The sequence below is a fragment of the Bradyrhizobium sediminis genome (assembly GCF_018736085.1).
In the GTDB taxonomy this organism is placed as follows: domain Bacteria; phylum Pseudomonadota; class Alphaproteobacteria; order Rhizobiales; family Xanthobacteraceae; genus Bradyrhizobium; species Bradyrhizobium sediminis.
The window spans coordinates 4,556,506-4,668,405 of the sequence record NZ_CP076134.1; the positions used below are offsets into that span (position 1 = coordinate 4,556,506).

The 111,900-nt window shown below is 63.5% G+C and carries 109 protein-coding genes, 2 pseudogenes and 1 riboswitch (1 of these 112 only partly in view); of the genes and pseudogenes, 54 read left to right on the forward strand and 57 right to left on the reverse strand.

All coding sequences use genetic code 11. The features are described 5' to 3' along the window. Window positions 1-470: 470 nt before the first annotated feature. On the reverse strand, window positions 471-1,316 hold the full coding sequence (locus tag KMZ29_RS21915; RefSeq protein ID WP_215621159.1) for a response regulator transcription factor: 846 nt from the start codon (window positions 1,314-1,316) through the stop codon (window positions 471-473). Window positions 1,317-1,684: 368 nt separating this feature from the next. Between KMZ29_RS21915 and KMZ29_RS21920 the strand changes: the two genes are divergently transcribed. The 6 genes from KMZ29_RS21920 (at window position 1,685) to KMZ29_RS21945 (ending at window position 10,650) form a co-directional block, all read left to right on the forward strand. After that, a complete protein-coding gene (locus tag KMZ29_RS21920) occupies window positions 1,685-2,263 on the forward strand; it encodes a hypothetical protein (RefSeq protein ID WP_215621160.1) in 579 nt (192 codons plus the stop codon). Between the two features lie 310 nt (window positions 2,264-2,573). Further along, window positions 2,574-3,416, forward strand: coding sequence for a hypothetical protein (locus KMZ29_RS21925; RefSeq protein WP_215621161.1), 843 nt, complete (start codon window positions 2,574-2,576; stop codon window positions 3,414-3,416). Between the two features lie 153 nt (window positions 3,417-3,569). After that, window positions 3,570-5,507 (forward strand): hypothetical protein, encoded by a 1,938-nt coding sequence (locus KMZ29_RS21930; protein WP_215621162.1) that lies wholly within the window; start codon window positions 3,570-3,572, stop codon window positions 5,505-5,507. A gap of 262 nt (window positions 5,508-5,769) precedes the next feature. Then, window positions 5,770-7,653: a type I secretion system permease/ATPase gene (locus KMZ29_RS21935; protein ID WP_215624369.1), complete on the forward strand. Its 1,884-nt coding sequence runs from the start codon at window positions 5,770-5,772 to the stop codon at window positions 7,651-7,653. Window positions 7,654-7,684: 31 nt separating this feature from the next. After that, window positions 7,685-9,049 (forward strand): HlyD family type I secretion periplasmic adaptor subunit, encoded by a 1,365-nt coding sequence (locus tag KMZ29_RS21940; protein ID WP_215621163.1) that lies wholly within the window; start codon window positions 7,685-7,687, stop codon window positions 9,047-9,049. A 38-nt stretch (window positions 9,050-9,087) separates the two neighbouring features. Next, window positions 9,088-10,650 carry a GNAT family N-acetyltransferase gene (locus KMZ29_RS21945; protein ID WP_215621164.1) on the forward strand — a complete coding sequence of 521 codons (1,563 nt, stop codon included), beginning with the start codon at window positions 9,088-9,090 and terminating at the stop codon, window positions 10,648-10,650. 186 nt (window positions 10,651-10,836) lie between these two features. Here the strand turns inward: KMZ29_RS21945 and serA are convergent, their stop codons facing one another. From serA to KMZ29_RS21990, 9 genes are all read right to left on the reverse strand, one after another. Further along, complete coding sequence (serA, locus tag KMZ29_RS21950) at window positions 10,837-12,426, reverse strand: phosphoglycerate dehydrogenase (protein ID WP_215621165.1); 1,590 nt, start codon at window positions 12,424-12,426, stop codon at window positions 10,837-10,839. Window positions 12,427-12,577: 151 nt separating this feature from the next. Further along, complete coding sequence (locus KMZ29_RS21955; RefSeq protein ID WP_215621166.1) at window positions 12,578-13,750, reverse strand: phosphoserine transaminase; 1,173 nt, start codon at window positions 13,748-13,750, stop codon at window positions 12,578-12,580. A 534-nt stretch (window positions 13,751-14,284) separates the two neighbouring features. Continuing rightward, the gene (locus tag KMZ29_RS21960; protein WP_215621167.1) at window positions 14,285-14,755 is read right to left on the reverse strand and encodes a GNAT family N-acetyltransferase; all 471 of its coding nucleotides are present in this window, start codon (window positions 14,753-14,755) and stop codon (window positions 14,285-14,287) included. 17 nt (window positions 14,756-14,772) lie between these two features. Then, window positions 14,773-15,363, reverse strand: a complete 591-nt coding sequence (locus tag KMZ29_RS21965) for a glutathione S-transferase family protein (RefSeq protein WP_215621168.1) — start codon at window positions 15,361-15,363, stop codon at window positions 14,773-14,775. Between the two features lie 96 nt (window positions 15,364-15,459). Beyond that, window positions 15,460-16,275, reverse strand: a complete 816-nt coding sequence (locus KMZ29_RS21970) for an outer membrane protein (protein ID WP_215621169.1) — start codon at window positions 16,273-16,275, stop codon at window positions 15,460-15,462. 208 nt (window positions 16,276-16,483) lie between these two features. Beyond that, window positions 16,484-17,314 carry an outer membrane protein gene (locus KMZ29_RS21975; protein WP_215621170.1) on the reverse strand — a complete coding sequence of 277 codons (831 nt, stop codon included), beginning with the start codon at window positions 17,312-17,314 and terminating at the stop codon, window positions 16,484-16,486. 348 nt (window positions 17,315-17,662) lie between these two features. Further along, window positions 17,663-18,910, reverse strand: coding sequence for an MFS transporter (locus KMZ29_RS21980; protein ID WP_215621171.1), 1,248 nt, complete (start codon window positions 18,908-18,910; stop codon window positions 17,663-17,665). 98 nt (window positions 18,911-19,008) lie between these two features. Next, on the reverse strand, window positions 19,009-20,355 hold the full coding sequence (gene glmM, locus KMZ29_RS21985) for a phosphoglucosamine mutase (RefSeq protein WP_215621172.1): 1,347 nt from the start codon (window positions 20,353-20,355) through the stop codon (window positions 19,009-19,011). A gap of 212 nt (window positions 20,356-20,567) precedes the next feature. After that, window positions 20,568-20,750: a hypothetical protein gene (locus tag KMZ29_RS21990; protein WP_215621173.1), complete on the reverse strand. Its 183-nt coding sequence runs from the start codon at window positions 20,748-20,750 to the stop codon at window positions 20,568-20,570. 107 nt (window positions 20,751-20,857) lie between these two features. Here KMZ29_RS21990 and KMZ29_RS21995 point away from each other — a divergent pair, with 107 nt between their 5' ends. Next, a complete protein-coding gene (locus KMZ29_RS21995) occupies window positions 20,858-21,994 on the forward strand; it encodes an alpha-hydroxy acid oxidase (RefSeq protein WP_215621174.1) in 1,137 nt (378 codons plus the stop codon). Between the two features lie 69 nt (window positions 21,995-22,063). On the opposite strand, the gene KMZ29_RS22000 is transcribed toward KMZ29_RS21995, so the two are convergent. The 3 genes from KMZ29_RS22000 to KMZ29_RS22010 form a co-directional block, all read right to left on the reverse strand. Further along, on the reverse strand, window positions 22,064-22,897 hold the full coding sequence (locus tag KMZ29_RS22000) for a shikimate dehydrogenase (RefSeq protein ID WP_215621175.1): 834 nt from the start codon (window positions 22,895-22,897) through the stop codon (window positions 22,064-22,066). A gap of 137 nt (window positions 22,898-23,034) precedes the next feature. Beyond that, entirely contained in the window at window positions 23,035-25,083 is a 2,049-nt protein-coding gene (locus KMZ29_RS22005) for an elongation factor G (protein ID WP_215621176.1), read from the reverse strand. Window positions 25,084-25,963: 880 nt separating this feature from the next. Then, a complete protein-coding gene (locus KMZ29_RS22010) occupies window positions 25,964-30,373 on the reverse strand; it encodes an NACHT domain-containing protein (RefSeq protein ID WP_215621177.1) in 4,410 nt (1,469 codons plus the stop codon). Between the two features lie 185 nt (window positions 30,374-30,558). Between KMZ29_RS22010 and KMZ29_RS22015 the strand changes: the two genes are divergently transcribed. After that, entirely contained in the window at window positions 30,559-31,311 is a 753-nt protein-coding gene (locus tag KMZ29_RS22015; RefSeq protein WP_215621178.1) for an SDR family NAD(P)-dependent oxidoreductase, read from the forward strand. 196 nt (window positions 31,312-31,507) lie between these two features. Here the strand turns inward: KMZ29_RS22015 and KMZ29_RS22020 are convergent, their stop codons facing one another. The 3 genes from KMZ29_RS22020 to KMZ29_RS22030 form a co-directional block, all read right to left on the reverse strand. Next, window positions 31,508-31,993, reverse strand: coding sequence for a DUF992 domain-containing protein (locus KMZ29_RS22020; RefSeq protein WP_215621179.1), 486 nt, complete (start codon window positions 31,991-31,993; stop codon window positions 31,508-31,510). A gap of 243 nt (window positions 31,994-32,236) precedes the next feature. Then, on the reverse strand, window positions 32,237-32,767 hold the full coding sequence (locus tag KMZ29_RS22025) for a DUF992 domain-containing protein (protein ID WP_215621180.1): 531 nt from the start codon (window positions 32,765-32,767) through the stop codon (window positions 32,237-32,239). Window positions 32,768-32,988: 221 nt separating this feature from the next. Beyond that, the gene (locus tag KMZ29_RS22030; protein WP_215621181.1) at window positions 32,989-34,191 is read right to left on the reverse strand and encodes a pyridoxal phosphate-dependent aminotransferase; all 1,203 of its coding nucleotides are present in this window, start codon (window positions 34,189-34,191) and stop codon (window positions 32,989-32,991) included. A gap of 193 nt (window positions 34,192-34,384) precedes the next feature. Here KMZ29_RS22030 and KMZ29_RS22035 point away from each other — a divergent pair, with 193 nt between their 5' ends. The 4 genes from KMZ29_RS22035 to KMZ29_RS22050 all read left to right on the forward strand — a co-directional run bounded on the left by KMZ29_RS22035 (window position 34,385) and on the right by KMZ29_RS22050 (window position 38,022). Beyond that, window positions 34,385-35,632, forward strand: a complete 1,248-nt coding sequence (locus KMZ29_RS22035) for a glycosyltransferase family 87 protein (RefSeq protein ID WP_215621182.1) — start codon at window positions 34,385-34,387, stop codon at window positions 35,630-35,632. Window positions 35,633-35,818: 186 nt separating this feature from the next. Next, a complete protein-coding gene (locus KMZ29_RS22040; protein ID WP_215624370.1) occupies window positions 35,819-36,472 on the forward strand; it encodes a glutathione S-transferase family protein in 654 nt (217 codons plus the stop codon). A gap of 149 nt (window positions 36,473-36,621) precedes the next feature. Continuing rightward, window positions 36,622-36,798 (forward strand): hypothetical protein, encoded by a 177-nt coding sequence (locus KMZ29_RS22045; protein ID WP_215621183.1) that lies wholly within the window; start codon window positions 36,622-36,624, stop codon window positions 36,796-36,798. A gap of 60 nt (window positions 36,799-36,858) precedes the next feature. After that, window positions 36,859-38,022 (forward strand): PQQ-dependent sugar dehydrogenase, encoded by a 1,164-nt coding sequence (locus tag KMZ29_RS22050; RefSeq protein ID WP_215621184.1) that lies wholly within the window; start codon window positions 36,859-36,861, stop codon window positions 38,020-38,022. Between the two features lie 49 nt (window positions 38,023-38,071). On the opposite strand, the gene KMZ29_RS22055 is transcribed toward KMZ29_RS22050, so the two are convergent. Next, window positions 38,072-38,752 carry a hypothetical protein gene (locus KMZ29_RS22055; RefSeq protein WP_215621185.1) on the reverse strand — a complete coding sequence of 227 codons (681 nt, stop codon included), beginning with the start codon at window positions 38,750-38,752 and terminating at the stop codon, window positions 38,072-38,074. A gap of 217 nt (window positions 38,753-38,969) precedes the next feature. Between KMZ29_RS22055 and KMZ29_RS22060 the strand changes: the two genes are divergently transcribed. After that, window positions 38,970-39,059 (forward strand): PQQ-dependent sugar dehydrogenase, encoded by a 90-nt coding sequence (locus KMZ29_RS22060; protein ID WP_249779759.1) that lies wholly within the window; start codon window positions 38,970-38,972, stop codon window positions 39,057-39,059. A gap of 90 nt (window positions 39,060-39,149) precedes the next feature. Beyond that, complete coding sequence (locus KMZ29_RS22065) at window positions 39,150-39,647, forward strand: hypothetical protein (protein WP_215621186.1); 498 nt, start codon at window positions 39,150-39,152, stop codon at window positions 39,645-39,647. Window positions 39,648-39,696: 49 nt separating this feature from the next. Here KMZ29_RS22065 and KMZ29_RS22070 read toward each other — a convergent pair whose 3' ends face one another. After that, entirely contained in the window at window positions 39,697-40,491 is a 795-nt protein-coding gene (locus KMZ29_RS22070) for an enoyl-CoA hydratase/isomerase family protein (RefSeq protein ID WP_215621187.1), read from the reverse strand. 225 nt (window positions 40,492-40,716) lie between these two features. Here KMZ29_RS22070 and KMZ29_RS22075 point away from each other — a divergent pair, with 225 nt between their 5' ends. Both KMZ29_RS22075 and KMZ29_RS22080 read left to right on the forward strand, forming a co-directional pair. After that, on the forward strand, window positions 40,717-41,646 hold the full coding sequence (locus tag KMZ29_RS22075) for a glycine reductase (RefSeq protein WP_215621188.1): 930 nt from the start codon (window positions 40,717-40,719) through the stop codon (window positions 41,644-41,646). A 158-nt stretch (window positions 41,647-41,804) separates the two neighbouring features. Further along, window positions 41,805-42,998: a CaiB/BaiF CoA transferase family protein gene (locus KMZ29_RS22080; RefSeq protein ID WP_215621189.1), complete on the forward strand. Its 1,194-nt coding sequence runs from the start codon at window positions 41,805-41,807 to the stop codon at window positions 42,996-42,998. 40 nt (window positions 42,999-43,038) lie between these two features. On the opposite strand, the gene KMZ29_RS22085 is transcribed toward KMZ29_RS22080, so the two are convergent. The 10 genes from KMZ29_RS22085 to KMZ29_RS22130 all read right to left on the reverse strand — a co-directional run bounded on the left by KMZ29_RS22085 (window position 43,039) and on the right by KMZ29_RS22130 (window position 54,183). After that, window positions 43,039-44,022 (reverse strand): ABC transporter ATP-binding protein, encoded by a 984-nt coding sequence (locus KMZ29_RS22085; protein WP_215621190.1) that lies wholly within the window; start codon window positions 44,020-44,022, stop codon window positions 43,039-43,041. Beyond that, complete coding sequence (locus tag KMZ29_RS22090) at window positions 44,019-44,999, reverse strand: ABC transporter ATP-binding protein (protein WP_215621191.1); 981 nt, start codon at window positions 44,997-44,999, stop codon at window positions 44,019-44,021. The genes KMZ29_RS22085 and KMZ29_RS22090 overlap by 4 nt, the downstream gene beginning before the upstream one ends. Continuing rightward, window positions 44,999-45,916 (reverse strand): ABC transporter permease, encoded by a 918-nt coding sequence (locus KMZ29_RS22095; RefSeq protein WP_215613168.1) that lies wholly within the window; start codon window positions 45,914-45,916, stop codon window positions 44,999-45,001. Before KMZ29_RS22095 ends, KMZ29_RS22090 begins: the two co-directional genes overlap by 1 nt. Continuing rightward, window positions 45,882-46,841, reverse strand: coding sequence for an ABC transporter permease (locus tag KMZ29_RS22100; RefSeq protein ID WP_215621192.1), 960 nt, complete (start codon window positions 46,839-46,841; stop codon window positions 45,882-45,884). The genes KMZ29_RS22095 and KMZ29_RS22100 overlap by 35 nt, the downstream gene beginning before the upstream one ends. 21 nt (window positions 46,842-46,862) lie before the next feature. Beyond that, window positions 46,863-48,659: a peptide ABC transporter substrate-binding protein gene (locus KMZ29_RS22105; RefSeq protein ID WP_215621193.1), complete on the reverse strand. Its 1,797-nt coding sequence runs from the start codon at window positions 48,657-48,659 to the stop codon at window positions 46,863-46,865. Between the two features lie 275 nt (window positions 48,660-48,934). Next, a complete protein-coding gene (locus tag KMZ29_RS22110; RefSeq protein ID WP_215621194.1) occupies window positions 48,935-50,353 on the reverse strand; it encodes a M20 family metallopeptidase in 1,419 nt (472 codons plus the stop codon). Between the two features lie 125 nt (window positions 50,354-50,478). Beyond that, window positions 50,479-51,315 (reverse strand): sugar phosphate isomerase/epimerase family protein, encoded by an 837-nt coding sequence (locus KMZ29_RS22115; protein ID WP_215621195.1) that lies wholly within the window; start codon window positions 51,313-51,315, stop codon window positions 50,479-50,481. Continuing rightward, complete coding sequence (locus KMZ29_RS22120; protein ID WP_215621196.1) at window positions 51,315-51,971, reverse strand: hypothetical protein; 657 nt, start codon at window positions 51,969-51,971, stop codon at window positions 51,315-51,317. Before KMZ29_RS22120 ends, KMZ29_RS22115 begins: the two co-directional genes overlap by 1 nt. A 25-nt stretch (window positions 51,972-51,996) precedes the next feature. Next, window positions 51,997-53,709: an FAD-dependent oxidoreductase gene (locus KMZ29_RS22125; protein WP_249779760.1), complete on the reverse strand. Its 1,713-nt coding sequence runs from the start codon at window positions 53,707-53,709 to the stop codon at window positions 51,997-51,999. 120 nt (window positions 53,710-53,829) lie between these two features. Beyond that, entirely contained in the window at window positions 53,830-54,183 is a 354-nt protein-coding gene (locus KMZ29_RS22130) for a DMT family protein (protein ID WP_215621198.1), read from the reverse strand. A gap of 205 nt (window positions 54,184-54,388) precedes the next feature. Between KMZ29_RS22130 and KMZ29_RS22135 the strand changes: the two genes are divergently transcribed. The 9 genes from KMZ29_RS22135 to KMZ29_RS22170 all read left to right on the forward strand — a co-directional run bounded on the left by KMZ29_RS22135 (window position 54,389) and on the right by KMZ29_RS22170 (window position 59,949). Then, window positions 54,389-55,204, forward strand: coding sequence for a PAS-domain containing protein (locus KMZ29_RS22135; RefSeq protein WP_215621199.1), 816 nt, complete (start codon window positions 54,389-54,391; stop codon window positions 55,202-55,204). A gap of 116 nt (window positions 55,205-55,320) precedes the next feature. Next, window positions 55,321-55,782 (forward strand): GNAT family N-acetyltransferase, encoded by a 462-nt coding sequence (locus KMZ29_RS22140; RefSeq protein WP_215621200.1) that lies wholly within the window; start codon window positions 55,321-55,323, stop codon window positions 55,780-55,782. Window positions 55,783-56,015: 233 nt separating this feature from the next. Next, window positions 56,016-56,852, forward strand: a complete 837-nt coding sequence (gene olsA, locus KMZ29_RS22145) for a lyso-ornithine lipid O-acyltransferase (protein ID WP_215621201.1) — start codon at window positions 56,016-56,018, stop codon at window positions 56,850-56,852. Between the two features lie 91 nt (window positions 56,853-56,943). Further along, window positions 56,944-57,885 (forward strand): aldo/keto reductase, encoded by a 942-nt coding sequence (locus tag KMZ29_RS22150; RefSeq protein WP_215621202.1) that lies wholly within the window; start codon window positions 56,944-56,946, stop codon window positions 57,883-57,885. Between the two features lie 53 nt (window positions 57,886-57,938). Further along, window positions 57,939-58,238 (forward strand): hypothetical protein, encoded by a 300-nt coding sequence (locus tag KMZ29_RS22155; RefSeq protein ID WP_215621203.1) that lies wholly within the window; start codon window positions 57,939-57,941, stop codon window positions 58,236-58,238. Then, window positions 58,235-58,438, forward strand: a complete 204-nt coding sequence (locus KMZ29_RS26810) for a hypothetical protein (RefSeq protein WP_249779761.1) — start codon at window positions 58,235-58,237, stop codon at window positions 58,436-58,438. The genes KMZ29_RS22155 and KMZ29_RS26810 overlap by 4 nt, the downstream gene beginning before the upstream one ends. Before the next feature lie 193 nt (window positions 58,439-58,631). Further along, complete coding sequence (locus KMZ29_RS22160) at window positions 58,632-58,793, forward strand: hypothetical protein (protein WP_215621204.1); 162 nt, start codon at window positions 58,632-58,634, stop codon at window positions 58,791-58,793. A 197-nt stretch (window positions 58,794-58,990) separates the two neighbouring features. Continuing rightward, window positions 58,991-59,248, forward strand: a complete 258-nt coding sequence (locus KMZ29_RS22165; protein ID WP_215621205.1) for a hypothetical protein — start codon at window positions 58,991-58,993, stop codon at window positions 59,246-59,248. Window positions 59,249-59,304: 56 nt separating this feature from the next. Beyond that, complete coding sequence (locus KMZ29_RS22170) at window positions 59,305-59,949, forward strand: SagB/ThcOx family dehydrogenase (protein ID WP_215621206.1); 645 nt, start codon at window positions 59,305-59,307, stop codon at window positions 59,947-59,949. A 34-nt stretch (window positions 59,950-59,983) separates the two neighbouring features. On the opposite strand, the gene KMZ29_RS22175 is transcribed toward KMZ29_RS22170, so the two are convergent. Continuing rightward, window positions 59,984-60,589 (reverse strand): TetR/AcrR family transcriptional regulator, encoded by a 606-nt coding sequence (locus KMZ29_RS22175; protein WP_215621207.1) that lies wholly within the window; start codon window positions 60,587-60,589, stop codon window positions 59,984-59,986. Between the two features lie 81 nt (window positions 60,590-60,670). On the opposite strand from KMZ29_RS22175, the gene KMZ29_RS22180 reads away from it, so the two are divergent. Further along, the gene (locus KMZ29_RS22180; RefSeq protein ID WP_215621208.1) at window positions 60,671-61,462 is read left to right on the forward strand and encodes a crotonase/enoyl-CoA hydratase family protein; all 792 of its coding nucleotides are present in this window, start codon (window positions 60,671-60,673) and stop codon (window positions 61,460-61,462) included. Window positions 61,463-61,805: 343 nt separating this feature from the next. Here the strand turns inward: KMZ29_RS22180 and KMZ29_RS22185 are convergent, their stop codons facing one another. From KMZ29_RS22185 to KMZ29_RS22195, 3 genes and pseudogenes are all read right to left on the reverse strand, one after another. Then, window positions 61,806-62,513: a glutathione binding-like protein gene (locus KMZ29_RS22185; RefSeq protein WP_215621209.1), complete on the reverse strand. Its 708-nt coding sequence runs from the start codon at window positions 62,511-62,513 to the stop codon at window positions 61,806-61,808. Between the two features lie 176 nt (window positions 62,514-62,689). Further along, window positions 62,690-62,925, reverse strand: a pseudogene (locus KMZ29_RS22190) (hypothetical protein). A gap of 16 nt (window positions 62,926-62,941) precedes the next feature. Further along, complete coding sequence (locus KMZ29_RS22195) at window positions 62,942-63,703, reverse strand: sulfite exporter TauE/SafE family protein (protein ID WP_215621210.1); 762 nt, start codon at window positions 63,701-63,703, stop codon at window positions 62,942-62,944. Between the two features lie 122 nt (window positions 63,704-63,825). On the opposite strand from KMZ29_RS22195, the gene KMZ29_RS22200 reads away from it, so the two are divergent. Beyond that, complete coding sequence (locus tag KMZ29_RS22200) at window positions 63,826-64,725, forward strand: LysR substrate-binding domain-containing protein (RefSeq protein ID WP_215621211.1); 900 nt, start codon at window positions 63,826-63,828, stop codon at window positions 64,723-64,725. 76 nt (window positions 64,726-64,801) lie between these two features. Continuing rightward, window positions 64,802-65,050 (forward strand): hypothetical protein, encoded by a 249-nt coding sequence (locus KMZ29_RS22205; RefSeq protein ID WP_215621212.1) that lies wholly within the window; start codon window positions 64,802-64,804, stop codon window positions 65,048-65,050. A 123-nt stretch (window positions 65,051-65,173) separates the two neighbouring features. Here the strand turns inward: KMZ29_RS22205 and KMZ29_RS22210 are convergent, their stop codons facing one another. Both KMZ29_RS22210 and KMZ29_RS22215 read right to left on the reverse strand, forming a co-directional pair. Then, the gene (locus KMZ29_RS22210; RefSeq protein ID WP_215621213.1) at window positions 65,174-66,259 is read right to left on the reverse strand and encodes an IS5 family transposase; all 1,086 of its coding nucleotides are present in this window, start codon (window positions 66,257-66,259) and stop codon (window positions 65,174-65,176) included. A gap of 306 nt (window positions 66,260-66,565) precedes the next feature. Continuing rightward, window positions 66,566-67,651 carry an IS5 family transposase gene (locus KMZ29_RS22215; RefSeq protein ID WP_215621214.1) on the reverse strand — a complete coding sequence of 362 codons (1,086 nt, stop codon included), beginning with the start codon at window positions 67,649-67,651 and terminating at the stop codon, window positions 66,566-66,568. Between the two features lie 104 nt (window positions 67,652-67,755). On the opposite strand from KMZ29_RS22215, the gene KMZ29_RS22220 reads away from it, so the two are divergent. Next, on the forward strand, window positions 67,756-67,956 hold the full coding sequence (locus KMZ29_RS22220) for a hypothetical protein (RefSeq protein WP_215603381.1): 201 nt from the start codon (window positions 67,756-67,758) through the stop codon (window positions 67,954-67,956). A 20-nt stretch (window positions 67,957-67,976) separates the two neighbouring features. Here the strand turns inward: KMZ29_RS22220 and pgm are convergent, their stop codons facing one another. Continuing rightward, complete coding sequence (gene pgm, locus KMZ29_RS22225; protein WP_215621215.1) at window positions 67,977-69,632, reverse strand: phosphoglucomutase (alpha-D-glucose-1,6-bisphosphate-dependent); 1,656 nt, start codon at window positions 69,630-69,632, stop codon at window positions 67,977-67,979. A gap of 311 nt (window positions 69,633-69,943) precedes the next feature. Between pgm and uvrB the strand changes: the two genes are divergently transcribed. The 10 genes from uvrB to KMZ29_RS26905 all read left to right on the forward strand — a co-directional run bounded on the left by uvrB (window position 69,944) and on the right by KMZ29_RS26905 (window position 78,107). Next, window positions 69,944-73,126: an excinuclease ABC subunit UvrB gene (gene uvrB / locus KMZ29_RS22230; protein ID WP_215621216.1), complete on the forward strand. Its 3,183-nt coding sequence runs from the start codon at window positions 69,944-69,946 to the stop codon at window positions 73,124-73,126. Between the two features lie 6 nt (window positions 73,127-73,132). Continuing rightward, entirely contained in the window at window positions 73,133-73,330 is a 198-nt protein-coding gene (locus KMZ29_RS22235; protein WP_215621217.1) for a hypothetical protein, read from the forward strand. Beyond that, window positions 73,330-73,497, forward strand: coding sequence for a hypothetical protein (locus tag KMZ29_RS22240; protein WP_215621218.1), 168 nt, complete (start codon window positions 73,330-73,332; stop codon window positions 73,495-73,497). Before KMZ29_RS22235 ends, KMZ29_RS22240 begins: the two co-directional genes overlap by 1 nt. 674 nt (window positions 73,498-74,171) lie before the next feature. Beyond that, a complete protein-coding gene (locus KMZ29_RS22245) occupies window positions 74,172-74,315 on the forward strand; it encodes a hypothetical protein (protein WP_215621219.1) in 144 nt (47 codons plus the stop codon). A gap of 342 nt (window positions 74,316-74,657) precedes the next feature. Further along, window positions 74,658-75,107 (forward strand): nuclear transport factor 2 family protein, encoded by a 450-nt coding sequence (locus KMZ29_RS22250; RefSeq protein ID WP_215621220.1) that lies wholly within the window; start codon window positions 74,658-74,660, stop codon window positions 75,105-75,107. Window positions 75,108-75,281: 174 nt separating this feature from the next. Then, window positions 75,282-75,548, forward strand: coding sequence for a hypothetical protein (locus tag KMZ29_RS22255; protein WP_215621221.1), 267 nt, complete (start codon window positions 75,282-75,284; stop codon window positions 75,546-75,548). A 172-nt stretch (window positions 75,549-75,720) separates the two neighbouring features. Continuing rightward, on the forward strand, window positions 75,721-76,161 hold the full coding sequence (locus KMZ29_RS22260) for a nuclear transport factor 2 family protein (RefSeq protein WP_215621222.1): 441 nt from the start codon (window positions 75,721-75,723) through the stop codon (window positions 76,159-76,161). Between the two features lie 207 nt (window positions 76,162-76,368). After that, window positions 76,369-77,256 (forward strand): hypothetical protein, encoded by an 888-nt coding sequence (locus KMZ29_RS22265; protein ID WP_215621223.1) that lies wholly within the window; start codon window positions 76,369-76,371, stop codon window positions 77,254-77,256. Window positions 77,257-77,415: 159 nt separating this feature from the next. Beyond that, complete coding sequence (locus KMZ29_RS22270) at window positions 77,416-77,829, forward strand: hypothetical protein (RefSeq protein WP_215603390.1); 414 nt, start codon at window positions 77,416-77,418, stop codon at window positions 77,827-77,829. A 143-nt stretch (window positions 77,830-77,972) separates the two neighbouring features. Next, entirely contained in the window at window positions 77,973-78,107 is a 135-nt protein-coding gene (locus KMZ29_RS26905; RefSeq protein WP_256442491.1) for a hypothetical protein, read from the forward strand. 27 nt (window positions 78,108-78,134) lie between these two features. Here the strand turns inward: KMZ29_RS26905 and KMZ29_RS22275 are convergent, their stop codons facing one another. Both KMZ29_RS22275 and KMZ29_RS22280 read right to left on the reverse strand, forming a co-directional pair. Next, a complete protein-coding gene (locus KMZ29_RS22275; RefSeq protein ID WP_215621224.1) occupies window positions 78,135-78,617 on the reverse strand; it encodes a MaoC family dehydratase in 483 nt (160 codons plus the stop codon). Further along, the gene (locus tag KMZ29_RS22280) at window positions 78,617-79,081 is read right to left on the reverse strand and encodes a MaoC family dehydratase (RefSeq protein WP_215621225.1); all 465 of its coding nucleotides are present in this window, start codon (window positions 79,079-79,081) and stop codon (window positions 78,617-78,619) included. The genes KMZ29_RS22275 and KMZ29_RS22280 overlap by 1 nt, the downstream gene beginning before the upstream one ends. Before the next feature lie 202 nt (window positions 79,082-79,283). On the opposite strand from KMZ29_RS22280, the gene KMZ29_RS22285 reads away from it, so the two are divergent. Continuing rightward, on the forward strand, window positions 79,284-79,577 hold the full coding sequence (locus KMZ29_RS22285; protein WP_215603393.1) for a DUF4282 domain-containing protein: 294 nt from the start codon (window positions 79,284-79,286) through the stop codon (window positions 79,575-79,577). 128 nt (window positions 79,578-79,705) lie between these two features. On the opposite strand, the gene ychF is transcribed toward KMZ29_RS22285, so the two are convergent. From ychF to KMZ29_RS22305, 4 genes are all read right to left on the reverse strand, one after another. After that, window positions 79,706-80,803 carry a redox-regulated ATPase YchF gene (gene ychF, locus KMZ29_RS22290; protein WP_215621226.1) on the reverse strand — a complete coding sequence of 366 codons (1,098 nt, stop codon included), beginning with the start codon at window positions 80,801-80,803 and terminating at the stop codon, window positions 79,706-79,708. Between the two features lie 130 nt (window positions 80,804-80,933). After that, on the reverse strand, window positions 80,934-81,536 hold the full coding sequence (gene pth, locus KMZ29_RS22295; protein WP_215603395.1) for an aminoacyl-tRNA hydrolase: 603 nt from the start codon (window positions 81,534-81,536) through the stop codon (window positions 80,934-80,936). Between the two features lie 21 nt (window positions 81,537-81,557). Further along, entirely contained in the window at window positions 81,558-82,304 is a 747-nt protein-coding gene (locus KMZ29_RS22300) for a 50S ribosomal protein L25/general stress protein Ctc (protein WP_215621227.1), read from the reverse strand. A gap of 273 nt (window positions 82,305-82,577) precedes the next feature. After that, on the reverse strand, window positions 82,578-82,871 hold the full coding sequence (locus tag KMZ29_RS22305) for an accessory factor UbiK family protein (RefSeq protein WP_215621228.1): 294 nt from the start codon (window positions 82,869-82,871) through the stop codon (window positions 82,578-82,580). A 210-nt stretch (window positions 82,872-83,081) separates the two neighbouring features. Here KMZ29_RS22305 and KMZ29_RS22310 point away from each other — a divergent pair, with 210 nt between their 5' ends. The 7 genes from KMZ29_RS22310 to KMZ29_RS22340 all read left to right on the forward strand — a co-directional run bounded on the left by KMZ29_RS22310 (window position 83,082) and on the right by KMZ29_RS22340 (window position 89,331). Further along, complete coding sequence (locus KMZ29_RS22310) at window positions 83,082-83,816, forward strand: dienelactone hydrolase family protein (protein WP_215621229.1); 735 nt, start codon at window positions 83,082-83,084, stop codon at window positions 83,814-83,816. A gap of 12 nt (window positions 83,817-83,828) precedes the next feature. Next, a complete protein-coding gene (gene lgt, locus KMZ29_RS22315) occupies window positions 83,829-84,683 on the forward strand; it encodes a prolipoprotein diacylglyceryl transferase (RefSeq protein WP_215621230.1) in 855 nt (284 codons plus the stop codon). Between the two features lie 56 nt (window positions 84,684-84,739). Continuing rightward, window positions 84,740-85,816, forward strand: a complete 1,077-nt coding sequence (locus KMZ29_RS22320; RefSeq protein ID WP_369810148.1) for a class I SAM-dependent methyltransferase — start codon at window positions 84,740-84,742, stop codon at window positions 85,814-85,816. After that, window positions 85,813-86,583: a peptidoglycan editing factor PgeF gene (gene pgeF / locus KMZ29_RS22325; RefSeq protein ID WP_215621232.1), complete on the forward strand. Its 771-nt coding sequence runs from the start codon at window positions 85,813-85,815 to the stop codon at window positions 86,581-86,583. The genes KMZ29_RS22320 and pgeF overlap by 4 nt, the downstream gene beginning before the upstream one ends. A gap of 94 nt (window positions 86,584-86,677) precedes the next feature. Further along, window positions 86,678-87,361, forward strand: a complete 684-nt coding sequence (locus KMZ29_RS22330; protein ID WP_215621233.1) for a hypothetical protein — start codon at window positions 86,678-86,680, stop codon at window positions 87,359-87,361. Window positions 87,362-87,523: 162 nt separating this feature from the next. Beyond that, window positions 87,524-88,477, forward strand: coding sequence for a ribose-phosphate pyrophosphokinase (locus tag KMZ29_RS22335; protein WP_215616429.1), 954 nt, complete (start codon window positions 87,524-87,526; stop codon window positions 88,475-88,477). 422 nt (window positions 88,478-88,899) lie between these two features. Further along, window positions 88,900-89,331 carry a hypothetical protein gene (locus KMZ29_RS22340; protein WP_249779762.1) on the forward strand — a complete coding sequence of 144 codons (432 nt, stop codon included), beginning with the start codon at window positions 88,900-88,902 and terminating at the stop codon, window positions 89,329-89,331. A 74-nt stretch (window positions 89,332-89,405) separates the two neighbouring features. Here KMZ29_RS22340 and KMZ29_RS22345 read toward each other — a convergent pair whose 3' ends face one another. Both KMZ29_RS22345 and KMZ29_RS22350 read right to left on the reverse strand, forming a co-directional pair. Continuing rightward, window positions 89,406-89,717 carry a HigA family addiction module antitoxin gene (locus KMZ29_RS22345; RefSeq protein ID WP_215621234.1) on the reverse strand — a complete coding sequence of 104 codons (312 nt, stop codon included), beginning with the start codon at window positions 89,715-89,717 and terminating at the stop codon, window positions 89,406-89,408. 10 nt (window positions 89,718-89,727) lie between these two features. Next, window positions 89,728-90,006, reverse strand: a complete 279-nt coding sequence (locus KMZ29_RS22350) for a type II toxin-antitoxin system RelE/ParE family toxin (protein WP_215621235.1) — start codon at window positions 90,004-90,006, stop codon at window positions 89,728-89,730. Between the two features lie 251 nt (window positions 90,007-90,257). Here KMZ29_RS22350 and KMZ29_RS22355 point away from each other — a divergent pair, with 251 nt between their 5' ends. Next, on the forward strand, window positions 90,258-90,470 hold the full coding sequence (locus KMZ29_RS22355; protein ID WP_215621236.1) for a hypothetical protein: 213 nt from the start codon (window positions 90,258-90,260) through the stop codon (window positions 90,468-90,470). A gap of 47 nt (window positions 90,471-90,517) precedes the next feature. Here KMZ29_RS22355 and KMZ29_RS22360 read toward each other — a convergent pair whose 3' ends face one another. Then, entirely contained in the window at window positions 90,518-90,778 is a 261-nt protein-coding gene (locus KMZ29_RS22360) for a helix-turn-helix domain-containing protein (RefSeq protein ID WP_215621237.1), read from the reverse strand. A 60-nt stretch (window positions 90,779-90,838) separates the two neighbouring features. Beyond that, on the reverse strand, window positions 90,839-91,135 hold the full coding sequence (locus KMZ29_RS22365; protein ID WP_215624372.1) for a type II toxin-antitoxin system RelE/ParE family toxin: 297 nt from the start codon (window positions 91,133-91,135) through the stop codon (window positions 90,839-90,841). Between the two features lie 83 nt (window positions 91,136-91,218). Between KMZ29_RS22365 and KMZ29_RS26815 the strand changes: the two are divergent. From KMZ29_RS26815 to KMZ29_RS22375, 3 genes and pseudogenes are all read left to right on the forward strand, one after another. Beyond that, window positions 91,219-91,571 (forward strand): annotated as a pseudogene (locus KMZ29_RS26815) (hypothetical protein). 76 nt (window positions 91,572-91,647) lie between these two features. Next, window positions 91,648-95,523: a PIN domain-containing protein gene (locus KMZ29_RS22370; protein ID WP_215621238.1), complete on the forward strand. Its 3,876-nt coding sequence runs from the start codon at window positions 91,648-91,650 to the stop codon at window positions 95,521-95,523. A 173-nt stretch (window positions 95,524-95,696) separates the two neighbouring features. Next, on the forward strand, window positions 95,697-96,986 hold the full coding sequence (locus tag KMZ29_RS22375; RefSeq protein ID WP_215621239.1) for an MFS transporter: 1,290 nt from the start codon (window positions 95,697-95,699) through the stop codon (window positions 96,984-96,986). Window positions 96,987-97,074: 88 nt separating this feature from the next. Here the strand turns inward: KMZ29_RS22375 and KMZ29_RS22380 are convergent, their stop codons facing one another. Both KMZ29_RS22380 and KMZ29_RS22385 read right to left on the reverse strand, forming a co-directional pair. After that, entirely contained in the window at window positions 97,075-97,341 is a 267-nt protein-coding gene (locus KMZ29_RS22380; protein WP_215621240.1) for a DUF3551 domain-containing protein, read from the reverse strand. A gap of 130 nt (window positions 97,342-97,471) precedes the next feature. Then, on the reverse strand, window positions 97,472-98,479 hold the full coding sequence (locus KMZ29_RS22385) for a c-type cytochrome (protein ID WP_215621241.1): 1,008 nt from the start codon (window positions 98,477-98,479) through the stop codon (window positions 97,472-97,474). Window positions 98,480-98,755: 276 nt separating this feature from the next. Here KMZ29_RS22385 and KMZ29_RS22390 point away from each other — a divergent pair, with 276 nt between their 5' ends. After that, the gene (locus KMZ29_RS22390; RefSeq protein ID WP_215621242.1) at window positions 98,756-99,760 is read left to right on the forward strand and encodes a hypothetical protein; all 1,005 of its coding nucleotides are present in this window, start codon (window positions 98,756-98,758) and stop codon (window positions 99,758-99,760) included. Window positions 99,761-99,846: 86 nt separating this feature from the next. On the opposite strand, the gene KMZ29_RS22395 is transcribed toward KMZ29_RS22390, so the two are convergent. From KMZ29_RS22395 to KMZ29_RS22435, 9 genes are all read right to left on the reverse strand, one after another. Then, complete coding sequence (locus tag KMZ29_RS22395; RefSeq protein ID WP_215621243.1) at window positions 99,847-100,356, reverse strand: SRPBCC family protein; 510 nt, start codon at window positions 100,354-100,356, stop codon at window positions 99,847-99,849. Then, window positions 100,353-101,201: an XdhC family protein gene (locus KMZ29_RS22400; protein ID WP_215621244.1), complete on the reverse strand. Its 849-nt coding sequence runs from the start codon at window positions 101,199-101,201 to the stop codon at window positions 100,353-100,355. The genes KMZ29_RS22395 and KMZ29_RS22400 overlap by 4 nt, the downstream gene beginning before the upstream one ends. An 11-nt stretch (window positions 101,202-101,212) precedes the next feature. Next, a complete protein-coding gene (locus KMZ29_RS22405) occupies window positions 101,213-102,418 on the reverse strand; it encodes a vWA domain-containing protein (RefSeq protein WP_215621245.1) in 1,206 nt (401 codons plus the stop codon). After that, entirely contained in the window at window positions 102,415-103,287 is an 873-nt protein-coding gene (locus KMZ29_RS22410) for an AAA family ATPase (RefSeq protein ID WP_215621246.1), read from the reverse strand. The genes KMZ29_RS22405 and KMZ29_RS22410 overlap by 4 nt, the downstream gene beginning before the upstream one ends. Window positions 103,288-103,390: 103 nt before the next feature. Further along, window positions 103,391-105,811, reverse strand: a complete 2,421-nt coding sequence (locus KMZ29_RS22415) for an aerobic carbon-monoxide dehydrogenase large subunit (protein ID WP_215621247.1) — start codon at window positions 105,809-105,811, stop codon at window positions 103,391-103,393. Next, entirely contained in the window at window positions 105,808-106,308 is a 501-nt protein-coding gene (locus KMZ29_RS22420; protein WP_215621248.1) for a (2Fe-2S)-binding protein, read from the reverse strand. Before KMZ29_RS22420 ends, KMZ29_RS22415 begins: the two co-directional genes overlap by 4 nt. Before the next feature lie 14 nt (window positions 106,309-106,322). Beyond that, complete coding sequence (locus KMZ29_RS22425; RefSeq protein ID WP_215621249.1) at window positions 106,323-107,186, reverse strand: FAD binding domain-containing protein; 864 nt, start codon at window positions 107,184-107,186, stop codon at window positions 106,323-106,325. Window positions 107,187-107,364: 178 nt separating this feature from the next. Then, complete coding sequence (locus tag KMZ29_RS22430; RefSeq protein WP_215621250.1) at window positions 107,365-108,570, reverse strand: MHYT domain-containing protein; 1,206 nt, start codon at window positions 108,568-108,570, stop codon at window positions 107,365-107,367. 104 nt (window positions 108,571-108,674) lie between these two features. Then, entirely contained in the window at window positions 108,675-109,289 is a 615-nt protein-coding gene (locus KMZ29_RS22435; protein ID WP_215621251.1) for a 6,7-dimethyl-8-ribityllumazine synthase, read from the reverse strand. 73 nt (window positions 109,290-109,362) lie between these two features. Further along, window positions 109,363-109,546: riboswitch (FMN riboswitch) on the reverse strand. A gap of 442 nt (window positions 109,547-109,988) precedes the next feature. On the opposite strand from KMZ29_RS22435, the gene KMZ29_RS22440 reads away from it, so the two are divergent. After that, window positions 109,989-110,489: a type III secretion system chaperone family protein gene (locus tag KMZ29_RS22440; RefSeq protein WP_215621252.1), complete on the forward strand. Its 501-nt coding sequence runs from the start codon at window positions 109,989-109,991 to the stop codon at window positions 110,487-110,489. A 221-nt stretch (window positions 110,490-110,710) separates the two neighbouring features. After that, window positions 110,711-111,475 carry a pyrroline-5-carboxylate reductase gene (gene proC / locus KMZ29_RS22445; protein WP_369810149.1) on the forward strand — a complete coding sequence of 255 codons (765 nt, stop codon included), beginning with the start codon at window positions 110,711-110,713 and terminating at the stop codon, window positions 111,473-111,475. 115 nt (window positions 111,476-111,590) lie between these two features. Here the strand turns inward: proC and KMZ29_RS22450 are convergent, their stop codons facing one another. Beyond that, window positions 111,591-111,900, reverse strand: the 3' portion of a protein-coding gene (locus tag KMZ29_RS22450; RefSeq protein ID WP_215624374.1) for a thioesterase family protein. It continues 86 nt past the right edge of the window; only the last 310 of its 396 coding nucleotides appear in the window; its start codon lies beyond the right edge, outside the window; it ends in the stop codon at window positions 111,591-111,593.

The following is a 111,900-nucleotide window of genomic DNA, read 5'->3' on the forward strand; positions in this document are numbered from 1 at the left end:
AACCGGTTCGATTGAGGTAACCGTAAGGCGCCGCCGAGGCGGCGCCGGGGCCGGAGGATGCGGTGCCGATCAGGCCGAAGCGCGCCCATGCATCGCCAGCAGGCCCCTGGCAAGGCGGCGATCAGATCGGTCTCAGCGATTGCCGCCAGTCGACCGGCTGGAAAGAAAATTGTACCGGCGGCGGGTCTCTCAGGCACGCCGGGCAACGCCAATCCGGACGGCCCTTACGACCGAACCCGTCGAAAGCATTAGCACCGATGATCCGTTATTTACCCCAATGCGCATTCGTCACGGCGCCGCTCGATGCTAAACTTCAAAAGCGATAAATTTTCTCTCCTCCAACTCAGCTTCGGCGAACAGCCCCCCACCGAAAGCGCCCCGGCCACAGTCCCCCCTGTCACCGGGGCGTCTTTTTGCGATCAGTCCGGCATTTCCAACGACTGCAAAACTGAAGAGCAATGAATCCACCCCTAATGACGAGGTTCTGAAGACTTGACCAGCGTCGGTGGATCCTGGGGAATGAGTTCAGCCACGGAATCCGGGATGCTGCAGTTGAGGCTGGCAGCAATGGCGACCTGCGTACGGTTGCTTACACCCAACTTGCGCATGATCTCCCGGACATGGACCTTCACGGTCGTTTCCGTCATTCCGAGCTTGCGACCGATAACCTTGTTGGGATCACCACGGCAGAGACAGGAAAGCACCGCCTGCTGCCGCACCGTCAATTCGGGCCTCGAGATGGCATCGTCACACCGAATACTGGGGGGACGTTCGCAGGGTTGGACGAGTGCCTTCTCACCAAAGAGCGAACCCTGCTGTTGGAAGAAGCTTAGCTGTTTTTCTCCGGTCGGCATTTGACCTAGTTGCCCGGAACCTGGAGGCGGTTGCCCATGCGACGTGTCCGGGGAAGAATGCTGATGAGTGTATTCGACCGTCGGCGCTCCGTTGGCCGCATGACCAGCCAATATGGCAGGCGGGAAGTAGGTACCTCCGCGCAGAACGAATGAAAGTGCCTGCAGCGCGAGAGCCGGCACCATGGAATTGGTAAAGTAACCCTGGGCTCCGCAATTGATCGCGGAGATAACGCTCACCGGGCTTTCATCGTCGGAGAGGATCACCAGCGCAGCCTCTCGACGGAGGGTATGCAGCACCTGCAACTCGGCGAGCATTTCGTGAATGGAGGCAGCAGTGCCGACATTGTAAATCAGCAGGTCGCACTCGATGTGCTCGACGAGCTTCGTGTGCGCTTCCTCGGGCTGCAGAGAAATCAGCTCAACATTCTCTTCCTTGGCCCAGGGACCCAGGAAGCTCTCCATCACCGCCCTTCGAAAGGGCATCGCATCAATAACGATAACTGTCTTCCTGGATGGGACTAACATAACGCGCCCCCGACTCTGTTTTTATATTAAAGTATTCTCAACAGGATCTTTCCGAGACGACCAAGGCTGCGCTTGAATTACGCGGCCGGCAACCAAAGGGGTTGCTCCTGTGCCAATAGAAACAATCTTAGTATAATAAGCAATTAGTTGCCAACAAATTCCGGGAGCAAAATGCGGGCGTTATTATCACTCTCTAGATGCAACGTCGCTCTAGACAACCTCTGCTAATGTATCTTTCGATATATACTTCCCCGTAGGCGAACTAGTTACAATTAATACTAGGCTACTCAGCGGACAAGAACGCGATGTTTGTCAGCAAGCTACCCCCAAAACCGGACTTCGACCTGCTGGCCGCCGCCGCTCCGGCTTCGGCGGACCGCCGTACTTTCGTACTCGCCCTGATCGGAAACCTGATCTGCAGCTGGTCGAACAACGAAAGCCTCTTCATCTATGTCCTGATGATCTTGCTGCGGACCGACGAGGCCTCCGCCGCCGTCGTTTTCGCCACCTTGAACACGACCCGCGCGAGGCTCGACCTGATCCAGCGGATGGCCAAGATCAGAGTCACGGACAAGGCTCTCGCCAGGAACCTGACGGCTCTCGTCGAGCGCTTCGGAGAACTGACAAAGGTCCGCAACGAACTCAATCATTGCATGTTCATCTACGATGCCTCAGGCGCCATCACCCACACCCAGTCGATGCGGCTGATGGAGACGAGGTCCAGCCTCAGGTTCGGCGAGATAAAGGCGCTGGACGACAGCCGCCTGCAGGACATGCTCAGGACCACGAACGAAATGACAAAGATCAACCGCGACATCTGGGATCTGCTGCCGCGGCTTGAAGCACACGTCTGCGACACGCAGCCGCAGCGACAGCCGGCGTAGGCCCAAAGCAGACAGCCGTACAGCGGCGACGCCGCCGTCATCTCGATCCCCCAACCGAATGCCAAGCCTATCGGATGCGCCAACCGGAACGTCGATCGGCTGATATCGCAAGATATCGCGGCTGACCAGATGCATGCATGTTGCGAACGCATCTGTTGCGCGATCTTGCGCCGCCGGCGTTCGCAATAAGGCGGATGCGGGCAGTCGGAAGAACCGACGTTCAAGAGCACCGCCGCGCTTCGAAGATCGCAGACACAGAAGATCAGCGATCTCGTTCTGCTTTGCGATGCTCCAACCACAGGAGCCCGCCATGAGTGGCAGGTCACACCGGAGACACGACCAGGACCAAGACCAGAAGCAAGACCAGATCCAAGCCAATCTTCAGGGTCAGTTGCAGGGCCAGGGTCAGTTGCAGGGCCAGGGTCAGGGCCAAGGTCAGGGTCAGGGCCAGGGCCAGGGTCAGGGCCAGTACCAGACCGCTGTGCAGTCGCTGGATTCCAGCAGCAGCAATGACAACTGGAACGCCAACGGCAACCTGAACGGCAACGGCAACCTCAACTTCAACGACAACAAGAACGAGAATGAGGTCGACAACAAGGTCGATAACGACGTCGACAACAAGCTCGACAACAAGGTCGACAACGATATCGACAACAAGATCGACAACAAGATCGAAAACACCATCGACAACAAGGTCAACGTCGATGTGGATGTGAAGGTCGATCTCGACCTGAGCGCCGACGGCCTGAGCAGCCCCGTGATCGATCTTCATGGACTGGAATACATCAACGACTCGCTGATCATGCCCGACGTGGTGACCCAGACCATGGGGAACGGCAACCAGTTCAATATCGATCAGGTGAACAACCTGGTTGACAACGACACCCTGTACGATCCGAAAGTATCGTTCGGCGGCTGGGATGTGGACTTCGACATGGACGCCAAGGCCGAGGGTGGCGACTCCAAGGTCGACTCCAAGATGGGAGACGTTGTCGGTGCCGCGGCCAGCGGTGTGGCGTCATCTGCCGACGCAGCCCTGACACAGGAAGCGTTCAACCAGACCATCACCCAGGGTGCGAACATCCAGTTCAACAGCATCACGATACAAGCTGCAGGTCATGATCTTACGGATGACCATTCACTGGGCAGCTAGTCACGCGCTTTGCCCGCGCGGCATCCGCCGCGCGGGCTTCCTCCGTCAACTCGTTTCATCGCTACATTTCACTACTGCCGCCGCAATTTGCCAATGAGAAACTGGATGGCCGGTGCATGGCCATAATAGTTCACGCTCAGAGGAGGATCTCCCATGGCGTCAGCGAGCTTCGTCGAAGTCATCTCGCACTTCGCAGGGTACCTCCAGATCTTTCATGACATCGCCCGCGACCGGATCCACTACGATGAGAGCCTCGCGCCCCGTCTGCCGGCCGACTACATCACCCCGCGACCCGATTACGATCATCCCTTCACGCCCGATGACCTCGACACCAAAGGCGGCCCGGCGCCGGATCTGATCCCGGACGACCCCGCACATTTCAACCGCATCCATTCGATCAGGGCTTTGACCGATTTGCCGGATCTCGACCTCGATTTCTTTCCGCCTTCGCGGGGACCTAACATCCAGCTGCCGACATCCGCTGGCAGCGGCGGCTCGAGCGGCGTCGACTTTCATATCAGGGTGGAATACCAGCCCGGCGGCGAGCAAAGCCAGATCGAGGTTCATCAACGCAACATTCTCTATGACGACGATACCCTTCTGCAGCTCAACGGCGGGCTTGCTCCGAGCGATCTGACCTTGAGTCTGGCGACGGACATCGCCGCGACGATCGAACGGATGGCGGACGCTGCCAACGGCGAGATCCCGCAGGAATGGTGGATCCCGCAAAATGGAACCGGCGCGACCGATTTTCTGACCGCCCACGACGCAGACTGGGCGGCGAGCGGCGGAACGCCGGACCCGCATTCGGTGCAGCCCGGCTACTATCTCAACGGCGTGCTGCAGGACCCGGCCCCGATCGCCCCGGACCAGACACTGATAGTCGAGCCGGCGCCCTTGCCGGAGACCGGTCAGGGTCTCGGACAATGGGCCGTTCTCGGCAACAACAGCAGCCTGAACGCGGCGCTGATTATCGACCTTGGCGAGTCCGGCCGCACCATGATCGTCAATGGCGACTATTTCCAAACCAATGCGATCTTTCAGACCAACACGATTATTGACCACGATCACATCAACGTTTCCGACGGTCCGGCGCCGCTCGCAGCCACCGGCGACGACGTGACGACCAACATCGCCGACTTCGTGCAGCATCCCGGCGTCTACGCTTCGATCCAGGCGACGTTCGCCGGACCGAATTGGAACGTCGACGTGGTGGACGGCAACTATTACAACGTCCACGTCCTGCTTCAGACCAATTACCTGTTCGACAACGACGTCGTGGTTCAGACCAGTGCGGACACGCACTACGACCTGGTGGACGGCTACAATCAGCTCGGCAACCTCGCCCAGATATTCAACGGCGAGATTCACTATGACCTGATCGTCATCGAAGGCGCCTACCACGGCATGAACGTCATCTTCCAGAATAATCTGTTGCTCAACAACGACCAGATCCACATGGCCGCGGACGGCACCGATCCGACGCAGTCGGTCGAATCCGGGGGGAACAACCTTCTCAACGAAGCGACGATCGAGAATTATGGCGGAGACAATTTCGGCGAGATGACCGACGGGACGAAGGCCATCCTCAGCGCGCTGGAAACCGGAGCAACGTCGCTCGACCCGAGCCTTGGGACCGCGGTCGACGGATCCGGCGGTGTATTCAATGTGCTGTACGTCACGGGTGATTATTACGACATCAACGCCGTGTGGCAGACCAATGTCATATCCGACGTCAACGTGATCTATCAATTGCTGAACCAGCCGTCGTCCAACGCACTGACATATTTCCCGGACGGCGCCACGACCCAGTCGGTGACGACTGGTAACGACAGTCTGATCAATGACGCTGCGATCATCGATGTCGGCCCGACCAACACCTACGTTACCGGTCAGGTCTACACCGATACGATTCTGGTGCAGGCCAATCTTCTGCCGTCGGATCAGGATCAGGCGGTGAACGCCGATACCCATGCGCTGATTCCCGAACTGATCGCCTTCGTCGACGACAGCCAGGACGATGCCTGCACGACTCCCGCCACGATCCCTGCTTCGCTGCAAGCAGATCCGATCGCGAGCGTACTGCAATAGAGGCAAGGACAGGGTTCTGCTCGATTGGAACCGGTAGTGGAGTTTTGAAATGTCGCTGGGCGGGGACGATCGTTTAAACGGTGGCGGCAGTTCGCATTCAAATCAACCCGACGAAGGGACGCCGAAGACGGCCAAGATCATTCCGCTTCGGACCGTGCTTGATGCCTCCGCTCCGCCGGCTGACGATCCCCCCGTCACATTTGCGGACGAGGAAGCACCTCCGGCGAAAGCCAGAATCACGGATCCGCCGGTCGAACCGTCGCTGCGGGAGGAAGCAAAGACCCCGGCGCCGGGATCCACCGTCTTGATCGAGCAGCCCGTTGCGCCTCCGCCGTCGACCGGCGACGGGGGCGGCGGCGGCGCCTCAGGCGGAGGAGGAGGCGGCGGAGGCGGCACGCCGCCGCTGCACAAGCGATCCAGCGACCATGAATTCCGGGATGTGCTCGGCAAGGGCCTTTCGAAAGCACGCCGCAGCCTGGTGACCGTGGGAATCTTCTCGGTTGCGGTCAACCTGCTGGTGCTCGCAATTCCGATCTACCTGTTCAATATGTCCGATCGCGTGCTGACCAGCCGCAGCACGGACACGCTGGTGATGTTGACCATAATCGTGGTCATTGCGATCGCGGCGCATGTGCTGATGGACATGATGCGCCGCATCATCCTGATGCGCGTTGCAGTCGAGACCGAGGCGAGATTGGGCGGACCCGTGTTGAGCGCCGCCGCCAGGGCCGCACAAGGCGGATCCAGCCGGGAATTCCAGACATTGGCGGACCTGCAGCACCTGCGATCATTCATCACTGGTCCGGTATTGCTGACAATGTTCGATACGCCGGTTTCGCCGGTCTACTTTGCCGTGGTGTTTCTCATTCATCCGCATCTCGGTTTCATCGTGCTGGCGACCGGCGCTGCCCTCGTCGCCGTGGCGCTCTTGAACCAGCGGGTGACCGCGGTGCCGTTCACCCAGGCCAACAACTACGGCACCAGGGCAAACCTGCAGGCGGAATCGATGGCCCGCAATGCCCAGGTCATCAACGCCATGGGAATGATCCCGGAAGGCGTCCAGGTCTGGGGCCGCGAAACGGTCGAGTCCCTGAAGGCGCAGGTGATCGGCCAGGACCGCAACATCCTGATGACGGGGCTGTCGAAGTTCCTGCGGCTGTGCACCCAGATCGCCATCCTCGGATGGGGGGCATGGCTGGCGCTGGAAGGCCAGATGACCAGCGGCATGGTCATTGCGGCTTCGATCGTGGCAAGCCGGGCGCTGTCGCCACTGGAAGGGACCATCGAAGGCTGGCGCAGCTTCGTCCAGGCGCGTTCGGCCTATGCCCGGGTCAAAACCCTGCTGCTGAATTCGCCGCTCAATATGGAGCGACTGCGGTTGCCGCGGCCGGCCGGATATCTCAACGTCGAGCGGATTCTCTACGTGCCGCCGCCGAACAAGAAGGTGATCCTGAACGGAATCAGTTTTCAGCTGAAGCCCGGTGAATCGCTCGCCATTGTCGGGGATTCCGGCACCGGCAAAACCATGCTGGCGCGCATGCTGGTCGGATCCATCATTCCGACCGCCGGCAGCGTAAGGCTCGACATGATGGATCTGCGCAACTGGGATCCACGCCAGTTCGGCGAGAGCGTCGGTTATCTGCCGCAGGATGTGCAATTGTTTCCCGCATCGATCAAGGCCAACATTGGCCGGATGCGCGAGGATGCCCGCGACGAAGACGTGTTCGACGCGGCGGAGACCGCCGATGTGCACGAGATGATCTCGGGTTTCGCACAGGGCTATGAGACCATCGTCGGTATGGACGGCAGTCCGCTGTCCGGCGGCCAGAGGCAGCGGGTCGGGCTGGCGCGCGCGTTTTACGGCAACCCGCGCCTGATCGTACTCGACGAGCCGAACTCCAATCTGGATGCGAACGGCGAGCGGGCGCTCGCGAAGGCGTTGCTGCGCGCCAAGGAAAAGAAGATGACGGTGGTCACGATCACCCAGCGCGCCGCACTGCTGCAGAGCGTCGACAAGATCATGATCCTGCATCAGGGATCGGTGCAAGCATTCGGGACCCGCGACGAGATCATTCCAATCATCACCGGGCGCAAGCCGACGAACATCCCGGGCGGGCCGGGCGATCCCCCGCCGCTGAATTCGTAGCGGCCGCAGATGGAAGGGAACGAGGCGCGCCATGGCCAACAGGAAAATTGCAGCCCGAACCGCGGCAGCCGACGGCACCTGGTACGATACGCTGCCGCGATCGACGAAATTTCCGACCATCGGCGGCATGCTGATCATGGCCGCCGTGCTGATGGGTTTCGGCGTCTGGGGCAATATGGCGCCGATCGCTGGCGCAGTGGTCGCGTCCGGCGTGTTCGTCGCCACCGGGCAAAACAAGATCATCCAGCATTTCGAAGGTGGCGTTATCCGCGAGATCTATGTGCGCGAAGGCGACATCGTCGAGCCGGGTCAGATACTGCTCGAGCTTGATGAGACCTCAGCTCGAGCGGAGTTGCAGCGCCTGTTTCTGCGTCGCATCAGGTTGTCGGCCATCGATGCAAGGCTGCAGACCGAGATGAGGGAAGAGCCGGAAATCACGTTTCCGTCGGAAGTCGCCAATGCGCCGGCGAATTCGCCCGAGGTGAAGGAAATCATCGACAGCCAGAAGATGACATTCACGGCGCGCCGCAACAATATGAACAGCGACATCAAGAGCATTAACGAGAGCATCAGGGCGCTGGAGGAGCGGGTCCAGGGATCGCGGGTTCAACTGGACGCGGTCAAGCGCCAGATCGTTCTGCTCGACGAGGAAATCGAGACCAAGGATCGTCTGGTGCAGGCCGGGCTTGTACGCAAGCCGGAGCTGATGGTGCTGCAGAGGTCGAAAGCCAACCTGGAAGGCGAAGTCGGCCGCATCATGGGCGACATCGGCGACGCCAAGGAACGGATCGCCCGCGCGGTCGAGCAGATCAACGGCGTGCGCAAGACGGCGATCAAGACCGCGGTCGAGCAAATGCATGAGGTGCGGGGCGAGCTGGCCGACGTCCGCGAGCGGATGCTTAGCGCCAAGGGCGTACTCGATCGGGTCCGCGTCACCGCGCCGGTCAGCGGCGTCGTGGTGAAGCTGCGTTATCACACCCGGGGCGGAGTGGTGGAGGCCGGCAAGAACATCATGGAGCTGCTGCCGCTGAAGGACGAGCTGATCATCGAGGCCCGGTTGCGGCCGCAGGACATCGACAGCGTCAAGCGCGGGCAGAAGGCGATGGTGCGGCTGACGGCCCTCAACCAGCGCATCTCGCCCATGGTTTCTGGGGACGTGATCTATCTGTCGGCCGACACGCTGGCCGACGAAAAGAAGTCGCAGCAGGTCGGACCGACCGACATCTACCTCGTCCGCGTCAAACTCAACAACGAGGAAGCCATGGCGCTTCCCGACTTCAGTCCCACTCCCGGCATGCCGGCCGAGGTCTACATCAAGACATCGGAGCGCACGTTCTTCCAATACATCGTCAGGCCCATCCACGACAGCATGTCGCGGGCATTCAGGGAGCGCTAGGCAAGCAACCAGGCAGGTATTCTGGAAAGGCGTCCGCCGTGCATATCGACATCATCGAAACGTTGCCGTCGCTGGCCAAGCTCCAGGACAACTGGAACGCGGTCTACGATGCGGATCCCGAAGCCCAGATCTTCCTGTCATGGAAATGGCTCGGCGGATGGCTGGCTCACATCGAAGGCCCCTGGTTCATCCTGGCGGCAAAGGCCAGCGACGCCGCCGACGCCCCCTACGCTGCATTCTTTCCCTTGCGGCTGCAGACCGCGATCGAGAACGCCGACGTGCGCAGCGAGATCAGGATGGCCGGCAATTTCTCGGCCGACTACACCGGCATCGTCTGCACGCCGGAGACGGAGCACAAGGTCATTCCCGCCTTTGCCCGATGCATCAAGCAGATGAACTGGGCACGCCTCAACCTCGAAAATGTCCGGATGTCGGAGCGACGCTTCCGGTTGCTCATGGCTTGCTTTCCGAAGGCCAGTTTCCAGATGACGGAGGTGGACAGGATCGCCAAGATCGACGGCATCGATAACAGTCTCTGCCCGTACACCGCCTTGCCGGCGGACTGGAATTCCTATCTGGAGTCGCTGAGCACCAATACGAGGCAGAAGATCCGGCGCCTCCTCAAACTGGTCAATGCGGGGGGTGAATACCGGATCACCGTTGCGACCCCCGAGACTTTCGCGCAGGACCTCAAATCCCTGCTTCGATTCTGGGAGATCAAGTGGCGCCCCCGCAAAGGCACGATGACCGACAGCCTGGTTCGCTCCAACGGCAACATGCTGACGCGCAGTTTTCAGTCCGGCCTGGTATTCCTGCCGACTTTCTGGCAGGGCGACCGGCCGGTCGCGGCGCTGGCCACGCTGGTCGACCCGCGCAAGCGGACGTTCTCCTTCTACATGACCGGACGCGACGAGACCTTCGATGGGCCGCCGCCGGGAATGATCCTGCATGCCTTCAGCATCCGCCACGCGATCGAGAACGGCTTTACCGAGTATGATTTCCTGCGCGGCAACGAGCCCTACAAATATTCGTTCCATTGTACGGAGCGCAAGATTCGCTGCACCGTGGTCGAGACGAGGAATGGCAGGAATCTCGGCAACAGGATCGACCCGCGAAGCATTCCCGACGTCCTGGAGCAGGCGACCGACCTTCACAAGAAGGGACAGACTGCCGACGCGGAATGCGGCTACCGGCGGATTCTGGAAGTCCAGCCAAGGCATGCCGACGCGCTGCACCGGCTGGGCCAGTTGCTGACCGCGAAGGGCGACCTGGCCGGCGCCAAGAAACTGTTCCGCACCTTGACGGCGGTCCGCCCCGATGCCGCCAAGGCGTGGCTGTGCCTCGGCCAGGCCTGCGAAGGGCTCGGCCAGCATCAGGAAGCACTCTACCACTATCTCGAATTCATGCGGCTGCAGCCGGACCTTCCGGACGGGTTCGTCGGCACGGCCAGGTGCCTGGTCAAGCTCGGGCGGATCGCGGAACTCAACGCCGCGCTGCTGGCGACGATAGGACCGGCGACCCGACCGTCGGTCAGGAATTGGCGCGACGGGCCGGCCGTGGCGCATGACAGGCCGGCGCAGGCCGCCTCGGTCGTGCTGTAGAAACAAGGCTGCCGTAACCGGATACGCTCGAGCGTCGGGCCGGTCGCGCTGCGAGCGCACGCCCGCGGGAGGTTTCGCAATGCCGGTTCCCCTCTCCCACACGGGGAAAGGGGAAACTCAAGCCACCGGCGCCTCAGAACAGCAGCGCCTTGGAATACCAACGCCTTGTTGGAATACCAAAGCCTTTTAGAAAACCAAAGCCTTGGCCTGCTTGACCTGCGGCAGCCCCTGCACCTTGGCGAGCACTTCCGGAGGCACCGCGCCGTCGACCTCGACCAGCGCGATAGCGTCGCCACCCTGCTTGGTGCGGCCGAGATGGAAGGTCGCGATGTTGAGCTTGGCGTCACCGAGCAGGCTGGCAAAGCGGCCGATGAAGCCGGGCTTGTCCTCGTTGGTGACGTAGATCATCGACTTGCCGAATTCGGCGTCGACCCGGATGCCCTTGATGTCGACCAGCCGCGGCTTGCCGTCGGCATAGACCGTGCCCGACACCGAGCGCTCCTGCCGCTCGGTGGTGACGGTGACCGTGATCATGCTTTCATAATCGCTCTGCGCCGCGCGCACGATCTCGTCGACCACCATGCCGCGTTCCTTGGCGATGACCGGCGCCGAGACGACGTTGATGTCGCCCAGCATCGGCCGCAGCAGGCCCGACAGCACCGCCGAGGTCAGCGCCTTGATCTTCATTTCGGCGACGTGGCCCTCATAGGTGATCTGCACCTTGAGGATGCCGGTTTCGGTGAGCTGGCCCGCGAACGAGCCGAGCTTTTCGGCCAACTCGATAAACGGCTTCAGCTTCGGCGCCTCTTCCGCGGTGATCGAGGGGAAATTGACGGCATTGGAAATCGCGCCGCTCAAGAGATAATCCGACATCTGCTCGGCGACCTGCAGCGCGACGTTCTCCTGCGCTTCTGTGGTGGAGGCGCCGAGATGCGGGGTGCAGATCACGTTGGGGTGTCCGAACAGCACGTTCTTGGTGGCCGGCTCCTCGACGAACACGTCGAACGCGGCGCCTGCGACGTGCTTGGAATTCAGCGCATCGACCAGCGCCTGCTCGTCGACCAGGCCGCCGCGCGCGCAATTGATGATGCGCACGCCCTTTTTCATCTTCGCAAGCGCGCCGGCGTCGATGATGTTTTTGGTCTTCTCGGTCAGCGGCGTATGCAGGGTGATGAAGTCGGCGCGCTTGAACAGCTCGTCGAGCTCGACCTTCTCGACGCCGATGTCCTTGGCGCGCTCCGGCGACAGGAACGGATCGAACGCGATCACCTTCATGCGCAGGCCGAGCGCGCGGTCGGCGACGATCGAGCCGATATTGCCGCAGCCGATCACGCCCAGCGTCTTGCCGGTGATCTCGACCCCCATGAAGCGGTTCTTCTCCCACTTGCCGGCCTGGGTGGAGGCGTCGGCCTGCGGAATTTCGCGCGCCAGCGCCAGCATCAGAGTGATCGCGTGTTCGGCGGTGGTGATCGAATTGCCGAACGGCGTGTTCATCACGATGATGCCCTTGGCGGTAGCGGCCGGGATTTCGACGTTGTCGACGCCGATGCCGGCGCGGCCGATCACTTTCAGCCGCTTCGCCTTTTCGAGGATCTTCGCGGTTGCCTTGGTGGCGGAGCGGATCGCCAGGCCATCATAATGGCCGATGATCTCGGCGAGCTTTTCCTTGTCCTTGCCGAGATTGGGCTGGAAATCGACCTCGATGCCGCGATCCTTGAAGATCTGCACAGCGGCGGGCGACAACGCGTCGGAAATGAGAACCTTGGGTTTGTGCATGGGACTTTTCCTTTGGAAAAATGAAACGTCGTCCCGGCCGTAGCGCCACTTGGCGCGAAGAGCCGGGACCCATACTCCCGCTGGTGGTTATGGGTCCCGGGTCGCGCGGCGAAAGGCCGCTTGCCCGGGACGACAATTGAACGGGATTACGTTACGCCGCCTTCGGCAGCGCAGCCTTGGTCTCGGCGAACGCCCAGTCGATCCACTGCGTCAGCAGCGCGACATCCTTGGCTTCCACGGTAGCGCCGCACCAGATGCGCAGGCCCGCCGGCGCATCGCGATAATGCGCAAAATCGTAGCCGGCGCCCTCCTTCTCCACCAGCGCCACCAGCTTCTTGGCGAAGTCGGCCTGCGCGTCGGCGGTGAGAGCAGTGATCGCGGGATCGATCACCTTCATGCACACCGAGGTATTGGAACGGATCGCCGGATCCTTGGCCAGGAAATCGATCCACGGCGTCTTCGCCTTCCAGTCGGCGAGCACTTTCGTGTTCGCGTCGGCGCGGGCGATCAGGGCCTTCAGGCCGCCGACCGATTTCGCCCAGTTCAGCGCGTCGAGATAATCCTCGACGCACAGCATCGACGGCGTGTTGATGGTCTCACCCTCGAAAATGCCCTCGTTGAGCTTGCCGCCCTTGGTCATGCGGAAGATCTTCGGCAGCGGCCAGGCCGGCTTGTAGGTCTCGAGGCGTTGCACCGCCCGCGGCGACAGCACCAGCATGCCGTGCGCGGCCTCGCCGCCAAGCGCCTTCTGCCAGGAGAAGGTCACGACATCGAGCTTGGCCCAGTCGAGCGGCTGCGCGAACGCCGCCGAGGTGGCGTCGCAGATGGTCAGGCCTTCGCGGTCGGCCTTGATCCAGTCGGCATTGGGCACGCGTACGCCCGAGGTGGTGCCGTTCCAGGTGAAGACGATGTCGGAAGCAGGATCGGCCTTGCTGAGATCGGGGATTTCACCATAGCCGGCATGCAGCTTGGTGACGTCCTTGAGCTTCAATTCCTTGACAATGTCGCTGACCCAGCCTTCGCCGAAGGACTCCCAGGCGATCGTGGTCACGGGCCGCGCGCCGAGCAGCGACCACAGCGCCATTTCGACCGCACCGGTGTCGGACGCCGGCACGATGCCGATCTTGTAACCGGCAGGCACCTCGAGCACTTCGCGCGTCAACTCGATCGCGAGCTTGAGCTTGGCCTTGCCGATTTTCGCTCGATGCGAGCGGCCGAGGGCGGCGTCTTTGAGATTTTGGGGGTTCCAGCCGGGGCGCTTGGCGCAGGGGCCGGAGGAAAAATACGGCACATTGGGCCGCAAAGCGGGCTTCGCTGCAGTCATGATCTATCCTTCCAGATAGCTAGCCTCCCGTTGGGGGGAGGTGTCCCGCCGCGGTGCATAAGGGAAACGCCTGGAATCGTCAAGGAACTTTCGAGGGGCCAGATATACACTTTCGGCAGATGTGACCCTTGGGATCAGGTGTGATCCCGGGATCAGGTGCGCCCCTGGAATCGCAACCGATTGGTGGCCCGGCGACCACATCGGGCGGGATTGCCGCAGGGGGTTGCGACTGAAGCAGTTCGTCAGCATCCGTGACGGTTCTTGCCGCCCTTCGCCTGCTCGAGGTTTTCAGTACGCTGTTTTCGCCGGCCTGCACGACGTACTCGTTGCCGATCCGAATAATTGAATAATTGTTCATGTGTGGATCCCCAACCTGCCCGAGCCCGGCGGGATACAGCACAATGCCACGCATCGTTGCGCGGAAATAATTACGAAAGGCTGGCTGGTTTATCGCGCGTTAACCGGAACGAATGGCAAAGCCCGTTTCGCAATCGGCGCAAGGCCGCAGCGATCCTGCCGACGAATTTGGCTGTATCAAAATCTCCAGGTCATTCCGACATGGCTCGGCTGAAACCCGAGCCGCCTGTAAAACCGCTGCGCGTCGACGCGGGTGTTATGCGTGAACAGTTCGACCAGTTTGCAACCGTTGGTGCGTGCCTCGTCGAGCGCCCATTGCACCAGTTGCTCCCCGACGCCGCGGCTGCGGCGATGCGTGGCGACGCGGACGTCCTCGATCAGGCCGCGCAAGGCGCCCTGCGAGCTCAGTCCCGGCAAGATGCAGAGTTGCAGGCAGCCGATCACGGTGCCCTCGCCGTCCTCGGCGACCACGAGATGGATGTTCGGATCGGCCTCGACCCGATCGAACGCCCGGAAATAGAACGGCGGCAGCGGGTCTTCGATCCGCTCGCGCGCGCTGCCGAGCGGATCGTCCGCCAGCATCGCCACGATGGCGCCGACGTCGTCGCGGCGGGCGCGCCGGATGGTGACGGTGGAAATCGCGGCCATGGTGGTATCCTTGGAACTCAGCGCGCCGGTGGTAGCCCGAGATAGCGTTCGGTGTCGCCGATCCAGCGCCGCACCGCGGCATAGCCGTCGAGGTGGAAGCCGCCCTCATGCGCCAGCCGCGTATAGGCCAATAGCGCGACGTCGGCGAGCGAAACAGCCTCGCCGACCAGGAACCGCGTCGCGGCGAGCTGATGCTCCATCCGCGCCAGCGCCGCATAGCCGCGCTTGATCTTGTCGGGATCGAGGTCGGAGGCCGGCTTGCCGAGATAGACCATCTGGAAGCGGCACACCGCGATATAGGGCTCGTGGCTGTATTGCTCCCAGAACAGCCACTCGTCCATCTTCGCCGCGGCAAAGTCGTCCGCGGGAATGAGATCGCTGCCGCGGGCGAGATAACGGATGATGGCATTGGACTGCGCCAGCGCGCGGCCGTCGTCGAACACCACCGTCGGCACCTGCCCGGCGCCGTTGAGCTTGAGAAATTCCGTGGTGCGGGTCTCGCCCTTGAGCGTATCGACGCGGATCCAATCGTAGGGCAACGCCAGGTGATCGCAGATCCACTTCACCTTCAGGCAATTGCCCGAATTGGTATCGCCGTAGATTTTCATGGCCGGCCACCGTTCTCAGGAGAGCGACAGACCAGCAGCCGGCAGCACTTCTGTCAACAGGATCGGACGGTGCCTGGAATCCGCCGACGCATTCGATCAGAACTTGTAGCCCAGACCGGCGCGGACCGTGTTGATCTGCGTGTCGATCGAGGAAGTGAAGCGGATGTATTCCCACTCCGCGCGCAGGAACAGGCCCGCATACAGCATCACATCGACACCGAGTCCGCCGGAATATCCGTAGACCAAGTGGCTATTCTTCGCATCCGTCGCGCTCAGATCAAACGGAACGTTCTGGAAGCCCGGCGCAGCGTTCGGGTTGACCTGGGTCCCGTAGATATGGGCGGTCCTGATGATATTCGCCTGCCCCAGGGCCACACCTCCGAACATATAAGGCAGAAATGCACCGGCCGCATAGCCGGCCCGCAGGCGAAGCGTTCCCATGTCGGAAACCGCCATCGTCCCCGTGCTCTCATACGTCACGGTATCGGTGTAACCCCCGGAGGCGGAAAAGAACCGCGACATGCTGTCGGTCTGCGTGCCGCCGAACTTGCCATGCATATAGTTGAACTCAGCGCCGAGAATGACGTCGTCCCATTGCGCATTGTAACCGGCGAAGCCGCCGAAGCCGTTGCCGTGAACCGAGGTCTTGCCTCCCAGCGGCCAGGACGAGACGCCGCCTGACGCCTCGATGTCCGTCGTGGCCAGCAGGTGAGCCGCGATGCTCCTCGTTGCGCCTGTGAAGTTCATGTCGGACGTACCGAGGCCGCCCTGCCCTCCGATGTAGTAGCCCTGCCAGTTGACTCTCGCGGTGGTCAGCCCGTCGGTGAAGGAGCCGCGAAGAAACGGAAGGTCGGCCGCTTCCGCACCGGAGGCCACCCCGAACATCATCGCCGCCAGCAAAAGTCTACGCATCGCAACGCTCCATCGAACTCTGACTGGCGCTGATCATCGCCTGTTAACCTTAACCAATCGTTGTCGCAGGCTGCGAACGGCACGATCCTTTGCGAAAACCCGAGATCATTTCCGTGACGGGCCTTGCGCAGCCATGTCGCCGCGCCAAACGAAAACGGCGCGGGAAGATCCCGCGCCGTTAATACTCGTTAAGAGGAATGAGGCTCGATCAGCCTTTGCGCATCAGCGGCGGCGCGTAGACCGGCGGGCTCGAGAGGTCCCAGCGCACGCCCAGCTTGAGGTCATGCGAAGTGATGTTCTTGAACGTCATCGGATTGTTGATGCCGTTGGTGCCGTCGAAAGCCCTGAGATCGCCGGTCAGGCCGTCGCCCATATCGAGGTAGCGATAGGCGAGTTCGACGGTGAAGTTCGGCGTCACCTTGTAGCCGACGCCGGCATGCAGCGCCCAGGCGAGATTCCATTTCGACACGTTGTCGCCATGGGCGAGGCTCCCCAATGTGGGGCCTACGCCCTGGAGGGCGATACCCTGGTCGGTGAAGTTGTTGATCGAAACTCGCGCACCGCCGACGCCGGCGCCGATGAACGGCGTGATGCACCACCAGGTGCCGAGATCGACATAGGCGTTGGCGAGAACCACCCATTCGTTCTTGGTGGCGTGATAGGTGTCGGTGCCGACACCGCCGGCATAGGTGATGCGGTCGGTTCCGAAGAACTGCGAATTGCCGCGATACTCACCGGTGACGTCGGCGCGGAACCAGTTGTTGACCTTGTAACCGACGCCGAGGCCGAAGATACCGGCGGTGTTGAAGCTGAGATGCTGGTTCGACGAAGTGAGGGTGGAGTCGAGCGCGTTGTTCAGGCGATCGACTCGCTGATTGCTGAAACCGATGTCGCCACGCAGATACCAGCCGCCGAAGTCCTCGACCACCGGAGGCGGTGCGTATGCCGGCGGCGGCATGATGGCCATGTCGGCGGCAGAAGCCATCGATGACAACATTGATGCCGCTCCGGCGGCAACGAGAAACTTAACGCTACGCATTGGCTTCGTCCTTTTGTCCGGTGAGGCAGACAACGGAGGCCTCACATCAAAAACTCACGGTCGGACGATGCCATCAAATGTTTAAGCGGCACTTAACCCTAATTATTAAGGTTGATAATCTGTTGCGCACGCCCCTCGGACGCGTGCGCTCCGGCAACGAGATCGTGCGGAATTTCAATATTTTGGCGCGCAACCGCCGGCGAAAAACGCGGGCTGCGTTTCTTTCCGATCGCGCCATGGGAAATTCCTGCAGCGGTGAAATCGGCAGCACGAAAATGCCGGGAACCGCCACAATCGCTAATGATGTGTTGATGAAATTCGGCGGTTGCGGCGCCAACGGTTCCCGCGTCAGCGAGCGGCCTTTGGCATCTTCGGCAGGAACACCGCGAGCAATCCGATCGCCGGCAGCAACGCGCAGACCTGATAGACGAAGGCGATGCCGGCGTGGTCGGCGACCTTGCCGAGCACCGCGGCCCCGAGCCCGCCGATGCCGAAGGCAAATCCGAAGAACACCCCGGAGATCATTCCGAGCCGGTGCGGCATCAGTTCCTGCGCGAACACGATGATCGACGAGGTCGCCGACGAAATGATGAAGCCGATGAAGATGGTCAGCACGGCGCTGGCGAACAGCCCGGCATAGGGCAGCGCCAGCGTGAACGGCAGCGCACCGAGGATCGAGAACCAGATCACGTATTTGCGGCCGAAGCGGTCGCCGAGCGGACCGCCGAAGAAGGCGCCGGCGGCGTTGGCGGCGAGGAAGATGAACAAATAGAACTGCGCGGTCTGGGTCGAGACCGCGAATTTGTCGATCAGGTAGAAGATGTAATAGCTCGACAGGCTGGAGACGTAGAGCTGCTTGGAGAACAACAGCGCGACCAGCACCACCAGCGCGACCTTGACCCGGAGGGAACTCGGCGCGTCCGGGTGCGCCGGCGGCGGCGGCGCCTTCTTCGTCGCGATCTGCGGCTTGTACCAATGCCCGATCCGCCACAGGATGACGATGGCGAGAAATGCGATCGAAGAAAACCAGGCGATGCTCGGCTGGCCGAACGGCACCACGATCAACGCCGCCAGCAGCGGGCCCATCGAGGTTCCGAAGCTGCCGCCGAGCTGAAACACCGATTGTGCGAAGCCGTAGCGTCCGCCGGAAGCAAGGCGGGCGATCCGCGCCGACTCCGGATGAAACACCGCCGAGCCCAGTCCGACCAGTGCTGCCGCGACCAAAATAACGGGATACTGCTGCGCCAGGCTGAGCAGCAGCAAACCGACGAACGTGAAGCCCATGCCGATAGCCAGCGAGAACGGCTGCGCCTTTCTGTCGGTGACATATCCGATCACCGGCTGCAGCAGCGAGGCGGTGAACTGGAACGCCAGCGTGATCATACCGATCTGCGCGAAGTCGAGTGCGTAGCTGTCCTTCAGGATCGGATAGACCGAGGCGATCAGCGACTGCATGGTGTCGTTGAGGAAATGCGACAGGCTGATGCCCGCCAGCACGACATAGGCTGGCCCCGCCACGGCGGCGGGCGCCGCGACATCTGGCACCACCACCGGCGCAACCAGCGCCTCTTCCCTGACGACGACGGGCTTGTTCAAGACCTGAAATCCGGATTCGGAGCGCAATAGCTCCTCCTACGACGGCGGTGCCGCACCGACCAGCGCCGATAGATAATGGCTGCGATGCGATCGCGCGCTCAGGCGGCCGCGGCCTGACCGAGTGCGGTGACGATGTGATCGACCACTTCCTCGACCAGGATGCGGTCGTCGCCCTCGCCCATTACCCGGATCACGGGCTCGGTGCCGGAGGAGCGGACCAGCAGCCGACCATGGCCGTTGAGCCGTTTTTCGCCGTCCACGATCGCCGATTTGACCTCGGCGTCGTCGAGCGGCTTGCCGCTGCGATAGCGGACGTTCTTCAGGATCTGCGGCAGCGGGTCGAAGCGGTGGCAGACCTCCGATACCGGGCGGCGGAGCTTTTGCACCACCGCGAGCACCTGAAGTGCTGCGACAAAGCCGTCGCCGGTGGTAGCGTAGTCCGACAGGATGATGTGACCGGACGGCTCGCCGCCGACATTGTAGCCGCGGCCCAGCATCTGTTCGAGCACGTAGCGGTCGCCGACCGGTGTGCGGATCAGCTCGATGCCCTGGCCTTCGAGGAAACGCTCCAGCCCGAGATTCGACATCACGGTGGCGACGACGCCGGGCTTGGCAAGCCGGCCGTCTTCCTTCCAGCTTTGCGCGATCACCGCGAGCAGCTGGTCGCCATCGACCAGATGGCCGCGCTCGTCGACCAGGATGACCCGGTCGGCGTCGCCATCGAGCGCGACGCCGATATCGGCGCGCATCTCGCGCACCTTGCGGCTCAGCGCTTCCGGCGAGGTGGAACCGCATTCCTTGTTGATGTTGAAGCCGTCCGGCTCGACCCCGATCGGAACCACGTCGGCTCCGAGTTCCCACAGCGCTTCCGGCACCACCTTGTAGGCCGCGCCATTGGCGCAATCGATCACCACCCGCAGGCCGTCGAGGCTGAGATCGCGCGGCAGCGTGCGCTTGGCGAATTCGATGTAGCGGTCATGGACGCCGTCGATGCGGCGGGCGCGGCCGAGACTGGCGCTCTGCGCCAGTTTCTTGTCGAGCGATTCGTCGAGCAACTGCTCGATCTGCTTTTCGACGTCGTCGGACAGTTTGAAGCCCTGCGGACCGAACAGCTTGATGCCGTTGTCCTCGAACAGATTGTGCGAAGCCGAAATCATCACGCCGAGATCGGCGCGCATCGACTTGGTCAGCATCGCCACCGCCGGCGTCGGTATCGGGCCGAGCAGCAGCACATCCATGCCGACCGAGGTAAAGCCGGCCACCATCGCGTATTCGATCATGTAGCCGGAAAGCCGTGTGTCCTTGCCGATGACGACGCGATGGCGATAATCGCCGCGCTGAAACACCAGTCCGGCCGCCTGCCCGACCTTGAGCGCCAGCTCCGGCGTGATCAGACCGTTGGCACGGCCCCGGATCCCGTCTGTCCCGAAATATTTGCGGCTCATGTGACCCCCAACTCCGTCCCGGCTCCTGCAACCACCCTGCGAGAAGCCCGGAACGCCCGCCTATCATAGCGTGTAGCGGGTTATAATGCCTGCGGCGCTAAAATGGCTTCAAAAAATATGATGAATCATTACCGGCGGCCGATCTACCGGCCGGCGGCTAACACATTGTTAACGCAGGTATTATGCCCCCGGCACACCCGGCGGGCGGGCCGCTAGTCCCGGCGTTTGACGTGATGGTCGGCCTTCGAGGGCGGTGGCTGGGTGACATTGACCGGATCGGAACCCGGAAAGGTCTCCTCCAGCCCCTCCTCCAGCGCCCGATCCAGCTGGCGCTTCTCGGCGACTTCGGCGATTTTGTCGGCGACCTCGGCGACTTTGGTGCGTGGTCCGGTCATGGATGGCCTCCCTGGCTGGCAGCCTCCCGTGGGGTGATTTTGCAGGGGCCCCAACCATGCTAGATGAATAGTCAAAGCGACGAATACAAGAAGGGCCGGGAGCGCATATGAAACACATCACCTGCATCGAGGATCTGCGCCAGGTCCATAAGCGCAAGGTGCCGAAGGCGTTTTTCGATTACGCCGATCGCGGCTCCTATTCCGAGGATACGCTGCGCGCCAACGTCGACGACCTGCAGCAGATCAAGTTCCGCCAGCGCATACTGGTCGACGTGTCGAAGCGCGACCTCTCGACCACGATCCTCGGCGAGCCCGCCGCGCTGCCGCTGATCCTCGCCCCGGTCGGGCTGACCGGCATGCAATACGGCGACGGCGAAATTCACGCCTGCCGCGCCGCGCAGGCCGCCGGCATTCCCTACACATTGAGCACGATGTCGATCTGCTCGATCGAGGATGTCGCCGCCAATGTCGACAAGCCGTTCTGGTTCCAGCTCTACGTCATGAAGGACCGCGGCTTCATCAAGGCGCTGATCGAGCGCGCCATCGCGGCGAAATGCAGCGCGCTGGTGCTGACCGTCGACCTGCAGGTGATCGGGCAGCGCCATGCCGACATCAAGAACGGCATGACGGTGCCGCCGGAATGGTCGCTGTCGAAGCTGGTCGATTTCGCCACCAAGCCGGCCTGGGTCGCGGGCGTGCTGCGCGGCAAGCGCCGCACCTTCGGCAATCTGGTCGGCCATCTGAAAGGCACCGACGATATCACCGCGCTGGGGACCTGGATCGCGACGCAGTTCGACACCACGCTGAACTGGAAGGACGTCGAGTGGATCCGCAGCATCTGGCCCGGCAAGCTGATCCTGAAGGGCATTCTCGACGTCGAGGATGCCGAGGAAGCGGCCAAGACCGGCGCGCAGGCGCTGGTGGTGTCGAACCATGGCGGCCGCCAGCTCGACGGCGCGCCATCGTCGATCGAGGTGCTGCCTGAGGTCGTCGACGCGGTCGGCACGCAGATGGAGATCCTGTTCGACGGCGGCATCCGCTCGGGCCAGGACGTGATGCGGGCGCTGGCGCTCGGCGCCAAGTCCTGCATGATCGGCCGGGCCTATATCCACGGCCTCGGCGCCTATGGCGGCCCCGGCGTCGCCAAGGCGCTCGACATCATCCGCAACGAACTCAGCGTCACCATGGGCCTGTGCGGCGTCAACACCATCGCCGAGATCGACGACCACGTGCTGGCGATTTAGAAGATCGTCGCGACTTTCTTATTCCCTTCTCCCCTTGTGGGAGAAGGGAAGGCCGCTCACGTCCGCAGATCACGCGCCTTTGAGATCGGCCTCGACCAGTTCGCGAAGTTCCGGCGTGACCTTCGGCCGCTGCCCGAACCACAATTCAAAGCCGCGCACCGCCTGGTGCAGCAGCATGCCGAGCCCGTCGGCGACTTTCAGTCCGCGCGCGCGGGCGGCCGCCAGCAACGGCGTTTCCAGCGGCACATAGACGAGATCGGCGACCACGGCGTTATCAGGCAGCAGGCCGACGTCGATCTGAAGCGGCGGCTGGCCGTGCATGCCGAGCGAGGTCGTATTCACCAAAAGGCCGGCCCGCGGCAGCAGCTCCTTGACGGTCTCCCATGCGACCGGATGCACACGAGCGCCGAATTGCCCGGCCAGCGCACGGGCGCGTTCGATGGTCCGGTTGGCCAGATGCACGCTCTTGATTCCGCGCTCGAGCAGGCCGAACACCACCGCGCGCGACGCGCCGCCGGCGCCCAGCACCAGCGCGTCCTCGGCGCGGTCCCATCCGGGCGCGCAGGCGTCGAGATTGTTGATGAAGCCCTCGATGTCGGTATTGGTCGAGCGCAATTCGCCGCCCTCGTACCACAGCGTATTGGCCGCGCCGACGGCACTGGCGCGGTCATCCGGCTTCGACAGCGCCAGCGCGCGCTCCTTGTGCGGAATGGTGACGTTGGCGCCGACGAAGCCGTGGGTCGAAAGATGCAGCACGAATTCGGCGAAGCCCTCGGGCGGGATCGCCTCGATGCTGTAGCCGCCCTCGATGCCGAGCGTGCGCAGCCAGTAATGATGGATCAGCGGCGAGCGCGAATGCGCCGCCGGCCATCCGATCAGGCATGCGGCGGGGGGTTTGGTCACGGACAGATCTCCTTGTCATACCCGGCCAAAAGCGCGAAGCGCGCCTTCGCGCGAGACGTGCTTCGCACTTTTGCCCGGCCATGACGATCAATTTATCTTCCGCTTGCTGCTGTCAAGAACGCGGCCAGAAACAACTTTTACGCCGCGACGCCGTGCGCGGCGATGATCTGGTCGGCGGCGCGGCCGGTGACTTCGGCCATGCGGTCGAAAGCCCGCGTGAAACTGCCGGCGCCGGCGGTCGCCGACCGCAGCTCCACGATCAGCTCGCCGATTTCAGCCTCCGGCATCATGGCGCGGACGCGGTCCCATCCCGGCCAGCCGTCGCGGGTGTCGAAGCCGAGAATCTGCCCGCGCCGTCCCGACAGGATGGCGTTGATCTTGGCGGTGGCGTCGGTCGGACAGACGATCTCGACCACATGGATCGGCTCCAGCAGCACCGGCTGGCACTGCGGCAGCGCCTCGGAGACGCCGATCCGCGCCGCGGTGCGGAAGGCGAGATCGGAGGAGTCGACGCTGTGGTAGGAGCCGTCGGTCAGCGTCACCTGGACGTCGATCACCGGAAAGCCGAGCGGCCCGCGCAGCAGTCCGTCGACCACGCCCTCTTCCACCGCGCCGATATAATTTCGCGGTACCGCGCCGCCGACGACCTTTTCGTGAAACTCGAAGCCGCCGCCGCGCTGCATCGGCTTGATCTCCAGCACCACGTCGCCGAACTGGCCATGGCCGCCGGACTGCTTCTTGTGCCGGCCGCGCTGGGTGATCGATTTGCGGATGGTCTCCTGATAGCCGATCGAAGGCGGTTGCGATTTGACGTTGACGCCGAAGCGCTCGCGCAGCCGCTCCAGCGCCACCCGCAAATGCATCTCGCCCTGTCCCCACAATACGATGTCGTGGGTGCGCGGATTGTGAATCATGGTCAGCGAGGGATCCTCCTCGTTGAGCCGCAGCAATGCCTGGCCGAGCTTGACGTCGTCCTTGCGGTCGGTGGCCGACAAAGACAACGCCAGCACCGGCGGCGTCGGCTCGACGCTGGCCAGCGCTTTCGGCGCGGTCTTGCCGCTCGACAGCGTGTCGCCGGTCTTGATGTTGTCGAGCTTGCCGAGCGCCACCGTGTCGCCGGCCTCGGCGGAGGCGCGCTTGCTGTCGTGCGCGCCGTTGACCGAAAGAATTCCGGAGACCCGGCCGGACTCGCCCGATGACGACTGCAGCGTGGCGCCGTCGTCGAGATGTCCGGCGAGAATGCGCGCCAGCGACAGCTTGCCGCCGTGCTGCAGATGCAGGGTCTTGAACACATAGGCCAAGGCGTCCTTCGCCGAAACCGCGCCGAGCCGTTTGGCGGTCTCGGCGACCCCGGGCGATTCGTGGCGCAGCGCCTTCATCAGCCGCAGCACGCCGTTCTCGCGGAGCGCCGAACCCAGCAGCACCGGACAGATCAGGCCTTCGCGCAATTCGCGGGCGAGATCGTCGAAGATGGCATCGCGCGGCGGCGTAATGTCCTCGAGCAGTTGCTCCATCAGCGCGTCGTCGTGATCGGCGAGCTTTTCCAGCATCGAGAAGCGGGCTTCCTTCTCGCGGTCGAGGTCGCCGCCTTGCAGCGCCACCACTTCGGACGCCTTGTGTTCGCGGTAGACGAAGGCGCGCTCCAGCGCGAGGTCGACGAAGCCGGCGATCAGGTCGCCGTTCCAGATCGGAATCTGCCGCAGCACCAGCGGGATCCTTGAGGCCGGCTGCAGGGTCGCGAGCGTCTCGCGGATGCGCTTGTTGGCGCGATCGATCTTGTTGAGAAACAGAAAGCGCGGAATGCCGAGATCTTCCAGTTCGCGCAGGATGATCTGAAGCTGCGGCAGCTTCTTCTCGTCCGCCTCGCAGACCACGACAGCGGCATCGACCGCCGGGATCGCGGCGCGCATGTCGTGCGCGAATTCGATCGAACCGGGACAATCGAGAAAGGTGTAGCTGTCGCCCATGAAGTCAGTGGTGGCGGCGGTGAGGCCGGTGCCCATCTTGTGACGGCGGGCCTCGGGGCTGGCGTCGCCGACCGAGGTTCCGGCGTCGACGCTGCCGGCGCTCCGGATGGTGCCGGTGCGCGCCAGTATCGCTTCGAGAAGTGTGGTTTTACCGCTTTGGAAAGGGCCCACCAGCGCAATGCACCGTGGACCGCGGGGACTTCTGACGTCTTGTCCCATTGCCGCCTCCTTGGTTGGAGCTCGGCCCTTGATTGGGTCGGCGAACGGATGGTCCGCCCGTCCCGTAAATTTGGCAAGCGAGAAAAACGTCGTTGCGGTGGATTTTGACGTGCCCTGCGATGGCGCACCGAACGGTCAGCCGTCATTGCGAGCGAAGCGAAGCAATCCATTTCACAGCGGTTCCGGTGGGCAAGATGGATTGCTTCGTCGCAAGCGCTCCTCGCAATGACGCTGTGAGAGTTGCGATTCAATGTCAAATACCGGATACACGTCCGCCTTCTCGCGGCATGATCTGCCCGAGCTTTGCCTGTCGTTGTCCCCCTCAAATGAGGGAGCAGGGAATGCCGGATGCGCGCTGCACCCGCGGTCTCGTGTGCAAAATTGTGCAAAAAAAAGCGCACACGAGCATACAGGTTCAGCGGAGAGCAATCCGACATTCCCTGCGCAATGGCTTTACGGCTTATATCGCGCTCACCCCGGAGTATCGGGCTTTCTTGCCTCCGTCGCCTGCGGATAGCTGGCTCATCCGCGCCCGGTCGGGCCGACTTGCCTTCCGCAGACTTGACGCCAACCATTGAGGCATCGGATCCACACGACTTTGCCGTACGCTTCAGCATCGTACGTCCTGCACGTCCTGTGACCGCTCACGGAGTTTATTCCGCCCTGCGATCCCATCGCGCGCCCGACGCCGCCGCGTCCACCGCATCCCATCCCAACGTTCGGTGACGATGGCCAACGCCCCTTCCTCGGGGACAGGATGGCGTGATTCGTAACGGTGATTTGGGTTTCGGGAAAAGCGAAATTTTGCCCGACGGGTTGATCTGTCGCAGGAGGCGAAGGCGCAATGAACGTAGCAGGCACTCGTCTCCTCAACAGAGCGCTAACTCGCCTGGGCCTCAGGCGGCCACGCGCGCTCAGACATAACATCGGGATGGCGGGTATCGTTTGTGGCGATGCCATGTTTATCCCGAAGCCTATCAATGGCGATTAGACATTTCTTGGCGAGGGCCGCTTCCGTTGGTGAGCCGCTGAGCAGATCGAAGAGCGCCTTTCGCAAATTCCCCACTGGAGCCGGATAGAGGTTGTAGATATTAGAGTCCTCGGCAACGGGCACCTTGTCGACTGCAACAGCCTCTATGGCTGACGCCATCTGACCATCGTAGGCTTGGTCATTCGCTGTGTATTTCTTCACCATGGCAATGAGATCTTTCTCACTTGCCGCTTCACCAAAGAAGTCCTCCAGCATTCTGCGACCCGGGCCATCGCCTACTGTCTCGTACCGCTTCTTCAGTTCAGGCCTCAGTTCGGGAAGCTTCTGCACATATTCTGCAAGCTGGCGACCAACATGCCACGCATCGGCACCGTGAGGTTCACGCCCCAAGACGCGTTCGATGAACAGGTCCGCGTACGACAGCACTGATTCAAGGGTGCCTCGGTTCAGAAATGCCCGCATCCACGCGTGGTCATCCGCAATATCTCTGTGTTCCCGCACTAGACTTACCAATAGAGCGTCCCCCTTCGCGCCGGGTACGGCGGCAACTGCGTTCAGCACGCGTTCCCATCGCTGTGCCCAGCCGCGGCCGTAGAAAGCCTTCACCTTGGTCAAGCCTTCAAGCACGATCTCTGGCCGCGTCGTGAACGGCAGCAACTCCAGCCAAGGCTCGATTTCCCAGGTATTCTGCCGCTTGTGCCATGCCTGGTTGGGCTCATTGGCCTCGGCTAGCCAATCATCGATAGCCCGCATAACGAGATCAGCATCGATAACCTGCCCATCAAGGACCATGGCGGCCAGCAAAGTCTGCTTTGCCCCCAATGGCTGCGGCAAGTCCGTGATACGAGCGATGAGCCCATCGTGATCGGCATGCGGCATACTCAGGGCAATGCGCGCTAACCCAATCGCGAGCAACTGATCGTCCTTTTCCGCCTGTGGCTTCGCCAACCGATCTATCGCGGCGAAAATTGGCACTGCGAGCGCATTTAACGGCTCGGGCCTCGGCGACGCCGCACGGCTCTTACGCGCCACCTCAACTTCATCGAACCATGGCCACCGCCGATGAAAGCTCGGCTCGGGCACATCCAATTGCTTGTCCGATATAGATTTCAGTATGAGCGCAGCAGCAAGACCAAAATCCCTGTCTTCGAGATACTGCGCCGCGACTGTAGCCACTTCATCACCGCCGATGCGAACAAAGGACGCTTGGTATTGGTTGTCGTAAAGCGCGCCCGCATCTGACGTCGCGTCGATATCGCCGCGCCTCCGGGCATCCACAAGGCCTTCACGCGCCTTCTTAAGACGTGACAGCTCTTCATCGAGCAGTTGCTTTAGTTCGGGTACCAGTTCCCGGAAGCCCAAGCGACCGATGGCATTCGACACCTCCGTAAGCTGGTGTCTTCTTCCGGTAGGCGCTGCAATCATCGTCTCGACCCAACGCCGCAGAAGGTCGATCCACACGCCTTTCGTCGCTGGGTCAATCGCGAGCGGCCGCTTGCGATCCTCCTGGCCGGTCCCGTGGTCTGCCACAAGCGACGCCAGGGATGAAATAATGCTGGGATCGTCTGACTTTTCTCTCCGCGCGATGGAAGCCGCGAAGACGGCGGGGCGCGTGCCGCGAATTCGGTCCTTGATGCGACGGTATTCATCGCCGAGCGCGCGATCGTTCCGTGCAGCCCGCAAAGCACGGGCGCATCCAAGAAATCTGTCGATTAGCGCATCCACTGTCTTTGGACCCGCCATAACCGCCGCGGCATTGATATCGCGGCTCTCACGGCTAACATCGAGAATGGACTTTGCAATCGGCCCTTCATCAGTCACTTCCAAATTCAAAAGGAGTTCGTCTGCGTGGTACGGCAATTTTAGACCTGTCTCCAGGCGCTGACGTAGTCCTTGCAGTACGGCGTTCGGCGCCTGCTGCTGGGCAAAATAGAGCGAACCACCCTGCCGATCATTGATGGGAAACTGCGGGTCCGCAATTGCGGCTGCGATGGCCGCATCGCGCCCTGGGTAATCGGAGGGTTGCTGAAGAAGAAGGCGAAGCCGCTCATATGATCCAGTTGCCTTTTCGAAAGCCTTGGCTCGAATGGTGCGCAACCTCTCCACGACCGCTGGCTCCTGGATATCTTCCGCGTAGCCATGCGCCGCGATAAGCTCCCAAGTCTCTTGGTGGGCGGACGACAGAAGATCGGCAACATGACGGTCGGCCCGCCGAAACTGAAGGTGTTGAACGACTTCCGCCTGGACCTTCGGGCTCGGATCAGTCTTCGCCAACTCTACCGCCAGATCCACTCCATCCACGCCGCTCTCTCCGGCTATCATTGCGAGCAAGTCCTCCCGCGTCTGCTCGGGAAGCTTTGCTACCTTCGCATGCAGATCGGGACCAAGGACTCGCGGACGAAAGCGCGGCGCAATTCGCAAAGTTGGAAGCAGTATTTGTCGGTTGCTGCTAGATGCAAGGGGCCAAATCTGCGGGGCAAATTCGGGCCGGCCGGTCATGATCATGAACCTTACAGCGCGATCCACTTTCCCGGGCCGGTGCCAACGCTCGACAAAAGTAGCAATGTCCCCTTTCACTAATTCCCAAACCGAAGCCGCCGCACGATAAATCATCTCGGCGCCCAACATGGGATCAACTGGCAAAGCGAGCCGGACTGCATGCGCAACGATCTCCGTTCCGCCGTTTTCGCGTGAAAGCCGCTCCGTTGCGAACAAGACGGATTCTTCCCACATAGGCTGGTCGAAGATGGCGGCACGTAGCTGCACACGAGCGCTCGTATCGCCTCTCGCGCTCACCCGCATCAATTCGGAGACCTTGTGACTGGCATACCATTCTTGGAATTGCTGATGCTGGAACGCGACGCCGCCCCCAGAGCGCATCAAGGCATGGTGGCTCGTCAACGCTTCCAAAACTGTTATTGGCTCGAGCGGTCCGGCAATCTGGCCTTGCTCTCGGAGTCTGGCAGTCGTAGTTGCCACGATCCGGCGCGCGTCGGCCTCGGACATTGTGGTCGAACCAATCGCGTTCAAATGGCTCGCCAACTCGGTCAAAATCTCTGCGTGGCACCCAAGAAGCGCTGATTGCAGGGTTTCAACGTGGTCGGCTGCCCGTTCGTGCTGTTCGACGAACAAGCGGAGCACGGCTTCCTTGGTGTCGGCGATTGCGCCTCTTGAACCGCCCGCGAGTAGGGCGGAAAGGTACAGTGGCGTGGCGATCAGTGCGCGAACGCCGGGTGTCCGCCAGGCATCGTCAACAATCTTCTTGCCCGCCGCGCCATAGAGCGCATCCGCAATCGCCATCTGCTGGCCTTCGGAGAGTGGCTCGATATGGACGCGCGGTCCTGATATGGGCACGTCAAGCGCTTGCCGCCGCGTTGTGGCAACGATGCGAACGTCGGGCCAGTCACGACGGACTTGCCCGATCTCGACACGCAACCGCTTGTGGGCGTCCGGAGTAAGTTCGTTCCAACCGTCAAGCAAGAGCAGTAGCCGTCCGCGCTCGGCGAGCGCGCTTACATCGTCCGTGCTAATCGCCTTGAAAGCCGAGCGCTGATATAGACTCGCGAGCAGGCTTGTTGATCCTGCAGACCAATCACCCAGCCTGAAATAGAAAGGAACGATCGAATTTGCAGTTAGCACGTGGCCTGCCAGTTGCAGAAGTGTAGTCGTCTTGCCGGTTCCTGGCGGCGCCACGATTGTCACTTCAGGTGCAACTTCGACAGCCAGCGGCAATTTACCGATGCTGAAGGATGGCGCTTCGTTGTCGCCGTCTATTCTGAGGGTGAGCTCGATGGCATCACGGGACCACATTGGCCCACGCCTATAGGTAACGAGATCAGCGGCGGCGGCCGCGTGAACTTTCTCGAAAACGGCATCGAATTCGGCATCCTCGGGCCGATCATCTGCCGCAATCGTCGCTTCAACGCGGGCTGGCTCTTCCGCGAGTGCAGTGCCAGATGCCACAAGTTCACGAAACGCACGCGTTTGCGCATCGCGCTTCCATCTTGTCAGTTGCTCGATCGTAAACTTGTTCGAGTCGACATCGACCAGCCTCCCACAGTTCTGACAAAGCCATAGTCCGTTTTCCTTGCTCCGCCGCGCCTCCAGCGTTTGGGCCGCGTTGTAGCGAGGCCCACCAGGGGATGCTGCGCAAATGTGAGCCGCCACGCCGATGATGATGGTCCCGTCCTGCGCTGCGTTGGCACCGACGGTCGGTCGACGGCATTCAGGATTCGAGCAACGGTACCCGACGCCCTTGGCAATCTCCGTAACGGTTCGTTTGGTGAAATCGTCGCGCAAATGGGGCCGCCGTGGGTATAATAGCGCCAGCGAAAGAGCGAATCCTGCACAAAACCAATAGCATAGCGGCCCGGCACCTGCACGCCCGTGTGATTGTCAGTGTTTTTCTTCGCTCGGCGCGGCAAGGTATTAAGGGATGGAAGCGGCGGCTCGCGACAGCGCGTTCGCATCAAAGGAGACAAGCGATGGACCTGAAGGGCGCGGTTGCACTGGTGACGGGCGGCAATGGCGGGCTGGGGCAGCGCATCTGCCACGCGCTCGCGCGGGAGGGCGCCCATGTGGCTGTCATGTACGCTCGCAGCCGCGACCAGGCGGAAAGCGTCGCCAGCGAACTGACGTCGCGTTATCAGATCAACGCCCGGGCTTTCGCCTGCGACATCACCGACGGCGCGGCGGTGGATCGGCTGGTGGGCGAGGTAACCCGGGCCTTCGGCCACCTCGATGTTCTGGTCAATGACGCCGCCTACAACGTCTCGATCCCGTTCGGCGATCTCGACAATCTGACGCTGGAGGCATGGGACAAGATCATGGCCATCAACCTGACGGGGCCGATGCGCCTGACCAAGGCGGTAGCCCCCGTCATGAAGGCCCAGGGGCGCGGCCGCATCATCAACATCGCTTCGGTGGCAGGGCTCAGCCCGACCGGCTCGTCCATCGCCTATGCCGTGTCGAAGGCGGGGCTCATTCATCTGACGCGTTGCATGGCGGTGGCGCTGGCGCCGGAGACGCGCGTCAACTGCGTGGCGCCGGGTCTGCTGGACGGCACGCGCGCCACAGCCAATCTCCGGGCCGAGCAGATCGAGCGCTCCGCATCGGGCTCGCTCCTGAAAAGGCCAGCCGACAAGGACGACTGCGCCGACATGGTGGTCGCCATGTGCCGCACCGAGACCATGACCGGCCAGACCGTCGTCATCGATTCCGGACGCATCTTCCACTAGGACGACGGGGCAGACCGCTTCGAACGGCTCGTTCCATGGCGTGAGGCATGGGATGCGTTGAGCTTTTCGCGAAACCCATCACCACTCGTGCAAAACATGATGGGTATCGCTTTCGCTCCACCCATCCTACGTGCTATCGGCGCCAATCCATCAACCCCGTCATTGCGAGCGCAGCGAGGCAATGACGGGTGACCCCTCACCTTCCCGGCCGAAGTTCCAGGCTTTCCAGCCCGGCCGCGATGCTGAGGCCGATCTGGCCCTGCACGCTGAGCGGCTGCAGGGCGATGGTGTTGTTGGAGCCGCCGACCAGCACATTGCCGCCAACCCCGACGCCGATCGCGGCACTGCCCTGCGCGCCGGCGTAATTGCCGGCGAGATCGCCGGGGCCGAGCCGCGCGACCGGCGCGAACACGCCCCAGGCCAGCGCGGATTCCTGGGTGATGCCGAGATCGAGCCCGACCTTGCGGATGGTCGCGACATAGCGGTCCTCCGGCAGGCCGTCGGCGCGCAGCACGCAGCCGAGATTGGTCACCGATCCGACGATGAAGCCGATGCTGGCGCCGCCGCGGCATTCGAGAACGCCGACCTGCACGCGCTGCATCGGCTGCTGCGCCCGGGCGGCGCCAAAGGATGCAACCAGCAGGTTAACGGCGATACCGGCAAGGATGAGTGAGCGGCGCATGAAGAAATCTCCGGCTGAAAGGATGTGATGCGAGCAGGGAATCGGGACAGCGCCACGCCTTGGCGCCTGATTCTCTATGACACAACGGCGGGGGTGTTGTCATTCCGGGATGGTCCGAAGGACCAGACCCGGAATCTCGAGATTCCGGGTTCAGCCCCGCGGGCTGCCCCGGAATGACGGCAATCGTTACAAACAAAAACAGGCCCGCTTGCGCGGGCCTGTTTCACTTGCCTCGTTGGCGCCTCAGCCGTGACGGCGATGGTGGTGATGGCGACGATGAACCCGGTAGGTGCCGCCGCGCCCGAAGCGGACCGGCTGCAGCTCGATGTCGGCAATGCCGGCCGCGACGTTCAACCCGGTCTGGCCCTGCACGCTGATCGGCTGCAGCGCGTAGGAATTCTGCGGACCCCCGACCAGGAAATTGCCGCCGAAGCCGACGCCGACCGACGCATTGGCGCCGACGCCGCCGTAATTGCCGGCGAGCTCGCCGCGGCCGAGCCTGCTCGTCGGCGCATTCACCGCCCAGGCCAGCCGGGTCTGCTCGGTGAAGCCGAGATCGACGCCGTAGCGGCGGACGGTCGCGATATAAGGTTCGGGGCGGCGGCCTTCGCTCTGGAACACGCATTCGAATGACGTGACCGAGCCGACGACGAAGCCGACATTCTGGCCGCCCTGGCATTGCAGGATGCCGGCGCGCACCGGTGGCATCGCGTTTGCCCCGGCGACCGAGACGCCGAGCGCCGCGATGGCAATGCTGAATGTCGAGAGTTTCATGGTTCTGTCTCCGCATGAGGAATTGAATGTGCGAAAGCGACAGAAAGAAAACGCCTTGTCCAAAACAAGAAAGCGCCTTGTCCAAAACAAGGCGCTTCCGGAATGCCGACGTCAAACCGTCACGGGCTCGACAGTCAAATCCTCAAGACGTGATTTGACACGCCTTTCTTCTGACGCGTTTTCTTGACGCGAACCGGGGACCCACTTCGCTCGAAAACGCTCTATCGCAAATTGCCGCAAAAGCGCTGGATGCGTTTGCAGGCGTCCTCGAGATCGGAATTCTTGGTGGCGTAGGAAATCCGGAACGCCGGGCCGAGCCCGAACGCCGAACCCTGCACCACCGCGACGCCTTCCTGCTCGAGCAGTTCGGTGACGAAGTCCTCGTCATTGGCGATCACCTTGCCGGACGGCGAGGTCTTGCCGATGGTGCCGGCGCAGGACGGATAGACGTAGAACGCGCCCTGCGGCCGCGGACAGTCGATGCCCTTGGCCTGGTTCAGCATCGCCACCACGAGATCGCGGCGTTCCTTGAACGCCTTGTTGTTGACGGGGATGAAGTCCTGCGGACCGTTGAGCGCTTCGACCGACGCCCATTGCGAGATCGAGCACGGGTTCGAGGTCGACTGCGACTGGATGGTCGCCATCGCCTTGATCAGTTCGGCCGGGCCGCCGGCATAGCCGATGCGCCAGCCGGTCATGCAATAGGCCTTCGACACGCCGTTCACCGTCAGCGTGCGGTCGTACAGCTTCGGCTCGATCTGCGCCGGCGTCGTGAACACGAAATCGTCGTAGACCAGGTGCTCGTACATGTCGTCGGTCATCACCCAGACATGCGGATGCTTCACCAGCACGTCGGTGATCGCCTTCAACTCGGCGCGGCTATAGGCGGCGCCGGTCGGGTTCGACGGCGAGCACAGGATGATCCACTTGGTCTTCGGCGTAATCGCCTTCTCCAGCGCATCGGGCTGCAGCTTGAAGCCGTGCTCCGCCGTGCATACCACCGGCACCGGGTCGCCGCCGGCCAGCGCCACCATTTCCGGATAGCTCACCCAGTACGGCGCGGGAATGATGACCTCGTCGCCCGGATTGATGGTGGCCATCAGCGCGTTGTAGAGCACCTGCTTGCCGCCGGTGCCGACGATGACCTGGTTCGGCTTGTAGGTCAGGCCGTTCTCGCGCTGGAACTTGGCGATGATGGCCTCCTTCAGCTCGGGAATGCCGCCGACGTCGGTGTATTTGGTCTTGCCGGCCTCGATGGCGCGGATCGCCGCCAGCTTGATGTTGGCGGGCGTGTCGAAATCCGGCTCGCCGGCGCCGAGGCCGATGACGTTGCGGCCAGCCGCTTTCAGCGCGCGTGCTTTATCCGTGACCGCGATGGTCGCGGACGGCTTCACACGGTCGAGCGCAGCGGACAGGAACGGCATCATGGTCTCCTTGCAAACGTCGTGGACATGCGGGTGTCGGCACACCGATCCACGACTCTTCCTGATGGGATCGAGGCACCCTAAAGCGGGCCACGCTGCATCGCAAGAAGCTTGGCCGGATGCGGCCAAACTTTAGGGAACGTTAAAACGGCCCCGCTAGGGTTGCGCAATATTCATAAAGTTCCGCGGCAAAATGGCTCATTTCTGGCAAGCTATCCGATCCGGCGAATGGCTGACCGCCGCGCGTGCGCGCGATTACAGCCTGATCCTGCTCGGCATCTGCGCCCTCGCCGCGGTCGGCTGGATCGCGCTGTCGGATGGCCTGATCGATCGCAACGGCAAACCGATCGGCACCGATTTTGCCAGCTTTTACGCGGCCGGCTCGCTCGTGCTCGATGGCCGGGCCGGTGACGTCTACAATATGGCTGCGCATTACGCCCGCGAGCAGCAGATCTTCGGGGCAGCCATGCCCTATTACGGCTGGCTGTATCCGCCGATCTTCCTGCTGGTCGCGACCCCGCTGGCGCTGATGCCCTATCTGCCGGCGCTGGCGGTCTGGCAAATCGGCACCTTCGCGTTGTACCTGCTCGTGATCGGCCGCATCGTGCGACGGATGCGGGGCGTCGCGATCGGCCCGGTATGGCTGCCGATCGCCGCCGGATTCCCCGCCGTCTTCATCAATCTGGGACACGGCCAAAACGGGCTTCTCGGCGCCGGATTGTTTGGCGCAGCCCTGCTCGCGTTGTCCGCGAGGCCGGTGGTGTCGGGAGTCCTGTTTGGCCTGCTCGCCTACAAGCCGCAATTCGCGCTGGTCGTACCGGTCGCGTTGCTCGCCGCCGGCCAATGGCGCACCGTCATTGCCACCGGCATCACCGTGATGGCGCTGGTGGGCATCACGAGCCTGATATTTGGCGCCGATCTCTGGCTTGCCTTCGCCGCCTCCACCGAGACGTCGCGCAAGCTGCTGCTCGAGCAGGGCGATGTCGGCTTCGAGAAACTGCAAAGCGTCTTCGCGGCGGTGCGCATGTGGGGCGGCGGCGTCCCGCTGGCCTACGCGGTGCAGGGCGTGGTGTCGGCCGCGGTGGTGTGCGGCACCGCATGGACATGGCGTTCGGCCGGCGACCGCGACCTCAAGGCCGCGCTCCTCGTCATCGCGACATTGCTGGCTTCACCGCACGTCCTGGATTACGACCTCGTGATCCTCGGTCTGGCGATCGCATTTGCCACCAGCGCCGGTTTCGCGGGCGGCTTCCGCGATTACGAGATCAGCCTGCTGGCTGCGGCGTGGATCGTGCCCTTGCTGGCGCGCGGCGTCGCCGGAGTCACCGGAATACCGCTTGGCCTTTTGGTGTTGCTGGCGCTTTACGTCGTCACGCTGCGACGTGCGGCTTGGGATCGTGCAGCGCCGGCTGTGAGCGCCCACGAAATCGCGCAAGCGTGATCTGAATCGTTAACGCCTGCTGGCAAGATCTTCTGCGCGGTTGCAGTGCGGTAGAGGTTTTCTACCTTTTCCATCTCGCGGGCCTTGCGAGACACCTGCAACGGCATCATTGTTTAGCCGCGTTGCGGCGCGACAAGGCGGACTCGTTCGCCACACGCACCGTTTTCACCGAGAATGAAATTCAAGATGTACAAGCTCTATTCGATGCAGCGCTCCGGCAACAGCTACAAGGTGCGCCTTGCGCTGGCGCTGCTGAACGCGCCCTACCGCGCCATCGAAATCGACATTCTGCGCGGCGAGAGCCGCACGCCGGACTTTCTCGCGAAAAATCCCAGCGGCCAGGTGCCGCTTCTGGAAGTCGGGGAAGGCCGCTACCTCGCCGAGTCCAATGCCATCCTCTGGTACGTCGCGGGCGGCACGCCGCTGGCGCCGGAATCGCGGATCGAGCGCGCCGAGGCGCTGCAGTGGATGTTCTTCGAACAGCACGCGCTGGAGCCGAATATCGGCGCCGCCTATTTCTGGCTGGCGCTGGTCAAGGGTGGCCGCGACCTGCAGACCCACGCGCTGGAAGACTGGATGGAACGCGGCTACGGCGCGTTGCAGGTGATGGAAAACCACCTCAAGACCCACGAGTATTTTGCCGCGGGCCAGATGACCGTCGCCGACATCGCGCTGTACGGCTATACCCATGTCGCCGACCAGTGCGACTACGACCTTGCGACCTTCCCGGCGATCTGCGCCTGGCTGCGGCGGGTCGAAAGGACGCCAGGGTTCGTCCCGATGGACTGGCAGCCCGGCAGCGAGGTCGACGATACCCCCGGCATCGCCGCGGAGGTTTGAGGCGGTAGCGCCTCAACAGCGGGCATAACCGCCCGCGCCGCCGTTATTTTGCCATCTTCGAGCCCGCATCGCCGCAATATTGCCAGCGATTCTTGCAAGATTCTGCGGGGCGTGCGGGTGATTCGCCCGCGCATTGAAGGATTTCGGCCATGATCCGGTCGTTCGGCGCCTTGGGCTTTCACGGCCGCCCGGCGCCTGTTGCTTCGTCCCGGCTGACCCACGCCGTCGCGGCCTCGCTCGCGATCGGCGCGCTGTCGCTGTGCCTGATCGTTACCCTCACGGTGTTCTCGATCAACGTTTCCATGGCGATGCCAATTCCGGCGTAACGCTGAAGACCTGTCGTATCGCACAACTGCCAGCGGTGATGTCATCGCGAACGGGCAACCATGACCAAGACACCAGTAGTCCTCGTGACGGCTTCGTTGACGGTTGCGACCGCGCTGACGGCGACGTTCCTGATCGTCACCTCGACCCGCGGCGAAAACACCTCGTTCGCGTCGTCGGCGGGGCAGCTCGAAGTCCAGACCATTGCCGGAGGTCTCACCAATCCGTGGGCGCTGGCGTTCCTGCCCGACGGCCGCATGCTGGTGACCGAGCGTCCCGGCCGCATGCGCCTCGTCACGGCTGAAGGACAGCTGTCGCCGCCGCTGAAGGGCGTGCCCGAGGTGTGGGCCTCCGGCCAGGGCGGATTGCTCGACGTCGTCACCGACAGAGCCTTCGCGCAGAACAGGACCATCTTTTTCTGCTACGCCGAGCGCGCCAGCGGCGGCGGCCGCACCGCGGTGGCGCGGGCCAGGCTGAACGACGGCAGCGGCCGGCTCGACGAAGTCAAGGTCATCTTCCGGCAGGAGGGGCCGCTGTCGGCGGGCAATCATTATGGCTGCCGGATCGCGCAAGCCAACGACGGCAATTTGTTCGTCACGCTGGGCGATCATTTCACCTGGCGCGACGAGGCGCAGAATCTTGGCAACCATCTCGGCAAGATCATCCGCATCGCGCCCGACGGCTCGGCGCCATCGGACAATCCTTATCTCGGCCGCACTGACGCAAAACCGGAAATCTGGAGCTACGGCCACCGCAACGAGCAGGGCCTCGCCATCAATCCGGCGTCAGGCGAACTCTGGGAGATCGAGCATGGCCCGCGCGGCGGCGACGAGGTCAACATCATCGGCAAGGGCAGGAACTACGGCTGGCCGGTGATCGGTTACGGCATCGATTATAGCGGCGCCAAGATCCAGGACGGCGCCGCCAGGGACGGCATGGAGCAGCCGGTCAAATACTGGGTGCCGTCGATCGCCCCGTCCGGCATGACGTTCTATACCGGAAAGCTGTTCAAGAAATGGACCGGCAGCCTGTTCACCGGCGCGCTCAAGGACAAGATGCTGGTGCGGCTTTCGCTCAACGGCAACAGCGTGACATCAGAGGAACGCCTGCTGCAAAACCTCAACGAACGCATTCGCGACGTGCGCCAGGGCCCGGACGGCGCGCTGTGGCTCTTGACCGACAGTTCGGCGGGACGAATCCTGCGGGTGTCGCCGGCGGCGAAATGACGAAGCATCGACAAGATCGCGAGAAACAGATCTTTGGAGAGAGCCATAACTAATTGCTCCTTAGTCCGCCGATTTCTGGGGGAAGCGTGCTTGAAAAGGGATTAGACGGATTGGACCGGTATTGATCGAAGTGGTCGATCCATTTGAGCCTTAGATTAATGCCCCTCGTTACCGGCTCACCGGTGATGCCGTAAGAATTGAACGGCCAGATCCCGGTTGGAACGATCTCAAGCGTGGCGCGCACCAGTTTTGCACCAGCGCCGAAACTCTTTCCGATGTCGAGCGGATCGACCCTTTCCACCGTCATCGGATCGTTCAGATCGCGAAAGCGAACCAGCAACGGGAGACTCGTCAGGGGCAGGTCGATTTTCCCGGACAATCGTTTGACCTTCAAAAGGCCATCCCTAACCGGCAGCGGGAGTGCCCCACCGGGAAAGTTGAAAGCGCGGAGCACGATATATTCAGGCCCCGACCGGCGGTCGGTGTCGCCCTTAAGTAGCGCAAACAAGATACCTCGGGGGCCAAGATCGATAACAACCGCTTCTCCGCGAACATCAATGGAGAATTCGCTTTGAGAAATCGGATCGTTATTCTTGCTGTAGGTAACTTCGATAACGCCCGACCCGGTCTTGCGTTCGCCGTTGACCTCGACCTCTAGAGTCAATCGATATCGCACTGTCGCGCTGAAAACAGCGGTGTACACAGCAATGCCTACCAAAATGAACGCCATGAGTATTCCAAGCCGCTTCATGAAGCGTGCCCCGAACGAGATGCAAACCGCATATCGGTGTGCTTGCCGTTGGCTGGTGGGACGGATTTGTCGTTCTGGAATGGTCGAGCAGAAGTGGGGCTGGCCATATGCTGGTCTCTTGGCGCACGCTGCAATCCAACGGTGTATCTCAACAGACAGAACAACCCTTAAGAATTACGAAATCGGCAACTGCAAAATGGACCGGCAAGGCCCGGACGGCGCGCTGTGGCTCTTGACCGACAGTTCGGCGGGGCGAATCCTGCGGGTGTCGCCGGCGGCGAAATGACGATGCCCGGCATGAACGCGTGAGCGGCTGCTAGCGACCAAGGTGTTGGGCCGCCGGCTTTGGCGGCCGCGAACCGGCACGCAGCACATCATGGACAGGCGGCAATTCGTTTTCGGCATTGTAGCGGCCGCGGCGCTTTCGGCCGGCGCGCGGGACGGCCGCGCGGAATGCGGCGAGCTGACCAGCAACGAATTTGTCAGAGAGCTGTATGAGAAGCAGGCGCGGCTGCACGCCGCCAACACGCCGCTCACAGCGGACGAATTTCATGCGCTGTTTGCGAGCGACCTGCGCAAACTGATGCAGTCGCCTCGGCGCACTCCAAACAACATGCCGGTCGGCCCGCTGCTGAACGCCTTCTTCGGCTGGGGCGTGCTGCCCGGGACGGAGATCAAAGTCGAGAAGGTTGCGCTGGTCTCCGGCAATTATGAGGGCCCGGCCACCGTCGGCATCGACCTCAAATACCGCGGCGAGAGCCGCAAGGTCCTCGTGCATGCCGTGCGCGAAAACGAGGTCTGGCTGGTCGCCAACATCATCTATGATTCCGGCAAGAGCCTGGTCAGCCACTATCGCGCCATCACCGCGCGTTGACGTGGCGTGGCGGCCGGCCGCCGCCGTCAGCAGCGCAGCGCACCGCCGCTCACTGCCCGCGGAATACCGGCTTGCGCTTTTCGTTGAACGCCAGCACGCCTTCGCGGCGGTCTGCGGTGGGGACCAGCCGATTGTAGGCCTCGATCTCGAACGCCAGGCCGTCCCACACCGACATCTGCATTCCGCGATGAATGGCCTGCTTGGCCTGACGCACTGCAATCGGCCCGTTGGCGGCGATGCGCCGGGCGATTGCGAGGGTGGTCTCCAGGAGGTCGGCGGGTTCGACCACGCGATTGACCAGGCCCCATGCTTCCGCCTCCGCGGCGGTAAAGGGAAGGCCGGAAAGGATCAGCTCCTTCGCCCGGCGCTCGCCGACGGCGCGGGCCAGGTTCTGGGTTCCGCCGGCGCCGGGCATGATGCCGAGCGTCACCTCGGTCAGGGCAAAGCGCGCATGGCTGGCGGCGTAGACGAAATCCGACGCCGCCGCGATCTCGCAGCCGCCGCCATAGGCCGCACCATTGACAGCTGAGATCAGCGGGATCGGGCATCCCATCATCGCCCGCACCATCCGTTCGAAGATCAAATGCTGCGACTGCCAGCTGGCATCGGTCATGCCGTTGCGCTCCTTGAGGTCGCCGCCGGCGCAGAATGCCTTGGCGCCGCTGCCGGTGACGATCACCGCGCGCAGGCCCTCCAGGTCGGTCGAGAGCGCTTCGAACAGTTCCACCAGATCGAGCCCCATCCGCGTATTCAGCGCGTTCGACGCCTCGGGCCGGTTGAGCGTGACGAGGAGGATCTGATCGTCGTCGCGGGAAACCATGATCGTCTCGAAATCAGCGCGCATTCCATTCTCCCTTCGCGGACCGGCCGCATCTTCGGCCCATGCCCGATCGGAGACAACCGGCAAAGGTCCGGACGGATCGAGACGGCATGCCCGCTCGCTTCGTCATGCCGCCTCTGCGCCAGCGCCGGAGCTTGCCGCGCGATCGCGGCTTGACCCGAACCGGGCGATCTCTAGTCTGGCCGAAAGTCGATTGAAGATCCGACGGTGCAAGCGCAGGAGAGACACATGCCAGGCTCGCTCGATGACCAACTTGGCTTTGCGCCCGACTACGATTCCCCGATCCCCTATATGCAGCGCACCCGCGACTATTACGCCGCGATCGGCTACACCACACCCTATCGCTGGGCGCACCATGTCGATGCGCCGTTCCAGCCGCTGAAAAAGCCGCTGGCGCAATCGCGCGTGACGATCGTCACCACCGCCGCCCCCTACGATCCGGCCAAGGGCGATCAGGGCCCCGGTGCGGCCTATAACGGCGGCGCCAAGTTCTACCAGGTCTATGACGGCGACACCTCGAAGCCGCACGACCTGCGCATCTCGCATATCGGCTACGACCGCAAGCACACGTCGGCGACCGACAGCGGCACCTGGTTTCCGCTGCCGCAGCTTCTGAAGGCGGCCGCCTCGGGGCGGATCGGCGAGGTCGCGCCGCGCTTCTTCGGCGCGCCGACCAACCGCAGCCACCGGGTCACCATCGACGTCGACGCCCCCGATATCCTCGCCCGCTGCCTCGCCGACAAGGTCGACGTCGCGGTGCTGGTGCCGAACTGCCCGGTGTGCCACCAGACGTCCGCGCTGGTGGCCCGCCACCTCGAAGCCAACGGCATTTCCACCGTGGTGATGGGATGCGCCAAGGACATCGTCGAGCACGCGGCCGTGCCGCGCTTCCTGTTCTCCGACTTTCCGCTCGGCAATTCCGCCGGCAGGCCGCACGATGTCGAGTCGCAGGCGCTGACGCTGGAGCTGGCGCTGAGCCTGCTCGAGCGGGCCTTCGGCGCCCGCACCACGATGCAGTCGCCGCTGCGCTGGAGCGAAGATGCCTCCTGGAAGCTCGACTACAACAACGTCGCGCAGATGAGCCCGGAAGAACTGGCGCGGCGCCGGGCCGAATTCGACAAGCAGAAGGAGATCGCGCGCGGCAACCGGGCCGCCTGAGGCGCGATCAAACAACAATCGGGCCATCGCAACAACGATCGGCCTCTCACATTTCGTCATTGCGAGCGAAGCGAAGCAATCCATCTCGCCACGAGAAGAAAGAATGGATTGCTTCGTCGCTTCGCGCCTCGCAATGACGCTCTCAGGAGGACGTCCAAGTGACCCGACCGTTCGAAGGCGTGAAGATTCTCGACTTCACGCAGGTGCTGGCTGGCCCCTATGCGAGCTACCAGCTCGCGCTGCTCGGCGCCGACGTCATCAAGGTGGAGCGCCGCGAAGGCGAGGACATGCGCCGCACCCCGCTCAGCCGCGAATGGGCCGAGCGCGGCCTCGCCCCGGGCTGGCAGGCGATCAACGGCAACAAGCGCAGCCTGACGCTCGACCTGCAGAAGCCGGAAGCGATCACCATCGTCAAGCAGCTCGCCGCCCAGGCCGACGTGGTGATGGAGAATTTCCGGCCCGGCGTGATGGACAAGCTCGGGATCGGCTACGCCGCGCTGTCGGCGATCAATCCGCGGCTGATCTATTGCGCCATCTCCGGCTTCGGCCAGACCGGCCCGGAACGATCCGGCGCGGGTTACGACGGCAAGATCCAGGCGCTGTCGGGCATCATGGCGATCACGGGTCACGAGGAGACCGGGCCGACCCGCGCGGGCTTTGCGGTCTGCGACGTGCTGTCCGGCGCCACCGCCGCCTTCGGCGTATCGAGCGCGTTGTTCCAGCGCACCCACACCGGCAAGGGGCAGATGGTCGACGTCTCGATGCTCGAGGCGTCGCTGGCGTTTCTGTCGGGACAGGTGGCGGACTACACCGTCGCCGGCCATCGCCAGCAACTGTCGGGCAACCAGGCGGTGAGCCGCCGGCCGACCGCCAACCTGTTCAGGGCGGGCAAAGGCTATCTGCTGCTCGCCGTGAACAGCGAGAAGCAATACCGCGCGCTGATGACCGCGCTCGGCCGCGCCGACACGCTGGAAGACCCGCGCTTTTCCGACTGGTTCGCACGGCAGGAAAACGAGCCGGCGCTGCGCGCCATCATCGAGCAGGCGCTCGCGAACAAGGACCCGCGCGAGTGGGAGAAGATCCTCGAGGCGGCAGGCGCGCCCTGCGCCAGCATCTGGAAGATCGAGGAGGTGATCGATCACCCGCAGATCTCGGCGCGCGGCGCCATTCAGGAGATCGACACGCCCTATGGCCGCCTGCGCTTCGCCGGCAGCGGCTTCCAGCTTGCCCATGGCGCCGGCAGGCTCGATGCGATGGCGCCCGAACTCAGCGCCCACACCGAGGAAGTGCTGATCTCGCTCGGCTATGGCGCGGATGCGATCGCGGAGCTGCGCGCGCGCGACGTCGTCTGAGCGGCGGCGGCGCTCAAGCGATTGCATTCATGGCTTCGCATCACGCCAGATGGCAGGCCACGAGATGCCCGTCGCTTCCTTGCTTCAGTTCGGGCGCAGTCTGCCTGCAGCGAGGCTCGGCGACGGGACAGCGCGTGTGGAAGTGGCAGCCTTGCGGCGGGTTCATCGGGCTTGGCACATCGCCTTGCAGGCGTATCCGCTTGCGCTTCACCTTCGGGTCCGGCACCGGCACGGCGGATAGCAGCGCCTGCGTGTAGGGGTGCTGCGGATTGCGATAGAGGTCGCTGGCACTGGCGAGCTCGACGATGCGGCCGAGATACATCACCGCCACGCGGTCGGAAATATGCTCCACCACCGAAAGATCGTGGGCCACGAACAGGTAGGTGAGGTTCAGCTCTGCCTGCAGATCTTCCAGCAGATTGATCACCTGCGCCTGAATGGAAACGTCGAGCGCCGAAACCGGCTCGTCGCAGACGATGAATTTGGGCTCCACTGCAAGCGCCCGGGCGATCACGATGCGCTGGCGCTGGCCGCCGGAAAATTCGTGCGGGTAGCGGCGCATGTGCTCCGCCTTCAGCCCGACCTTGACGAGCAGGCTTGCCACCCGTGCCTCGCGCTCGCTGGCGGAGGAACCGAGCTGGTGGATGGTGAGAGCTTCGCCGAGGATGGCGCCGACGGTCATGCGCGGATTGAGCGAGGCGAACGGGTCCTGGAACACGATCTGCATGTTGCGCCGCATCGCGCGCAGATCATTTCCGCTGAGCCCCAGCACGTCCTGCCCGTCGAACATCACCTCACCGGCGGAAGGCTCCAACAGCCGCAGCACGCAGCGCGCCGTGGTGGATTTGCCGCAGCCGGACTCGCCGACGAGGCCCAGCGTTTCGCCGCGCTTGACTTCGAACGACACGCCGTCCACCGCATGTACGCGCCCGAGCTCGCGCGACAGCAATCCGCCCTTGACCGAGAAATACTTCTTCAGGTCGGTGACCCGCAGCAAAGGTTCGCTGGTTTGAACTTCGCTCATGGCGCCGCTCCGAGATGACAGGCCATACGGTGGCCGGGCGCGATCTCGCGCAGCACCGGTTCCTGTTCGGAGCAAATCTGCATGGCGTGGCGGCAGCGCGGCGCGAAGCGGCAGCCGGGCGCGGGGTTGATCAGGATCGGCACCGTGCCGCCGATCGCCTCGAGCCGGGTCTTGTGCTCGCTGTCGAGGTCGATGCGCGGAATGGAGCGGATCAGGCCTTGCGTGTAGGGATGACGCGGGCTTTCGAACAGGCTGTCGACATCGGCCTCTTCCACCACCTTGCCGGCGTACATGACCACGACACGCTGCGCGGTTTCGGCCACCACGCCCATCGCATGGGTGATCAGCATGACGGCCATGCCGAAGCGTTCCTTCATGTCCTGCAGCAGGTCGAGGATCTGTGCCTGGATGGTGACGTCGAGCGCGGTGGTCGGCTCGTCGGCGATGACGAGCTTGGGCTTGCAGGCCAGCGCCATCGCGATCATCACGCGCTGGCGCATGCCGCCGGAGAACTGGTGCGGGTAATCGTGCAGCCGGCCCGCGGCATTGGGGATCTGCACCAGCTTGAACATCTCGACCGTGCGGTCGAGCGCGTCCTTGTTCGACAGGCCTTCGTGACGGCGCAGGCTCTCGGCGACCTGTTCGCCGACGGTCAGCACCGGATTGAGCGAGGTCATCGGCTCCTGGAAGATGAAGCCGATCTCCTTGGCCCTGATGTCGTCGAGCTGGCTGCTGGTCAGCGGCACCAGATCGCGGCCCTCGAACAGGATTTCGCCCTGCACGATGCGGCCCGGCGGCATCGCGATCAGCTTCAGGATCGACATCGCCGTGACCGTCTTGCCGCAGCCGGACTCACCGACCACGCAGAGCGTCTCGCCCTTGTTGAGCGTGAGGTCGACACCGTCGACCGCCTGCAGCATGCCGTCGTCGGTGGCGAAGTGCGTCTTCAGGCCCTTGATCTCGAGCAGCGGCGCCATCAGATCACCTGCCGCGCATCGAGCGCGTCGCGCAACCCGTCGCCGATGAAATTGATGGCGACGACCGCGATGAAGATGGCGCCACCCGGAAACAGCGCCCAGTGCGGGCCGATGTCGAGGAAGTCCTTGGCATCGTAAAGCAGCCGTCCCCAGGTCGGGGTATCCGGCGGAAAGCCGAGCCCGAGAAAGGACAGCGTCGATTCCGCGATGATGGCTGCGGCCACGTCGATCGTGCCCGCGATGATCACCGGTCCCACGGCGTTCGGCAGGATGTGACGCACCACCTGCCGCACCGGACTGGCGCCGAGCGCGCGCGCGGCCTCGACGAACTCCTTCTCGCGCAGCGATAGGAACTGGGAGCGCACCAGGCAGGCGACCGGCATCCAGCGCAGGCCGCCGATCACCAGCACGATGAGAATGAAGATGCCGCCCTCCGGGCCGAACACGGCTTTCAGCCCGTCGCGGAACAGGTAGATCAGCAGCAGCAGCAGCGGCAATTGCGGCATCGAGAGGAAGAGATCGGTGAGCCACATCAGCGCATGCCCCAGCGCGCCGCGCGACATGCCGGCGAGCGCGCCGATCAGCGTACCGACGATGACGGCGACCATCATCGCCGCGAGGCCGACGGCGAGCGAGATGCGCCCGCCATAGATCATGCGGGCGAGGATATCTTGTCCCAGATCGTCGGTGCCGAACGGATGGGCGAGCGACGGACCCTGCAGGCCGGCGGTGATGTCGATCTCGTTGATGGCGACGCGCCAGACGAACGGGCCGAGCACGACGGCCAGGATCAGCACCAGCAGCAGCACAGCGCTGACGGTTGCCGGCCGGTGCCGACGATAACGCCGCCAGGTCTCCCGCCACGGCGAATAGGTGCGCCGCTCAGCGGAAGGAGATGCGAGGGTCAAGCCAGCCATACAGCACATCCGCGATCAGGTTGAAGAACACTACGAGACAGGCGAACACGAAGGTCACGGCCATGATGACCGGCGTGTCGTTGGAGAGAATGGAGGAGATCAGCAGCGAGCCGATGCCCGGAATGCGAAAGATCTGTTCGGTGACGATGGCGCCGCCGAAAACCGCCGGCATCTGCAGTGCGATCAGGGTGACGACCGGGATCATGGCATTGCGCATCGCGTGCTTGACGATCACCCTGGCCTGGCCGAGTCCCTTGGCGCGGGCCGTCGTGACATAGTCGAGCCGGATCACGTCCAGCATCGCCGAGCGCACGAAGCGGGTCATGGACGCGCCCTGAAACAGGCCGAGCACCATGACCGGCATGATGGCCTGCCGGATTTGCCCGAACAGCCAGCTAATCCCGGTGCCCTTGACGTCGGTCGAATACACGAACGGCAGCCAGTCGAGCGTCACCGAGAAGATCAGGATGAACAAGAGCCCCGTAAAGAAGGTCGGCAACGAGAAGCCGATGAAGGCCAGCGTGTTGGCGATCTGGTCGAAGATCGAATAGGGCCGTGTGGCGGCGAATACGCCGACCGGAATCGCCACCAGCAGCGCCAGGATTTGCGCCGAGCCGATCACGTAGAGCGTGGTCGGCAGCCGCTGCAGGATCAGGGTGTCGACGTTCATCCGGCTGACAAAGGAAAAGCCCCAATCGCCCTGCGCCATCGCCGCGAGCCAGCGCAGGTAACGAATGTAGATCGGATCGTCGAGGCCGAACTTGGCCCGAAGCGCCGCGCCGACTTCGGGCGGCACGTTCGGGTTGGTCGCAAGCTCGCTGAAGGGATCGCCGGGCGCCAGCGCCAGCACGATGAACAGCACGAGCGAGATGCCGAGCAAGCTCGGCACCGCGATCAGGAGGCGACGCAGGACATACTGACCCATGAGGGAAAAATCTCTTCGCGGCTATCCCGTCGCCTCGCGGTACCAGTCCTGGATGTTGTCGGTTTCGTTGGACCAGCCGGAGAGCACCGGGCGCAGCGAGTTGGACGTGGCTTCCACCTTCAGGCGGTGCATCACCGGGATCACCATCGTGTCCTGCCACATGATATCGTTGGCCTTGATGTAAAGGCTGGCGCGCTTGATCGGATCGATCTCGCCCTCGGCTTGTTCAATCGCCGCATCGAACTCCTTGTTGACCCAGCGCGGGAAGTTCTGGCCTTGCCACTTGTTCTCCTTGGTCGCGACGTTCTTCGACAGATAGCGCCGCATATGGAGCGCCGGATCCGGCTGCGTCATCGGGATCTGGAACATCTCGAGGTCGGCGTAGAACTTGGAGTAGGTGTCGGGATTGGCGACGTCGGAGGAGAAGAACACGGACGCCACCACCGACTTCAGTTCGACGTCGATGCCGGCCTTCTGGCACGCCTGCTTGACGATCGCCTGGGTCTTCTGGCGCGGGCCGTTGATCGAGGTCTGGTAGACCAGCTTCAGCTTCTTGCCGTCCTTTTCGCGGACGCCGTCCGCTCCCAATTTCCAGCCGGCCTCGTCGAGCAGCTTGTTCGCCTTCTCGATGCTGAATTCCCACGAGGTGTTTTTCGAGACGTATTGCGCCGGCCCGTTCAGATAGTTGGCGGTGGTGCGTCCGGCGCGGCCGTAGATGACCTTCTGCACGGCTTCGCGGTCGACCAGCAGGCTGAGCGCCTTGCGCACCTTGGCATCGGACAGGATCGGGTGCTTCGTCTTCATCGAGGACCGCTCGCCGTCCACCTCGGTGTTGGGGTCGGAGAAGTTGATCATGATGAATTCGATGTCGCCGCCCACGGCGTAGCTGGTCTTGCCCTTGCCGCCCTTTTCGAGCCGCAGCAGGACTTCATCTTCCACCTGCATGTTCCAGGCGAAATCATATTCGCCGGTCTGGATCACGGCACGCGCCGCCGAGACGGCGTCGCCGCCGCCCTTCATCTCGACCGTGTCGAAATGCGGCCGGTTCGGCATGTGATAGTCCATGTTGATCTCGCCGCGCACGACGTCGCCCGGCTTGAACTCGACGAATTTGTAGGGACCGGTGCCGATGGGCTTCAGATTGTTCGGCGCCTCGCGCGATTTCGCGCCCTTGTACTCGGCGAACAAATGCTTCGGTAGGATACAGCCATAGGCGCCGACAAAGGCGTTGGCCCAGAACGGGGTCGGCGCCTTGAACAGAACGCGGACTGTGAGGTCGTCGACCTTCTCGACCGTGATGTCGCCGTAGACGCCTTTGCTCACGGCAGCCGTGGCGGGATCGCTTGAATATTCCCAGGTGAACACCAGATCGTCGGCCGTCAGCGGCTTGCCGTCATGCCATTTGACGCCGGGCTTGATTTTCCAGGTCACTGACTTCGCGTCGGCGGCGAGGCCGCCATTCTTGATCGACGGAATTTCGGCGGCGAGGATCGGGTTGAGATTGCCGTCGCCATCCCAGCTGGCGAGCGGTTCGTAGAACAGGCGCGAGCCATCCTGGTCCTTGGTGCCGGTGGCGAAATGCGGGTTGAGCAGGGTCGGCCCCTGCCACCACAGCAGCTTCAGCGGGCCGCCGCCGCCGCGTTTGGTCGGCCGATAGGTCATCGGACTCTGGGCCATGGCCACGCCGCCGACCGCGAGGATCTGCGTCGCCATCGGCGCGGTCAGGCCGAACGCGGCCAGGCGTTGAATGAAGCCGCGGCGATCCATGCGGCCGTCCTTCACCTCGTCGATCATGGTTCGCAGTTCGGTGTCCAGCATCGTCGTCCCCGTATGGTTCTGGTTTTGTTGCGGCGCGCCGCCGGGCGGCAGCGTCGGGTGTTCTCCGGTAAGATGGCACACCAAATGCCCCGGAGGTCAATGTTCCGTGATTGACAATCCGCAGGATGGCGAAGCGGCCATGATTTTTGCTTGGGCAGAAACATGCGGCGCCGCACATCGCTTCGGCAATCCGGCGGCCTTGACACGCCAAAGCGCGGTAAAATGCACCCCGGAGTGCAAAAAATTTGTTCGCCCGGCGCCAAGGCCTGGCCGGATCAGGTCAGGGACATGTCCAGCGGCGGTGCAACATCGTCCGGCAGCGGGCTGACATAGGGCGTGCGGGCCGTGCGCTTTTTGAGGTCGGCCTTGGCGGCGGCGATCAGATCCGGTTCCGTCAGTGCCTTGACGCCGAGCCCCGCCATGGCCTTGGCGGCCTGCACCATGGCCTTGTGGGCGGCCGGGCTCTTGCCCTGCGCCACCACCTGCCAAGTGTGGAGCGGGGTGCCGATGGCGATCGTCGGGGCATGGACCTGAACGGTCGGGACGACCCAGCTCACGTCGCCCACATCGGTCGAACCGATGAGCGGATTGCGCTTGGCGTCGAGCGGCACGAGGAAATCGGCCAGCGGGCGGTCAGTGGGCTCCATGCCGATGGAGTAATAGACGGTGGCGATGTCCTCGTCGGTCAGCGTCGAGCGGATCTTCGCGGCGAAATCCTTGTCCGCCGCGTCGAAATGCGGAGGACCCAGTTCCTCCATGACCCGGTGCAGCGTTTCCTCGAGAGGGGTGTTGGGTAACAGATTGGAGACGGCGGAAATGATCCGCATCTCGACCCCGGTTTCGGTCATCAGCGCCGCCCCCTGCGCGATCTTGTGGACACGCTCCACCAATTCGTTCATGCCGGGCAGGTCGCGGGCGCGGATGGAATAGCGCACGCGGGCATGGGCCTGCACTACATTGGGGGCGATGCCGCCGGTGTCGAGCAAGGCATAGTGTACGCGGGCGTCGCTGGGCATGTGCTCGCGCATGTAGTTCACGCCAACATTCATCAGTTCCACCGCGTCGAGCGCGCTGCGGCCCAGATGGGGCGAGGCGGCGGCATGCGAAGTGCGCCCGGTGAAGATGAAATCAGCCCGCGTGTTGGCCAGCGAAGGAGTTACCGCCACCTCCCAGAAACTATTGGGGTGCCAGGAGATGGCGACGTCGGCTTCATCGAAGGCGCCGCAGCGCACCATGAAGGCCTTCGCTGCGCCGCCCTCCTCCGCGGGGCAGCCGTAATAGCGCACGCGTCCGGGTACCTTGTGGACGGCAAGCCAATCCTTCACCGCCGTGGCGGCGAGCAACGCGGCCGAGCCGAGCAAATTGTGGCCGCAGCCATGGCCATGCCCTCCCGCCTCCACCGGGCGGGCCTCTGCTACGCCGGCCTCCTGACTGAGACCGGGCAGGGCGTCGTATTCGCCGAGGAAGGCGATGACGGGCCCCCCCTCGCCCCATTCGCCCATCAGGGCGGTGGGAATACCTGCGACATTCTCTGCGATGCGGAAGCCCTGATGGCGCAGCTCGGCCAGATGTTCGGCGGAGGAGCACGCCTCGGTGTAGCACACTTCGGGCATCGCCCAGACGTTGTCGCTCAGGGCGATGAAACGCGCCTTGATGGCGTCGACGCCACGCCAGATGTCACTGCGGTTATCCATCGTCCGATCCTTGATCCAATGTAAGATTGGAATCGCTATCAGCTTCGGCAAAGCCCGCCTAGCGCCGGCCGGGGCACCAGCCATGCGGAAAGAAAACGCGTCAAGACAAAAGTCCCGGTTCTGTTTCAATCCGAACCGGGCTCCAGGGGTCTGCCGGTTGCCGCCGCCAACACCTTCCTGGCCGCGCCGAGCGCGCGCTGGGCGCGAACCTTCGCATCCACCGTCCTGGCAAGCTCGGCGGTCGGAACTTCGATGCTGACGGCGATATCCGGCGGCATCGCGCGTATCAGCGAGACCAGGTCGATGCCGCCCTCCCCGGGAAACATCCGCTCATAACGGGCGGCATGGATCATTTCTTCCGTCGTCGCCGGCCGTTCGGCCGGGCCGTCGCATAGCTGCCAGTAGTGAAGCCGGTGCGCGGGAATTGCAGCAAGTTCGCCGATCGAACTGTTCGATCTGTCGAAGTGCAGCGCATCCACCAGGACCCCGGCATTCGCCTGTCCGGTTTGCGCGACAATTGCGCTGGCCGTCGCAAGGTCGGGGACATGGGTCCATGGCATGAATTCGAGATCGGCCGTCAACCCGTGTCGTGCCGCAGCCTGACAAAATCCCGCAAAGCGATCCGTGAACCGATCGAGGTCGGGATCGTAGGCTGCGACCAGAATGTGTTTTGCGCCGAGCCGCGCCCCGGTCTCGAAAAACGCGGAGAATGCGGCAATCTCGGTTTCCGGCCTGAACGCCACCACCTCCAGATCCGCAACGGTGATGCCGGTCGCGTCGAGCCGGGCGATGGTTTCCTTCAGGCCGGCTGCATCTTCCATCAACGGATAGGCGACACCACCCGGTACGGCCGGCAGCAGCCGGATTCCGACGTGGTCATAACCACAGGCCGCAGCGACGTCGATCAGCGCGGGCGGCGCGAGTTCGAGTGCCGTCAGCGCGGCGAGCGAGAACGAGGGCATTATTCCATCCTCGCGATGCGGGCATCGAGCGCGAACATCGCTTGGTAAATCTCCGGCTCGCCGATGCCGCCGAGCAGGTCCGGCGCCATTTCGGCCGCCTGGCGCAGTGCGCTGCGCAGCGACGTTTCGTCGAGCGCCTCGATGATCAGAAGCCCGGCAAAGAACCCCTCGTTCTGCCGCATTCCCTTCTCGACCGTCGGCACCGAGGTCCGGGCGTGGTCGGTCGCACCGATCTGCACCGCAGCAATTCCGTCGAGCGCGACGATCGCGTCGGCCAGCCGCTGCGGTTTCTCCGGCAGCTGCGCGATACGCAGCGCGACAATGGTGGCGCCCTCTCCCCGGCCGGCCCGTGCCGCCATGGCGCCGCCGCCGCGAATGAAGTTGCCGAGCTGCGGCATGATGCGTTGCGACCACGGCGTCGGCGCATTGAGCCGCGCGAGGTAGGCAGGCCCATCGAGAACCTCGGGCGCTTCCAGTTCGTAGAGAATGAAGAAACGATTGATGTCGGCCCGCGCGGCGCGGAACACGCGTGACGCCAGGAATCCCTTCGTCGTCACGCGTTCGGTGGTGTGCTCGCGCGTCAACCAGTGCCGATAGTCGGTCAGGTTGTCGGGCCCGACGTCGCTCCAGATGGCAAGAAAGCCTGCGCCGCGCATTCCGGTCTCCTCCCAAATAGTCCGCCTAGGCTCGGGACGCCCCGGTGGACAGGGATCGCCGGGCTGCGTCCGACGCCGCGACATAGGCAAACGCGACGGCCGGCCCGAGTGTGATCCCCGGTCCCGGGTAGGTTCCCCCCATAATCGACTGCATGTCGTTTCCGCAAGCGTATAGTCGCGAGATCGGTCGATTGCTGGAATCCAGCACGCGAGCCATGTCGTCCGTGACAAGCCCCGCCGAGGTGCCGATATCAGAGGGATAAAGCCGGAGCGCATAGAACGGGGCCGCCGCGATCGGGCCGAGGTTGGGGTTGGGCCCGCCGGCCAGCGCATCGCCGTTGTGGTTTTGATACACCGTGCTGCCCCGGCCGAATTCGGGATCACGGCCGGTTTGCGCAAAGCCGTTCATGTTGTCGACCGTTTCGCGCAAATGCGCGGGATCGATGTTCAATCGCCGCGCCAGTTGTTCGATGGTGTCTGCGGTGGTGAGATATCCGTCGGCGACGGCAGCCTTGGTACCCCAGCCGCCGGGGCGCACCATTCCGAGACCGTATTTCCGCAGCGCCGCCGCATCCGCGATCAGAAATGCCGGGATCGCCGGCTTGCCGTGCGCCAGCATCTCCAGCGCGAACTGATGATAGGAGATCGCTTCGTTGACGAAACGCCGGCCGTTGCTGTCGACGACCAGCGTCCCCGGCTTGCCGCGATCCAGCACAAAATGCGGAAACACCGCGCTCGATCCGTCCGCGCGGCGCCGGATCGACGCCGGCGCCCAGAAGGCGGCGCTGAGGTCCCTGTCGCTGATGCGCGCGCCGATCTCGAGCGCCTTGTCCTGCGCGTCGCCATTCGCGCCCGGTGCAACGGAAGACCACTCCGCGTCGATGCCCAGCGCCGCGGCACGCCGTTCGGCGTGGCGGCTGAATCCACCACCCGCCAGGATCAGTCCGCCGGCGATGCCGATCTCGCGCGAGGCGCCGTTCGACGCCAGGCATGCGCCGGTCACGGGCCCGTCGGCATCCCGCACGATCCTCGCAAGGGAAGTGCCGGTGAGGATGTCGACGTCACGGCGGATCAGCGAATAGAGCAGCCGGCCGATCAGCGCGTTGCCCATCACGAGCCGGGTGCCCCGGCTCCGGCTCAATCTGTCGCGCGCATAACGCGCCACAAGTCCGGCGGAATGCAGCAGGGATTTGATGGATTTCGTCGACGACAGCAAATGACCGATATCGGTCCTGTCGACCATCATTCCGCCAAGCAGCGTGAACTCCGGAAGCGGCGGACGAACCAGCCTGAACGCCTCGCCGAGCAGCCGTCCGTCGAACGGCAGCGGCTCCAGCGCGCGGCCAGCCACGGCCCCGCCCTCGAGTTCCGAACGATAATCCGGATGACGCGCATAGGCCCGCAGCTGGACCTCGGAATGTGCCTCGAGGATCGCGACCGCCTCGGGACCGGCCTTCAGAAAACTGGCGCGCAGCGACGCGTCCGCCCGGTTTCCTATGATCTGCTGCAGATATCTTTCGACGTTCGCCTCGCTGTCGGAGGCTCCTATCTCGGACGCGAGGCGGGTGTTCGGTATCCAGATCGATCCCGCCGACAGCGCCGACGTGCCGCCGACAAAAGCGGTCTTCTCCACCAGCAGCGTCCTGGCGCCCCCGATCGCCGCGAACAGCGCCGCCGACATGCCCGCGGCTCCCGCGCCGATGACGACGACGTCGTAGCTTGATGAAACATCGGACAATCTTGAATGGAGCAAGAACTACCCAACATGACGGCGAGAGCAAAGATCCCGGATCGTTCTATCGCTCATCCAGGCGGCTAGCAAACGAGCAGCATCGGTGGCCCCGGATGAATTCGGAAATCACGACCACTTGTGAAAAATGAAGAACGCCCCCGCCGCGATCAGTGCGAAACCCAGCCCGTGATTCCAGCCCAGCGGCTCCTTCAGATACAGCACCGAGAAGCCGGCGAACACCACCAGCGTGATCACCTCCTGCATGGTCTTGAGCTGCGCCGCCGAATAGACCGCGTTGCCCCAGCGGTTGGCCGGCACCGCGAGCCAGTACTCGAAGAACGCGATGCCCCAGCTCGCCACCACCACGAGCGGCAGCCAGCTCCCCTTGAACTTGAGATGGCCGTACCAGGCAAAGGTCATGAAGACGTTGGAGGCAAACAGCATGAGAACCGGCAACACAGCGGGCGAAGTGGTGGGCATGAATGTCCTTTCGAAAGGTCCGCGGCTGAACGGATCGGCGTGGAACCCGGTTCCATCGATAGATCGAATATCATTTGAAGCAACAGATCGGAAATCCGCCTCGATCGAGTCAACCGCATTTTAGGGCTGGCGCAGGAAATCCTCCCGCTGTTGCAACGATGCGTCATGCTGCAGCCCTTACTCTCGTCACGCAACGAGACCCGGCATGCAGTTCGACTGGCGCGCAATCTCCGGTCCGGCCCTGACGACAGCGACGGCGCTGCTCGCCTTCCTGGTCGATCGCAATCTCGTTGCGGTGCCCAACCCCGCGCCGCTGTTCGTCTGCATCGTGGCGTTCGCGGCTTCGCTGAGCGGCATCGCCTCCGGGCTCACCAGCGCCGCCATTGCGGTGGTTTCGTCCGCGCTGTTCTTCCTCAACCATCGCGCGACGCCGGGCTACGACATATCCGACCTGGTGCGCATGGTGCTGCTGGCGCTGACCGCGGCCGGCACCGCCGTCATCACCGGGTTGCTGCGCCAGAAATGGGTGGACGCCTTCGCCTGGCAGCACCGGCATTACGCCACCGCGGAGCGGCTGCGGGCGGCGCTGGACCAGGTCGACATCGGCATCGTGCTGCTCGATTCCGACACCCGCGCCGAATTCATCAACCGCGCCTTCCGCAGCTATTTCTCGCTTCCCGATGCGAAGGCCGACAGCAGGCCGCCCTTCATCGCGCTGATGTATCACGGCCGCGATACCGGCGCGTTCGAGCTGCCGGAGGACGAGTTGAGCGCCTTCATCGCCCGGCGCACCGAGATGATACGGTCGGGCGATTCGACGCCGATCAACATCAACCTCAGGGATGGACAGGTGCTGCGCTTCAGCTGCACGGCGTTGCCCGACGGCGGACGCATGCTGAGCTACACGCCGGTGACCGACCTGGTGCGCTATACCGACGACCCCGCCAGCGCCGACTACTACCGGTCGCTGCGCGGCGGCGGCGAACGCAGCCTCGCCCGGCACCTGCGCGCCGCCGAATAGCGGGCCGGTCCAGCATCGAACCGAGATTGATCCTCTCCGGCTGTGTCTCTAATAAGGGCACGCCATCATCGGCCGCGCGCGCCGATGACGCTTTCTCCATCCATGCAGGATCACCAATGTCCAGCGACCTATCGATCCGTTTCGTCACCCGGCAGGACTACGACCGATGGCTGCCCTTGTGGGACGGATACAACGCGTTTTACGGGCGCTCGGGTGCGACCGCGCTTTCCCCCGACATCACGCGAATGACGTGGGCGCGCTTCTTCGATGCCTATGAGCCGGTGCATGGGCTGGTCGCGGAGAGCGGCGGAGAATTGCTCGGCCTCACGCACTATCTCTTCCACCGCAGCACCACGGCCATCGAGCCGAGCTGCTATCTGCAGGATCTGTTCACCAGCGAGGCCGCGCGCGGCAAGGGCGTGGGACGAGCGCTCATCAACGGCGTCTACGAGCAGGCGAAACTGGCGGGACTGTCGCGGGTCTACTGGCAAACGCACGAAACCAACCTCACCGCGATGCAGCTTTACGACAAGGTGGCGGAGCGCTCCGGATTTGTCGTCTATCGCAAGCTGTTTTGACGGGCTTTCCGGCCAAGACTGTGGATAAGTCCACCTGTCATGCCGGCGTAACAAAGCAAGGTTAGGTTGCGCTCGCGTCTGATCAGGTCCCCCGTCACAGATCACGCGCCCCAAGCGGTCCCCGTCAGTCGCCGCGTCTGACCGGGGCCGCATTTTTTTGCGGTGCCGTTTGTCGCGTAGCGTATAACCCTCGCGGCGCCATCGCCGCGCCAGCGTCCAGGTTCGACCGCCGCATGATCCGCGTCATAGCCATCGCCCTTGCCTTCGTCGCCCTCACGCTGGTGCTGCTGCCGTTCCAGCTGATCGGCCTCGCATTCGACCTGCGGCTGCAGCGGAGCATTCCCCACCTGTATCACCGCATGCTGTGCGCGCTGATCGGGGTGCGGATCCGCGAGGTCGGCCTGCGAACGGCCGATAGCCCGGCGCTGATCCTGTCCAACCACGCGTCGTGGCTGGACATCTGCGTCATATCGGCGCTCGGGCCGGTGGTGTTCGTCGCCAAGAGCGAGGTCGCGGGCTGGCCGCTGCTGGGCTGGCTGGCGAAATTGCAGCGAACCATCTTCATCAACCGGCAGGCACGGCATCAGACCGGTGCGGCGACACGCGAGATCGCCGGCCGGCTGCTCGGCGGCGACGCGGTGGTGCTGTTTGCCGAGGGCACTTCGAGCGACGGCATCCGCGTGCTGCCGTTCCGCTCCTCGCTGGTCGGAGCGGTGCATCACGCGCTCGGCAGCTCGGCGCACCACACCCACGTCACCGTGCAGCCGATGTCGCTGGCCTATGTCAGCCTCAGCGGCGTGCCGTTGGGCCGGGCCTTGCGCGAGCGGGTGGCGTGGTACGGCGACGCCGACCTGATCCCGCATCTGGCGCGCGTGCTGGCGTCGGGCGCCGTCGACGTCACCGTGAGCTGGGGCGAGGCGGTCGCCTACGACATGAGCGCGGATCGCAAGGCGATCGCGCGCGATGCCGAACAATCGGTGCGCCGCATGACCGCAGCGGCGCTGCGAAATGCGCCGGCCGCGCCGGCTCCGGCCTCCGGACGGTTGCGGCCGCTACCCGCGCAGGCCTGACCCGCGCGGCACGGCCGCGCCTTGCGGCTGCAGCGCGGCCGGGCCACAATATCGTCCCGTCTCGCGCCCCCAATCCGCACAGGATCGATCCATGCAAATTCGCAATCTCGGCGGCTCCGGCCTGCGCGTTTCCGCCGTCGGCCTCGGCTGCAACAATTTCGGCCAGCGCACCGACCTCGAGACCTCGCGCAAGGTGATCCACAGGGCGATCGACCTCGGCATCACCTTGTTCGACACCGCCGACATCTACGCGGGAATGGGCGGTTCAGAGACCGTGCTGGGCGAAGTGCTCGGCGACCGCCGCAAGGACATCGTGCTGGCGACCAAATACTCCAAGCCGATGGCGACCGACGGCACCAGGCAGGGCGCGTCGCGGCGCTACATCATGTCGGCGGTCGAGGCCAGCCTGAAGCGGCTGAAGACCGACTACATCGATCTCTACCAGCAGCACGATTACGATCCGCTGACGCCGATCGAGGAAAGCTTGCGGGCGCTGGACGACCTGATCCGGCAGGGCAAGGTGCGCTACATCGGCAATTCGAATTTTCCGGCCTGGCGCATCGCCGAGGCCGAGCTCACCGCGCGGCAGATGAACGTCAACCGGTTTGTATCGTGCCAGGACGAATTCAGCCTGGTGGTGCGCGATATCGAAAAGGATCTGCTGCCGGCGGCGCAGGAATACAAACTTGGGCTGCTGCCGTTCTTCCCGCTGGCCAGCGGCCTGTTGACCGGCAAATACCAGCGCGGCGCCACGGCACCCGCCGACACGCGCTTTGCCAAGGCGCCCGCGCTGCGCGACCGCTATGTCACGCCGCGCAACGAGGACATCGTCGAGAAGCTGCAGGCGTTCGCGCAAGCGCGCGGCCACAGCATGCTCGAGCTGGCGTTCTCCTGGCTGGCGTCGCGGCCGCAGGTGTCGAGCGTGATCGCCGGCGCCACCCGCGTCGAGCAGGTCGAGCAGAACGTCAAGGCGATCGGCTGGACGCTGAGCGCGGAGGATCTCGCGGAGATCGACAGGATTACGAAGGGGTAGTGCCCCCCTGCTCGAAGCATTTGGATTCCACTAGACTAGCTAAAGCTACGGAAATGAATAATTTTCAATTGAACCTGACTAAGGATGTCATTGAGTTGATATCGCCTGCGGCGGTGGGCGACGTCTCCGTTTCGATCTCGAAGGGACCCAACGAGGTCATCGTCGAAGCTAAACTAACGTCGAGAAACCTTTCTCTTTGGATCTATGAAAATGGGGCATCGATCCTGGGAAATGGTATCGACATTCGGTTTGAGGTCGCAGACCATCGCGAACCGTCTGTGCTCGCTGAGACGTTTTTGAAGAAGGTGAGCGAAACCATTCCATCCGGAGACACGCAGCGGTCCGATTCATGACAAATCGGTCAGAAACTCCGGCCCCGCGCCGCCTCGCCTGCTCCGGCTGCGGAACCGAATTCACCTGCACCTTGGCGGGGCCGTGCTGGTGCGCCGAGGAAACCGTTCGCCTGCCAATGCCGGTCGATGGCGGCGATTGCCTGTGCCGGGATTGTCTGCGGAAGGCGGCGGCGCAGGCGGCCGCAAGCCCGCAATCCTAGGCATCACCGTCGTTGCGAGGAGCCACCGGGTCGCGCGAACAGCACCGGATTCCCGTCCGGATCAAATTCGACGAGAAAGCCGCGGTTGCGATTTGCGCTTCGATCACCTTCCCCCGCACGACGACAAGGCGTCGACGGATGCGTTAACCCGCCAAGGTATATTTTGCGGCGGCAATCTCCGCGAGCATTCTCGATGACCCGCTTCATTCTTTATGTGTGCATGGCCTTCGTCACCGCCTTCGTCGGCGTGTCCTGGGCCTCGCGCGGCTTTCCGATGCATTTCTCGGGCCCGGTCAGTGTTGGCCCGTTGCAGCCAACGGTTACCGCCACGTTCGGCGACCAAAGCGCTATTTGAAACCGGCGGATTTTGAAGGTGTCGCAGGCAAGATGGTCGCGACCGTGGTCAAGAACGAGCGCGTGACCGGCAAGGCTTGCGCGGGCTGAGGCTTTTCGCTCGCGGCAGGATCGGCCGTTTTCTTGATCTAGAGCAAGACGCGCCCGCCGTTTTTGGCGCTACAGTTGTTGCGACGTCCATTGACTGCGGAGGTCAGCATGTTCGTGGTCCGTATCAAACGGTCCAATGAAGATTTCGATTTCAAGACGTTTGACTCGGCGAAGGCGGCGCTCGCCCGATTCAGGGCCGCCCAGAAATTGCTGATCGACGGCCGGCTGGAAGGGTGCGCGCTGTTCGAGGCCAGGGCGGGCGACGCCGAGAGCGCCGTGGCCATGGTCAACCAGGGCACGGCCACGCTGATCGATTCAAATCTCGGTTCCGGTGCCCCGCCGCAGATTTCCGCACGGACGGCTTGACCAGCGGAAGACCGGAACGCTGCAAGACGGCAATTCAACGACAGGAGACCGGCGCGATGAGTACCCTGACCAAGCTGGCGCTCGGTGCGATGGGGCGATTGCGTCCCAAGCCGGCGCAAGGCGATGCGACGCCGAAGATCGCGCTGCCCGCCCCCGACAAGGCCGGCGGCATGCCGCTGATGGAGGCTATTTCGAAGCGACGCTCGGAGCGCGAGTTCGCGCGCACGGAATTGCCGCTACCGCTGCTCTCCAGCCTGCTATGGGCCGCGAACGGCGTGAACCGCCCGGACGGCGGACGCACCGCGCCCTCGGCGATGCACGCGCAGGAGATCGACATCTACGTGGCGCTGCCCTCCGGCGCATATCTGTACGACGCCGACGCCAACGCGTTGCAGTTGGTCGCGGGTGCCGACCTGCGGCGGGTAACCGGCTATCAGGATTTCGTCGATGAGGCGCCGCTCGACCTCGTCTATGTCGCGGACCACAGCCGCATGCGGCTGGTGCCGGTCGCAAGCCGCGAGAGTTTCGCCTCCGCCGCAGCCGGCGCGATCTCGCAGAACGTCTACCTGTTCGCCGCCGGCAACGGGCTCTCGACCGTGATCCGCGCCTGGATCGATCGCGACGCGATCGCCAACGCGCTGGGACTGGGCCACGACCAGCAGGTGCTGCTGTCGCAGACCGTGGGTTTTCCCAAGGGCTGACCGTCACGTCGTCAACCGCTCCTCGCGGCGATCGTCATCGGCCGGCGGCGGCGCGCTTCCGCCGAGCCGGCAGTGCGGCCTTCGTCAACGAAGCTGCCGCCTCGCCGGCCGTCTCCATATAGGACGGGTCGCGGTGCAGCAGCACGACGGCGAACGAGCCATCCAGCAGCAGCAGGATCTGGCGGGCAAGCTGTCCGGCCTGCGCAATTCCCTCGGCCTCGAACGCAGCGCGCAGCCAGTGCTCGAACTTCTTCTTGTGGGCGGCGCCGATCCGGATCGCCGGATGCCCGGGCATGTTGGCGAGTTCGGCCGAGGTGCGCAGGAAGCCGCAGCCCTTCCATTTGGGATGCCGCGCCGAACGGGCGAGATTGCGGAAGATACCCTCCACCTTGTCCGGCAACCCGCCCTCGGTCTCGGCGAACCAGCGCTTGAACAAGGCAAGATTGGGCTGATCGCGGGCGGCGAGATAGGCCGCCACCAGATCGTCCTTGCTTTTGAAATGATAGTAGAGGGTGCGCTTGGTGAGCCCGGCTTTCGCCGCCACCGCGTCGACGCTCACGCCCCTGATGCCGTCATCGTAGAACAGCTTGCTCGCCGCTGCGATAATGCGTTCACGGGTATCGGTAACGGGCCGCGCCATGTCGCGTATGTATACTAACCAGTGAATATACACAACGGCCTGCGCCCCATAGGGTGCCCGCAGGATTTTGGGAGATCGAACATGTCCGAAGTTGTGCTGCTCGACGTCACCGGCGGGATCGCCCTGGTCACGCTGAACCGGCCGGAAAAACTCAACGCGCTGAATTACCAACTGATCGACCGCCTGATGGCGCTGCTGGACAGCATCGAGGTCGACCCCGGCATTCGCGCCGTCATCCTGACCGGCGCGGGCGACCGCGCCTTTTCCGCCGGCGCCGACATCCATGAATTTTCCGCAAGCGTGCGCCGCGGGACCAATCTGGCGATCCGCGACTTCGTGCGGCGCGGACAGGCCATGACCGCGCGGCTCGAGGCTTTCCGGAAGCCCGTGATCGCCGCGATCAACGGCATTGCGTTCGGCGGCGGTTGCGAGATCACCGAGGCCGTGCATCTGGCCGTGGCCAGCGACAAGGCGCTGTTCGCCAAGCCTGAAATCAATCTGGGCATGCCGCCGACCTTCGGCGGCACCCAGCGGCTGCCGCGGCTCGCCGGGCGAAAGCGCGCGCTCGAACTGCTGCTCACGGGCGACCCGTTCCCGCCGTCGCGCGCATTGGAGGTCGGGCTGGTCAACATGGTGGTGCCGCATAGCGAACTGTTGTCAGCCGCGCGCGGGTTGGCGACGCGGGTCACCCGCCATTCGCCGCTGGCGATCGGCGGCATCATCACCGCCGTGACCCGCGGTCTGAACATGGGCATCGCCGAGGGGCTGCAGATCGAGAGCGAGCAATTCGCCGCAATGGTGCCCAGCCATGATCTCGGCGAAGGCCTCGCCGCATGGATCGCGCATCGGCGGCCGGTCTACAGCGGCGAGTGACGATTATGCCGGATAGGCTAGCCCTCGCCAAATCGGGACCGTCATTGCGAGGAGCGTAAGCGACGAAGCAATCCACTTTTTGGCTTATGGATTGCTTCGCTTCGCTCGCAATGACGGATGATGGATTGAGCACCATCCGCCGGAGCCCGTCATCGGGCGGCGCATTCGCGCGATCCGTTGGCTCGCAATGATGGTTCATCTATCAACCGTCATGCCCGCGCTTGTCGCGGGCATCCACGTCTTTCTTCCTTACCAAGCGTCAAGACGTGGATGGCCGGGACATCTAGCGCGAAGACGCGCTTCGCGCTTTAGCCCGGCCATAACGAAGTAAATCTTCTGCGCGCTACCTCACCACCGCCGCGGTCTGCCCGAACAGCAGCTTGCGCTCTTCCTCGGTGCGGATCGCCGGCTGGCCGAAATTCGGATTGACCTCCTTGGCCATGGCGTAAGCGCGCACCGTCGCCGGCCGCTCGCGGATGGTCTCGAGCCAGCGCTTGAGATGCGGGAAGTCGTCGATGTTCTGGCTCTGGTTCTTGTACGGCACGATCCAGGGATAGCTCGCCATGTCCGCGATCGAATAGTCGCCGGCGATGAACTCGCGATCGGCGAGCCGCTTGTTGAGCACCCCGTAGAGCCGGTTGGTCTCGTTCACATAGCGGTCGATGGCATATTTGATCTTTTCCTGGGCGTAATTCGAGAAGTGGTGGTTCTGTCCGGCCATCGGCCCGAGCCCGCCCATCTGCCAGAACGTCCATTGGATCGCGTCGTAGCGGCCGTAGATGTCGGCGGGCAGGAACTTTCCGGTCTTCTCGGCGAGATAGAGCAGCATCGCGCCGGACTCGAAGATCGAGATCGGCTTAGCCCCGCCTTTCGGCTCGTGATCGACCATCGCCGGGATGCGGTTGTTCGGCGCGATCGCCAGGAACTCCGGCTTGAACTGGTCGCCCTTGCCGATGTTGATCGGGAAGACCTTGTACTTCAGCCCGGTCTCTTCGAGGAACATCGTGATCTTGTGGCCGTTCGGCGTGGTCCAGTAATAAAGATCGATCATGGGCGTTGCTGTCCTGCTGGAGCTGACCTGTCATCCAATTTGGATGCGTTTGCATGAATGTTGCCGGAAGGCGGCGGCGAGTCAATGGCATTGGCGCCGCGCGCGGGATTGTGATGAGGCGGCTGCCGCCGGCACTATTTGATGATGTTAGCAGAAGTCAGTCGGTGCGGCCGTGGTCAGCCGACGCGGCCGTTATCCCGCAGGAATTTTTCACGGCCTCGGTGAGCATCACTTTGACGCCGGCGCCCACGATCGCCTCGCGCGTGGCATAGCCGCGGTCGACCGCATCTTCCCAGATCGTCAGCCGCGGGCATGAGGTTCGCCACGCCTCGATCGCCTCGGAATAGGTTCTCGGTTCGCGGGCGATCCATTCGACGAGATCGAGCACCAGCGGGTCTGTGGCGTCGGCCATCCGGTTTCTCCTTTCGTCAAAAGGCGAACGCATTGCTGCGCGCCAGCAAGAGCCAGCTTCCGTAAATGATGTAATAGCAGGCCACCGTCGTGATCAGCCATCCCGCCCAGGTGCGGAACTGGAGGTCGGTCATGGCCTCGAGGAAACGCCGCGCCAGCGTGGTGCCGGTCATCGACGCCGCGACGGCGACAATCGCCAGCACCGGATCGAGCGTGGCGGCCTGATCGATGATGCCGCCGAAATAGACCAGCTTGACGAAATGACTGGCTACCTGACAGGCAGCCTTGGTCGCGACCACCTCGCGGCGGCCGAAATTGCCGCCGAGAAAGAAGGTGTCCATCAAGGGCCCGGAGACGCCGGTCATCAGCATCAGACCCATGCAGATGAAGCCATAAAAGCTGCCCTGCCAGATGCTGTCGGGGTTGGGCTTGAGGTTCCGCGGCGTCAGCCGCGCCATGAACGGGGTCACTCCCAGCAGCAGCAGCGCGATCGGCTTGTCCGGCACGTAGCGGGTGATCGACCATGCGCCGAGCGCCAGCGCGCATCCGATCAGGTAGATCGCGACCGGCCGCCACCTTATGTGGCTGCGCCACAGAAAGGCGCGCCAGCCGTTGGACGCCATCTGCGTGATCGCATGCAGCACCATCGCCGACGGCAGCGGCAGGATGGTCAGGAGCACGCCGATCAGGATCAGGCCGCCGGCCATGCCGAACAGGCCGGACAGGAACGCTGTCGCGACCATCAGCAAGCCGAGGGCGGCAATCAGAAGCGGGCTCATCTCGAATCTCCGGCGGTTATTTGTGCCTCGCCTATACCGGCGGTGCAAACTGAGTTACCTTGGCCTGGCATCAGTTTTGCTGAGGGTGGCAAATTCTTGGGGTGGCAAGTTCTCGGGGCGAAATGCGGCGGCTGCTCTTTCTCAACGGCATCAAGGCGTTCGAGGCCGCCGCGCGCACCGGCAGCTTCGCGGGCGCCGGCGCCGAGCTCAACGTGTCGGCGGCGGCGGTCAGCCGGATGGTACATCTGTTGGAAGACCGTCTCGGCGTCTTGCTGTTCGAGCGCAAGGCCAACCGGCTGGCGATGACGCCGGCCGGGCGCGCCTATCAGAGCGGGCTGACGCCGATCTTCGACGCGCTGGCGAGCCTGACCGCGCAGGTGACGGCGCCGTCGAGCGTCCGGGTGCTGACCATCGGCGTCGGCCCGACCTTCGCGATGCGATGGCTGATCCCGCGGCTGGCGGATTTTCGTAAACACGCGCCCGACATCGACGTGCGCATCACCACCGGCGGTGCCGCGGCGCCGTTCGGCAACGACTGGAGCTGCGGCATCAAGCTCGGCGACGGCAAATGGCCCGGCCTGGTCGCCGAGCCGCTGTTCGCGGCCAACCTGGTGCCGGTATGCGCGCCGAAGCTCGCAGCGCAGTTGAAACGTCCCACCGATCTCAAGGGACCGAGCCTGCTGCGCGTCGCGCATTCGCCCAATGACTGGCCCTCATGGCTGAAGGCCGCCGGCGTCGCCCGGGTTACGGTGCGTGGGCTTGAATTTCAGTTTTACGGCCAGGCCCTGCAGGCTGCCGTCGACGGGCTCGGCATCGCCATGGGCATCCGGCCCTACATCGACGACGACATCGCCGCGGGACGGCTGGTCGCGCCGTTTGCGCTGACGGTGCCGAAGGGCATGCAATGGTATCTGGTCTATCGCAGCTTCCAGACCGAGCAGCGCGATTTCGCCGCGTTCCGGCGCTGGATCATGCGATCAGCCGCGGGACCGGCGCTCCGGGACAAGGGTCGAAAAAAATAGCCGAAATGTGAACCGGATCACGTTCGGTCTCATCGGCTCGTGCTTCCTTGGCTCCAGGAATATCTGGAGCCGCGGAATGACCTACGAGGGCTTTGCGATCGAATCCTTCGAAGCCGGCAAGGGCCTCTGGCACGCCAGGCTCAGGCGGGCGGATCTGAAGCCTGTGTCGATCGGCGGCGTCTCGTTTTCGGCCCTTGAAATCGGCTTCGCCTGGCCCGATCCGGATGCCGCCGTCGCGGACGCCAAGAATCAGATCGACCGCCTCAACCTCAAGCGATACGCGGCGGCCGGGCAGACGCCGCAGACCGAACGGTCGGCCGCCTAGCAGTCTGCTGAAAAACCTTGAAATGGAGAGTTTTCGTATTGTCGCCGGTCGTTGTTGGGGCGGCGCGGTGGAGTTGGATGTAATTTTCTAGTCTGGTGTTGGGTGTACCCTGACGCCGGGTGGCTAAGCGGCAAGCAGTTTGGGAATGCGGATCAGGTTATAGGCGATCAGATTGAGCAGGAAGTCGGCGGCGACGCGGCCGATGCCACGATGTTTGGTCTTGCGCATGGTGCCATGCTGCTTGCCCCATCCGAAAATGCACTCGACCATCGCCCGGCGCGATTGCGACATGCCGTACCCCGAATGCCGCGTGGTTCGTTCGTCGATGGCGCTGTTGCGGTTCTTGCCGGTTTTGGTGACGGCCTGGTTCTGTGTCACATGCGGCGTCACGCCGATGGCGCGAAGATTGGCGACGTGATCGGCCGTATCGTACGCCTTGTCCTCACCGACCGTGATGCGGCGGCCTGCGGCTTTGCGTCTCGCCTTCAGCATGGTCTCCGAAGCCCGGCGTTCGGCGGTGCCATTGGCATGCGTGACCCTGCCGGCCACCGCCAGCCCATGCCGGTTCTCCATGGTGGCGTGGCCCATATAGCAAAGCTTGGCCTCCCGGCCGGCCGCCTTGCGATAAAGCCTGCTGTCCGGGTCGCTGGTGCTCGCATGGGTGTCGTTCTTGCGCTTCTGGCCGTGGAAGTTGGCGCCATCATCATCGTCGCCGCTGCCGTCCTTGGGGCGAAAACTCTTCTGCGACGCCCAGGCTTCGATCAGCGTTCCGTCCACCGAAAAATGCTCATCCGACAATAGCGATTTGACCTGAGAATGGTTCAGAAGCCTGGTCATGAACTTCGTGAACACATCCCCGTTCTGCAGCCGCTCCCGGTTCTTGGTGAAAGTGGTCGGGTCCCAGACCGGATCGTCCGGCGACAGCCCCACGAACCAGCGATACAAAAGATTGTAGTCCAGTTGCTCCATCAACTGGCGTTCCGAGCGGATGCCGTAGAACACCTGCAGCAGCAAGGCGCTCAGCAATTGCTCTGGAGGGATCGAAGGACGTCCCTCGCTGGCGTACAACCTCCCAAGGCTGCGGTTCAAATCACTCAAAACATCCCGGACAAGTTCCCGGACCTTCCGCAGCGGGTGGTTCGCTGGCACACGCCTGTCCGGCGCAATGTACGAAAACAGGTCGCCCTGATCCGTAAACCTGCCGCGCATGATCGCCTCCGCCGATTCGAGATGATAAAGTGAATCATCAAGCACCCTCCGTGGCGAGGGGGTTCTTCAGCAGACTGCTAGAGCGTTTCAAGCGAAGTGGATACCGGTTCGCGTGAAGAAAACGCGTCAAAACAAAAAAGATAGAGCCCCGTTCCGATTCAATCGGAACGGAAACGGCTCTAGCAGTCTGCTGAAAAACCTTGAAATGGAGAGTTTTCGTATTGTCGCCGGTCGTTGTTGGGGCGGCGCGGTGGAGTTGGATGTAATTTTCTAGTCTGGTGTTGGGTGTACCCTGACGCCGGGTGGCTAAGCGGCAAGCAGTTTGGGAATGCGGATCAGGTTATAGGCGATCAGATTGAGCAGGAAGTCGGCGGCGACGCGGCCGATGCCACGATGTTTGGTCTTGCGCATGGTGCCATGCTGCTTGCCCCATCCGAAAATGCACTCGACCATCGCCCGGCGCGATTGCGACATGCCGTACCCCGAATGCCGCGTGGTTCGTTCGTCGATGGCGCTGTTGCGGTTCTTGCCGGTTTTGGTGACGGCCTGGTTCTGTGTCACATGCGGCGTCACGCCGATGGCGCGAAGATTGGCGACGTGATCGGCCGTATCGTACGCCTTGTCCTCACCGACCGTGATGCGGCGGCCTGCGGCTTTGCGTCTCGCCTTCAGCATGGTCTCCGAAGCCCGGCGTTCGGCGGTGCCATTGGCATGCGTGACCCTGCCGGCCACCGCCAGCCCATGCCGGTTCTCCATGGTGGCGTGGCCCATATAGCAAAGCTTGGCCTCCCGGCCGGCCGCCTTGCGATAAAGCCTGCTGTCCGGGTCGCTGGTGCTCGCATGGGTGTCGTTCTTGCGCTTCTGGCCGTGGAAGTTGGCGCCATCATCATCGTCGCCGCTGCCGTCCTTGGGGCGAAAACTCTTCTGCGACGCCCAGGCTTCGATCAGCGTTCCGTCCACCGAAAAATGCTCATCCGACAATAGCGATTTGACCTGAGAATGGTTCAGAAGCCTGGTCATGAACTTCGTGAACACATCCCCGTTCTGCAGCCGCTCCCGGTTCTTGGTGAAAGTGGTCGGGTCCCAGACCGGATCGTCCGGCGACAGCCCCACGAACCAGCGATACAAAAGATTGTAGTCCAGTTGCTCCATCAACTGGCGTTCCGAGCGGATGCCGTAGAACACCTGCAGCAGCAAGGCGCTCAGCAATTGCTCTGGAGGGATCGAAGGACGTCCCTCGCTGGCGTACAACCTCCCAAGGCTGCGGTTCAAATCACTCAAAACATCCCGGACAAGTTCCCGGACCTTCCGCAGCGGGTGGTTCGCTGGCACACGCCTGTCCGGCGCAATGTACGAAAACAGGCCGCCCTGATCCGTAAACCTGCCGCGCATGATCGCCTCCGCCGATTCGAGATGATAAAGTGAATCATCAAGCACCCTCCGTGGCGAGGGGGTTCTTCAGCAGACTGCTAGTCCCTCCCCAAGACGAGTATTCCATGCTTGAATCCGAGTCCGAACGGGCCCCATCGGCTTCCGCGACGGTGCTGTCCGACTGTCCGCAGTGCGATGCCCCGCTGGCGGTTCTGCGCGTGATCGGCGGGCGGGCGGGGTCCGAATACTGGACCCTGCGATGCACGCGATGCGGCGGCATCCATCTCGATATCGTCAAACCCTCGCCTGCCTCCCGCGCGGTCTAGCCTTCCGCGCAAGCTCTCGCTCAGCCGCTCGCCCCAAATGCGCGTGCGATGGCGCGCTGGGCGTCGTCCTGGATCTGCCGCAGGTGCGCCTCGCTGCGAAAGCTCTCCGCATAGATCTTGTAGACGTCTTCGGTGCCCGACGGCCGCGCGGCAAACCATCCGCTGTCGGTGGTGACCTTGATGCCGCCGAACGGTTGACCGTTGCCGGGCGCCGCCGTGAGCGCCGATCGAACCGGATCCCCGGCCAGTTCCGCCATCGCGAGCTTTGCGGGCGACAGCGCCTTCAGCAGATTCTTCTGCGCCGAAGTGGCCGGCGCGTCGATCCGCCCGTAGAACGGCACGCCCAGTTCGCTCGTCAATTTGTCGAACAACTGGCTCGGATCGGATTTGGTCCGCGCGGTCATTTCGGCGGCCAGCAGTCCCAGGATCATGCCGTCCTTGTCGGTGGTCCATACCGATCCGTCCTTTCGCAGGAACGAGGCGCCGGCGCTTTCCTCGCCGGCGAATCCGAACGAGCCGTCACTGAGGCCGTCGACGAACCATTTGAAGCCGACCGGGGTTTCGACCAGCCGGCGGCCGAGCTTGTTCGCGACGCGGTCGATGATCGCGCTGGAGACGATGGTCTTGCCCACCGCGCTGTCCTTGCGCCATTGCGGGCGGTTCTCGAACAGATAGGCGATGGCGGCGGCGAGGTAATGGTTCGGGTTCATCAGCCCGTTCGAGCCGGTGACAATGCCGTGCCGGTCGGCGTCGGTGTCGTTGGCAAAGGCGACGTCGAACCTGTCGCGCATCCCGATCAGCCGCGCCATCGCATAGGGCGACGAGCAGTCCATCCGGATCTTGCCGTCCCAGTCCACCGTCATGAAGCGAAAGGTCGGATCCACCGCATCGCTGACGATGGTGGCCGCGATGGCGTAACGCTCGATGATCGGCTGCCAGTAGCGCACGCCGGCTCCCCCCAGGGGATCAATCCCGATCCTGACGCCGGAGGCGCGGATCGCCTCCATATCGAGGACATTGGCAAGGTCGGCGACATAGGGCCCGATATAGTCATGGCGGTGAACGCAGGACGATTTGCGCGCGCGGTCGTAGGGGATGCGCTTGACGCTCTTCAGCCCGTCCTCGAGAAAGCCGTTGGCGGCGCGCTCGATGCCTGAGGTGATGTCGGTGTCCGCCGGCCCGCCGTTGGGCGGATTGTATTTAAAACCGCCATCCTCGGGCGGATTATGCGACGGCGTCATCACGACGCCGTCGGCAAGACCGTTGTCGCGGCCCTTGTTGTAGGTGAGGATCGCGCGCGAGATCACCGGCGTCGGCGTATAGCCGTCGTGCTCGTCGAGCATGACCTCGATGCCGTTGGCCGCAAACACCTCGAGCGCGCTCGCCAGCGCCGGTTCCGCCAGCGCATGGGTATCGATGCCGACGAACATCGGCCCATCGATGCCGCTGCGCTTGCGATGGTCGCAAAGCGCCTGGCTGACGGCGAGGATATGCGCCTCGTTGAAGGCATGATTGAGCGCGGAACCGCGATGCCCCGAGGTGCCGAACGCCACCCGCTGTGCCGGCACCGACGGGTCGGGCCTGCCTGCGAAATAGGCGGTCACCAGCCGCGGCACATTCGCAAGCATCGATGGCTCGACGGTTTTGCCGGCAAGCGGATTGATTTCAGCAGCCACGTGGTCTCCTTCGGGTGATGTGCGGTGTGGCGGGCAATATGCGGTGAGGCATTGTAGGTGGATTGCGACTACGAACAAGGGACCGTCATCGGTCCCTTGTTCGTCATTGCGAGGAGCGCTTGCGACGAAGCAATCCAGTTTGCTTCACTATGGATTGCTTCGCGTTGCTCGCAATGACGTTGTGAGAGATTGCCCTATTCCACCCTTACCTTCCTCGGCCCGAAAAGCATATACCGCCAACTCCCGCCACCATGATCGGCCTTCGGCTTTTTGCCCTTTTATGTCCGCCGGACTCATCCCATATTCCCGCCATGGCGAAGAACCCAGACAATCCCAAAAAGCCCGGCAAAACCCCGAAATCGAAAGCGCACCGCCCCGACGTGCAGCCGATTGGCCCCGCGCTGGCGGAACTGCTCAATCCCGCGATCAATCGCGGCGATGCCGGTCTCGGCTCGGGCACCGGACTGCAGCCGCCACCGGACAATTCGAAAGACCGCCGCTCCGGCGGCGAGGCCGCGCTGCATCGCGCGCGGGCCTCGACGCGCGGCACCGGCGACGATGTGGCCAAGCGCGATGCGGCTCTCTCTAGCGCCGTGTCGCGTGGCTTGCCCCCACCCAACCCTCCCCCGCAAGCGGGGGAGGGCTCAAGGCCGCTAGCGCCGGGCGACGGCCGAAAAAAATTCGCTGCGGATTCGCAACCTGCGTCCCCTCTCCCGCTTGCGGGGGAGGGTCAGGGTGGGGGTCTCTCCGCACGGCAAGGCCTCGACGAATCCCCGCAAGCCAATTACGGCACCTCCGCCACCATCCCCACGCTCGATCCGGAACTGGCAAGACAACTCGGCTTCACCACCGAGGAGGAAGACCTCGCCGCGATGGCGCGGCCGCCGCGCAACAAGATGGAGGCGCTCGGCGTCGCCGCCACCGCGGATGCGCTGGAAGCGCTGATCCGCGAGGGCCGGCCCGAATTCAAGGGCGACGACGGCCAGGTCAAGGTCTGGACCCCGCATCGCCCGCCGCGACCGGAAAAGTCCGAAGGCGGCGTGCGCTTCGTCATCAAGTCCGAATACGAGCCGAAGGGCGACCAGCCGACCGCGATCAGGGAACTGGTCGAGGGCATCGCGCGCAACGACCGCACGCAAGTCTTGCTCGGCGTCACCGGAAGCGGCAAGACCTACACCATGGCCAAGGTGATCGAGGCCACGCAGCGCCCCGCCATCATCCTGGCGCCGAACAAGACGCTGGCCGCGCAGCTCTATGGCGAGTTCAAGAGCTTCTTCCCCGACAATGCGGTCGAGTATTTCGTTTCCTATTACGACTACTACCAGCCCGAGGCCTATGTGCCGCGGACCGACACTTATATCGAGAAGGACTCTTCGATCAACGAGCAGATCGACCGCATGCGCCACTCGGCGACGCGGGCGCTCTTGGAGCGCGACGACGTCATCATCGTCGCTTCGGTGTCGTGCATCTACGGTATCGGTTCGGTCGAGACCTACACCGCGATGACATTCGCGCTGAAGAAGGGCGAGCGCATCGACCAGCGGCAGTTGATCGCCGACCTCGTCGCGCTGCAATACAAACGCACCCAGGCCGATTTCACCCGCGGCACCTTCCGGGTGCGCGGCGACGTCATCGACATCTTTCCGGCGCATTATGAAGACCGCGCCTGGCGCGTGAACCTGTTCGGCGACACCGTCGAGAATATCGAGGAGTTCGACCCGCTCACCGGCCACCGGCAGGACGATCTCGAATTCATCAAGATCTACGCCAATTCGCACTATGTGACGCCGCGGCCGACCCTGGTGCAGGCGATCAAGTCGATCAAGTCGGAATTGAAGTGGCGGCTGGACCAGTTGCACGACCAGGGCCGCCTCCTGGAAGCGCAGCGGCTGGAGCAGCGCACCACCTTCGATCTCGAGATGATGGAAGCCACCGGAAGCTGCGCCGGTATCGAAAACTATTCGCGCTACCTCACCGGACGCCGCCCCGGCGAGCCGCCGCCGACGCTGTTCGAATATGTCCCCGACAACGCATTGGTGTTCGCCGACGAAAGCCACGTCACGGTGCCGCAGATCGGCGGCATGTTCAAAGGCGACTTCCGCCGCAAGGCGACCTTGGCCGAATACGGTTTCCGCCTGCCCTCCTGCATGGACAACCGGCCCTTGCGCTTCGAGGAATGGGACATGATGCGCCCGCAATCGGTCGCGGTGTCGGCGACGCCGGGCGGCTGGGAGCTCAACGAGTCCGGCGGCGTGTTCGTCGAGCAGGTGATCCGCCCCACCGGGCTGATCGATCCGCCCGTGGACATCCGCCCGGCCCGCACCCAGGTCGACGATCTCGTCGGCGAGGTCCGCGCCACCGCGCAGGCCGGCTATCGCTCGCTCGTCACCGTATTGACAAAACGGATGGCGGAAGACCTCACCGAATATCTGCACGAGCAGGGCATCCGCGTGCGCTACATGCACTCGGACATCGACACCATCGAGCGCATCGAGATCATCCGCGACCTCAGGCTCGGCGCGTTCGACGCGCTGGTCGGCATCAACCTGCTGCGCGAAGGCCTCGACATTCCCGAATGCGCGCTGGTTGCGATCCTCGACGCCGACAAGGAAGGTTTTCTGCGCAGCGAGACCTCGCTGATCCAGACCATCGGCCGCGCCGCGCGCAACGTCGACGGCAAGGTGATCCTCTATGCCGACCAGATCACCGGCTCGATGCAGCGCGCCATCGCCGAGACCGACCGCCGCCGCGAGAAGCAGGTCGAATACAACACCGCCCACGGCATCACGCCGGAGAGCATCAAGAAATCCATCGGCGACATCATGAACAGCGTCTATGAGCGCGACCATGTGCTGGTGGAGATCGGCGACGGCGGCATGGCTGATGACGTCATCTCGATCGGGCATAATTTCGAGACGGTGCTCGCCGACCTCGAAACCCGGATGCGCGAAGCCGCCGCCGACCTCAATTTCGAGGAAGCCGCAAGGCTGCGCGACGAAGTCAAACGCCTGCGCGCGACAGAACTCGCCGTGGTCGACGACCCCACCGCCAAGCAGCGCACGGTGCAGACCAGGGCCGGCGCCTACGCCGGCGCGAAGAAATACGGCGACGCAGCGAACCTGCCGGCCGGGGCGATGAAGAAGCGCGGCGCGGCGGGACGCGGGAGCGCCTCTTCTCCCTCGCCCCGTTCTTCACGGGGTCGAGACGAGCGAAGCTCGCTCTTAGAGGGTCGGGGTGAGGGGCATCCCTCCACGAGTCGCGGCCTCTCAAAAGTCCACAAACCCCATCTCGACGAAATGCACGGCCCCGAATCCCTGCCTTATCGCCCCACCCGCGCCCTCCCGCGCAAACCCTCGCTCGACGACACCGGCGCGGGCAGCGGCAGCAAAATCTTCCAGCCAACCGACTCGCGGCAATCCGGCCCCGAATTCGGCCCCTCCCCGCGCTCCAGCGGGGGCGCGCCCGGGCATCGGGGCGGGTGGAAGAAGCGGTAGGCGCCATTGTCCGATATCGGCATTCTGAACGACCCCATCAGCCAGATGTTCATCGCGCTGGTCTTTGGGGGCCCGGGCCTCCTGCTCGGAATTCCGGGCGCACTGCTGTGGAAGAAGCATCGTATCGCCGGCGCCTTCCTCGGCGCCGTCGGCGGCTTCATCATATGTCTGGTGGGGTGGATGATTTCCAAAGACATCATTTGATGCCTTTGCTTCGCGGGAAACCCATCGGGACGAAGGAAGTGTTCGGCAAACTGGCGCGCGGTGAAGCCTATGTCCCCGACGGTTACGAGAAGCAGGCGCGGTTCGTCGTCGACCTCGTGACGCGCAAGGTCGTTCCGGAGGCGGAGACAGGAAAGACCGCGCGCTAACGCCCACTACCGTCATTGCGAGCGCAGCGAAGCAATCCACTCTTTTCTTCGGGCGTCGAGATGGATTGCTTCGCTGCGCTCGCAATGACGGCGCGGCGACTGCCGGTGATTTGCCCGGCAGGCTCCCAAGGGCCTTTGAGCACGAACGGGCCCAGATCCAGCGATGGGCGGTTTGCGGACACAAGAGCGCGGAGTAAGCCGTAAAACCATTGCGCAGGGAAGGCCGGAGTGTCTCCGCTGAACCTGTATGCTCGTGTGCGTTTTCTCGTGCATTCATTGCACGAGACCGCGGGTGCAGCGCGCACCCGGCTTTCCCTGCGCCCTCTGAAAAGGAGGGCCGAGGAAATTCCTGGCAAACCTCGGGCGTATCGAGCCGCGAGATCGCGAAGCTGTGTCTGCGCATGCGCTGTTTGATATTCGAATCCGAAAACCCGTAGCCGGATGGAGCCCTTGCGAAATCCGGGGCCTCCGCCACAACCGTTCCCGGATTGCGCCACCCGCTCGGCGCGGACGCGCCGACCCGTCGGCTCCATCCGGGCTTCGAAGCTGCCAAGCGCCGCTACATCAGCGCGACACTCTCGTCATTGGACCCGCCGTCTGCATACAAACGCCCCTGGATTTGCTATTGCTTCGCTGGCGCCACAGCCTTTCAACCCGGCGCAGGGAGAAACGTCATGGCCAAGGGTCAGATGCGCAGCAATAAGGAAAAGAAGAAACCGAAGGCCGACAAGAACCTCAAGAAGGGCGGTGCGACGCCCTCGCCGTTCTCGTCCGGCAAGACGCCGGCCGGCCAGAGCCCCAACAGCCGCAAGAGCTGACGCCCGGATCCGGCGCCGCCCGGTCGAACGCTTCGCTTTTTTTGGATCATGCCCCCTTGCCCGGGGCATGATCCTTGTTCGAAGACCGCGTTTCCATTCCCCGGGCCTGGTCCGGAGCATGTTGTTCGGAATCATCCGCGCCTGCCGGGCGCGGCGGCGCCGCCCTCGCCTGAAGGCGCGGCCGCGACGGGCATTTCATAACAAATGCACCTATCGGTTGCATGAACTTTTTCCGATCCAGGCGCGTCAAACACCCGAAACTTTTTGCCGATTGATAACAGTGTAATTCCATTCACAATGGATTTTACGAATGCAATTCAGGCGAAGCACCGGCGGAGAAGAATGGTCGAGCATCTCAACCGGCAGCGCGTGCTGAATCTGCTCGACTCCTTCTACTCGGGCGACATCGAGGGCGCGCTGGCCCGCCTGAGCGACGACATCGATTACATCGCGGCCGCGCCGATCGATATCCTGCCGCATCTTGGCCACCGCCGCGGCAAGGCCGAAATCAGGAAGATGTGGCAGACCGTCCACGCCCGCTATTCCAGCATGCGCTACGAACTGCCTTACATCGTCGCCGAAGACGACAAGGTCGCGGTGCTGATCCGCGCGTTCTTCCGCAAGAGCGGCAGCGACCGCATCGTGCAGTTCGACATCGCGGTGTTCTACACCTTTCGCGACGGCGTGATCGCGCAGATCCGCGAGGTGATCGATTCCTTCGACCTGGTCCAACAGGTGCTGGAACGCGACGTCGCCGCCGTGCTGGCTGAAACCAAGCCCAAGAAAAACTGAACGCACCCGTCATTCCGGGATGGTCCAAAGGACCAGACCCGGAATCTCGAGATTCCGGGTTCGCGCTTCGCGCGTCCCGGAATGACGTCGTCGAGAGGCAATACGCATTGAACCTCGCGGCGCCCTGCCGCGACCAAGCACGAGGTTTTGCGGCCACACAAAGAAACCACATCCATGAAAATTGCGTTGCTCGTCCTGCTCGGTCTGCTGTTGGGAGCTTTGGGCGGCGCAGCGCTCGGGATCGGCGCCGGACTCGCCTGGGTCGAAATCTTCAAGACCACCAGTTTTGAAGGCTATAGCGGCATGCTGGTGTTCTTCACCTTCATGCCGCTGGGTGCGGCGATCGGCGGGATCGGCGGCGCCCTGCTGTTCGGGGTGATCGCGATTCGCGACGCCGAAATCGCCATCGAGCGGGAGCCTGCGCGGCGGCGCGAAAGGTAAACGGGCAGAACCCGCCGCATTTGTGCAATGCAAAAATATCCGTTGAGTTCTAGTCAAAATCTGGTATTTTTAATACCAACACTGAAGTGCAGCATCCAGGCCAAGCGTCGCGAATGACGCTCATTGTGGCCGTTTGCTGATTTTGTCGATTCAGATCAGGACGATACAGAAAATGACAGAGCACAGCCTCTGGCGTTTTTCGCGTGCGTTGCATCGCGCGATCAATGAACGCCGGTACGAAGACCTCGAGGCCTTGATCGACGAAGATGTCGACTGGGCGATCTATGGCCCGATCGACATGTTTCCCTTTCTCGGCGCGCGCCGCGGCAGGGAAGCCGTGATGGAAGTCATCAGGCAGATCGCGGAAAACGTCCGGGTCCACCGCTTCGATCGCGAGACGATCATGCTCGGGGAAGAATCGGCCTCCTCGATGCTGCGCTATTCGCTGACGGCGCTGGATTCGCTCAAGCCGATCAGCCTGCGGATCGCGCATTTCGCGCAATTCAGGGCCGGCCGGCTGTTCAACCTCCGGGTTCTCGTCGACACCTTCGATCTGGTGGAGCAGGCGCTCGGCCGTCCGATCCATCTGCCGAAGATGGCGTCGTTCGCCTGAGTTTATCGAACGAAACTGAACGTTGAAGTTCGTCATGCCCGGCCTTGTGCCGGGCATCCACGTCTTGACGGTCTGGCTGCAAACGTGGATGGCCGGGTCAAGCCCGGCCATGACGAACGACTCGCTCAGACTCTGAGATTAGCCCCGCCACAATTTTGCGCCGATCTGTCCGCATCAATGGCGCTCTGCATGCGGGCGGGGTTTTCCATGACACGACACAGGCTGGCTGTGCTGCTGATGCTGGCGGCGGGTGTCGGCATGGCGCCGGTGCTGCCGGCGCACGCGCAGGCGCTGCCATCGGACGACAATCCGGACGCGGTGGCGGAAACCGACGCTTCCGAGTCAACCGACGCCGACGTCAGGGAGCTCGAGCTGGACTGGAGCCAGCTCAATGTCGATGCCTCCACCCTGCCGCCGGGCCCGGCCGCGAAGGCGCGCCTTCCGAAAGCGGCCGGCGGCACCGATATGTCATGGACCGCGAAGGACAAGTCGAATGGCGCGGCTGCGGTGTCGGTGAAGCAGCCGCTGTTGCCGTTCTGGGATGCCCGGATCGGCGCCGATATGACCGTGGTCGACCAGCCCCAGACGCTGACGAGCGCGGATCTGCTGCGTCAGAAATTTTCCAGCGACGGCCAGCCGTCGCAATCCTCCGGGACCGCCTGGGCGGCGATCACCGCCCCTGGCGTCGGCTCGATCTGGGACAAGACCGCGATTGAGGCCCGCATCGATCCCTCGCAGGAGCAGGGCAAGCTCGGCACCTCCTTGACCAAGTCGCTGCCGCTCGGCGAGCAATATTTGCTCACCCTGCAGAACGGCTACAACGTGATCCAGCAGGGCATCGTGCCGGTGCCCGGCATCGCCGCGCACCCGGTGCGAAACTATGAGACCGAGCAATCGGCCAAGCTCTCCATCGCCGATACCGGCACCAGCCTGACCGCCGGCCAGTCGCTGTCGTCGACCGAGGACAAATGGCTTCGCAAGATCGGCGCCGAGCAGAAACTGTTCGGCGGCGTCACCATCAACGGCTCGATCGGCGAAACCGCGCTCGGCACCACGAACAAGAGTCTCACCGCGGGATTCAAGCGCAGCTGGTGAGGGCTGGCTCCGTCGTGCCCCCGCCGATCCCGGGAAAGATCGAGCATTGCCGCATATTGGCCGCGATGCGGTCAAAATCAGCGGCCCTCATGGCATCGTGAATTTCGTCGTGCGGGGGACAACCGCGCTTGGTAAACACGCGAAACAGGGGACTAACCGATGAACGCCAGCGTTCGTTCTGAAGCAATTGAATCAACTGAAGTCGATTCCAACCTCGCCGCCGTCTCGGAAGTCGAGGCCGGGATCCGCGACTTCGTCCGCAACGACGTCGCTTACCTGCGTCGTCCGCCGACACTCACGCCCGACGCCGCGCTGGAGCCGAGCACCGAGGCGACCGTCAACAACGTCAACTCGCTGATCCAGCGCGTCGCCGGCACGTCGCTTTCGGAAATCGAAAACCTGATCGCCGAACTCGAAAGCCTGCGCGACCTGTTGCACGCTGAAGGTCAGCGCGTGCAGCGCGAGATTTCCGGCTATGCGCAGCTCAGCCAGGCCGCGATGAAGTCGACGCGCATGATCGCCGACAATGTGACGCAGTGGAAGCGCGCCGCCGACGGGCTTCGCAACAGCTGATCCCCTGATATCCCGCACCTGATTGCCGCCGCCTCCCGTCCCCGGGAGCGCGGCGGTTTCATTTTGACCGCAACGGATTTGAACTCGCCGGGCCCGGGCCGCGACCAAGGGCCGGTACCATCTTGCGGCGGGGACAAACCTTCATGAAGAGCATTCGGCCAGATGCCACCGATCCGATTCCGCTGCGGAGTTCTCCGCACCGGATGGGCAACATCATGATCCGGTTTGTCGGGCTCTTGTTCCTGGCGGTGGTGGTGCTGGCGCTGGCCTGGCGCTGATCAAATCGCGAGGCGGGGTTTCATGATTCAGGAATTCGCATTCCGTCGCGGAACGAAGGCGGTCGCCAGCAGCGAATATACCAGTTCGCCGCGCTGGTTGGTGCCGGTGTGGCGGGCCTGCACGATGCCCCATTCCGGCCGCTTCTCGGAGGTCCGCAGCGATTCGATCTCGCTGGAGAAACTGATGGTGTCGCCGGCCAGCACCGGCCTGATCCACCGCAGTTCACGAAAGCCCGGCGACGGCCCCCAGACCGCGACCTTCTCGCCGCGCGCGGCGGCTTCCCTCGCCTGACTCTGGCCGTCAGTGACCAGGAGCTTCATGCACACCGACCCGACGTGCCAGCCCGACGCGGCCAACCCGCCGAACAGCGACTTCCTGCCTTCCTCCTCGTCGAGATGAAAGCGCTGCGGATCGAACTGCGCGGCGAATTTCTTGATTGCATCGGCGCTGAAGGTGAACGATCCCACCTCGCGCCGCTGCCCGACCTCCATGTCCTCGAAGAATCGCATCAGCCCGCCTGCCCCGCCGCAGAGTCGCGCCGACGCACGATGATCGGCGACATCCATTCGCACAATTGCAACCCGGCCGCGTTGCGCGCCACGGCCTTGAACGTCACGATGCCGGTCTCTGGCCGGCTGCGGGATACCCTCGCCTCCGCGACCTCGACATCCAGCGTGATGTCGTCGCCCGGCCGGAGCGGCGCCAGCCAGCGCAGTTCATTGACGCCTGGCGAGCCCAGCGACGCGGTGCGGCCGATGAAGCCGTCGAACATCATGCGCATGGTGATCGAGCACAGGTGCCAGCCCGAGGCCGAGAGCCCCTTCAGCATCGAGCGCGAGGCGGCCTCTTCGTCCAGGTGCATGGGTTGCGGGTCGAATTCCGCGGCAAAGGCAAGGACCTCCTCACGCGTAACGCGGCGCGGGCCGAATGTCCCGAAATGGCCGGGCGGAAAATCTTCGAAGCTGAGTGTCATGATGGGGGATTGCTGTGAGGGAAGCCTGATTGTGGCCGTTATTTGCGGCAATCTCAACCCGCCCGCCCGCATGGCTCGTGTTCTGCGGGCGAAGGCCGTACTTCGCTGCTGGTCCCTGATCTTGCCCCTGGCAACATTCGGGGCTAGCCCTATGCGGCAGGTTTGGACGTAGCTCATACTCGACGCGCCGGGAGAACGACCGATGTTTGAATTTCGGGATCTGTTTCAGTGGGACCGCTTCATCACGCCCACGATCATCAAGACCTTTTACTGGCTGGTGATCGGCTTGATTGCGCTGTTCGGCATCTCCGGCATTTTCTCAGGCCTGGCCGCGATGGCGATCAGCCCGTTCGGCGGATTCATCGTGCTGTTGTCCTCGATCGCCAGCGTCATCGTCGGGGTGATCTTTTCGCGCATCGCCGCGGAATTCATCCTGATCGTATTCCGCATCAACGAGCACCTCGGCGCGATCCGCGACCAGGGCCAGATGCATTAGGGCCCGCTTCCCGTCATTGCGAGCGAAGCGAAGCAATCCATAGCGCCGCAAAAAGAATGATTGCTTCGTCGCTTTGCTCCTCGCAATGACGGCGGTTGACAGCCCGGTTGATCTCCCGAATTCGAGGATCAGGTATTAAACCGGAAATGCATGACGTCGCCGTCGGCGACCACGTATTCCTTGCCTTCCAGCCGCAACTTGCCGGCGTCGCGCGCGCCGGCCTCACCGCCATACGTCACATAGTCGGTATAGGCGATGGTTTCGGCGCGAATGAAACCCTTTTCGAAGTCGGTATGAATGACGGCGGCCGCGGCGGGCGCCTTGGTGCCGCGGCGGATGGTCCAGGCCCGGGTCTCCTTCGGGCCCACGGTGAAATAGGTGATGAGGTCGAGCAACTGGTAGCCGGCGCGGATCAGCCGGTCGAGACCGGCTTCCTCCAGGCCAAGCGTTTCCAGAAACTCCGCGCGTTCCTCACGCGACAGCGTCGCAATTTCCGATTCGATCTTGGCAGAGATGGTGACGGCGACGGCGCCTTCCTTCTTGGCGTGTTCGGCAACGGCTTGCGAAAACTTGTTGCCCTTGGCCGCGGAGCCTTCCTCGACGTTGCAGACGTAGAGCACCGGCTTTGAAGTCAGCAATCCCAGCATGCCGAAGGCACGCTCTTCCTCCGGCTTGCGCTCGAGAAACCGCGCCGGCTTGCCTTCGCGCAGCAGCACCAGCGCGCGGTTGACGAGATCGAGCTGTTCCTTGGCATCCTTGTCGTTGCCCTTGGCCTTCTTGGTGAGGTTGTCGACCCGCTTTTCCAGGCTGTCGAGGTCGGCGAGCATCAATTCGGTCTCGATGGTCTCGATGTCAGCCAATGGCGCGATCTTGCCTTCGACATGGGTAATGTCGGAATCCTCGAAACAGCGCACCACATGCGCGACCGCGTCGACCTCGCGGATGGTGGCGAGAAACTGGTTGCCGAGGCCCTCGCCCTTCGACGCGCCGCGCACCAAACCCGCAATATCGACAAACGTCAGTCGGGTCGGAATGATCTGCGCCGACTTGCCGGCCTCGGCCAGCTTGTCGAGCCTGGGATCGGGCACCGCGACCTCGCCGACATTCGGCTCGATGGTGCAGAACGGATAGTTCGCCGCCTGCGCCGCCGCCGTCTCCGTCAGCGCGTTGAACAGCGTCGATTTGCCGACATTGGGCAAGCCGACGATACCGCATTTGAATCCCATAGTAGCGTCCGATCTTTCGCGCGACATCCGCAGCGAGTGAATGATTTGAGGCCGTCATACGCGGGCTTGACCCGCGTATCTATCTTCTTTGAAAGATGGATCGCCGGATCAGGTCCGGCGATGACGAGCGTTACTTTTCGCCTTCTCCCTTGTCGAAAAATCCCTTGGCCTGCAGCGCCAGATGCACCCGGTTCTGGAACGTCGAGTCCTTTTCGGTCGCGAGCAGTCCGGCGTTGTCGGCAATCGCCTGGCAGAGCGCCTCGACCCAGGGACGGTCGCTCTTGGCGAAATCCGACAGCACGTGGCCGTGCACCAGTTCCTTGATGCCGGGGTGGCCGATCCCCAGCCGCACGCGGCGATAGTCGTTGCCGATATGCGAGGAGATCGAACGCAGGCCGTTATGGCCGGCAATGCCGCCGCCGACCTTGACGCGCACCTTGCCCGGCGGCAGCTCGAGCTCATCCTGGAACACGATGATCTCGCCGGCCGCGATCTTGAAGAAATTCGCAGCCTCCTGAACCGCCCGTCCTGACTCGTTCATGAAGGTCGCGGGCTTGAGCAGAACGACGCGTTCGCGATCGAGCGTGCCTTCTGCGGTCTCGCCCTGAAAACGGCGGCGCCATGGTGCGAAACCATGACGCCGCGCGATTTCATCGACGACTGCGAAGCCGATGTTGTGCCGGTTATGCGCGTATTTCGCGCCGGGATTGCCGAGCCCAACAAACAGTCGCATGACGCGGCATCCCGCGTCCGGTTACTTCTTCTTGTCGCCGCCGCCAGCAGGCGCCTTCGCGCCGGCCGCCGGAGCCTTGGCACCTGCCGCGGGAGCGGCACCCGCCGCCGGAGCAGCGGCAGCGCCGGCCGCCGGAGCGGCACCGGGGGCGGCCGCAGCCGGACCGGCCGCAGCGGCAGCCGCTGCCTTGAGTTCTTCGGCGTAGCCGGACGGCGGCACGATGGTCACCAGCGTCACGTCCTCGCGCGACAGCGACTTCACGCCGGTCGGCAGCTTGACGTCGGACAGATGCAGCGAGTGGCTGATTTCCAGCTTGCTGACATCGGCTTCGATGTATTGCGGGATGTTATCGACCGAGCATTCCAGGTCGATGGAGTGGGTGACGATATTGACGGTGCCGCCGCGCTTCACGCCCGGCGCCGTTTCGGCGTTCTGGATGTGCAGGGGAACGCTGACGCGGATGGTGGCGCCTTCGCCGAGCCGCATGAAATCGACATGGATCGGAAAATCGCGCACCGGATCGAGATGGAAGTCGCGCGGAATCACGCGGTGCTTCTTGCCCTCGAGGTCGATGTCGTAAATCGTGGTGAGGAACCTGCCGGCCAGGATACGCTGGCGCAGTTCGGCGTCTTCGACCGAAATGGTCACGGGGGGCTGGTTGTTGCCATAGATCACTCCGGGCACTCTCCCGGCGCGACGCTCTGCCCGTGCGGCCCCCTTGCCGCCTGCCGGACGCGTGGTCGCCTTCAATTCCTTGACGGTCGCCATTTGGTGTAAGTCCTTGTTTTATAAAAAGTTAAAGGCCGCATCGCGGCCCGGTTGCCGCCGCAGCAAGCCTCCAGGGGTGCGGGGGCTGCGGACGTGGCGGCGTTCTAGCCCCAAAGGGGCGAAATGACAAGGAAATGCGGGGATTTTTCTGCCGGTTTTGGGGGCCAGCCCGCAAATTCGTCATTGCCGGGCTCGACCCGGCAATCCATCCCTCACGAAGATTGATGGATGCCCGGATCAGGTCCGGGCATGACACCGAATACAGAGAAACGCCTACCCGTCCGTCTTCAGGCTGCCGACATCCGGCGCCGAGTGGGAGACGCCGAGCTTGGCTTCCAACACGGCGATGCGGGCTTTCAGGGTCTCGTTTTCCTCGCGTGCCAGCCGCGCCATGTCCTTGACCGCCTCGAACTCCTCGCGCTTGACGATGTCGAGGTCGCGCAGGATTTTTTCGGCCTGATTGCGGACCACGGTGTCGACCTCGCGCTTGACGCCCTGGGCGGCGCCGGCAGCGTCGTTCATCAGACGCCCGATCTCGTCGAAGAACCGATTGCTGGTCTGGGTCATCTCAAAATTCTCCGGTCGGCTGCAAAGGATAAGGTCGAACCTGACAATGGCGATCCCGAGGGCGCGGTTCAAGGCCGGCATGGCTCTCCGAGGCCAAGTCCTAAGGCCAAGTCCCGAGGCAAGTCGCCTTGTCATGATCCGGTTTCCTTGCAATCGTATCGCATTGCCGGAACAACAAAACCGCCAGCCGGAAACGAGAAGAAACGGCCCATGATCGACCAGCAGATCGAGATTCCGACCAAAGACGGCCACACCACCACTTTCATCAGTCATCCCGAACGCGGCGGCCCGTTTCCCGTCATCATCTTCTATATGGACGCGCCGGCGATCCGCGAGGAACTGCGCGACATGGCGCGCCGGCTGGCCACGTCGGGTTATTACGTGATGCTGCCGAACCTGTATTACCGCTCCGGCGTCATGGAAATTGGGCCGATACCGCCGGACCCCGACGCGCCCGAGCGCAAGCGCATGTTCGGGTTCATGAACTCGATCAACATTCCCCTGGTCATGGAAGATACCACCGCGCTGCTCGCCTATGCCGACAAGCAGCCGGCCGCGAACGCGAAAATCGTCGGCACCGTCGGCTACTGCATGAGCGGCCGCTATTCCATCAACGCAGCGACGCATTTCCCCGACCGGGTCAAGGCGGCGGCCTCGATCTACGGAACGCATCTGGCCACCGACCAGCCCGACAGCCCACATCTCGCCGCCAGCAAGACCAGGGCCGAGCTTTATTTCGGCTGCGCCGAAACCGACATCTACGCGCCGCAGGAGATCATCGACAAGGTCTCAGCATCGATGAAGGGCGCCAATGCCGAGGTCGAAATCTATCCCGGCACCCATCATGGTTTCGCGTTTCCGAAGCGGCCGGTCTATAATCGCGACGCGGCCGAACGGCACTGGGAACGGCTGCTGGCGCTCTATCGCCGCAACCTCTCAAAGTAAGCCGCAGGCGCAATGCCCCTTCTCACCATCGCATTCCCGGTGTTCGATCCGATCGCCATCGCGATCGGGCCGATCGCGATCCGCTGGTATGCGCTGGCCTATATCGGCGGCATCGTGCTGGGCTGGCTCTACGCGCGCGCGCTGATCAAGGACGAGAAATTGTGGGGCGGGCCGGCGCCGATCACGCTGCCGCAGATGGACGATTTCATCCTCTGGGTCACGGTCGGCATCATCGTCGGCGGCCGCACCGGCTACGTGCTGTTCTACAACCTGCCGTTCTTCATCCAGCATCCGGCCGAGATCTTCGAATTGTGGAAGGGCGGCATGTCGTTCCACGGCGGCTTCCTCGGCTGCGTCGCCGCGGTGATGCTGTTCTGCCGCAGGAACGGCCTTCCGATCCTGTCACTCGGCGACATTACCACCGCGGTCGGGCCAATCGGCCTGTTTCTCGGCCGGCTCGCCAATTTCATCAACAGCGAGCTGTGGGGCCGGCCGGCGGACGCCAGCGTGCCCTGGGCGATGGTGTTTCCCAATGGCGGACCGCTGCCGCGCCATCCCAGCCAGCTTTACGAGGCCGGGCTCGAGGGTATCGTGCTGTTTACGGTGCTGGCGGTGATGATTCGCTTCGGCGCCCTGAAGCGTCCGGGGCTGATCCTCGGCAGCTTCATTGCGATTTACGCCTTTGCCCGCATCACCGGCGAGTTTTTCCGCGAACCCGACCCGCAGCTCGGATTTTTGTGGGGCGGGCTGACCATGGGTATGCTGCTGTCGGTGCCGATGATCATTGCCGGAGCGATCCTGATTGTGGTGGCATGGCGCCGTACGCCGCCGGTTCAAGCGTTGAAATCCAACCAGGCAACACCGTGACCGAATATTCGCCGCTGCAGTCCGAGATCAGGAAGCTGATCAAGTCGTCGGGGCCGATGCCGGTCTGGCGCTACATGGAACTGTGCCTGACGCATCCCAAGCACGGCTACTATGTTTCGCGCGATCCGCTCGGCCGCGAGGGCGATTTCACCACCGCCCCCGAGGTAAGCCAGATGTTCGGCGAACTGCTCGGGCTGTGGGCGGCTTCGGTGTGGAAGGCGATCGGGTCGCCGCCGCTGCTGCGGCTGATCGAACTCGGGCCCGGCCGCGGCACCATGATGGCGGATGCGCTGCGCGCGCTGCGGGTGCTGCCGCCGCTCTATCAGTCGCTCAGCATCCATCTGGTCGAAATCAATCCGGTGCTGCGCGACAAGCAGAAGTCGACGCTGTCGGGCGTGCGCAACATCGCCTGGCACGAGAGCATCGACGAGGTGCCCGAAGGGCCCGCGGTGATCTTCGCCAACGAATATTTCGACGTGCTGCCGATCCACCAGATGGTGAAGCGCGAGACCGGCTGGCACGAGCGCACCGTCGAAATCGACGACACCGGCAAACTGGAATTCGGCGCCGCGCCCGAGCCGATGCCGCACTTCGAGGTCCTGCTGCCGCCGCTGGTGCGCGCCGCGCCGGTCGGCGCGGTGTTCGAGTGGCGGCCCGACGCCGAGATCATGAAAATCGCGACGCGGATGCGCGACCAGGGCGGCGCGGCCCTGATCATCGACTACGGTCACCTGCGCAGCGACGCCGGCGATACCTTCCAGGCCATCGCCCGCCACAGCTTCACCGACCCCTTGAAAAACCCCGGCCAGGCCGACGTCACCGCCCATGTCGATTTCCAGGCGCTGGTGCGCGCCGCCGAGGACCTCGGCGCACGCGTCCACGGCCCGGTGCCGCAGGGCGATTTCCTGAAGCGGCTCGGCATCGAAACCCGCGCGGTGACCCTGATGGCGAAGGCCAGCCATGAGGTCTCCGAGGACATCTCGGGCGCGCTGAAGCGGCTGATCGGCGGCGGCCGCGGCGGCATGGGATCGATGTTCAAGGTGCTCGCGGTATCGGAGCCCCACCTCACCGATCTGGCGGGATTCAAGGACGAGCCGGACGCCAGGCCCGACGCCAGGGCGGCGCAGCCATGACGCTGGAATCGCCGCTGCTCGCGGCCATTCCCGGCCTGCGCCACGCCTTCTTCACCCGCGAGGGCGGGGTGTCCGGCGGCATCTACGGCAGCCTCAATGGCGGCGTCGGCTCCAACGACGATCCCGCTCACGTCGAAGAGAATCGCCGCCGGATGGCGGAACGACTGGGCGTCACGCCCGAACATTTTCTCAGCGTCTGGCAGACCCATTCGCCCGACGTCGTGGTCACGTCGGGACCGTGGCAGGGCACGACGCGGCCGCGCGCCGACGCCATCGTCACCCGCACCGAGGGCATCGCCATCGGCGCCACCGCGGCCGACTGCGGACCGGTGTTGTTCGTCGACCCCAATGCACGCGTGATCGGTGCTGCGCATGCGGGGTGGAAGGGCGCGCTGACCGGCGTACTGGAATCCACCATCGAGGCCATGGAAAAACTCGGCGCCGAGCGCGGCCGCCTGATCGCCGCCATCGGCCCGATGATCCGCCAGCCCTCTTACGAAGTCGGCGGCGAGTTCGTCGAGCGGTTCATCGAGGCCGACGCGGAGCACGCGCTGTTCTTCATTCCCTCGGTACGCGAGGGCCATTCGATGTTCGACCTCGCCGGCTTCATCCGGATGCGGCTCGAAAATGCCGGCGTGCCGATGATCGACGACACCGGCATCGACACCTATTCCGACGAACGCTTCTTCAGCTACCGCCGCTCGGTGCATCGCAAGGAGCCGGACTACGGCCGGCATGTCCATTCGATCGCGCTGGAGCGGGAGTAGCTCCCGATCGGCGCGGACGGCGGCCCGGCCTTGCGGAACCCGACCGCGCCCCTGCCCTAGACCTTAATGCGTTTTAACGATATCGCTGGGCCCAATGAGGGACGCGTCAACGAACCTGTTCCGGACCGGCACGAGCGGCCGGACCGCATTGCGCGCGGCGATCGCCGCAGCGCTGCTTGCGCTTGCCTGCGGGCTCGGCGGCTGCGCCAGCAGCGGCGGCGCGGGCAGCGGCTCGTTTGCGATGGCCGGCAGCGGCCCCACCGTCGCCTTCGAATCGATCGACGGCCCTCCGCCGCAAGTGTTCGAGCGGATGGTGAGCGTGCTCGACAGCGAATCCAAGCTGCGCAACCTTCAAGTCGTGTCCCGCGAGGGCTCGGCCGCCTACCGGGTACGCAGCTATCTCGCCGCCCAGGTCAGCCGCGGCCGCACCACCATCGCCTGGGTCTGGGACGTCTATGACCGCGACCAGCAGCGCGCGCTGCGGCTTACCGGCGAGGAACCCGCCGGCAAGGCCGGACGCGACGCCTGGGCCGCGGCCGACGACCTCCTCTTGCGGAAAATCGCCCAGGCCGGGTTGAGCGGCCTTTCCGCCATGATCAATGGAACGGCGCCGGCGGAAGCGCCGCCGCCTGCCCCTGCCCCCGCACCGGGCCGGCGCGGCCCCGCGGTGGCGAACGCGGAACTGCCCTCGCTGGTTTCGGACGGTTTTGCGGCCGGCGCCCTCGGCGGCGGCAGCGCCCTCGGCGGCGACAGCGCGCTGGGCTACAGTGCCCGTTAACGAAAAAGCCTCCGGGGCTGATTTTACGCAGGAAAACGTAGTTCCACGGGTTGCCAGCCGGACTGCCTCCTTGATATCACCTCGCTCGTCGAAACGCGCCGGTTCCATGGATTTTCCGAGATGCTGAACATTGTATCCAGCAAGGCGCGGGGAGAAGCCTCGATGTCGGCCAAGAACGGCTCCATCAAGCTCGTCGCCGGCAATTCCAATCCTGCGCTGGCCCAGGAAATCGCCAACTGGCTGCACCTGCCGCTGACCAAGGCCACCGTCCGGCGTTTCGCGGACATGGAGATCTTCGTCGAGATCCAGGAAAATGTCCGCGGCTCCGACGTCTTCATCATCCAGTCGACGTCGTTTCCCGCCAACGACCATCTGATGGAACTCCTGATCATCACGGACGCGCTGCGCCGGGCTTCCGCGCGCCGCATCACCGCCGTGATCCCCTATTTCGGCTATGCCAGGCAGGACCGCAAAGTCGGTTCGCGCTCGCCGATATCGGCCAAGCTGGTGGCCAATCTGATCACCCGCGCCGGCGTCGACCGCGTCATGACGCTCGACCTGCACGCCGGCCAGATCCAGGGCTTCTTCGACATTCCGACCGACAACCTCTACGCCTCGCCGGTGATGGTGCGCGACATCAAGGAACGCTTCGACCTCGCCAACGTCATGGTGGTGTCGCCCGACGTCGGCGGCGTGGTGCGCGCCCGCGGCCTCGCCAAACGCATCAACACGCCGCTCGCCATCATCGACAAGCGCCGCGAGCGCGCCGGCGAATCCGAAGTCATGAACGTGATCGGCGATGCCGCAGGCTTCACCTGCATCCTGATCGACGACATCGTGGATTCCGGCGGCACGCTGGTGAACGCCGCCGATGCGCTGCTCGCCAACGGCGCCAAGGATGTCTACGCCTACATCTCCCATGGCGTGCTGTCGGGCGGCGCCGCCGCCCGCATCGCCGGCTCCCGGCTGAAGGAGCTCGTGATCACCGACTCGATCCTGCCGACCGAGGCGGTCACCAAGGCGCCCAACATCCGCACGCTGTCGATCGCCCCGCTGATCGCGGAAGCCATCGCCCGCACCGCGTCGGAAGAGTCGGTGTCGAGCCTGTTCGACTAGGACAAGCGGCGCTCTGCGCGTCATCACAAGCCAACGGCCACGCGACTCGTAATTGCTCACGTCGTCCCCGCGAACGCGGGGACCCATACGCCGTGGCCTCGCGTTTTGGCACGGTGGCTGACGGCTTCTGCTCCAACAAGCGATGGTGGTTATGGGTCCCCGCGTTCGCGGGGACGACGAAAGTGGATTTCAATTTTCAAACAGCAAGCCGTCATTGCGAGCGATGCGAAGCAATCCAGCTTGCGTGCAAGGGATGAAGCTGGATTGCTTCGTCGCTTCGCTCCTCGCAATGACGAGGCTAATTTGCCCGTCGGGTAGTCACCAGCCCGTAAAATGAAAACTTATCCGATAATCAGACCTTAACGAGAGCCCGCTTAGCTGCATCGTGTCCGCCAATGCGTTACGGCAGGGAGCGCCAAGCTATGATGTCAGATCCGATCGATCGGGATTTCGCTGATGACGACCACGCCAGGGCAGAGATCAGTGCGGCGGTGAAGTATCTGCTCAAGGATACAACCGGCGGCGCGCGCGGCGATATCGTCCGGGAGATCATCGAAACCATTCGCGCCGTCGCGAACGGGCCGCTGCTGCCTCAACCGCAGAATCCACCGGTGGTTCGCGCGGTGAAGCAGCCCGCCATGAGCGGGGTGACCTACAAGGCCTATGTGATCGACGCGTTCCGGCGCGACACCGACCGATGGCGCTCGACCATCCGCCGGCTGGACGGCAAGAAAATCCGGGTCGCCATCCCGCCCTCGGTGGTCGACGAAGCCACCACCTCGGCCGATGCGCTCACCGCCGAGAAGGCGGTCGAGCTCGCCAGAAAAGCCATCGACGCCGGTGGGCTGATTTAAGCCGAAAACAGCAAAGCCGGTGATTTGCCCCCCGGCAAATCAGCCGACGGCTGACGTCCAGTAAATCCCTGCTTTCAGGCGACTTGCAGCGTCGGAATTTTCTTGATCGCTTCTCCGAGTTCCTGCTGCGCGTGATGCAGGTCGTGCCGCTTCTGCAGATTGAGCCAGAGATCCGGGCCATTTCCGCACAGCTTCCCGAGCCGCAAGGCCATGGCAGGGGTGACCGGCTGCTTTTCCGAAAGAATATCATAAAGCGTCTGACGCGACACGCCGAGCAGTTTGGCGATCTCCGTCTTGGACCGGACCAGCGCCGGCAAAATTTCCTCGCGAAGAAGTTCGCCGGGATGCATGGGTGGCAAGCCGCGTTTCGGAAGCCTTCTGGTCATGAATCAGTCCTCAGTGATAATCTTCCAGATCGACGTCGACGGCATCGCCCTCGATCCAACCGAACGTAATGCGCCAGTTGCCGCTGGCGCTGACCGCATAGCGGCCCTTGTCGCGGCCAACGAGCGCGTGAAAGTGGAACCCCGGCAGGTTCATGTCCTCGGGACGCGATGCGTCGTCGAGCGACCGCAGAATGTTGGCGATCCGTTTCGTATTCTGAACGCTCAGCCGGCGCCCGTCCCCGGTCGCGAAAAACCGTTCGAGGGCCTTGTCCCGGAACGAGAGGATCATGTTCGCACTGTAAGGCAGTGGCTTACGCCCTGTCAAGAGAGGCCTTACATTCTCGGATGCTCGTCTATCCGTAAGGAGGAAAGGTAGCTGTTCGGCTACATGTCCGGCGCAATGGCCGGACAAGAAATTGCGATTAAACTTCTACGCATTCATCATAACCCGATGTTGGGTTTGCCATGTGCACAAGGTCGTCGGAAATTGATCTGTCGATGTGTCAGGTACACCAGTGGTTTCTCGCGGGGGTTACTCCGATGAAAGAGATTACCCAGTTACGAGAACTGGAAGCCGATTGCCGCCGGCGGGCGCAGAGCGAGCCCGAAAGAAAATGGTATTGGCTCGCGCAGGCCGCCAGGCATCGAACACAGGCGGCTCTTGAAGCCGCCGGAATGTCCACGGAAGCGAACGCGCCTGAAGTCAAACTGGCAAGCTGGCCAATGGTCAGGGATGAAAGACGGCTGCATTAGCCTTTCACCCTGCAACGGCGGCCTCGAGGGATAGCGCGCATCCGCGCTCAGCGCCGCGTGACCGCTTCCAAGATTTCTTTCGGACGGCGCTTGATCGCCAGCAGATAGGCGGCCGCGGGAGCATCGGGCATGCGCCGCCCCTGCTCCCAGTTCTTCAGCGTGGAAAGCGGAATACGATATGCCGCGGCGAAGTGATGCTGCGACATCCGCAGCGAAAGCCGGATCGCCTTCACGTCCGGCAACTCGACCCCGGACACGCGCAACCCGCGCACCTTTTTGCCGGCGGCATGCTTTGCCGCCTGCTGCATGCTTTCGATCAGCTCCTTTCCAAACCTGCCCATGATGTTGGTCCTTCTCTTATCCGCGATTCAACTCTTCAGGATTGCCGCCAGCTTTCGAACGGCCTTCTTTTCTTCCGCCGTGAGGTTCTCCTGGCGCGCCTTCGCATAGACCATCAGCAGATAGAGCGGACGGTCGCCACTATGGTAGAAATAGATCACCCGCGCGCCACCGCGCTTGCCGCCTCCGGGCCGCGCCCATCGGATCTTCCGCACACTACCGGTTTCGGGGATCAGGTCCCCTTCTTCGGGATTGCGCGCGATGAAATCAATGAAGGCCTCCAGCTCGGAAGCATCCCAGATTTCCCGGGCCCGCCGGCCGAACAGGCGTTTCCACCACGGTGATCCATCGTCGTGCGACGTCCGGCACTATACGCCAATGGCGTCCAAAGCTCCAGAGCAAAGACGCCATTGGCGCCCATCGGCCAAGCGTTTCTAGCGCCGACCGCGCCGAGGCGGAAGCCTGGTCGGTGCGGATGGAAGGCTATGGCGGGCCGGCGCAGCCCGCGCCCACGATCGGCCAATGCCTCAACGGCGGCCTCGGCTGGCTGGAGGTGGAGTTCAACCGCTGCAAGACCCGCGGGAGGCTGCCGCTGTCAGCCATCCGCCGGCCGTGCGACACGCCCCTGAGGAAACTGGAAGTGTCGCTGAATGCCGCTCCAGCCGCGGGAGCCGGTATGCGCCGCCGGTGCATATGATCAAGCTGACGGCGGCGCGGGAGATCACGCCGTATCGGTGGATGCATCCGGAGGAGGAGCGGTAGCTTGAGGGCTGCTCTTTCGCACTGGCTTCCGGACACTCAAAGCGGCACTATATGAGTCCGAGTCGATTTTTCAGCCATGACCGATTTCACCTCTGTCGAGATTCCCAAACCAAAGGACTGGCAGGCGTTTGAGCGCCATTGCCGGTTGCTGTTCGAACATTCCCTGCGCGACACGGCGGTTCAGAACAATGGTCGTCCAGGCCAGCGCCAGCATGGCGTCGACATCTTCGGAAAACGCGGCGGCGGCAACGGGCCGCAGGTCGGAGTCCAGTGCAAGGGAAAATCGAGCGACTACGGCAACGCGCTCACAGAAAAGGAGCTTGCCGCCGAGGTAGAAAAAACAAAGAAATTCCGTCCGGAACTCGAAGAGTTCATCATTGTCACGACGGCGTCTGACGACGCAAAGATTCAACTGGAGGCGCGTCTCCTTGAGAAGAAAGTCCGCGGCGAAGGGCGCAATCTGTCGATACAAGTGTGGGGTTGGGGCCGCATCCAGGACGAAATAAACCGTTTCCAGGAAGTCGTTCGCGCTTTTCACCCGGACAAGCAACCCTTCAGCGACCAGATACGTGATGAAGTACGCGAGACCAACCGCCTCGTGGCGGAAGGCAATGCTTTGAGCGAATCGGGCATCGCCCAGATAAAGCAGACGTTGGCCCAGCTGATGGTCGCCCAGCGCCCGCCCTTGACGACGGAAGCTGCAGGTTCGTCCGATGCTTTCGACAAGGAGCTTCATAGCCAAATTGACGCGTATCGCGACCTCCTGCGCAAAGGCCAGCCGCGAACGGCCTTAACTCTGCTGACCCGATTGAAAGAGAGGCTCGGCGAGGCCGCGTCGCAACGCGTGCGGTATCGGCTTCTGTCGAACATCGGCGCGGCGCATTACAATCTCGGAGAATACGACACAGCAAGTGACTTTCTGCTTGAAGCAGCGCCTCTCAATCCGGATGACCCGATAAGCCTCGCCAATAAGACGGCCGCGCTACTCATCAAAGGACGGCGAGAGGAAGCGCATGCGCTTGCTACGGCAGCCATCCTTGCGCATCCCGACAGTGAAGAACTGGCCCTGCAGCGCATTCAGGCCCTCAAGCCCGGCGAAACTAGCGAGGATGTCTGGCGGACTCTTTCCACCAGGGCAAAAAATAAGGCCGCCATCTTCGGCTTCCGCATTGCTGCCCTGCGTGATGAAAAAAATGAAGACTGGATGAAGGTCGCGGCTGAAGGTAGATCGCTCTATCCTGACGATGAAGGGTTGAAAATTATGCAGGCCGAGAGCGTGCTCGGCCGGTTGTTACACGCTGACCCCGGCGCCGCTGGACTCCTACACAACGACGCGCCGACGAGCGGTGAAATCGAGCAGGCCGCCCTTACGCTCGAAAAGTGCTGGACCGATTCCAAGAAGTCGGAGGGGCCACCCAAGCTTGCCTGCGCGCACAATGCCGCTCTGGCCTGGAACCTTCTTCGCAAGTCCGCCCGCGCAGCGGCGATTCTCGATGAGGCCATCGCAGCCGGTTGTGACAGCGACGAAACAAAGCATCTTCGCCTGTCGATTTACCGCAAGCAGGGAAAGATCGAGGAAGCCATTAAACTTTCCGACACTCTATCCGACACTCCAATACACCGGATTATGCGCGCTGACCTAAGAATTGAAACCGCCCCTGCCGAAGCCCGGAAGATCCTGAGCGGGCGCGGCGCGTTTACCCACTGGAGCGACATTGTCGCCGCGGCGCTTGCGGTCGTAGAATCATTTATCCGCGAAGAGAATTTCGACGAAGCGCTGCGGGAAGCCGATAGGCTGGAGCAAGTCCTACCGCACCATGCACAGGGACCGCTTGCGCATTTTCGTGTCAAGATGGCAAGGGGTGACAAAGGTGCGGCCGACGACGTTCTACGCGCTTTCTCGCTCGTCAACCCCGACACCGACTTTCCCACCCGCTTCCTTGTCGCGGAAGGCCTTGCGACGGCTGGCCGTTTTGACGATGTCGTTACATTGCTGGCGGACACGACCGACCGTCATTATGACTCTCCCGCCTTGCGTGCGCTCATCGCGGCTGCGGTCAATACCGACAAGCGCGTCTTGCTCCGCCAGATCTTTCGAGAGCTCCCGCCCGAGCTCATTACTGACCGGTACTACGCCAAGGCAAAGATTGCGCTGTCCATCCGCACCGGAAGCATCCCTAAGGCGGAGCAGGAAATTTGTGCGTTTCTCGAACGAGAGCCGGACAACCTAGAACTCTACATTCACCTTCTGCATGCGCTGTTCCGGCAAAACAAAATCGAAGAGCTGAAAACCGAAGTGCAGAAGCCATCCAGCGGCTTTAAAGGTCAGCCAAGCGATTTTATGACGCTGGCGCATTTCAAGGACGACTTCGGCGATTGGCAGGAAGCGCACAAGCTTGCTTACGCAACGCTTCTTGCCAATCCGAATAGCCAGTCCGTCGCGATGGCCTATGTCGGTGTGTTCCTGCGGCCCGGACATTCGCAAGGGCTTACGATTCATCCGTCCGCCGTCGAACCCGGCATGGCCGTCGAAGTAAAGACTGCAGACGGCAGCGGAGTCTACGTCATCGAGCCAGAAGCGTCGTTGCGCCCTGGCGTACACTACTTGCCACCTGACCACCTTCTTGCCACGCGTCTTCTCGGAAAAAAGCAGGGCGATCGCATCGAACTTCCGGACGGTACGGCGGCCGAAGTCGCTTGGGTTAAGCCCAAAGTTTTGCATGCGCTTCACGACGTGATGGAGAATTTCAATAACTGGCATCCGGAAGCCACCGGCCTTGAGCGCGTGAAGATCGAGCCGGGAAAGGATGGGGGTCTCGAGCCCATGCTTGAGCGACTGCGCGATCGGCATGACGCGGTCGAGCAGATAGGAACGCTGTACGACGCTGGCGCGTTGCCAATAGCCATTGTCGGCAAGAGCCTCGGATGCGATGCGGTTGAAGCCATGGTTGGGCTTGCAAGCACCGGCCATCGCATTCGCTCTTGCGACGGTAATCACCTTGAGCGAAACACCGCTTTGGCCGCAATCGACGTCAACGCAGTCAAGGGCTGCGTCGTCGACTACGTCACCCTGCATATTATTCGCCGCCTGAAACTTGAGGGCGTCGTGACCGCTGTCTGCGGGCCAATGAAGATTGTTGACGCCACCCGGTTGACGCTTCAGCGCAAGATATTCGAACTCGGCGAACGAATTGACGAAACTAGCATGTCGATATCCTGGCATGACGGCCAATACTGGCGGCAAGAAACCTCACCGGAACGAAAGCGTGAGCACCTATCGGTGCTGGAGGCGGACCGTGCATGGCTCGAAGCCAACACCCAAATCATTCCTGCCGAGGGCAATAGAGACCCAAGTCCGGAATTGGCCCCGCTTGTCGAACGCTTCGGGTCGGGATTCTTTGACGAAATGCGCGCCGCGGAAGGCGCGGGCCTGCTTCTCTTGTCCGAAGACTTTGTGCTGCGCGGGCTCGCAGAGCAAGAATTCAAGGTGCCGGGTACTTGGCTCCAGCCGGTTCTAATGGGCGCGCTCGATAGGAGGGTGATGACGCTCGATGAATATCGCGCGGCCATCGTGAGCTTTATCGATAGCAAATTTGAGTTCATCTCCGTTGGCGCGCCGCTTGTTGTCTCGTCGGTGCACGGCACCAAAGGGCACACACTGCCAAAGGAATTCGAGATAATTGCTTCGCGCATTGGTGGCAAAAAAGCCGACATCGCCTCACATGTCCGCGTCGCATACGCATCCGCCGTCCGGATCTGGAGTGACGAAAGACTGTCCGAAACGTTAAGGCAAGGCGCTATTGGGCGCCTGCTCGAACGGGTGATTGACGAACGAGACCCCGTCGAGGCACGACTTGTTCTCAAAAGCTGGCTTATAACGGAATCAGAAAGGCCCAGCAGCATGCATCATTACATGACCGGATGGTTGCGGGGTCATTTCATCAACCTGTAGGCGGCACCTCAGTAAGTACACTTGGACTCGGACACATCAGATACGTCTTGCCAGCGAGTCAGGCCAAGCCCGCCACCTCCTCCAACCTTGATCCGCCCGCCCGTCCCGCATAGGCTCCGCCCCGAGAAACGCCTGCCAACCAAACCAACAAGAAGCGGGACAACCCCCCAGCGATGCAGCCCGCCGAGCGGCGCCCATTCCCCCACCGCCGGGGCCTGATCATCGTCACGACCATGGCCACGGCCTATGTCGCCAGCCATTTCTTCCGCGCTTCCAACGTCACCATCGGGCTCGACCTGATGCGCGACCTCGGAATCGGGCCGGAAGCGCTGGGCGCGCTGACCGGCGCGTTCTTCTTCGGCTTCGCCGCGATGCAGATCCCCTGCGGCTTCCTGTTCGACCATTTCGGCCCGCGCCGCACCGTGACCGGCCTGCTGATCCTCGCCACGATCGGCGGCGCCATCTTCACGCTGGCGCCGAGCTGGCCGGTGCTGCTGACCGGCCGCGTGCTGATGGGCGCCGGCTTCGGCGTCATGCTGATCGGCACCATGGTGGTGGTCACCCGCTGGTTTCCGCCGGACCGCTTCTCCACCCTGATCGCCATGGTGATGTCGATCGGCCTCGTCGGCAACCTCGCCGCCACCACGCCGCTGGCCTGGGCCTCGGAGGCGATCGGCTGGCGCGGCGTGTTCGGCGTCGCCGTGGTGTTCACCGCACTCGCGGCCGTCGCGGTCTGGCTGGTGGTGCGCGACGCGCCGCCCGGCCACCCGTTCCTGGACCGCACCGCGGAGCCGCCGCGCCAGATGCTGCAGGGCCTGATGGAGGTGCTGCGCAACCCGCGCCTGAAGCCGATCCTGGCGCTGAATTTCTGCAGCTATGCCTGCACCTTCACGGTGCAGGGCCTGTGGGGCGGCCCGTTCCTGCGCGAGGTGCACGGCATGAGCGCGATCGAGGCCGGCAACGTGCTGCTCGCCGCCGTCGTCACCTACCAGTTCGGCATGCTCGCCTTCGGCCCGCTCGACCGCCTGCTGGATACCCGCAAATGGATCGCGATCGGAGGCTCCCTGGTGGTGATCGCCCTGCTCGCCACCCTGGCGCTGGCGTCGCAGCCGCCGGCCTGGGTGCCGGTCGCCGCCATCCTCGGCATCGGCTTCTTCTCGGCCTCCTCGACCATGGTGCTGACGCACGGCCGCGGCATCATCCCGGACCGGCTGATCGGCCGCGGCATGTCGACGCTCAACACCTCGGTCATGCTCGGCGTCGCCTGCATGCAGTCGCTGTCCGGCGTCATCGTCGGCGCGTTCGAACCGCTGGCCGGCGGCGCCCGCAGCGAGACCGCCTACCGCGCCCTGTTCGGCGTGCTCACAATGGTGCTGATCATCGCGGTGGCGATCTACAGCCGCTCCAGCGACGTCAGGCCCAGCGACGAAATGCGCGCCCGGCTGAAAGCGCACGAGGCGTGAGATTCCACCGCATCCCGCGCCAAGCGTTGGTGACGAACCTGACCCATACCTGCCGGATGGCACCGGACAAGCCGCTGCAGGATCATGCCTAGTGGACGCGAGGATGCCGCCGATAACGTCGTTCCCGGGGCACTTGCGCTCTCGCAAAATAGGGATTGGTGATGCACCAGGCGGGGCGGCCCGATGCCGACTGAGCGCACTGCGCCAGCGAGGTATAACCGCATTCGATGTACTCGCCGTCTATGGAGACGACCTGGAGGCAGACCGGATAGTCCGGACTATACGTCTGGGCGCGAGCCGACGGCGCTGCAGAAAACGTCGCCAATGTCAAAATCGCCAACGCCAGAATGCGCATCAGAATCTCCCTCGGGATTGACGGGGCGGCATCAACGCATCGAAGAGACCAACCCTATCGATCCCAGTCAATTCACATTCGCGCGCGAGCCCGCGATGGGTGCTTTACCTGGACGCTATAGTTGGACGCCTTATTTGGGCGCAGCGCCGCTCTGCTTCTTGGCGTGCTCGGCCCGGATCGGAGCAAATGGTCCGTAGATGTGTTGCTGCCGATCGAATCCGTCGGCATACGGGCCGTAGGGCGCATCGACCGGCTTGGCCAGAAGGTCGGGATAGTCCTTGTCGAGGCCCGCTTTTGCCGGACGCGGTTGAGAGATCATATGGGCTGCGACGTCCCATGCCTGCTCGACCGTGAGCTGCGGATTCAGGTAGCCCGTGCCGTGCGGCATGTTGAAGTGCACGAAATTCGCCGCGGTAATCAGCCGGGCCATGCCGGCGCCATCGTTGAAACTGTCCGGGCCCCATAGCGGCGGCACCATGTAGCCGAGATCGGTGGTCGGCAGGCTGCGGCGAATTCCGGAGCCGTCGGTATTGTGACAGGCCAGACAGGCATTGGCGTAGATCGCCTTGCCGCGAACCGGATCGGCCGCGCGATCGAGTTCAGGCATCGACCCGGTGCCGAGTCCCGACAGCACCTTGCCGGCGGGAACCCCCGACGACAGAAACCGGATGTAGGCCACGAAGGCCCGCATCTCCGGACTGTCTGATGGCAGCGCGCGGCCGTTCATGCTGCGCGACATGCACGCGTTGACCCGGTCCTCGATCGTGATCTCGGCGCCAAGGCGGGCGCTGTATTGCGGAAACAGCTCGACCAGCCCGAAGACCGGCAGGCCGAATTTCTTCGTGCCGGCTTCGAGATGACAGTTGCTGCAGGCGAGGTTGTTGCCGGCAAACCGTTTGGTCGAATCCGGCACCTCCGGCCCGATATGGGCGTAGGTCGCGGTGATCAGATCGCGCCCGCGCCGCACCAGGTGGCCATGATCGTCATCGGGCAACGCGCCGACTTCCGGCACCGTCCAGACCGGAGGAGAGACCGTCTGCGCGCGCCCCGCATCTGTCGCTGATATCGCGACGGCAACGGCCGCAAGCGCACGCAGCGTCCAGGAGCAGAGCAGCACAAAAGGATTGCGGTGAACCATCGGTCTCTCGATTCCAAAGCCGGATTTTGGACATGCGCCCGGTCGACAGCATTGTCCGCTGCCTGAAGTTAACGCCGGGTTCAGCGAACCACGAATGGCGCAGCCGCCGGAGACATCCGGGAAGTCGCCGGCAAGAGACCGCACGCTCAAGCGCCGGAGCACCGTCCCCCCGCCAACCCCCGCCGCACAGATATTTTTGTCGTGACCGGGCGTGATTCATGACAGAATTACTACGATCAAGTGTCAGTTCGCTTTTATTGCACGCGGAGCAAGTCCATGAGTTTGGAATCGCGGGCGCGGCCAGGTTCCCTGGCCTGGTCAAATCCGCTGGCCTGGTGGTGGGGTCTGTTGACCCTGGTCAGCGGCGCCAATATCGCGGCTTGGTTCCTGCTGTACCGCCAGCTCCACGAGCAGCCGACGGGCATTCCCGGCAGCATCCCCGGCATCGAGCTCATGATGCTCCAGACCGGCAGTCCCGGCAGCACGTCCGGTATCGAGTTGATGCTCTTGCTCTGTGCGGCCTATGTTTTTGGCTGCGCATTCAGGTCGTTTCTTCCGCGCGCGGATGTTCAGCGGATCTGCTTGTTCGACACGTGGCTGTCGAGCGTCGTCGTCGGCCGGTCGGTAGCAACCGTGGCCGAGATCTGCTTCGCGGCGCAGTGGGCGATCATCCTGCACCAGCTGGGCACGATGACGGGATCGGACACCACCGTGAACGCCGCATGGGTGATCGTGCCGTTGATCCTGATCGCGGAATGTTTCTCCTGGCATGCGGTGCTGACCACCAAATATCTGGGCAACGCCATCGAAAATTCGATATGGGCCGTTGCCTTCTTCATCGCCGGGATCGGCCTTTGCCGATTGCTGCCGGAGTTCGATGGCCCGGTTCGCGTGGTCATCGCCATCTCGATAGCGGGGATTGCAGCCTATCTGGCGTTTCTCATGACGATCGACGTCCCGATGTATCTGAGCCGATGGCGGGCCGAGGTTGCCGATGGCAGCAGGCGTATGAAACCTCTCGAGGGTCTCCGTGACGTGAGCACGCGTTGGGTCGTGACGCACGACCTTGCCGAGTGGAAGGACGAGATTGCCTGGATGTCGCTTTATTTCAGCGTGGCGGTCTGGGCCAGCCTCGCGCTGTGTGTCTTCTACTCGCTCGGGGATCGTCTCCCGCGCTATCGTACTGAAACGACGGTCGCAAGCTTGTCGCCGGACGCACCGGCAGTGACGCTCCACAGCGTTGATGGCGTTTTCGAGCGAAGTGGGCACCGGTTCGCGTAAAGCTCGCCGCTTCGCTCGACGCCCGTTGGGCTCCGATCCAGCGGGGTAATGCCCGGCAGGATAGCCGAAGGCAGGTGTGATTGTAGCTAAGCGCCGGTCAGCCGGCCCAACCAGCCCTTCGGAGCGGCTTCCGCTCCCACTGGAACCTCCATAGGCCCGCCGACCGCATCGCCGAACGACGCGAAGAATTCGCCCGCCAGCTTCCTCGCGGTGGAATCGATCAGGCGCTGGCCGAGCTGCGCCAGCTTGCCGCCGATCTGGGCGTCGACTTCATAGTGCAGGATCGTGACCTCAGGGCTTTCGGATTCGAGGCGCACGGCGGCGCCGCCCTTGGCAAACCCCGCCACGCCGCCGGATCCTTCGCCGGAGATGCGATAGCTGTTCGGCGGATCGAGATCCGACAGCGTCACCTTGCCGCCGAACTTCGCCTTGACCGGTCCGACCTTGAACACCACCGCGGCGGTCATTTCGGTCGGCGAGGACATTTCGAGGCTTTGACACCCCGGAATGCATTTCCTGAGCACTTCGGGATCGTTGAGCGCCTCCCACACTCTCGTTTTGGACGCGGGGATGCGCTGGCTGTCGTTCATCTTCATGATTGGGCCTTGACGGCTTGCGGAGGATTGGTGGCGCGCTGGCCGCGCCTGCGCTCGACCGTGATTTCGGCCAGGATCGACATCGCGATCTCTTCCGGCGTGATGGCGCCGAGGTCGAGGCCGGCGGGCGCCTTGATGCGGTCGAGCGCCGAGGCGTCGATGCCCTCGCCGATCAGTTTTTCGCGCAGCGCCGCCATCTTGCGGCGGCTGCCGACGAAGGCGTGATAGGCAGCGTCGACCGACAGCGCCGCCCGCAGCGCGGCTTCGTCGCCCTTGCCCTGCGTCGATACCACGACGAAGCGCCTGGCCTCGTTGAGCTGGCCGAGTTGAAAACCGTCAATCAGCCTATCGGCATCGGGAGCGGCGGTGACGTCTGCGGCGGGCGCGGCCAGCGTGACGTGGTAGCCGAGCTGGCGCGCCTGGGCTGCCAGCGACAGCGCCACCGGGCTGACGCCGAGAATGACCAATGAGGGATGCGGCAACACCGGTTCGACGAAGATGTCCATGGTGCCCTTGCTCGGGCACATGTTCTGGGCGAAGCGGACGCCGTCGCGGTTCTCGCCGGGCCTGACGCCGAGTTCGGCCAACAGGTTTTCCGGCTGCACCGAGACCATGCGCGGCTCGCCGTCGGCGAGCGCGTCGCGCGCGGCCTTCAGCACCGCGCCGCGGGCGCAGCCGCCGCCGATCCAGCCGGCGACGATGGTGCCGTCGGGGCGGATGATCGCCTTGGCCCCGGCCTTCGCCGCGGTCACCGAAACGGTGCGGACCACGGTGGCGAGCACGAAGGCCTGCTCCGCGGCCTTCATCTGCGCCACCAGTTCCATCACTTCGACATGCCTGGACATCGGCGCCTCCTTCAGAGATCGGCCAGATAGGGTTCGAGCTCGGTCAGGCTCTTCAGCGTATGGGCGGGCGCGTAGAGATCGACATGCGGCAAGGCAGCCTTGATGCCGGCGGCCTCGGGCGCGTAGCCCTCCCACGCCATCATCGGATTGAGCCAGACGATGCGGCGGCAGCGCCGCGCCAGCGCCGCCATCTCGCGGCCGAGCAATGCGGCGTCGCCGGTCTCGTAGCCGTCGGACACGATCATCACGCAGGTGCGCGAATGAATGACGCGCGCGGCATGCCAGCGGTTGAAGGTCTGCAGGCTCTCGCCGATCATGGTGCCGCCGCCGGCGCCCTGCGCCATGATCGAGAGCCGGTCGAGCGCGCGCGCGGGGTCCTTCTCCTTCATCGCGTCGGAAACGTGAGCGAGCCTAGTGTGGAATAGGAACGCCTCGGCCTCGCGGAACTCGTCGAGCACGCCGTGGATGAAGCGCAGGAACACGCCGGTATACATGCTCATCGAGCCGGAGGCGTCGAGCAGCATCACCAGGCGAAGCGGCTTTTCCTTGCGCCGCCGTTTGACGAGGCTGATCGGCACGCCGCCATGGCTGATGTTGCCATGGATGGTGCGCCTGAGGTCGAGCCGGTAGCCGCGCCGCCGCGCCAGATCGCGGCGGGTCAGCCGGGTGCGCATGCTCTTCGCCAGCCGCGCCGCGACCGCGTGCGCCTGCTCGATCTGCTCGGGGTCAGCCATCTTGCGGAAATCGATTTCGGCGAGATTGGAGGCCACGGAGGCGCCCTCCATGCGGCCTTCGCCGGCACGATCCTCCGGCGCATCGCCGCCGGGAATCTGATCCGTTGCAGCCTCGCCGCCGGCCGGTTGAGACTTGTTGTCGCGCAGGCTTTTCAGCGACGGGCTGTCGGCCGCCTTCGCCGATCCCATCGTCACCGATCGCGACTTGACCCGCCGGCCGAGCCAGAACGCGTCGAACAGCCCGTCGAATTTCTCCCAGTCGGATTTGCGCGCCGAGAACAAGTGCTTGAACGCCGAGCGCAGCAGGCCCGGCTTTTCGGCATAGCCCGCCGCCATCAGGGCCGCGGCGTCGCGGCCCTCGTGCAGGCCGATCGCAAAGCCGTTGTCGCGCAGGGTCCTGAGAAACGCGGCGAGTTTTGCCGAGACCAGGCGTGAGACCTCGTCGAGTTCGTCATAGGAAGGGTTGGCGCCACAGCAGCTCATGCGACCTTCCCCAGCAGGCGTTCGGTGACCTCGCGCGTCACCCGCGACCTGTCCTCACGAGTCTTGAGCAGGCACATCAGGGTTTCGTGCACCAGTTCGGGAGCGTCATGCAGGTCGCGCACCTCGAGCCCGACCAGCGCCGCCGCCCAGTCCAGCGTCTCCGCGACACCCGGCACCTTGCGCAGCTCTTCTTTGCGGATGCCTTCGACCAGCCGGGCGATCTGCAGCGCCAGCGAGGCGCCGGCGCCATCGATCCGCGCCATGATGATGCGCGCCTCGCGGTCGACGTCGGGATAGTCGACATAGTGATAGAGGCAGCGGCGGCGCAGCGCGTCGGACAGTTCCCGCGTACCGTTCGAGGTCAGCACCACATGCGGGATGGTGATGGCCTTGATGGTGCCGAGTTCGGGGATCGAGACCTGGAAGTCCGACAAGAGTTCGAGCAGGAACGCCTCGAACTCATCGTCGGCGCGGTCGATCTCGTCGATCAGGAGCACCGGCGGCCTGTCGCGGCGGATCGCAGCCAGCAGCGGCCGCTCCAGCAGGTATTTTTCCGAAAAGATCTGATCCTCGATCGCGTCGGCGTCCTCGCCGCGATGCGCCTGGATCGACAGCAACTGCCGCTGGTAGTTCCATTCATAGAGCGCGGCCGATTGATCGAGCCCCTCGTAGCATTGCAGGCGGATCAATTCGGTTGCATGCGCCGCCGCCAGCGCCTTCGCCACTTCGGTCTTGCCGACGCCGGCCTCGCCTTCCAAGAGCAGCGGGCGCTTCAGCAGCTGCATCAGCGAGATCGCGGTCGCGAGATCGGCGTCGGCGATATAGCCGCACGCCGCCAGGGCTTGCGCGATCTGTTCGCGGGTTTTCATGGGCAGGCTTCCGTCATTCCGGGATGGTCCGGAGGACCAGACCCGGAATCTCGAGATTCCGGGTTCGATGCTTCGCATCGCCCCGGAATGACGATGAGTGACATTACGCGAACACTCCCAGATTCTTCGCCGCCTTCCAGTTGCGCCAGTAGTCGTGCGGCATCTGGATGTGGGTCGAGCCCAGGAACGAGAAGGCGTCGTTGACGGCGTTGGAAAACGCCGGCACGCCGCCGACATTCGGGCTCTCGCCGACACCCTTGGCGCCGATCGGGTGATGCGGCGACGGCGTCACGGTGAAGTCGGTCTCCCAGTGCGGCGTCTCCACCGCGGTCGGCATGAAGAAATCCATGAACGAGCCGGTCACCACATTGCCGGCGTCGTCGTAGCGGATCTCCTGGCCCATCGCGATGGCGAAGGCTTCGGTCAGCCCGCCATGCACCTGGCCCTCAATGATCATCGGGTTGATGCGGGTGCCGCAATCGTCGAGCGCGTAGAAGCGCCTGATCTTGTAGACCCCGGTATCGACGTCGATGTTCATCACGCAGATATAGGCGCCGAAGGGATAAGTCATATTGGGCGGATCGTAATAACTCACCGCCTCCAGCCCCGGTTCCATGCCCGGCGGCACCGAATTATAGGCCGCCCAGCAGATGTCCTTCATCGACATCGACTTCTCCGGCAGGCCCTTGACCCGGAAGCCGTCGATATCCCATTCGAGGTCGTCTTCGTGGACCTCGAGCTTGTAGGCGGCGATCATCTGCGCCTTGGCCTTGATCTTGCGCGCCGCCATCGCGATCGCGGCACCCGCCACCGGCGTGGAGCGCGACCCGTAGGTGCCGAGCCCGTAGGGCGCGGTATCGGTATTGCCTTCCTCGACCATGATGTCATCGGCGGGAATGCCGATCTCGGTGGCGATGATCTGCGCCCAGGTGGTCTCGTGGCCCTGGCCCTGGCTCTTGGAGCCGACCCGCGCGATGCCGGCGCCGGTCGGGTGCATGCGGATCTCGCAGGAATCGAACATCGCGATCCCCAGGATGTCGCAATTCTTCGACGGCCCGGCGCCGACGATCTCGGTGAAGAACGACACGCCGAGGCCCATGATCTCGCGGGTCTCGCCGCGCTTGAACGCCGCGCGCAGCAAAGCCTGCTCCTTGCGCAGGCCGGCATAGTCGACGGTTTCCATCATCTTCTTCATGGCGGTGTGGTAGTCGCCGGAATCATATTCCCAGCCGAGCGCCGAGTGATACGGGAACTGCTCCGCCTTGATGAAGTTCTTGAGCCGCAACTCGGCCGGATCCATCCCGAGTTTTTGCGCGAGAATGTCCATGCCGCGCTCGATGCAATAGGCGGCCTCCGTCACCCGAAACGAGCAGCGATAGGCGACGCCGCCCGGCGCCTTGTTGGTGTAGATGCCGTCGACCGACAGATGCGCGGTCGGGAAGTCGTAAGACCCGGTGACGATGTTGAAGAAGCCGGCCGGCCATTTCGACGGGTCGGCGCAGGCGTCGAACGCGCCGTGATCGGCCAGCACATGGACGCGCAGCCCCGTAACCTTGCCCTCTTTGGTCGAGGCGATCTCGGTGGTCATGTGGTAATCGCGCGCGAACGAGGTCGCAGTCAGATTCTCGATGCGGTCCTCGACCCATTTCACCGGCTTGCCGGTCACGATCGAGGCTACCGCGGCGCAGATGTAGCCGGGATAGGCGCCGACCTTGTTGCCGAAACCGCCGCCGATGTCGGGCGAGATCACATGGATCTTGTGCTCGGGAATCTTGGCGATCAGCGCCACCACGGTGCGGATCACATGCGGCGCCTGGAAGGTGCCCCAGATCGACAGCTCGCCCTTGATCTTGTCGAACGAGCAGACGCACTGGCAGGTCTCCAGCGGAGACGGGTGGGTGCGGTGATAGGAGATCATCTCCTTGATGGTGACATCCGCCTTCTTGAACGCGGCGTCGGTGAGGTCCTTGTCGCCGACGGTCCATTCGAAGATGTGGTTGTGATGCTTGCGCGGCCCGTGCGCGCCTGTGGTCTTGCCGGCGAGATCCTCGCGCAGCACCGGGGCATCCTTGTCCATCGCCTTGAACGGATCGATCACCACCGGCAGCGGCTCGTATTCCACCACCACCTTGTTGATGCCGTCATCGGCCGCATAGCGGTCGGTGGCGACCACGAAGGCGACTTCCTGGTTCTGGAACAGCACCTTGCCGTCGGCCAGCACCATCTGCACGTCGCCGGCCAAGGTCGGCATCCAGGCGAGGTTGACGGTCTTCAGCGTCTCGGCGGTGATGACAGCCAACACGCCCGGCACCTTCAGCGCCTCCTCCGAATTGATCGACTTGACGCGCGCATGCGCGTGCGGCGAGCGGACGAAGTCGCCGTGCAGCATGCCCGGCAGCTTCAAATCGTCGACGTAGTTGCCCTTGCCTTGGGTGAAGCGGATGTCCTCGACCCGCTTGCGCTTGCAGCCCATGCCTTCGAGCTTGGCTTCGCGTTGTTCCCGCGTGGGAGTCATGTCGTTCATTCCGCTGCCTCCTTGAATTCAACGCCATTGATCTTGTCGGCGGCGTACTGGATCGCCTTGACGATGTTCTGGTAGCCGGTGCAGCGGCAGAAATTGCCCGAGATGCCCATCCGGATTTCTTCCTCCGACGGCTTCGGGTTCTCCTTGAGCAGCCGCTGCGCGCGCAAAATCATGCCGGGGGTGCAGAAGCCGCATTGCAGCCCGTGCATCATCCGAAAGCCTTCCTGCAGCGCCGACAGCGAGCCGTCGGCATTGGCGACGCCCTCGATGGTGGTGATCTCGGAACCCTGGGCCTGCACCGCGAACATGGTGCAGGACTTCACCGACATGCCGTCGATATCGACGGTGCAGGCGCCGCAATGGGTGGTCTCGCAGCCGATATGGGTGCCGGTGAGGAGCAGGTTCTCGCGGATGAAATGCACCAGCAGCGTGCGCGGTTCGACGAGGCCTTCGACCTCGGCGCCGTTCACTTTCATGGTCACATGGGTCTTTGCCATTTTCTTTCCTCCCCTTAACCGGCGCGCGCCGCGGCGCGTTGCAGCGCCCGCGTCACCATGATGCCGCCGACATGCCTGCGGTACTCGACCGGCCCGCGGGCGTCCGCGGCCGGCGACATGATCGCTTCGGCGGCGGCCGCGGCCCTTTTTAGCGTCGCCGCGTCGAGGCTGCTGCCGATCACGGCCTTCGCCGCGTCGGCCGCCAGCAGCGGCGTTTCATGCAGATTGGTCAGGCCGATCGCGCAAGAGGCGACCTTGCCGCCCGCCATCGTCAGCACCACGGCAGCCGCGGCGGTGGCGTAGTCCCCCACTTTGCGTTTCAGTTTCTCGTAGGCGTAGCCGTGACCGGCCGCCGGCGCGGGAATCGAGACCGCGGTCAGGATCTCGCCGGGCTCGAGCGCGGTGAAATAGGCGCCCTGGTAGAACTCGGACGCCGCGAGTTCGCGGGGGCCGCCGGGCCCTTCGAGCCGATAGCTGGCGCCGAGCGTCAGCATCAGCGCCGGCATGTCGTTGCCGGGATCGCCATTGGCGACATTGCCGCCGATGGTGCCGCGGTAGCGCACCTGCGGATCGGCGATCAGGGCCGCGGTTTCAATCAGGATCGGCAGCGACTTTTTGATGTCGTCCGAGGCCATGAGCTCATGCTGGGTGGTCATGGCGCCAATCACGATCCGGTTGCCCTCGCGGCGGATGCCCTTCAGCCCGGCGATGCCGTGCAGATCGACCAGATGTTCGGGGGCGGCGAGCCGGAGCTTCATCATCGGGACCAGGCTATGGCCGCCGGCCAGCGGGCGGGCCTCGTCGCCCAGACTCGAGAGCAGTTTGACCGCATCGGCGAGCGTTGCCGGCCGGTGATAGCTGAACGGGCCAGGAATCATCGTTTCCTCCTCCAATCCGTCTTTTTGAAATGCGCTGATGGCGCTGACGTTGGTGCAGAGGCTGTTCCCGGAATTTTTTCCCGGCAATCCCGGGGGCACGGGAAGGAGAAATTCGCACGAAATGCGGATTGCCACGCACGAAATGCGTCAGCTTGGGCGACCTACCCCAACCTCAGCCTCAAGCGTGCCGTTTCGCGAGCCCAAGCCTCGCCTTGACCTCGGCGATTTTGGCCCGGCTGACGGGCACGCGGTGCGGCGACGGGCCGTCGAGTTCGATCACCGCGCCGTCGCCTTCCTTGCGGACGAAGGAGACATGCGGGATCGCGACGATATGGCTGCGGTGCACCCGGACGAACAGGCCGGGATCGAGCTGGGCTTCGGCTTCCGAAATCGACCACGGACACATCCGCTCGCGGGTGCCGTCATGCACCCTTGTATAATGAGCGTCGGCCCGGACGCTGCGCACGTCGGCGGAGTCGATGAAATGGGTGCCGTTGGCGCCCTCGACCGGCAGGCGGACGGCCGGTGCGGCGCGCGGCGGCTGGCCGAGGCCGCCGAGCGGCGCCGGCATCAGTCGCGGCGAGGCAACCGCCGGCTCGCGCCCTTGCGAACTTGCAACGACGGCTTCAGGCGCCGGGTCGCTGGCCGCCGCGGCGGCTGCGAGGTTCTGCCGGCGCGGCTCCGGCACTAGAGACAGCAGGAAGCCCGCCGCGATGACGAAGCAGAGCACGGACACCACCACTGACAGGATTTGCTGCGACGCCGCGAGCCCGCCGGCGTGGCGATGCGCGGCGTCGGCCAGCGGCACGAAATGCATGCCGTACATCGCGGTGTAGTGCATGCCGGACACCGCGACGCCGAACGCGATCGAACTGGCGATCAGGCGGACGCCTTCCTGCCGCGCCAGGAAGGCGCGCAGGCCGCCATAGGCGGTGACGATCGCGAGCAGGATCGACAGCAGGATCATCGGCATATCGTGCCGGATGGCGAAATTGCCGGCGAGACCATGGATCCCGACATAATGCATGCTGGCGATGCCGGCTCCGAGCAGCACCGCCGACCCGACCACGCGCCGCAGCGACGGTTCGCCGATGCTGACGAAAAACAGGGAGATGCCGACCACCAGCGCGCAGATCAGGAACGAGATGATGGTGGGGAGCACGAGGTAGACCGTGTCGGCCGGAATCGGCGCCGCCAGCATGCCGACGAAATGCATGGTCCAGATGCCGACGGCAAGGAATCCGGCCGCGCCCGCCAGCAGCAGGCGACGGCTGACGCCCGGCGTCCCGCGGATGCGCGCCGCGAGGCCGAAGCCGGTATATCCACCCAGGATCGCGATCACCACCGAGAGCGCGACGAGATAAGGATCGTGTCCTCTAAACATGATCGTCTCGGCCGCCCATCGCCGCGGGCGTGCCTCCTCCCGCCGCCGAGTTTATAGACCCGGCGGCGGGAATGACAATCGAGCCGTGATCCGGCCTGCGTTACTCAGGTGATCCCCGCCGCGACCTGACCGCGCAGCCGTTCCAGGCTGAGCAACGTGTTGGCGCAGGCTTCGGCGACCTCGATGCCCTTGATGGCGAAATGCTTGCGGAAGAATTCGAAATGCGCGGCGCTTTCGTGGAACTGCTGCGGCGTCAGCACCGCTGAGAATACCGGCACCTCAGTGCGCAGCTGCACATCCATCAGCGCCTTGATCACGGTGTCGGCAACGAATTCGTGACGGTAAATGCCGCCGTCCACCACGAGCCCCGCCGCGACGATCGCGGTATAGCGCCGCGTCTTGGCGAGGATCTGCGCATGCAGCGGGATCTCGAACGAACCGGGCACCTCGAACACGTCGACATTGGTGATGTGGCGCGCCGCGATCTCGGCGAGGAAGGCGACCCGGCATTCCTCCACCACGTCGCGGTGCCAGGACGACTGCACGAAGGCGACCCGCTGCGGCTTGGCAAACCGCGGATGGGCCGGCGCCGGCGGACGCTCGGGCGCTTCGGGCGACCGGGATTCCTTGGAGGGGGATTCTTGGGCTTGGGTTTCTTTAGCTTGGGATTCTTGAGCTTGGGAGTCTTGGACTTCGGCTTCTTGCAACATCTGATTCATGGCTTTCCTCTTTCAGGACCAGAATCAGGGCACACGGATCGACGCCAGCCGCGCGCAAGGGCGCGGCCGCCGCAACCGTTCTCTTTCATCCGGACTCTAACCGTCGGCTTCGGATTCACACCGAATCTGCTGACCCTTCTCGCCAAAGGAAATCCCAAAGAAATCCAGGGAAGCCCAAGGAGAAGAAGGCGCTCGCGGGCTTGGGTGACGTCACCCTTACCGCCGGTGGGGAGTTTCACCCCGCCCTGAGAACATCGGCCGTCCGGGATGAACGGCCTTAAGCGGAACTATGGCGGGTCGCCCGGACCGGGGCAAGCGCCTTCCCCATCGCCTTTTCGCATGTCCCCATGCCCTCCCGGTGCAGCCTCCCGGCCGCCGCTTGCAGGCGGCTGAGTCGAAACCGGCCGGCGCAAAAGTTAACGATTTGGGTACAAGCCGAATCCGATTCCGGTTTGTTCTCAAATTAATAATTGTGGCCGCGATCAGCTGTGGACGAGCAGTGCTTTGGCTGTGGAAGGAGTCGGGGTGCGGTTGCGCGGATTCCGCAAATCACATCACTTGATCCCGGCAGGCCCCGGGGTGTTCGGGCAGACATTTGGGGATTGCAGTCGGCGGCGACGCATCGCGAAGGGCGCGCGCCGGTCCCCGCGTGCGTATCAACAGAGATCAACAGAGCAAAGAAAACAGGGTCGAGACGGCATGTCCCTCCTCGAAGGCATTATCGATTCCCGGAACAACCCGCTCGCGGTGGTCGAAGACATCGCCGCCGATAACAACTGGTCGTTCGAACGTTCCGGCGAAGACGAAGTCACGATCGTCTCCAGGGGCGACTGGACCGACTATCAGCTGTCCTTCACCTGGATGGGCGAGATCGAGGCGCTGCATCTGGCCTGCGCCTTCGACATGAAGATTCCGGCCGCGCGCCGGCCCGAGGTGCAGCGGCTGATCGCCGCCGTCAACGAGCAATTGTGGGTCGGGCATTTCGACATCTGGACCCATACCGGCATGATCATGTACCGGCAGGCGCTGGTGCTGCCAGGCGGGCTCACCGCCTCCACCGCGCAATGCGAGAGCATGCTGGTCGGCGCCATCCACGCCTGCGAGCGCTACTACCCGGCGTTCCAGTTCGTGGTCTGGGCCGGCAAGACGGCAGCGGAAGCCATGAGTGCCGCGATGTTCGACACCGCCGGCGAAGCGTAGTTCGAATTCTACGTCGTCCCGGCGAACGCCGGGACCCATACTCCATGACGGCAATTGCGTCGCACGCGCTTGTTGCAGATATCTCGATGAACTAGAACCACCTGTGGTTATGGGTCCCCGCGTTCGCGGGGACGACGGCGGATAGTGTGGTGACACCTTTGAACACGAGTAACGCCTTGCAAGACATCGCCGGCACCATCGTGCTGGCCGGCGCGGGCAAGATGGGCGGCGCGATGCTGACGGGCTGGCTGGCGCGGGGGCTCGATCCGAAGCGCGTGGCGGTGATCGAGCCCTATCCTTCCGCCGAGATCGGCGCGCTGGCGACCAAGGGCGTTCGCCTCAATCCGTCGCCTGATGATATCGGCAACGCCGCCACGCTGGTGATGGCACTGAAGCCGCAGATGTTCCGCGAGGCCGGGCCGTCGCTGAAGCCGTTCGTCGGCTCTTCCACGCTGCTGGTCTCGATCATGGCGGGCACGACCATATCCGCGCTGCAGGAGATCTGCGGCGGCAGCGTGGTGCGCGCGATGCCGAACACCCCGGCCGCGATCGGCCGCGGCATCACGGTGGCGGTGGCCGCGAACAATGTCAGCGCCGCGCAGCGCGCGGTCGCCGATGCGCTGCTGCGCGCCACCGGATCGGTGGAATGGGTCGACGACGAGGGCCTGATGGACGCGGTGACCGCGGTGTCCGGTTCCGGCCCGGCCTATATCTTCCTGCTCGCCGAAGAGCTGGCGCGCGCCGGTGTCGAAGCCGGCCTGCCGGCCGAACTCGCCACCAGACTGGCGCGCGAGACCGTTGCCGGCGCCGGCGAGTTATTGCATCGCTCGGAAGATTCCTCTGCCACGCTGCGCAAGAACGTGACCTCGCCCGGCGGCACCACGGCGGCGGCGCTGGAAGTGCTGATGGGGCCTGACGGCTTGTGGCAGTTGATGATCCGCGCGGTCGCCGCGGCGACCAAGCGGTCGAAGGAACTGGCGAAGTAATATAGAGTTGTCATTGCCGGGCTTGACCCGGCAATCCATCACGACTGATAGACTCTTATTGGATGGATGCGCGGGTCAAGCCCGCGCATGACAAGTGAGAGACGATGGCGAGTCGCTACTTCGCACCCAGCCGCTTATTGAAGCTATCGACATTGACGAGGCCGCGGGCGTGGCGGCCCTCGCCGATCTTGCGCTCGCCGTCGAAGGCTGCGACCTCGAAGCGGATGACGCGGCGCTCCACCGCGACCACCTTCGCCGTGGTCCGCACCGTGGCGCCGACCAGCGAAGCGGCAAGGTGCCTGATATCGACCTCGGTGCCGACCGTGACCCAGCCCGGCTGGAGATGCCCGCGGATCGCATCGCCCGAGGCCATCTCCATTTCCAGGATCATCATCGGCGTCGCATAGACCATCGGCATGCCCGGG

Bases quoted from the DNA above. Each gene is read 5' to 3' on its own strand.
- KMZ29_RS22320 (WP_369810148.1), top strand. From the start codon at position 84,740: ATGCCGGTCTGGCGCTACATGGAACTGTGCCTGACGCATCCCAAGCAC.
- KMZ29_RS26810 (WP_249779761.1), top strand. From the start codon at position 58,235: ATGACAAATCGGTCAGAAACTCCGGCCCCGCGCCGCCTCGCCTGCTCC.
- KMZ29_RS22060 (WP_249779759.1), top strand. From the start codon at position 38,970: ATGGACCGGCAAGGCCCGGACGGCGCGCTGTGGCTCTTGACCGACAGT.
- KMZ29_RS22340 (WP_249779762.1), top strand. From the start codon at position 88,900: ATGATGTCAGATCCGATCGATCGGGATTTCGCTGATGACGACCACGCC.
- KMZ29_RS22015 (WP_215621178.1), top strand. From the start codon at position 30,559: ATGGACCTGAAGGGCGCGGTTGCACTGGTGACGGGCGGCAATGGCGGG.
- KMZ29_RS22055 (WP_215621185.1), bottom strand. From the start codon at position 38,752: ATGGCGTTCATTTTGGTAGGCATTGCTGTGTACACCGCTGTTTTCAGC.
- KMZ29_RS22165 (WP_215621205.1), top strand. From the start codon at position 58,991: ATGTTCGTGGTCCGTATCAAACGGTCCAATGAAGATTTCGATTTCAAG.
- KMZ29_RS22245 (WP_215621219.1), top strand. From the start codon at position 74,172: ATGGCCAAGGGTCAGATGCGCAGCAATAAGGAAAAGAAGAAACCGAAG.
- KMZ29_RS22270 (WP_215603390.1), top strand. From the start codon at position 77,416: ATGAACGCCAGCGTTCGTTCTGAAGCAATTGAATCAACTGAAGTCGAT.
- KMZ29_RS22400 (WP_215621244.1), bottom strand. From the start codon at position 101,201: ATGTCCAGGCATGTCGAAGTGATGGAACTGGTGGCGCAGATGAAGGCC.
- KMZ29_RS22265 (WP_215621223.1), top strand. From the start codon at position 76,369: ATGACACGACACAGGCTGGCTGTGCTGCTGATGCTGGCGGCGGGTGTC.
- KMZ29_RS22035 (WP_215621182.1), top strand. From the start codon at position 34,385: ATGGCTCATTTCTGGCAAGCTATCCGATCCGGCGAATGGCTGACCGCC.
- KMZ29_RS22050 (WP_215621184.1), top strand. From the start codon at position 36,859: ATGACCAAGACACCAGTAGTCCTCGTGACGGCTTCGTTGACGGTTGCG.
- KMZ29_RS21975 (WP_215621170.1), bottom strand. From the start codon at position 17,314: ATGCGTAGCGTTAAGTTTCTCGTTGCCGCCGGAGCGGCATCAATGTTG.
- KMZ29_RS22220 (WP_215603381.1), top strand. From the start codon at position 67,756: ATGCTTGAATCCGAGTCCGAACGGGCCCCATCGGCTTCCGCGACGGTG.
- KMZ29_RS22090 (WP_215621191.1), bottom strand. From the start codon at position 44,999: ATGGCGCCGCTGCTCGAGATCAAGGGCCTGAAGACGCACTTCGCCACC.
- KMZ29_RS22360 (WP_215621237.1), bottom strand. From the start codon at position 90,778: ATGCAGCAGGCGGCAAAGCATGCCGCCGGCAAAAAGGTGCGCGGGTTG.
- KMZ29_RS22195 (WP_215621210.1), bottom strand. From the start codon at position 63,703: ATGAGCCCGCTTCTGATTGCCGCCCTCGGCTTGCTGATGGTCGCGACA.
- KMZ29_RS21930 (WP_215621162.1), top strand. From the start codon at position 3,570: ATGGCGTCAGCGAGCTTCGTCGAAGTCATCTCGCACTTCGCAGGGTAC.
- KMZ29_RS22120 (WP_215621196.1), bottom strand. From the start codon at position 51,971: ATGCGCGGCGCAGGCTTTCTTGCCATCTGGAGCGACGTCGGGCCCGAC.
- KMZ29_RS22160 (WP_215621204.1), top strand. From the start codon at position 58,632: ATGACCCGCTTCATTCTTTATGTGTGCATGGCCTTCGTCACCGCCTTC.
- KMZ29_RS22210 (WP_215621213.1), bottom strand. From the start codon at position 66,259: ATGCGCGGCAGGTTTACGGATCAGGGCGACCTGTTTTCGTACATTGCG.
- KMZ29_RS22180 (WP_215621208.1), top strand. From the start codon at position 60,671: ATGTCCGAAGTTGTGCTGCTCGACGTCACCGGCGGGATCGCCCTGGTC.
- KMZ29_RS22310 (WP_215621229.1), top strand. From the start codon at position 83,082: ATGATCGACCAGCAGATCGAGATTCCGACCAAAGACGGCCACACCACC.
- KMZ29_RS22030 (WP_215621181.1), bottom strand. From the start codon at position 34,191: ATGCCGTTCCTGTCCGCTGCGCTCGACCGTGTGAAGCCGTCCGCGACC.
- KMZ29_RS22250 (WP_215621220.1), top strand. From the start codon at position 74,658: ATGGTCGAGCATCTCAACCGGCAGCGCGTGCTGAATCTGCTCGACTCC.
- KMZ29_RS22355 (WP_215621236.1), top strand. From the start codon at position 90,258: ATGAAAGAGATTACCCAGTTACGAGAACTGGAAGCCGATTGCCGCCGG.
- KMZ29_RS22430 (WP_215621250.1), bottom strand. From the start codon at position 108,570: ATGTTTAGAGGACACGATCCTTATCTCGTCGCGCTCTCGGTGGTGATC.
- KMZ29_RS22275 (WP_215621224.1), bottom strand. From the start codon at position 78,617: ATGCGATTCTTCGAGGACATGGAGGTCGGGCAGCGGCGCGAGGTGGGA.
- KMZ29_RS22330 (WP_215621233.1), top strand. From the start codon at position 86,678: ATGAGGGACGCGTCAACGAACCTGTTCCGGACCGGCACGAGCGGCCGG.
- KMZ29_RS21920 (WP_215621160.1), top strand. From the start codon at position 1,685: ATGTTTGTCAGCAAGCTACCCCCAAAACCGGACTTCGACCTGCTGGCC.
- KMZ29_RS22425 (WP_215621249.1), bottom strand. From the start codon at position 107,186: ATGATTCCTGGCCCGTTCAGCTATCACCGGCCGGCAACGCTCGCCGAT.
- KMZ29_RS22205 (WP_215621212.1), top strand. From the start codon at position 64,802: ATGACCTACGAGGGCTTTGCGATCGAATCCTTCGAAGCCGGCAAGGGC.
- uvrB (WP_215621216.1), top strand. From the start codon at position 69,944: ATGGCGAAGAACCCAGACAATCCCAAAAAGCCCGGCAAAACCCCGAAA.
- KMZ29_RS22045 (WP_215621183.1), top strand. From the start codon at position 36,622: ATGATCCGGTCGTTCGGCGCCTTGGGCTTTCACGGCCGCCCGGCGCCT.
- KMZ29_RS22435 (WP_215621251.1), bottom strand. From the start codon at position 109,289: ATGAATCAGATGTTGCAAGAAGCCGAAGTCCAAGACTCCCAAGCTCAA.
- KMZ29_RS22240 (WP_215621218.1), top strand. From the start codon at position 73,330: ATGCCTTTGCTTCGCGGGAAACCCATCGGGACGAAGGAAGTGTTCGGC.
- KMZ29_RS22135 (WP_215621199.1), top strand. From the start codon at position 54,389: ATGCAGTTCGACTGGCGCGCAATCTCCGGTCCGGCCCTGACGACAGCG.
- KMZ29_RS22420 (WP_215621248.1), bottom strand. From the start codon at position 106,308: ATGGCAAAGACCCATGTGACCATGAAAGTGAACGGCGCCGAGGTCGAA.
- KMZ29_RS22105 (WP_215621193.1), bottom strand. From the start codon at position 48,659: ATGCTGGACACCGAACTGCGAACCATGATCGACGAGGTGAAGGACGGC.
- KMZ29_RS22410 (WP_215621246.1), bottom strand. From the start codon at position 103,287: ATGAAAACCCGCGAACAGATCGCGCAAGCCCTGGCGGCGTGCGGCTAT.
- KMZ29_RS22300 (WP_215621227.1), bottom strand. From the start codon at position 82,304: ATGGCGACCGTCAAGGAATTGAAGGCGACCACGCGTCCGGCAGGCGGC.
- KMZ29_RS22185 (WP_215621209.1), bottom strand. From the start codon at position 62,513: ATGATCGATCTTTATTACTGGACCACGCCGAACGGCCACAAGATCACG.
- KMZ29_RS21925 (WP_215621161.1), top strand. From the start codon at position 2,574: ATGAGTGGCAGGTCACACCGGAGACACGACCAGGACCAAGACCAGAAG.
- KMZ29_RS21955 (WP_215621166.1), bottom strand. From the start codon at position 13,750: ATGACTGCAGCGAAGCCCGCTTTGCGGCCCAATGTGCCGTATTTTTCC.
- lgt (WP_215621230.1), top strand. From the start codon at position 83,829: ATGCCCCTTCTCACCATCGCATTCCCGGTGTTCGATCCGATCGCCATC.
- proC (WP_369810149.1), top strand. From the start codon at position 110,711: ATGGGCGGCGCGATGCTGACGGGCTGGCTGGCGCGGGGGCTCGATCCG.
- KMZ29_RS22285 (WP_215603393.1), top strand. From the start codon at position 79,284: ATGTTTGAATTTCGGGATCTGTTTCAGTGGGACCGCTTCATCACGCCC.
- KMZ29_RS22100 (WP_215621192.1), bottom strand. From the start codon at position 46,841: ATGGGTCAGTATGTCCTGCGTCGCCTCCTGATCGCGGTGCCGAGCTTG.
- KMZ29_RS22005 (WP_215621176.1), bottom strand. From the start codon at position 25,083: ATGGGACAAGACGTCAGAAGTCCCCGCGGTCCACGGTGCATTGCGCTG.
- KMZ29_RS21995 (WP_215621174.1), top strand. From the start codon at position 20,858: ATGAAACACATCACCTGCATCGAGGATCTGCGCCAGGTCCATAAGCGC.
- KMZ29_RS22065 (WP_215621186.1), top strand. From the start codon at position 39,150: ATGGACAGGCGGCAATTCGTTTTCGGCATTGTAGCGGCCGCGGCGCTT.
- KMZ29_RS21970 (WP_215621169.1), bottom strand. From the start codon at position 16,275: ATGCGTAGACTTTTGCTGGCGGCGATGATGTTCGGGGTGGCCTCCGGT.
- KMZ29_RS22150 (WP_215621202.1), top strand. From the start codon at position 56,944: ATGCAAATTCGCAATCTCGGCGGCTCCGGCCTGCGCGTTTCCGCCGTC.
- KMZ29_RS22415 (WP_215621247.1), bottom strand. From the start codon at position 105,811: ATGAACGACATGACTCCCACGCGGGAACAACGCGAAGCCAAGCTCGAA.
- KMZ29_RS21990 (WP_215621173.1), bottom strand. From the start codon at position 20,750: ATGACCGGACCACGCACCAAAGTCGCCGAGGTCGCCGACAAAATCGCC.
- KMZ29_RS22350 (WP_215621235.1), bottom strand. From the start codon at position 90,006: ATGATCCTCTCGTTCCGGGACAAGGCCCTCGAACGGTTTTTCGCGACC.
- KMZ29_RS21940 (WP_215621163.1), top strand. From the start codon at position 7,685: ATGGCCAACAGGAAAATTGCAGCCCGAACCGCGGCAGCCGACGGCACC.
- KMZ29_RS26905 (WP_256442491.1), top strand. From the start codon at position 77,973: ATGAAGAGCATTCGGCCAGATGCCACCGATCCGATTCCGCTGCGGAGT.
- olsA (WP_215621201.1), top strand. From the start codon at position 56,016: ATGATCCGCGTCATAGCCATCGCCCTTGCCTTCGTCGCCCTCACGCTG.
- KMZ29_RS22200 (WP_215621211.1), top strand. From the start codon at position 63,826: ATGCGGCGGCTGCTCTTTCTCAACGGCATCAAGGCGTTCGAGGCCGCC.
- KMZ29_RS22370 (WP_215621238.1), top strand. From the start codon at position 91,648: ATGACCGATTTCACCTCTGTCGAGATTCCCAAACCAAAGGACTGGCAG.
- KMZ29_RS22140 (WP_215621200.1), top strand. From the start codon at position 55,321: ATGTCCAGCGACCTATCGATCCGTTTCGTCACCCGGCAGGACTACGAC.
- KMZ29_RS22170 (WP_215621206.1), top strand. From the start codon at position 59,305: ATGAGTACCCTGACCAAGCTGGCGCTCGGTGCGATGGGGCGATTGCGT.
- KMZ29_RS22155 (WP_215621203.1), top strand. From the start codon at position 57,939: ATGAATAATTTTCAATTGAACCTGACTAAGGATGTCATTGAGTTGATA.
- KMZ29_RS22130 (WP_215621198.1), bottom strand. From the start codon at position 54,183: ATGCCCACCACTTCGCCCGCTGTGTTGCCGGTTCTCATGCTGTTTGCC.
- KMZ29_RS22095 (WP_215613168.1), bottom strand. From the start codon at position 45,916: ATGGCTGGCTTGACCCTCGCATCTCCTTCCGCTGAGCGGCGCACCTAT.
- KMZ29_RS22395 (WP_215621243.1), bottom strand. From the start codon at position 100,356: ATGAAGATGAACGACAGCCAGCGCATCCCCGCGTCCAAAACGAGAGTG.
- KMZ29_RS22110 (WP_215621194.1), bottom strand. From the start codon at position 50,353: ATGGATAACCGCAGTGACATCTGGCGTGGCGTCGACGCCATCAAGGCG.
- KMZ29_RS22345 (WP_215621234.1), bottom strand. From the start codon at position 89,717: ATGACCAGAAGGCTTCCGAAACGCGGCTTGCCACCCATGCATCCCGGC.
- KMZ29_RS22335 (WP_215616429.1), top strand. From the start codon at position 87,524: ATGTCGGCCAAGAACGGCTCCATCAAGCTCGTCGCCGGCAATTCCAAT.
- KMZ29_RS22380 (WP_215621240.1), bottom strand. From the start codon at position 97,341: ATGCGCATTCTGGCGTTGGCGATTTTGACATTGGCGACGTTTTCTGCA.
- KMZ29_RS22305 (WP_215621228.1), bottom strand. From the start codon at position 82,871: ATGACCCAGACCAGCAATCGGTTCTTCGACGAGATCGGGCGTCTGATG.
- KMZ29_RS22085 (WP_215621190.1), bottom strand. From the start codon at position 44,022: ATGAGCGAAGTTCAAACCAGCGAACCTTTGCTGCGGGTCACCGACCTG.
- serA (WP_215621165.1), bottom strand. From the start codon at position 12,426: ATGCACAAACCCAAGGTTCTCATTTCCGACGCGTTGTCGCCCGCCGCT.
- KMZ29_RS21960 (WP_215621167.1), bottom strand. From the start codon at position 14,755: ATGGCCGCGATTTCCACCGTCACCATCCGGCGCGCCCGCCGCGACGAC.
- KMZ29_RS22075 (WP_215621188.1), top strand. From the start codon at position 40,717: ATGCCAGGCTCGCTCGATGACCAACTTGGCTTTGCGCCCGACTACGAT.
- KMZ29_RS21965 (WP_215621168.1), bottom strand. From the start codon at position 15,363: ATGAAAATCTACGGCGATACCAATTCGGGCAATTGCCTGAAGGTGAAG.
- KMZ29_RS22115 (WP_215621195.1), bottom strand. From the start codon at position 51,315: ATGCCCTCGTTCTCGCTCGCCGCGCTGACGGCACTCGAACTCGCGCCG.
- KMZ29_RS22040 (WP_215624370.1), top strand. From the start codon at position 35,819: ATGTACAAGCTCTATTCGATGCAGCGCTCCGGCAACAGCTACAAGGTG.
- ychF (WP_215621226.1), bottom strand. From the start codon at position 80,803: ATGGGATTCAAATGCGGTATCGTCGGCTTGCCCAATGTCGGCAAATCG.
- KMZ29_RS22440 (WP_215621252.1), top strand. From the start codon at position 109,989: ATGTCCCTCCTCGAAGGCATTATCGATTCCCGGAACAACCCGCTCGCG.
- KMZ29_RS22025 (WP_215621180.1), bottom strand. From the start codon at position 32,767: ATGAAACTCTCGACATTCAGCATTGCCATCGCGGCGCTCGGCGTCTCG.
- KMZ29_RS22255 (WP_215621221.1), top strand. From the start codon at position 75,282: ATGAAAATTGCGTTGCTCGTCCTGCTCGGTCTGCTGTTGGGAGCTTTG.
- KMZ29_RS21915 (WP_215621159.1), bottom strand. From the start codon at position 1,316: ATGGAGAGCTTCCTGGGTCCCTGGGCCAAGGAAGAGAATGTTGAGCTG.
- KMZ29_RS22375 (WP_215621239.1), top strand. From the start codon at position 95,697: ATGCAGCCCGCCGAGCGGCGCCCATTCCCCCACCGCCGGGGCCTGATC.
- KMZ29_RS22215 (WP_215621214.1), bottom strand. From the start codon at position 67,651: ATGCGCGGCAGGTTTACGGATCAGGGCGGCCTGTTTTCGTACATTGCG.
- KMZ29_RS22020 (WP_215621179.1), bottom strand. From the start codon at position 31,993: ATGCGCCGCTCACTCATCCTTGCCGGTATCGCCGTTAACCTGCTGGTT.
- KMZ29_RS22175 (WP_215621207.1), bottom strand. From the start codon at position 60,589: ATGGCGCGGCCCGTTACCGATACCCGTGAACGCATTATCGCAGCGGCG.
- KMZ29_RS22390 (WP_215621242.1), top strand. From the start codon at position 98,756: ATGAGTTTGGAATCGCGGGCGCGGCCAGGTTCCCTGGCCTGGTCAAAT.
- KMZ29_RS22385 (WP_215621241.1), bottom strand. From the start codon at position 98,479: ATGGTTCACCGCAATCCTTTTGTGCTGCTCTGCTCCTGGACGCTGCGT.
- pth (WP_215603395.1), bottom strand. From the start codon at position 81,536: ATGCGACTGTTTGTTGGGCTCGGCAATCCCGGCGCGAAATACGCGCAT.
- glmM (WP_215621172.1), bottom strand. From the start codon at position 20,355: ATGAGCCGCAAATATTTCGGGACAGACGGGATCCGGGGCCGTGCCAAC.
- KMZ29_RS22405 (WP_215621245.1), bottom strand. From the start codon at position 102,418: ATGAGCTGCTGTGGCGCCAACCCTTCCTATGACGAACTCGACGAGGTC.
- KMZ29_RS22070 (WP_215621187.1), bottom strand. From the start codon at position 40,491: ATGCGCGCTGATTTCGAGACGATCATGGTTTCCCGCGACGACGATCAG.
- KMZ29_RS22280 (WP_215621225.1), bottom strand. From the start codon at position 79,081: ATGACACTCAGCTTCGAAGATTTTCCGCCCGGCCATTTCGGGACATTC.
- pgeF (WP_215621232.1), top strand. From the start codon at position 85,813: ATGACGCTGGAATCGCCGCTGCTCGCGGCCATTCCCGGCCTGCGCCAC.
- KMZ29_RS22260 (WP_215621222.1), top strand. From the start codon at position 75,721: ATGACAGAGCACAGCCTCTGGCGTTTTTCGCGTGCGTTGCATCGCGCG.